This window comes from Psychrobacter sp. LV10R520-6, from assembly GCF_900182925.1.
Taxonomy (GTDB): domain Bacteria; phylum Pseudomonadota; class Gammaproteobacteria; order Pseudomonadales; family Moraxellaceae; genus Psychrobacter.
In genome coordinates, this window is sequence record NZ_LT900024.1 from 402,533 (window position 1) to 517,875 (window position 115,343).

Below are 115,343 nucleotides of genomic sequence, written 5' to 3' on the forward strand. Positions count from 1 at the left end.
AAGCTATCGGCAACGTGGGGCGGGCATGAAGGCTCGTTGCTACTTTGGATGACCATCATGGCGACATGGTGTGCGCTGGTATCGTACTTCAGCCGTGGTTTACCGCTGTCTATGCGGGCACGAGTATTGGTGATTTTGGCTGGCGTGCAGATGATGATGCTAGCGATGCTAATCTTTACCTCATCGCCATTTGATCGCACCCTACCCAGTATCCCAGTGGATGGTGCTGATTTAAATCCGGTACTGCAAGATTTTGGTCTGATTATTCACCCACCGATGTTATATATGGGTTATGTGGGTCTAGTCGTGCCTTTTGCCTTTTGTATGGCCGCACTGTGGGCCGGGCGCTTAGATGCGGTATGGACCCGCTGGTCACGTCCGTGGGCGCTTGCCGCTTGGGGGTTTTTGACCGTTGGTATCGCGCTGGGCTCTTGGTGGGCCTATTACGAGCTTGGCTGGGGCGGCTGGTGGTTCTGGGATCCGGTAGAGAATGCGTCCTTGATGCCCTGGTTTGCCGCTACCGCCTTATTACATTCCTTAGCAGTGACTGAAAAGCGCGGGGTCTTTAAAGCATGGACGATTATGCTGGCGATTTTTGCCTTTGCGCTCAGTCTGCTTGGCACCTTCTTAGTGCGCTCTGGAGTCATTACCTCTGTACATTCATTCGCCGCTGACCCAACGCGTGGTCTGGTAATCTTAATTATTCTTGGCGTTATTATCGGTGGCGGCCTACTGATGTTCGCCATTCGCGGTTGGCGCTTGACAGTCGAGAGTCAGTATCAGCTGATTTCACGTGAGTCATTTTTAGTCATTAATAATGTCATTATTTTGATTGCTACCTTAGTGGTGCTGCTTGGTACGCTGTATCCAATCATTGCTGATGCCTTTAATTTAGGTCAGGTCTCTGTTGGTCCTCCTTACTTTAATGCGCTGTTTGTACCCCTGACGTGGCTATTATTGTTCGCGATGGGTATGGGCTCTAATATTCGCTGGAAACAAGACAAGCGTCCGTTATTGGGTGTGGGTATGGTGATTGCGGCTAGCAGTCTGGTTCTAGCTGCTGTCATTACCTATTTTGTCCATCCTTCATCCATGTTCAATATCGGTGTCACTCTAGCAATAAGCTTTTGGGTACTGTTCTGGATGGCAGTCGACATTAAGGATAAGACTAAAAACGCCCCTAATCTCTTTAAGGGTCTACGTCAATTACGCCTCAGCTATTGGGGCCAGCAAACCGCCCACATTGGGGTGATAATCGCAGTCATTGGCGTGGCTTTCACCAGTAGTTTAAGTATTGAGCGTGATGTGGCACTGGGTATTGGTGATACGGTCAATGTGCAAGGTTACGATTTTGAAGTGAAAGACTTTCAGGAAGTCAAAGGCAGTAACTTTGATGGTATACAGGCACAAGTTGAGGTAAGCAAAAATGGTCGCGAAGTGACGACCTTATACCCTGAAAAACGTACGTATGTGGTCAGCATGATGCCGATGACTGAGGCAGCTATTGATGCCAGCTTAATGCGCGATCTGTATGTGGCACTAGGTGAGCCTATTGCTCAAGGCAAAAATCAATGGGCGGTACGTATCTATGTGAAGCCGCTTATTCGCTGGATTTGGCTGGGTGCGATTATCATGGCGTTGGGCAGCTTATTAAGTATATTAGATAAGCGCTATCGCATTAAAAAAACCAAGGCACAAGATCAAGTTGCTATTAATGCTACTAATACGTCAACTCCAGCATCAACAATGGGGGAGAAGTAACATGAGTGCACCAGATAATAACCCTGATCAAAACAATAAGCGTAGCAGTCAAACCCTGCGTAAAAAGCAGCTGAAGATATGGTTTTTAATCCCACTTATTATCTTTTTTGGTTTGATAGTTATGCTGTATACACGGCTTGGTAAGCCGGTAGCGATTGTGACCAATACGGCCCTTGAGCGTCCAGTGCCTACTTTTGAGTTGCCATTATTATCAGATACTAGCCGTGTGATGACCAATGATAACTTGCCCGATCAGCCCTTTTTGATGAACATTTGGGGCTCGTGGTGTCCAACTTGTGTTATTGAGCACCCGTTTTTGATGCAGTTAGAACAACGCGGCGTTAATATCGTTGGGGTCAATTATAAAGATGACATTGGTAATGCGCTGAGTTATTTAAACCAGCGCGGCGATCCCTTCTCAATGTCCATTCAAGATTTATCGGGTCAGTTCGCCTTAGACTTGGGTTTAACAGGGGCGCCCGAAACCTTTGTCGTTGATGGCGATGGCATTATTCGCCAGCATATCATCGGTGAGATTAATGAGGCCAATTGGCAAAGTCGTATTACCCCTTGCTTGAGGGTACTCAATGAAGCCAATAAGAGCGGCGGAAGCCCCAACTCTAGTCAGCTTGAGGAGGCATGCCAATGAAGCTTATTCAAACAAAAGCCAATATAATTTTTAGGCTAGCAAGCTTAATACTGGCATGTATGCTCAGTATGACCACCTATGCCGCGATTGATGTATACGACTTTGACTCCGTGCAGCAAGAAGCCCAATATCGTGGTCTCATCGAGGAGCTGCGTTGCCCGAAATGTCAAAACCAAAACCTTGCTGGTTCGGATGCACCCATTGCTCAAGATTTGAAGCAAAAAATTTATGATATGATTAAAGATGGCCGCAGTGATGGAGAAATAAGGGTCTATATGAAAGAGCGCTACGGCGACTTTATTAGCTATAAGCCACCCGTACGTCCCTCAACATGGATACTATGGTTTTTCCCGCCATTACTATTAATCGTTCTCATTACTGGCTGGTTCTGGCAGAGCAAACGTCGGCAAGTTACTGCAAGTGGTCAAGATGGCTTGACGGTTGATAGTACCGCCCAAGCTTTGACACCCGCAGAAAAAGCTGAACTTGATCGTCTGTTGTCGCGCACTGATAATGCTGATCATGACATCACAAGCACAGAGGACAAAAAATGACCCTATTTTCTACTGTTGGCTTATTTATTGCCTTAAGCTTACTTATTGCTCTAGTACTCGCCGTTATAGCCATTATACCTTGGTTACGAGCATCACGGGCACCAGACAAACCGGTGGACAACCAACTGCTAGATATCAACGTTGCGGTATTTCGTGAACGGTTAGCAGAACTTAAAACCGACAAAGACAGTGGCACTATTGATGACAGCCATTACCAAAATCAAAAGCTTGAGCTTGAGCGCCAGTTATTAGACGCTCAGCGTCAAGTCGAGCCGATGGTAACCCCTGGTATCAAAAGCCGTTTAATCGTTATCGTTTGGGTGCCTGTATTAGCAGCACTGGCCTATCTATTGATTGGTAACCGCACGCCCGTATTCGAGCTGTGGGCTGCTGAAGATAAAGTCGGACAAGTCGCTGATGACTTATTAACCGGCAAAATCGATCAGCCACCAGAATGGGCGATTGAAGACAGTCGCCAGCTAATTTCTGCCATGCAGACTAATGTCCATCGTCATGCTGATGATCCCAACCGTTGGATGCGGCTATCAGAGCTGTTTTTATCACTAGAAGCGACTGAATCAGCATTAGAAGCCTTATCCCGTGCCTATCGTTTGTCACCAGATAATGTAGAGATTGCCACGACCTATGCACAGATTAGTTTTTTTGCGAATCAAGGCCAGTTGGATGCCAATAGTCGCCGTGTATTACAAGATGTGCTGGCTAAAAACCCTCAGCACGAAGGCGCACAAATGCTAATGGCCATGGGCGAGGCGCGTGGTAATAACTTTGATCAAGCACAAGGCTGGATTAAGCGTTTGCGTGACAGCATTGCGGCCAAACCAGGTGATCATAGCCAAGCATTGGCTAGCTTAGATGAGCTAAGCGCTAATGTGAACGCGCAGAAACAGCAAGCTGCCGAAGGCATCGACGTAAGGATAACGATTAATTCCAGCTTATTGCCGCTGGTAAAAGGCGATGACGTCTTATTTGTCGCTATTCGTGATGTAAAAGGAGGCCCTCCGTTCGCTGCCAAGCGCTTGCCTATTAGTATTATTCAGCAAGGTGAAGCCAGTGTTAGCTTAAGTGATCTTGATGCAATGATGCCGGAGCGCACGTTAAAATCTGCTCGCGCTGAAAACACTCAATTGGCAGTCATCGCTCGTATCAGTCATAGCGGCAATGCAGGAGCAGAGTCAGGAGATTTGTCTGCCAATCCAGTCGTGATTAGCGTGGGGCAAAACCAAGTCAATATTGAAATCAACCAACAGGTGCCTTAATAAACAAAGATTTTAATATGCTGGCCTATAACTATAAAGGTGATATCTACAAGCCTTTTGACACAGACGCCGTGGCTTATTTCTACGGCGTGCAATCGCAGCACATGCACAGATAAGTCATCGTAACTTGCCGCATCCAGACTAAAAATACTTGAGGTTTTTCAAGCCACAAGGTAAGGTGAGCTTTGCAAACCACCAATCCCTATGTTTTATTTATCCTAAAATCCTATATATTAAGGAGAATCATGTAATGATGCGAATTATTTTGCTAGGTCCACCAGGCGCCGGTAAAGGTACCCAAGCCCAGTTTATTTCTAAAGAATATGATATCCCGCAGATCTCAACTGGCGATATGCTGCGTGCGGCGATCAAAGAAGGCAGCGAGCTTGGCAAACAAGCCAAAGGTGTTATGAATGCTGGCGGTTTGGTTTCTGACGACCTTATCATTAACTTAGTAAAAGAACGCATCGCTAAGCCTGATTGCGCCAACGGCTGTATTCTTGATGGTTTTCCGCGTACTATTCCGCAAGCCCAAGCGCTTGCCGATGCTGATGTGGCGATTGATCATGTGATTGAGATCAGTGTGCCGGACGATGAAATTGTCAAGCGCCTATCGGGTCGTCGCCAGCATGCAGGCTCAGGCCGGGTCTATCATGTCGATCATAACCCACCCAAGCAAGAAGGTATCGACGACGTTACTGGCGAAGCGCTTATCCAGCGTGAAGATGATAAAGAGTCTACTATTCGTGATCGCCTAGCGACTTACCATCAGCAGACATCAACCCTAGTTGGCTTTTATCAAGATAAAGCCGCCGAGGGCGGCGATGTTGGTAGTGCGGCTCCTAACTATGATAAGTTTGATGGTACTCAGTCTATCGATGACGTAAAGCTGCAAATATTATCAGCACTAAAAGGTTAGTAACTTTTAGCTGACATTTGTGTTAAACACATTAAAAAAGCCGCCTACAATTAAGTGTAGGCGGCTTTTCTGTATTGGCTCTTTTACGTTGGCTTTTTTCAACTTAAAAGTCTTAAATTAGAACCTATGCATTACCTTCAGCATCTATTTGGGCTTGCTCTTGGCTTTGGGCGTAGGCTTGGTCAAAGTTAACCGGAGCCAGCAATAGTTGTGGGAAGCTACCACGAGTAACGATGTCGCTAATCACTTCACGCGCATACGGGAACAATACATTAGGGCAATAGGCCCCTAAGATTTGGCCGATTTGATCTTCTGGAATATCTTTTAATAAGAAGATACCTGCTTGATGAACTTCCGCGATAAATGCCGCTTCTTCAGCGTTTTTAGCCGTCACGCTTACGGTCAAAATCACTTGATAGTGATCATCGTCAAGCTTTTCAGCATTGCTTGATAGATTAATGTCAAGTTCAGGATTCCACTCTTTAGTGAATACGCCTGCGCCTGGGACTTCAAGTGACATGTCTTTCACATAAATGCGTTCTAGGGCCAGTTGTGGTTGTGCTTGTTCTTCAGCCATGATAATTCCTCTAATAGTGGGTCAAATAGTTTTGCAAAATATAATTTTACTACTAATTCTTAAGCAATATTCAGAAATCGTAACTTAATATTTCTCATCAAACTTTGCCTATCAATGCTGATGCGTTGATGCAATAACAGGCAGGTAGAATGACAGTTAGCAAAGCAATGTAGCAGATTAACCCGCTAATAGCTCATCAAGTTTACCTTGTTGGTTAAACTGATTAAGCTCATCAAAACCGCCAACAAAGGTATCGCCGACGAAGATTTGTGGCACAGTACGATAGTTATTGGTTTTTTGCATTAGCTCACGGCGCTCATCGCTGCTCATATCGTGCATACCAATCTCTTCATACTCAACGCCTTTAGATTTTAATAGTTGTTTGGCATTCGAGCAGTAAGGGCAAATAGGGGTAGTGTAGACTTTAACAGATACGGTCATGGTAAATCCTTAATTTATAAATTTATGAAACAATAGTTGTATTACGAAGCAGTAGTTATATTATGAAGAATAGTATTATGAAAAACAGTATTATGAAAGTTAATCGTGTCGGCTGCAATCAAGTTAATCGCAAGCCTGCATTCGTTTGTTCTCATTATAAAGTGGGGATAGGAGTGGTAAATTCAAGTTAGCACCGCTGAAATTTTCGAAAAGTAACATAATGCGAAAATCAACATGAACAACCAATAAAAAAAGACACTACATTATGAAGTGTCTTTTTTATTGGCTACGAACAGCTATGAACGACCATTAAATTTTATTTGGCCCGTTATTTATGCAAACTAGGTTTTGATTTGCCTTTCTCTTTAGGCTGTGCGTCTTTTACCCCGACCAATGGCATACCGCCGCCTTGCCAGCTGCCAATACCACCATCTAGGCGATAAACGTTATCTTTACCGATCATCTGCACAGCTGCGCCTGCTTGCGCGCCCATATCACAGATGATAATCACGGGCGACTCAATCGCACGTACTTCTTCTAGGCTTTCTTTAAGCTGAGTAAACGGAATATTACGACTGCCTTGGATATAGCCAGTAATGAACTTCTTCTTAGCGCGAATATCAATAAGTTGCGCATTTTGGGAGTTGACCATCATGCCAAGTGTATTAGGCGACACTTTTTTGCCGCTACGTTTGTTTTCAATGGCAAAAAACAGTACGGCAAGTACCGCTAAAATACTAAATAAAAACGGGTGGTTGCCCACAAAATCAAGCGCACGATCCAAACCATACCTCCAAAAAATAAGTGTTCTATCAAACTGCGAATACAGTCTAATGATACCGAACAAGGCGCTATTATACCGATTAGGTCATCTTTAGTAAACGTGCGATGATCACACGTTTCATTTGATAGTTGTGATGATAGTTGTGATGATTGTTGTGGTAATAAGCGCGTTGGTTAATTTGGCTTAATACGGTTTAGTATCGGCCTCGATGCGCAAAGTAATAAGGTTCTCAACGCGGCGCTGGAGTACTTCGCCGTCAGCAACCGCTTGCCATAATGCGCAGCCTTTACTGTTGTGGGTATGACGACAATCGCGAAACTGACAATCACCGGACAAAGGCGCAAGCTCAACAAAACCGGAGATAATATCATCAGGGGTTAAGTGCCAAATACCATATTCACGAATACCTGGGGTATCGACGATGCCGCCTTGGGTCAGGTCATCTGGATTAAATGGCAATAAACGGCTAGTGGTGGTGGTATGCTGACCGAGTTTTGAGTTATCAGAGATAATATTAACGCTTTGTGCTGATTCAGGCAGTAATGCATTGATTAGGCTACTCTTACCAACGCCCGATTGCCCCGCAAAAATGACCAGCTTATTATCGATATAACGTTTAAGCTCACTAAGTCCTTGTTGATCGTTGCTAGCAGCGACGTTTTCTGGACAATCAACTGAGGTCAGCACGCTTTCATAACCTAGTGCCGCATACTGCGTCAGTAATTCATTGGTATTGGCATCATCATCTTCTGCTAATAAATCTGCTTTATTTAATACCAGTAGTGGCTTCACACCGGCATGATGGCAAACCACTAAATAACGGTCAATTAAGGTGGGAGCCGCCGCTGGCAGTGGTGCAAAGACAATGGCCAGAATATCGACATTAGCGGCTACTGGTTTGAGCTTATGATAGCGATCTGGGCGTGAGACCAATGAGGTACGTGGTTTTACTGCTTCGATGCGGCCAAATCCAGTATTGGAATCGGCATTCCAGCGTACATTATCACCAGCGGCTAGCATCGGTAGGTTGGTGCGTACATGACAACGCCAAATATCCCCTAATGCCAGCGCTTGCCAAAACGGCTCAGGATCATCGGGTGCAAACTCAGGTTGCACAGGGATGACGGCCGGTAAGCTGGTCACTTGTACTTCTAGTTGCTTACCATAATGCGCCATGACCAAGCCATCCATCAGGCTGTCGTCAATACTGTCTTGATTAGACAACTGTTGTTTATCGATGCGACGAATCTGCTGTTTGGTCAGTTTGCGTTGCCGAATTAATGCCATAAATTGTGACCTACTAAAAAATATTGCTAAGTGTAGCGTGAAAATTTGCTAACATACAGCCTTAAGCGCCTGCGGCAGACAGTGGTTTTGTAACGTTTAAGCGCTACGAACGCCAAGGCGTTATACCTTTTATATTATTTACTTTATTGAGGCTCAACTGATTCAAAGTTGCTTCAAAATTTATTGACCATAGGACAGCTTATGAGTACCGGTGACCATCCCAACAAGATTAAGATCAAAAACCAAGGTAAAAAAGGGTTGGTATGGATTGATTTAGAGATGACAGGGCTTGATACCTTAAATGATGAAATTATCGAGATTGCCACAGTTGTTACCGATGAAGATTTGAATGTCTTAGCAGAAGGTCCTGTTTTTGCCATCAAAGTATCTGACCGTAAATTAAACGGTATGGATGACTGGAATACTAAGCAACACGGACAGTCAGGGCTGGTTGATCGGGTTCGCCGTAGTACCGTAACTTTGAGCGAGGCCGAAGCTGAGACTATCAAGTTTTTGAATAAATGGGTCGATAGCGGCAAGTCGCCAATGTGTGGTAACTCTATCTGTCAAGATCGACGCTTTATGGCGCGCCAAATGCCAGAGTTAGAGAAGTTCTTTCATTACCGCAACCTTGATGTGTCTTCAATCAAAGAGCTGTGCTTCCGCTGGCGCCCTGATATTTTAAAGAACTTTGAGAAAGGCGGTAGTCACTTAGCGTTAGATGATATTCGTGATTCTATTCGTGAACTAAAACACTATCGTCAGCACTTTTTTAAATTGATTCCTTAGATCTAAATTGTTTAAGAGTAGATAGGATAGGAAGAAAAAAGAGGGTCTATTGAATAGTCAATAGACCCTCTTTTAATGTTTTTTTTATAGTTGCGTAGGGTGCGCTCTGCGCACCAATAACGAGATTATGACCAACAAGCGTTGCGCAGAGCACACCCTACACCTGAAAGTCGTCAAAACAAAACACTGCTTTGTTAGACTTGCAAGGAAAATCCTTTAAATAGGATTTTCTAATATCATCAAGCGGTGGGTTACGTTACACCAAAAATTTAAACTCAACTAATCCAAAGTTGGCGTTATTAGTATTGCTGTCAATATTTGCCTCTATATCTGTGGTAGTCGCCCCAATAACGGCGCTAACTTTAGGTTGGCGCGTTTCTTGATCAAGCAGTCGCCAATCACCAAGCACATAGCGGCTTTTGCCTTCATCGCTGCGATGAATTTCAGGACGATGAGTATGACCATGTAGCAGCGCGTCATATTTATAAAGTGCTTTGTTCACTGAAGCTTCATTCACATCCATGATATGAGCGGCTTTGGTAGTATTTTTCTTTTTACTTTTTTGTCTTATATTAGCGGCAATGGCCAAGCGTTTTTCTAACGACTTATTGAGTAAATACCACTGGGTCAAACGATGACGCATTATTCTGCGGAAAAACTGATATTTTTTATCATCGGTACATAGCGCATCGCCATGTTCTAAACGGTAGCTTTGCTGTCCAACAGATAACGCATAAGGTTCATAAATCATCTCGCCACCGAATAAGTTGCAAAATGGCTGGCCTAATAAAAAGTCTCGGTTGCCATGCATTACTAAGATTTCACAACCGTCTATACGTAGCTGTTTTAGCTTAATAATCAGCGGTGTTAGCCAATGAGTTTGGCGCTTATCTTCTGATAATGTTAAGTAGGCATCATCACCCAACCACACCTCAAACCAATCGCCTAAGATAAATAAACGCTTGAGCGCAGGCAAGGCTAGACAGTCATCAAGCAGCGCCAAAAAAGCCTGCACTAAGGCAGGCTCTTCAGGCGATAAATGCAAGTCGCTGATTAATAATTGCCGTACCTCATGGGGACGGGTTGTTATCAGATGATTGAAATTTTGCATTTATCATAACCTTAAATGATGGCTGGTTATTTATTTAGAAAGTACTTATTTAGAAACTGCTTATTTAGAAACTGCTTATTCAGAAACTGCTTATTTAGAAACAATGGTTGCTGAGTTGATGATAACCGCTTCTTTTGGCACATCAGCATGCATGCCGAAACGACCAGTAGGAACGCCTCTCATTTTTTCGATAACGTCCATACCGCTAGTCACTTTACCAAAGACCGTATAACCCCAACCTTGGGCATTTTTACCAGTATGGTTTAGGAAGTCATTGTCTTTTACGTTAACAAAGAACTGGCTGGTTGCTGAGTGTGGGTCTTGGGTACGCGCCATAGCAAGCGTGCCAGCTTCATTTTTTAGACCATTATCGGCTTCGTTTTCGATGGGAGCGTTGGTGCCTTTTTCATTCATATCTGCATCCATACCGCCGCCTTGAATCATAAAGCCGTCGATGATGCGATGAAAGATGGTTCCGTCATAATGACCAGATTTGACGTAGTTTAAGAAGTTTTCTACGGTTTTTGGGGCTTTTTCTTCGTTAAGTTCGATAACGATCGCACCCATAGTGGTGTCGAGTTCTACTACTGGCATATCTACCATGTTGTGTTCCTTTCTAATTGCAGTACCTGAATTGGCACTGTGGTGAGTTAATATTGTGGTTAGTCTAACGGCTTTTTTGTCGCCTGTCATGTATCAGGCTGTTAATGCATTCGTGAAACCTGATAGAATAACGCAACTTTATGATTTATCAATATAGTTTGTACCAAATAAAATAGATACGCTATGCTATATAATAAGCACACCGTATGCGTTTTTAAAATGAACCGACTATGTTTTCTTATTAATTTTTGAACTTTCTATGGTACGTGTTGGCGCGTACCCTAATCTGATAAATTGCGTTAGGAGCAATGTTCCATGAGTGAGCACTCAAACACTACCGAACAAAAAAACGACTTTATTCGTAATATCATTCGTGACGATGTCAATGCGCAAAAATACAAACAGATAGTGACGCGCTTTCCACCCGAACCAAATGGCTACTTGCATCTTGGGCATGTGAAATCAATTTGCTTAAACTTCGGCGTTGCTGAAGAGTTTGGTGGTATTTGCCATTTGCGTTATGACGACACCAACCCAACGGCTGAGAAACAGGACTACATTGATAATATCAAAAAAGATTTACAGTGGTTGGGCTTTGAATGGGCAGGCGAGGCGTTACATGCGTCAAGCTACTTTGATCAATTGCATGCATGGGCAGTCCAACTGATCGAACAGGGTGATGCGTACGTTGACTTGCAAACGCCTGAGCAAATAAAAGACAATCGTGGCTCGTTCAAGGAAGCGGGTACTGCGTCTCCGCAACGTGATGCCAGTGTTGCAGACAATTTAAAGTTATTCGAAGATATGAAAAACGGTAAATATGCTGATGGTAAAGCAGTATTGCGCGCCAAGATTGATATGTCTGATGCCAATATGAATATGCGCGACCCGATTATTTATCGTGTGATGCATCAAGAGCATCATCAGACGGGTAATAAATGGTGCATTTATCCGATGTATGATTTTGCTCATCCCTTATCAGATGCGCTTGAAGGTATTACTCATTCGCTATGTACCTTAGAGTTTGAAGACCATCGTCCGTTTTATGATTGGATTGTCAGTAAAATTGGCTTTGAGCAACCGCCGCATCAGTATGAATTTTCACGCCTAAACGTGGACCATACTTTGACCAGTAAGCGTAAGTTGAAGCAGTTGGTTGATGAAGGTATTGTTGACGGTTGGGATGATCCTCGTATGCCAACCGTGGCTGGCATGCGCCGTCGTGGCTATACCCCTGAAGGGCTACGTGATTTCTGTAATCGGGTTGGTATCGCCAAAGCGGATGGTGTGGTCGATATGCGCTTGCTTGAATTTAGTATTCGTCAGTCGTTAGATGACACTACCGCGCGTGGAATGGCCGTACTTAAACCGTTAAAAGTGACTATTACTAACTTTAGTGAAGCCGTGAGTAGCTGGGAGTCGCAAAAGGCTGATAGTGTTAATGGGCGTTGGGATGATGACACCCAAACGTTATGGTTAACGCAGCCTAACCATCCAAACTTCGATATGGGTGAGCGTGAAATCCCCTTTACTGAAACGCTTTATATTGATCAAGGTGACTACGAGATTGAGCCACCAATAGGCTACAAACGCTTATCCCCAGAGAAAACAGAAATTCGTCTGCGTAATACTTATATATTAGCAGTGACCGAGCATATCACTGATGATAATGGTGATGTTGTGGAGCTAAAAGCGACCATTGATCCTACTACCTTAGGTAATAATCCTGAAGGTCGTAAGGTCAAAGGTGTGATTCATTGGGTATCGGCCAGTCAAGGCATTCCAGCTACCGTGCGCTTATATGAGCCGCTGTTTAACGTCGAAGACCCCGGTAGCGTGAGCGATGTTCATGGCGCGCTAAATCCCAATTCTTTGACTGAGCTGGCAGCTGTGGTTGAGCCGTCATTGGCTAATGCCGATGCTGGCACACGCTTTCAGTTTGAGCGTGAAGGCTACTTTATTAGTGATGCTATCGAGCATAGCAACGAGAAGCCAGTATTTAACCAAATTGTTAGCTTACGTGACAGTTATAAACCGGCTTAATTTATCAATCAGTATTACTTATAGAGTTTAATGTTCTAAAATAATACTGAACAATAGTGGTTTGCAAGCATGCCCATTTCTAGTACGCTAGAGATGGGCTTTTTTATGAAAAATAATAAATTATTCAATAAGTGATCATTAATCATTAGCAATAATTATAAATAGTAAATTTGAGGACATTTAAATGGCAAATTTTTTGAATAGTAGTACCCCACTCTCAACTATCATAATTTTTGGCGTAGGCTGTGGCTTTAGCCCAGCGTTTTTGGCAAATGGTTACGATTGACTGGGCTAAAAGCGCCAGCCTACGATAGCCCCTATTAAGTTGAGAGTCGCGTATAGTAGTGGCACAACCTATCATCTGATGACAAAACAGTCAGTCCAGCCTCTGTTACGATTGACAAAGCAGCAGAAGACATCGCAAAGCCTAACTATTCTAAATTGACCACAGCGAAGCTTGCTAAGGAGCTGGGAATGAACTACCCAAGAGTTAAATGACAAGCTGCTTGAAATGAGTTATCTGGAAGAAAAAGAGGGCGAGCTGGTATAGTCGATTCAATTTAAAAACGATACAGTGCTACTGGGATGAATTTTTTGCAGCCTCTGTCCCGCTTGCGAACAGCACGCAAGAAAAATTTATACCAGTAGCACGCTGCTATACACGACTCTCTTTTATTGTGAACTGACTATACTGACTGATGCTGGTAGTGCTGCTGGTGGTATAAGCAAGCGCGGAAAATTCGGTGAGTTTTGTTTGTGGGATGCAGGCATGGTAGTGTAAACCATAAGCATAAACTTAGGCATAAGATAAAGTTACTTAAGCTTATTCACTTATCTGAGAATGGAATAACAGCATTACAATCCGTCACAAGACATTCATAACCAGTTTGTTAAGATGAAATGAGCTTTTACCGGCGTGGCTTTAGTTATTTGGCTATAGCTGAGCTCGTCGATGATAACGATATGGCGCAATGATACATTTCGACATTAGCGTCGACATTAGCGCTCAAAACTACTATAAATAAGGAATTAAGCATGGCACATTTACGTTTAGGCGATAGCGCACCAAATTTTGACGCCAGCACCACAGATGGCGACATCAATTTTTACGATTGGGCAGGGGACAGCTGGGTGGTTTTCTTCTCACATCCTGCTGATTATACGCCAGTATGTACTACTGAACTGGGCCGTACCGCCGCATTGGGTGGTGAGTTTCAAAAGCGCAATGTTAAGCCTATCGCGCTATCAGTAGACGGTCTAGAAGACCACAAAGGCTGGGTTAGTGATATCGAAGAGACCCAAGGCACAGCCGTGAATTTCCCTATCATTGCTGACTCTGATCGTAAAGTAGCCGATTTATATGACATGATTCACCCCAATGCCGATAACACCGCCACGGTCAGAAGCGTATTCATTATTGATCCTAAAAAGAAAGTGCGCTTGACGCTTACCTATCCTGCCAGCTGTGGTCGTAACTTCGATGAAATCGTACGAGTAATTGATGCCATGCAACTGTCTGATGAGTATAATGTTGCAACCCCGGTCGACTGGAAAGAAGGCGATGACGTTATCATTCCACCTAGTGTCAAAAACGAAGATATCGCAGCCAATTATCCTAAAGGTCATACGGAAATTAAGCCTTATTTGCGTACGACACCTGCGCCCAATAAATAACCAAGTCTCAAGACGTATGGTATAGAAGTCCATATTATCGTTGTTACCTAAAGTCCCATAATATAGAGTCCTATAACCCAAAGTTATGGGACTTTTTACTATTCTCTTCACAAGGGTTGGTAAGGTTTTGCTATGATAATAATCTATCAGTGCTAAGTCGCTGCTTGATCACCCTTACAAGGAGTTTGTTGTGAAAAAATTATACGTAACTCGTACCGCCCCCAATGCGCGCAAAGCCATTATTTTACTGGCTTCAAAAGGTATTGATATCGATAATATGGATGACCTTGATGTAGTTGATATCGACTTTGCTGCTGGCGAGCAGTTCTCAGATGCGTTCACTGCTATCAACCCCATGCAGACGGTGCCGGTACTGACGCTTGATGACGGCACGGTACTCAATGACTCACAGGCCGTTTGTGAATATCTTGATCGCGTCTATGGTGAGCGTTCGGTCATGGGTAATGATGTGGTGCAGCGTGCTCAAGTCTGTGCCATGCGCCGTGTCGCTGAGTTTGAAGTGTTGTATAACCTGATGCTGGCATTTCAGCACAGTCACCCCTCTAAAGCCCAGCGTGTCGAGCAAGTACCAGAGTTCGTAGCGCCTTCTATTGCCCGTTCTATTAAAGCTTTGGCTTATTTTGAAGCGCGCTTACAAGATCGTGAATACTTAGTCGGCGATCAGTCGAGTTTTGCAGATATTGTATTGTATTTAGGGTTAGATTTTGGCAAATTATTAAAAGTAAACCCTACTGAACACGGAGAAAACCTCGCGCGTTTCTATGCGATGATGCATGAGCGCTTTAGTGTGAAAAAAATGGGTAAAGCCAAACCTACTACTGAAAGCGAGCAAGACAAGTAAGTCGTTTATTGTATTTAAAACCTGTTTAAAAACCAAACACTTCGTTACAAAATCTGACGTTATCAGGGTTACGAACAGTTACCTAAAATATAACCAATTCTAATCATTTATATCTATAATAAGTAAATTAAAAAACAATAAAGAGATAGGGTTATGGGAAAACTGGTTAGTATTGGGGAGGCGGCCAAGCATTTTGGGGTTGCTCAATCGACATTAAGACGTTGGGATGAAGATGGTACGTTAGTCGCCAAAAGAACCGAAAATGGTCACAGACGTTATGATTTAAATGAAGTAAGACCACACCCTTTAAATACACCACCAAAATTAGACCGAAAAACCATTGCTTATGCTCGTGTTTCAAGTCGTGACCAAAAAGATGACTTGCAGCGCCAAGCGCAGGTTTTGGAACTTTATTGTGCCAAACAAGGTTGGCGTTTCGAGACAATCACCGATTTTGGTAGTGGTATGAACTATAAGAAGAAAGGCTTAAAAACCCTGCTTGACGACATTCTTGACAACAAAGTCGAGCGACTGGTAATCACCCACAAAGACAGACTTTTACGCTTTGGTGCTGAATTGGTGTTTATGCTATGTGAGGCGCGTGATGTTAAGGTGGTCATTATCAATCAAGGCGAGGAACTTAGTTTTGAGCAAGAATTAGCCCAAGATGTATTAGAGATTATCACTGTATTTTCAGCGAGGCTCTACGGTTCTCGCAGCAAGAAAAATCAAAAACTAATAGAGGCGGTTAAACAAGTATTATGATCCGTGGTCATATCATTGAACTCAAACCAAACAACGTACAGGCGAACCATTTTGCCCGTGCTTGCGGTGTGGCGCGGAAAGCTTACAACTGGGCCTTGCATGAGTGGCAACGTCAATATAGAGAGGACAAGGCCTACCGTGACGCCTGTTTATTGGCTGGTATTGAGATTGATTCCAAAAATCTAAACAGACCCTCACAAGCCAAGCTCAGACGCGAATTGAACGCCATTAAACGTGAGCTATTCCCGTGGATGACGGAAGTGACAAAATGTGCCCCGCAAGCCGCAATCATGCAACTGGGCGATGCTTATAACAACTTTTTTAAAGGGCTGGCTGAATACCCCGTCACGCGCAAGCGTGGTAAAGACGATAGATTCAGTCTCTCTAACGACCAATTTGCCATTAAAGGTAAATCCATTCGCATCCCTAATTTAGGCTGGGTGCGCATGAAAGAGGCTTTACGGTTTGACGGTAAAATAATGGCGGCCACCATCTCTAAGCGCGGCGGGAAATGGTTTGTCAGCGTTGCAGTTGATTTAGACCACAGGGTTAAAAAGATTATCAAGACAGGTAAAAGCGTTGGTATCGACCTTGGTATTACCGATTTATTAGTTTTATCAGACGGCACCAAAACTAAAGCACCTAAGCCCTTAGCTAAATATTTAAGCAAATTAAGAACACTCAATAAAAACCTGAGTCGCACTAAAAAAGGCAGTAAAAACAGAGAAAAGGCGAAAACCAAGCTCTCTCGTTTGCATTATAAGATCAGAGGTATCAGGCAGGATTCGTTGCACAAAATAACCTCTAGCTTGGTCAGAGAGTTTGATGTGATTGCGATTGAAAGTCTTAATGTCAAAGGCATGGTTAAAAATAGAAAGCTGTCACGCGCCATTAGTGATTTGGGTTTCTTTGAATTTAAGCGTCAGCTTATCTATAAAGCCAATGAGCAAGGCAAGGTTGTGAAGTCAGTCGGTCGTTTTTACCCAAGCTCAAAGACTTGCTCAAACTGCAGTCACATCCTTGGCAAAGATGAATTAACACTAAAGATGCGCGAATGGACGTGTCCTGAGTGTCAGTCCAAACATGACCGCGATCTCAACGCCAGTATCAATATTTTAAATAACGCGACTGTTATTTTAACAGTCGCATAACCCCGCTCATTGGTCGGTGAGTTCCATCGCCAATTAAAAAAGTCTGTGGAGTCGTAGTCAGTCTAAGTCTCAAACGAGAGGTAGCGCATGGCATTGAAGCAGAAAGAAAATTTTAAATCTAGCTAGTTAGATATATTTAGTGAGATTTGAGTAATATTTTTGGAACGGTTATAGTTATCGAATGGTTGTTTTTTACTAATTTGTTGATAGAACAGATTTGAATGTAGTACAGGATGCTAAAAAAGGTCTTGTGCTGTTTTTTATTGTGGGCGTTCTTCAATACTTGTCTAAGTTATTGCTCTCAATAGCCAATCGCACGTTACTATGAGTGCCTCTCTTTTATGTTAAATCGACTATACAAGCCATTTCGGAATTTATTGATTTAAAGCTCTTATTTGTAACTCTATAGGTAAGGTATAACTACTATGAAACCAATTTTAACATTAGCATTGTTGCCAAGTTTGCTGATGGTCAGTGTCGCGTTAAGTGCTTGCCAAAACTCTTCTTCATCTACTGAGAATGAGGTAGAAGCTGCTGATACGGCCAGCGAGACCACTGATACCACTTTAACCCCTAACGTAATAGCAGATGAGGCTATGAAAGCTGAGCAGACCGCTGAGCAGCAGATGATTAATAGCCTTGCTCGCCACCGTTGGACATTAGATACTGCAACTGATAGCACCTCCCAACCACTATCTTTATTAACGACTATCAAAGATCAAATCACATTGAATTTTAACAAGTATCAAGGCCAAAACACTATCAGCTATAGTGTCGGCTGTAATACCATGAGCGCCACTTATAACCTACAGGGTCACACTTTAACTGCCGAAGAGAGTATGGGCACCAGAATGTCATGTGGCGATCTTAATACGGCCGAAAACCGCTTAAATAAGCTGATATATGGCGATAGTCAGCTAAGTTTAGTAAAGGGTGAGAAGCCAATGTTGACACAAGTCACAGGTGATTCGACTACTTTGGTTTGGAAGGGTAGGCTAACTGCGAAAGCGAAGTATAATACCAAAGGTGAGACTATGTTTTGGGCCGTAAGTTCTGAAACTAAACCTTGTGCCGATAACGGTGCAAAAATGTGCCTGCAAGTGAAGCCCGTCACTTATGATGATCAAGGTATAAAAACCAGCGAAGGTGAATGGGCGCTGTTTACAGGCACTATAGATGGCTATCAGCATGACAGCACACAGGAAGAGGTGCTGCGTTTGCAGCGTTATAATTTAGACACCGATGATATATCAGAAGAAGGCTCTGATGCAGAATATGCCTACGTGTTAGATACCGTGATCGAAAATAACACTTAAGTTACTATCCTGTTTTTAACATACAGAGTCCAAAAGACAGCAAGCTGAGTATGTACAACCTTAACGTCGATTATTTAAGTCTTCTTCTGTTAAACGCCAACGGCCTTTTTTCTTAGTGGCACCACGTCCGCTCATACCACTGTTAAGCAGCAGCTTATTCATAGAGTGGCTTGAATGTGCGTGACAGATTGCGCAGGCAAGACCGTCGGCGGCATCTTCTTGGGGTACCACATCCAGCGCTAGTATTCGGCAGACCATTTCTTGAACTTGTTCTTTGGCCGCCGCGCCATAGCCACAAACCGCTTGTTTGATTTGGCGCGCGGTATATTCTGAGACCTCTAAATCCAATGCCACTAAAGCGGCAATGGCTGCGCCTCGTGCTTGCCCCAGCTTAAGGGCAGAGTCCGGGTTTGCTGCCATAAATACTTGTTCAACAGCGGTATAAATAGGTTCATCAGAATATTTCATATGATGTTGAGCAATGCGAGTTAAGCCATTAAAAATGCGCTTAAGACGCTCAGGCATCTCTTTGGTTTCTGTGCGAATAGTGCCAGCATCAATGTACGTCAGCTTATCCCCCGTTTGTTGGATAATGCCATAACCAGTCATACGCGAGCCGGGGTCAATTCCGATAATAATTGCCATAGTATTCCGTTTCAGTATTCCATGTTGCTGCTATATGCTTTTTTAGCTTAAAAAACAGCCGTAAGTTTGATAGTATAACAAGCCATCCCCATATAGATCATAAGTTAAGCATTTTAATTTGCTTAACATTTAATTCTTAGCTTTAATATTACTAGTTTTAATTTTATAGGACGACACTTTATGGGTCAGATAGTTGGTATTGCCATCGTTTGGTTTATTATCGAGATGCTGCTGTGGTATTTGATTGCCCAGTTTGTTAGTGGCTGGTGGGTATTCATTTGGTTTATTATCGCCGCTGTTATTGGTATTTCCTTTATTCGCAAAGGTATGGCCGCTCTTAATCCTATGGCGCAGCAAATGAAAGCGGGCGGAATGACCAACCCTTCGGCGCGGCCGCAAGAGTCGACCATGATCAAAAGTGTTGCGGTGGCGGCGGCAGGTATTCTACTGCTTATCCCAGGGGTAATTAGTGATTTGCTCGCGTTACTGGTGGTATTACCGCCTGTGCAAAAGAAGCTGAAAGACATTGCCAATAACTATGTTATGAATAATCAGCAAAAAATGATGGAAATGATGGCCAAGCAGATGGGTGGGCAAATGGGCGGACAAAATCCATTTGGCGGCGCTGGTGGCATGGGCGGACAAAACCCATTCGGTGGAGCAGGTGATATGGGCAACCAAAATCCTTTTGGTAAACAGCAAAAAAGCCCATTTGGTGATGTTTTTAAACAGCATACGACTGTTGACGGTACCGCTAAAAACATCCCTAAAGATGTGAAAAATATTACTAAATCTGCCAATGATGAGTAGCTTGTAGTTTTAGTAAAGTGGCGACTAACGTGAACAAAGCTTTCGTTATTTATTAGTCGCCTGGTTTTTTTAACCACTATGGTTTGGTTAAAATTGACATAAAAAAAGGCCCCTTTTGTCATTGACGAAAGGGGCCTTTTAGTGATGATAACTAAAATTGGTTAGCATCGAAATTAACAACCGGAGTGCCGCCGTAAGATGGTGACCCATGAACCGTGAAGTTCAGGGCGGATACGTCATCACCTCGGTAGGTTTCCTGAAACACCGCAAGCGGTGCAGGCATACACAATGAAGCAATAGGTAGCGTATCCAGGTATAACGTTATCGGCTCAGGGAATAACATCCACTAGCCAACACTCCAGAATAAATCTATATTAACTAATGAAATCACTGATTGCAAGTTTGCTTTACAGATTTACACGTCATATTAATAATCATTTTATTTTTAATTTATAAGGGGTAAAAGTAACAGGTGAAAGTAACAGGTGAAAGTACTAAGAATATGCTTAAAAATGTCGAGTTTTCGGCTATTTTGAGATTTGTGGTAGTATAGAGGGCTTTCATCATCCTACTATAGCACTATAGGCGTTCATTCACTTGAGGAGCGGTAATCTATGACCAGTATGCAGCAACAATCAGAGTCACTTAACGACAGTCAGGCCCAGCCTAATAATAAGCAGAATAAAAAAGTGCCGCATGTCTTAATGATATTGGACGGCTTTGGGCATCGTGAAGACGAAAAAGACAATGCCATCGTTGCCGCCAATATGCCAAATTTAGATAAGATTTATCAGCAATATCCGCACGGGCTGATTTCAGCATCAGGAGAAGATGTGGGTCTACCAGAGGGACAGTTCGGTAACTCAGAAGTCGGGCATATGAACCTAGGCGCCGGTCGTGTTCTCTATCAAGATTCAACTCGTATCTCAAGTGAACTTGTTGACCGTGAGTTCTATAAAAACGAAGCGTTAGTGGGCGCAGTGAACGCGGCTAATGAGTTGGGCGGCAATGTGCATATTATGGGTTTATTGTCTGATGGCGGCGTCCATTCGCATCAAGACCATATCGAAGCCATGTGTCACTCAGCACTAGTTCATGGTGCAAAAAAAGTCTTTGTCCATTGTTTTTTAGATGGTCGCGATACCCCGCCTAAGTCTTCGGATAAATATATTAATCGGTTGCGTGAATATGTGAACAAGCTCAATGCCCACTATGAAGGTCGGGTGCAGATTGCTAGTATCATTGGGCGCTACTATGCGATGGATCGTGACAATCGTTGGGACCGAGTGCAAAAAGCTTATGAATTAATTACCGAAGGTAAAGCGGATCGTCTATCAACCCGTGCCGATGGAGCGGTCCAAGCGGCCTATAAAGCGCGTGAGACCGATGAATTTATTAGTCCTACTGTTGTGATTGGACGAGACGAGACGCCCTATACCGTTAACGATAATGATGCGCTGATTTTTATGAACTTTCGTGCTGACCGTGCTCGTGAGCTTGCGCAAGCGTTCGTCTTACCAGATCATGAGTTTTCAGGTTTTGCCCGTCATAAACGTCCTAAACTTGCGGCCTTTGTGATGTTGACTAAGTACTCAGATGTTTTAGCCGATAATGCGAAGACCAGTATTGCCTATTATCCAGCGTCATTGAGCAATACGCTGGGCGAGTACTTGCAGGATAAAGGTAAAACGCAGCTGCGTATCGCTGAGACTGAAAAGTATGCTCACGTGACGTTCTTCTTTAGCGGCGGTCGCGAGGCAGAATATGAAGGAGAGGAGCGTATCTTAGTACCGTCTCCTGATGTGGCGACTTATGACTTACAACCTGAAATGAGCGCCTCTGAAGTGACCGATAAACTGGTAGCAGCTATTGAGTCAGGCAAACACGACGTATTGATCGTGAACTATGCGAATGGTGATATGGTCGGACACACGGGTATCTTTGATGCGGCGGTGCAAGCAGTAGAAGCGCTAGATGTGTGTGTGGGTCGAATTGAGACCGCAGTACGCGCAGCTGGTGGCGATATGTTGATTACTGCCGATCATGGCAACTGTGAGCAAATGCAAGATTACGACAGTGGTCAGGTACATACCCAACATACCACTGAGCATGTGCCCTTGATTTATATCGGTAAGCAAAAGGTACAAGTACGTAGCGGCGGTAAGCTTAGCGACGTGGCACCTACCATTTTGGCACTGATGAATATTGAGCCACCAGCTGAGATGACTGGAGAAAATTTACTCATTCCAGTTTCTTAATGACATAGCCTTAAATTTATTTCAAAGTTTTGGCTAATAGCTTATAAAGGAAGGGAAAGGCAGTAATTGTTTTTCCCTTTCTTATACAATAGGTTTTGTCCAATTCACTTTTAATACTGTTAATAGTAATACTGCCACTTGCAATACTATCCTAGTGATTAACATCCTCTTAATGCTATCTTATACTCTATCACTTGCATATAATCTTATGACAATAAGCTTATATGCTTTCCTATTTTAGATGAGTCCTTTTATGCGTCTATCAGCTTTTAAACGACCAAACAAACTGGTTATACCAGTAGCTATAAAGCCTGCTGTTTTTAAGCCTGCGTTTATGATTGCTCTGCTTGGGATAGGTAGCGTCAGCTTGTACGCTCAAGCGGCTACTATAACGCCTGTCGATACTAGTGCCAGCAGCCCCACAGCAGGTATACAGCTTATCAGTCTAAAAAGTGATGAAGTCCCGTCATCGAATGAGGCTGATAATTTAACGGATATAGCCGAAGGATTAGATGCTGCTGACCAGACTGATGATTGGATAGATAACGTACCTGATGCGAGCGCTGTAACTGATGATCTAGACTACAATAATTCAAATGATATAAATACTGATATTCCAGCTGAGGTCGCCCACGTCTCTTTGAAAGCGATTTCACCTGAGACCCTAAAGACCTTTGTCGCGGTGGTGGACCTAGTTCGGCGTGAGTACGTTGATGCAGTCAATGATGAAGAGTTGTTCAATAATGCTATGAGTGGCTTGCTGACCAAGCTTGATAGTCATGCCGAGTTTTTAGATGCTGAAGCTTATGATAATCTACGCGCTTTTACTCAAGGTGATGTCGGTGATGTCGGGCTGACAGCCACTTATCAACCAGAGGTAGGATATTGGGTCATTACCGATGTGATTACTGATTCGCCTGCTGATAAAAAAGGTATCGCTGTTGGTGATTATTTGCATCAAATTGATGAGTTCAAGCTTGATGACAATAAGCAATCCAATGATGTTAAGCAGTTGCTCACCGGTATTGCAGGTACGCAAGTCGATATTATTACCTCAAAAGCAGGTCGCCGTAAACATACCACTACTTTGCAACGTAATAATAACCATCCTCAAATTATTGAGACGCGTCTTGTTGATGGTATTGCTATTGTTAAATTACCGGCCTTTCAAAATAACAGCCGTGAACAAATCTTACAGAGCCTGATCAGTCTAAATGCTCCGGTTTCAGGTATATTATTAGATATGCGGAATAATCCAGGCGGCGTTCTGGCTTCAGCGGTACAAATAGCCAGCTTGTTTATGACGGATACCGATGTGGTAAAAGTAAAAGGTCGCCAAAGTCCCCTGCAAACCTTGTCTACCCAAGGCACTGCAGTACTTAAACCTCTGCCGGTTGTCATCCTACAGAATCGCTATTCAGCATCAGCAGCAGAAGTGTTGGCAAGCAGTTTACAGGCACAAAAGCGTGCGACTATTGTAGGCGAGGTCAGTTACGGCAAAGGGTCAGTACAATCAGTAATACCGCTTAATGAGGAACAAGCGGTCAAGTTAACGGTCGCCCATTACCTAACAGCTGCGGGTAAAAAGATAGATAGAATCGGTGTACAGCCTGATATAACTTTATCGGGTAGTGAGAATACGTGGGAGCAGCAGGCGCTCGATCTATTACGCCAGCAAGAGCGCCCTTCGGGCATACGCTTTGTGAAAAAGGATACTTCAAAAGCAAGTGCTGTTGAAAAATCGATATTGAGTAACTAGGGCGTAATAGTTTTTTAATAAAAAATGATGTTTAATAAAAATTGATATTCAATAAAGAAGCTTAGTCATAAACTTCAATACTCTAATGTCCATAAATTAATACCCGTAACCCAATAACAGAGTCTGTTTAAAGCATTATTAACAGAGTTATAATCTTTTGGCCAAACACTACTCACCATGTTGATCTTCAGCAATATCTAGTTTTTTCATCCGATAGCGTAATGAACGAAAAGTGGTGCCTAGTAGCTCAGCAGCTTGGGTTTTATTCCAGTCAGTCTGTTTAAGCGCAGTAATAATCAAGCGCTTTTCTTGATCTTGCAGATAAGCTTCTAGCCCTTTTTTAGGCAAATCGGCCTCAGATGCGCTTACTAATGACGACTGACTGTTTATTTTCTCGATAAATAACCCTTGTTCACGCCGTTTGTCTGTTTCATCAGTATTTTCTGGGGCGTTAGTAGTTGAGCGTTGAATGTGTGAAGGGTAGTGCTGAGTGCGGGTACGGTAAGGATGCAAATTAGTTGTCGTCGGCCCAGTTGCTGTTTTTGTCGTCGTTGGGGCGTTTTTATCCTGACTTGTTATTGGCTCAGTTGGTGGTTCGTCAGCCATGTTAAGATTGGCTTCAGCAGGTTCATCAGTAGTAGCTTTCTCATGATGCGTTAGAGACTTATGATTGACGTCAATTTCAGCTAGCCCTAGATGACTGACGTCAATTGTTGCTGTTTCAGCTAAGGTTAACGCGCGCTCAAGTAAGTTACGCAGCTCGCGGACGTTACCGGCGAAATCATGGTGCTGCAAGCGCTGGCAGGCATCCGCTGTCAATGTTGGCGGTGTATCAAGTTGCCACTCCTTGGCAATCAATGCCAAAAAATGCTGGGCTAACACTGGGATATCATCACGACGGGCATTCAGGGTGGGCAGCTTAAGCTCAATAACGTTGATACGGTAGTATAAGTCTTGTCGAAATGCGCCACTTTGTACCAGCTGGTCTAAGTCTTTATGAGTCGCTGATAAGATACGAATGTCTACTGGCACTTCTTTGGTATCACCGATAGCGCGTACAGTTTTTTCTTGAATGGCGCGCAGCAGTTTCACCTGCATTGCCAATGGCAAGTCTGCCAACTCATCTAAAAACAACGTACCCCCATTAGCCTGCTGAAACAATCCTTTTTTGTCAGCGACTGCACCGGTAAAGCTGCCTTTTTTATGGCCGAAAAACTCTGATTCCATCAATTCTGAAGGTATTGCGCCACAGTTTACGGGCACAAAGCTACCATCTCGGCGCGGACTTAAATCATGAATCAGCCTTGCCACCACCTCTTTACCCGTTCCTGAAGCACCTGACAAAAATACAGGGGCTTGCGAGCGCGCCAGTTTTAAAATGGTGTTTTTGAGAGTGTGCATCACTGCTGAGTCACCAATCAGACGGCTGTCTAAGATCTGCTGCTCAGGTGAGCGCTCAGTCGTGGTTTTTTTATCATCGTCCTGATGAACAACCTTTAAGGCATTTTCAACCAGCTGGCGTAAACGTGGTAACTCAAGAGGCTTATTCACAAAATCAAAAGCCCCAAGCTTGAGTGCCTTAATAGCCAAATCCATACTACCGTGTGCGGTAATGATAGCTACTGGGGTGCTAGAGCTGTTACTAATTTGCTTGACCAATTCTAGACCTGAACCATCAGGTAGGTTTAAATCAGTTAAGCAAAAATCATAGGCATTGTCTTGCCAGTATGTTTTTGCTTGCGATAAAGTATAAGCGACATCGCTTTTGATGCCCATCTTAGTTAGAGTGATTTGCATCAGCCGGCATAAATCTACTTCATCATCGACGACTAGCGCAGTTTTTGTCATACATACTCTCATTTTGTTCATGGTGTGCAATTGCTACAAGGTTTTAAAAGGTGACGTATTAAAAATTATTGGTAAAAGGTATGGCTATAAATTGGCGCTATGCTCACATCAGCAGTAGGTTTTTTGAGCGCATTATGGGGTAGTGTTTTGCCTGTTCGTTGAGCCTGCTTATTAAAACTGCTCATAAAGAGAAGGGGCTGTTGGCAGCTTTATTATCGGCAACAGGCGCAATGACGCGAAAGCAGGTTTTTTCATGCTCAGGAATATAAAGTAAACGGGCTTGATTGGCTTCGCAAAATGATTGAGATAAATATAAACCCAAACCTGTGCCTGACTCAGCAGTAGTAAAAAACGGATTGAATAAACGGTTCAAATTAGCAGAACTAACGCCGCAACCACCATCTAAGACATCAATTATAACATCGTTCTCGGCACGATAAATTTCGATTTCCACATAAGCATGAGGGTGGGCGTAGCTACTATGACGTAAACCATTATCAATCAGGTTGATCAAAATCTGTTCTAATTGGTGGGTGTCAAATTGTATGATAGGTTGCGTGCGCATATGTAAGAAAACATCGTGATCTTGAAAGTGATTATCCAGAAATAGCGGCATCCATTCAGCCAGAGCTAGCGTTTGTTGGTTGGGTATTTGCTGCCGCGATAGTTTTAAAACATTCTCAATAATGCGATTAACGCGTTTGGTTTGTGCAAAAATCATTTTATAGAGCTCATGGTTGTCACTGTCACTGCCGCTATCGATATTACTGTCATCGTCCGTAACACTTTCTACCACATCTTCCATCAATAGTTGGCTGGCTTGTGAGATGGCCGCCAGAGGATTCCTTATTTCGTGAGCAATGCTAGCGGTTAATTGTCCAAGAGACGCTAACTTTAACTGTTGAGCACTGGCCTGTTCACGGCGTAGGTCCTCTAACATCACCAGCTGACTGTGGTCCTTTAAAGGGATAGTCTGTACGCGCAGCTTACCAACGACCGAAGCGCTTGCCGCTGCCGGCAACTCATAAATAAAGGCCCGTGACTGATCCGTTGCTACTGACAAGCAGCCGTTAAGTAGTTGCGGATGTTGCTCGCCGAGCTGCTGTTGAAAGTCAGATAAAAGACTGATGTCAGTGTGGTTCTGCTCACCCTTATTCTTATTTTGTGCCTGTTTGGACTGAGCATTAGAGAGGCTATCAGAATCTGCTGCAGTTTCGGCAGGTGTTTTGCTAGTGCTATTATCAATAATAGTTTTGTCAGTAAGGGATGCCAGCGAGCGTTTAGGGATACTGAGTAACTGATAAGCGGCGAGGTTGGCTAAGACAATATGTTGTCTATCAATTACTATGACGCCGCTGATCATTTGACTGATGACTTCTTGGTTGATGTCGTTGAGTCGTTCGACCTCTTTGGCATGGTGTGCTGCCACCTTTTCAACGTGTACCAAGCGCTGTGAGATGGACCAGCTCAGAAATCCTACTGCCAAAAAGCTTGCTGATATTAGCAACGCATCACCTAAGTTGGTCAAACTCATGCTATTGGCGATGGCGTAAAAAAACTGCTGATAAATAACAAAAATGATGGCGAGCAAGGTAATAATGAGTGCTTGTGAACCATTCAGTAGCATAAAGCTTGCCGCCACTACCACCATGTATAACATAGTGAGCTGTAGATCAGGAGCCCCGTTAGTATAAAGCAGTAGGCTTAAGATAATCACATCTAGCGCCAGTCCAAAAGCCAGTTGCCGCTGTAACTGTTGTTTGGTGGCCACATAGAATAACCCCAGAAGAATTAAGCTGAGTAGCACATAAAAACTAAGGACAGTCTGCTGTAATAAGCTTGGCAGTAGTAAGCTACTATCGGTTTTGGTGGTCACATAGACCATTAGCATAAAAAATATACTGACAATAAGCCGATAACTGCTATAAATTAGCCCGATTCGGCGTAACTGCGGTGGGGGTAATGTATCACCTTGTTGAAAATACTCAGTGATAGCGGTGATGGTTTTAGTAGCAGATTTCATAAATTGACCGAAAAGGTGAAAGTAGATACTAAGTGCTCAATACGGCCTAATATCTAAGCTGAATATAGAAAGTAAATTCAGCCCCACTTTGATAGCAAAATGTCAGAGCTACGCATTGAAAATGCAGAATTAAAAATCCGGTACTAAAAAATCTAGTCTACGGTTGAATTAAACCATGCCGAATAGCCAAATGGGTCAATTTAACATCACTATCGACACTGACTTTTTCATAAATACGGTAGCGATAAGTATTGATGGTTTTGACACTAACAAACAACTGATCCGCAATTTGCTGGGGGCTTTGACAATTGACCACCATCATTGCCACTTGTTTTTCGCGATCACTTAATAAGTCGAAAGGCGAGGCGGCATTATCTGATAGTAGGATTTCGGCCAGCTGCTCGGCGACATCTTGGCTAAAATAACGTCCGCCTTTATAGATTTTTTTGACCGCTAGCAACATCTCATCAAGCGGGGTGCCTTTAGTAATGTAACCATTTACCCCAGCTTTTAGCAGCATCGATGGATAAGGCTGAGCAGACATACTACTTACTGCCAAAATCTTGATACCCATGTCCAGCTGAACCAAGCGCTTGGTTGCTTCAAGCCCGCCGATATTAGGCATATTAACATCCAGTAAAACCACATCAGGCCGCAGCTGTTTGGCCAGTTTAATCGCCATATCGCCGCTGTCCGCTTCGCCCACTACTTCAATATCAGCACTGTCAGCTAACATACGGCTAATGCCCATCCGTACCAGATCATGATCATCTACTACCAATACTCGAATCATAGTTATACTCTTTACTATCTGACAAAATGAAAGGTGTATTATTAACGTCAAGTCACTACAGATAATTGCATGCTTGGTGTAAGTACAGTTTTACATACTGAATGTAACTACTGCAATGGCGTTGCTCATTTTACACTATGAGAATCTAGTCATAAGCGTATAAAGTCAGAAATCACTTTATATTGCTATATTGTTAACCAATATTGCTAAAAACCAAAGCAAATGTAGCAAAAATTGAAAAAATTAAACAAACGGGATGAAATTGATTTAGGAGATAAAACTTGAATGCAAATCATGATACACTAAAAATACAAAAACTCTATGTGAGTCTCTAAAAACACATCTATAAACGCTACGTATGTTATCGACGTCAAATGATTTGTAACTGACGTGATATCGACAGCAGGGGGAAGAATGAAGCAACTACCATTAACCAAACAGCAATTAATCGCTGCACTGATTTCGTTGAGTTTGGGCAGTGTTGCACAAGCAGCCCTTACTATTAATGGTAGCTCTGAAGCCAATACTAATACTAATGCTCGCGTGAGCTGGGGCGGTGCCGATAGCTTGTCGGAAGCCCGTAATATTATGTATAAGGCTCCTAGTTCTCCTATCAAGAAAGTCGATAATGGTTATGGCACGACCAACGTTACCAATGCTAACAGTTTTGGCAGCAGTAGCAATAGCTATAACACGACCTACCGCGGTAGTTTTGGCAGTAGCAGTATGTTGCCTATCAGTACCGACTCACGCAGCGTAGCGGTGATTGATTTAGAAACGGGCGAATCTATCTACGAAAAAAACGCAGATACCTCACGCCCAATGGCAAGTATCACTAAACTGATGACAGCTATGGTTGTTTTAGATGCTGGGCTCGATATGCGTGAGGAAATCACACTAGATCCAGAAGACTTCGTTGGTCCCAAACGCGCCAGCTCGAACCTTAAGTCAGGTGATCGCATGAATCGTGCTGAGTTGCTATTGATGGCATTGATGAAGTCAGAAAACCCAGCTGCAAAAAGCTTAGCGCGTAATTATCCGGGTGGCTATAGTGCCTTTATGCGTGCGATGAATCGTAAAGCTCAAGAATTGGGCATGAGTAGTGCCTTTTTCGGTGATCCAACCGGTCTTGATAAGCGTAACGTTGCCTCATCGAATGATTTGGTAAAAATGGTACGCGCTGCAGGTAACTACGATGTGATTCGCCGTTTTACGACTACTAAAAGCTATGACTTCTTTGTTGCTAACAATTCTAGTGGTAACCGTACCTATAAAGCGAACAATACCAGCAGCCTAGTTCGCTCAGGTGACTATCCAATTGGTATCTCAAAAACTGGCTTTATCAATGAAGCAGGACGTTGTGTGGTCATGGAGACTCGCGTCAATAATCGTCCGGCCATTATCGTTATTCTAGGTGCGAACAGTTCAGCAACGCGCTGGGGTGATGCCAAAAATATCTTAAGTAGCTTAGCGACTCGCCGTACGGTCTAATTAAACAAAGCGGTGATCAATATTGACGATGCAGCCTATGTTATAAAGCATGTGCTATAAAATAAATAGAAAGGCTGTTATATGATATAACGGCCTTTTTTGTGTTTTGAGCTTAAGGATATTTATATGGCTACATTACCAACGCTTATTCCTGTGCCTAAGTTGTACTTACTCACCAACGACGATGAGTTTAATCTGCTTTATCGCAAGCTTGAGACTGCTTTAGCCACAGGGTTAATAGGACTGCTACAAATCCGTCGTAAACAAGTATTAGCAATGCCAAACGGGCAAGCAACCTTATATAACGAAGCGGTACAAATCGTTATGCTAGCTAGAGAGTATGGTGTTCCGGTAGTAATAAATGATGACATTACATTGGCAGCCAAGCTTGGGGTTGGCGTACATTTAGGGCAGCAAGATGGCAGTGTCAATCAAGCAAAACAGCAGTTGGCTCCCGAGCAAATTATTGGTCGTACTTGTCAGGGTGATATCGCTCTAGTAAAAGAGGCGCAAAGTGACGGTGCAAGCTATGCGGCAATGGGGGCAGTATTTGCTTCCACTACTAAACCTAATGCCAATACCATTTCCCGTCAGCAGCTTATCGATGGCTGCCAAGAAGCTGTTAACAAAAGCATGGACATGTGTGTGATTGGTGGTTTAACTGCGGAGAATATTGGACAGTTAGGAGGCTTACCGATTGCTTATATCGCGGTAGTGGGCGATATCATAAATTTACCTGTTGATATGATTGCTAAGCGTTGTCAGCAATGGCAGCAAGCTTTAACTGATTGGCATGTTGTTTAACAAGGGTTTTTTAACGATTAATACCTAAATCCTAGTAATCGAAAAGCGCATAAATCGATGTGCGCTTGACTGGTAAAGGGTAAGAAAATCCTTGTCTTACAGACTACTTATTCATTCAGCATGTTCCATACATAAGGTAGCGTAAGGCACGGCTTGCAAACGTTGTTCTTGGATTTGTTTGCCGCACACTTCACATTCTCCGTAAGTACCGTTTTCGATACGGCTTAGCGCATTTTCAATATAAATAAGGTTTTGGTGTGCTTCTGCCGCGAGCAGTTGGCGTGTATCGTTTTGACGAATAGAGATCGCTTGGTCTTCCCAGTCTTTATTGAGCTCATCCTGCGGATTTTGGATATCATGCTTTATTTTAGCAATGCGAGTCTCATACTCTTCTTTAAGTTTTAGTAGTTTTTGTTTGGCAGCATCTAAGTCAACGCTCATAGTGATCTCCTGATAGCTCTTTAATAAATTATTGTTTAATGGATTGTTGTTATTCTCTACTGTTCTATCATAAGGGCGGTAGGGGCTGAGTACCACCACGAAATGTTACTGATTTTTCAATTTATCTTAAACGAGATATTTTTGACGACGAACTTTTATTTTTTTAAGTTTAATGATGGCTTGGTAAATTGGTCGTTATGCTATGGCCACGCCTAAAATTTATAGCACGTTGCCTATAGAATTTTGCTAGAAAGCTGATAGAATGCAGCGGCTATTGTTTGCGCCCCAATATTTTTGATAAACGATATCTATAAAAAAGCCAACAATGAAAACTAATTTACGTAGACTACTATTTATAACGATCACTTAACCAAGATAAAATACCACAAATTAATGAATAGATTGAGACCTAGCATAGGAGCAGGTAATGAATTTTTTGCGTATGAGTGAGCTGGTTCTAACTGACAAAGTAGTATTGATTCGTGAAGATCTAAATGTGCCTATCAAAGACGGTAAGATTACCAGTGATGCGCGCCTACAAGCCAGTTTACCGAGCATTAGATTGGCACTGGATAAAGGAGCGGCAGTAATTGTATGCTCGCATTTAGGCCGTCCAACCGAAGGTAACCCTGAGGTGCAATATTCACTCGCGCCAGTTGCTGACTACTTAACCGATAAGCTTGGGGTGCAATTAGCGCCGCCAGTAACTCTTAATAGTGAGTATCTTACTCATGGCGTCTCAGTAAAAGCGGGTGAGTTGGTCTTGTTGGAAAATGTTCGCTTTAATAAAGGCGAAAAAATAAACGATTTTGCGTTGGCTCAAATATATGCTGACTTATGCGATGTGTTTGTGATGGATGCTTTTGGCACTGCTCATCGCGCGCAAGCTTCAACCGAGGGCGTTACCCAAGCAATGCGCCAAGCAAATAAAACCGTTTGCGCAGGGCCTTTATTGGCCGCTGAGCTTGATGCCTTAAGTAAAGCCTTAGAGACCCCAGCGCAGCCGATGTTGGCTATTGTTGGTGGCTCAAAAGTATCGACTAAGCTTGAAGTCTTGCATAATTTGGCTGAAGTTTGTACGCAGATTATTGTGGGTGGCGGTATTGCCAATACTTTCTTAGCGGCTGAGGGTCATAGTGTCGGTGCGTCTCTGTATGAGCCGGACTTAGTTGATACTGCCCGTCAGATTATGAAAAAAACGGATATTTTATTGCCTGAATATGTCGTAGTTGCTGATAAAAATGACATCGACTTTGCAGACTTTATCGGCTCACTGCAACAAGCGACCGCCACTGTCAAATCCGTTGACGCTATCGGCGAGCATGACATGATATTAGATATTGCGCCGCAAAGTGCCGAACTATTAGCGGATGCCATTGCCAACGCGAAAACCATCTTATGGAATGGCCCGGTTGGCGTTTTTGAAGTGGATGCCTTTGGCGCCGGCACCCAGATTGTGGCGACGGCGGTCAAGGATAGCGACGGCTTCTCGATTGCAGGTGGCGGCGATACATTAGCAGCGATTGATAAGTATCAAGTGGCCGACGGCGTAAGTTACCTGTCAACGGGCGGTGGGGCGTTCTTAGAGTTTGTAGAAGGTAAAACGTTACCAGCAGTAGCAGCCTTACAAATTGACGGCTGATAGATTCTAAAGCCACTAGCTATACTGCAATATAATGATTCAGTAACATTAGGTGTACAACTTTCGCTAGGTATCTAAGTTAGGCTATAAAACTCGTATAGTGGCTGTCATAATTAGTTTATTAAACTAAAATTCAATAATTAACAGCCATTATTAAGTCGTTCATTGTTAAGTCGTTATTATTTGTTAATATAATAAAGAGTGTTATTGCATGTCTTATTTGCACTCTATAAAATAGCGCCACCATGTATTTTGACATGCATTATTTACAAGAGGTTTACTATGTTAAAACGTCATTTGTTACTTGCTAGCGTGCTTGCTGGTACTTTCGCAGTCACTGCATGTAGCCAACAAACTGAAGAACAAGCGGAAGATACCGCTCAACAAGCTGAAGATACTGCTGAGTCTGCTGGTGATGATATCGCCGCCAACACTGAAGCAGCTACTACTGAAGCCGAAATTGCAGCACAAAACGCTGGCACTGAACTTGCCGATGGCGCACAAACTGCTGGCGCTGTTGCTGCTGGTGCAGTCGTAAATACTGGTGAAGCCATTGCCGATGGTGCTAACACCGCAGTTGTAAATACAGCTGAAGTAGTCGCTGATGGCGCTAACTCTGTTGCTGATGGCGCATCTGATGTAGCAAACAATGCAGAAGAAGAGGTTCCAGCAGATCAACAGTACTAATCAGTAGTACTAACAGTATTACTAAGTTGTAATTTTACTAAAAAGTTAACGTATTAAAACCTAAAAAGCCTTGGCAATTCCAAGGCTTTTTTGTGTTTGTCAGCCTGTGGTTTTTATAATTTGTTCGAGTGCTTAATTTAAGTAACTGATTTAAGCACCTATAGTCAATATCGGTGTAATGAAATAGATACGCTAATAATCACCCGCGGCTGTTTTGAAGTAAATCGACTATAACAAAAAAACGTGCCAGACAAATAAATAGGCTGACAACAGCTGCGAAGGGGTGGCAAATTTTGCTATAATCACCGCGTATTGCTTTTAATAAATAATGACTATCAAAGACCATTAAGTCTTTTATTAATTTATAACGATACAACTATGTCAAAGCAGGAATTTTTGGGTAATTTCTGTAAAAACTCATATTCAAAAACCCTGTACTTAAAACAATTTTCAAAATCCAATCAGAGAGCGTGTTATGGCCCTAATCTCCTTACGTCAACTTTTAGATCACGCCGCTGAGCACAACTACGGTGTTCCTGCCTTTAATGTGAACAACTTAGAGCAAATGCGGGCGATTATGATGGCGGCTGACGCTTGTAATTCCCCGGTAATTGTTCAAGCCAGTGCCGGCGCACGCGGCTATGCAGGATCAGCGTTTCTACGTCATTTAATTAGTGCTGCCATTGAAGAGTGGCCACATATTCCAGTGGTAATGCACCAAGATCATGGCATGTCACCTGCCGTCTGTCAGCGTTCAATTCAGCTTGGATTTTCATCAGTGATGATGGATGGCTCGCTTGGTGAAGACGGCAAAACACCCATGAATTATGATTATAATGCCAGCGTCACGCGCGAAGTGGTTAAATTGGCCCACGCTTGCGGCGTTTCTGTAGAAGGTGAGATTGGCTGTTTGGGTAGTCTTGAAACCGGTATGGCTGGCGAAGAAGACGGTTCTGGCGCCGAAGGCGTGCTCGGTCATGAGCAACTATTAACCAGTGCGGATGAAGCGGAACAGTTCGTCAAAGATACCAACGTTGATGCCCTAGCGATAGCTATTGGTACCAGCCATGGCGCGTATAAGTTTACCCGTCCACCAACCGGCGATATTTTATCTATTGAGCGGGTAAAAGAGATTCATGCTCGTATTCCAAATACTCATCTGGTGATGCATGGTTCCTCATCAGTACCGCAAGAGTGGCTAAAAGTCATCAACGAATACGGCGGGGATATTGGCGAAACTTATGGCGTACCGGTTGAACAAATCGTTGAAGCGATCAAGCATGGCGTACGTAAGGTCAATATTGATACCGATTTACGTTTGGCCTCAACGGGTGCTATTCGTCAGTATTTAGCGCACAATCCTAGTGACTTTGATCCTCGTAAATATTTCAAAGCGTCGATGGTTGCAATGTCTGACATCTGTAGCAATCGCTTCGAGGCCTTTGGCTCTGCGGGTCAAGCGGATAAAATCCGTCCGATCAGTCTTGAAGGTATGGTTGATTTTTATTAGTAAATCAATAAAGACAAACCGCTTAACGTAACAGCAGCTCATTTTATTATTTATGATAGGTGATGATTATGATAGGACTGATTACTGGGCAGGTGCAGTATTTAATGGCACCAACCGCTTGTGTCATGACCACCTCTGGAGTAGGTTATGATATTGAGCTGCCATTGCCCTCATTTTGCCAGTTACGCGTGGATGAGCCCGCAAGGATTTGGACGCATTTGCATGTCCGTGAAGACGCGCAGCTACTGTTTGGTTTTATCGATCGTAAAGAGCGTGATGTCTTTCGGCAATTGATCAAGATCAACGGGGTCGGCGCTAAAATGGCGCTGGCCATGTTATCGGCTATGTCGGCTGCAGAGTTAAAGATGCATGTCGATCAAGAGTCAGAAACGGCGTTGATGCGTATTCCCGGTATCGGTAAAAAAACCGCTCAGCGCCTACTCATTGAGTTAAAAGACAAGCTCAAAAATATCGAAGTTGATAATAGTAATTTGGAATTTGCCACTCAGCCGACAGTCCTCGATCATGAAGGCAGTATCATTGCTGAGGTAGAAGGGGCGCTAATCAGCTTGGGGTACAAAGAAAAAGAAGCCCAGCAAGCGATTAAAGCAGCTAAGAGTAACGATGCTACTTTTGAAGACACGCAAGGGTTATTAAAGGCGACACTCCAGCAGCTCTCTGGCTTTTAAGGGGTGGTTTTTTAACCTTTACTGCTGTTATCAAATGAGCCGTGCTTATATTTAAGCGACACCATTTGTCGCTTATTTTTATGCCGTCTTTTACTTTATGATGTTTTTGCATGACTTATTCACTGGCTTTGGTTATGCTATTACTCTCTTTTTATTATCTCTGCCCTTAATATAACGATAAAATATATGACGCAAGATCGCTTGATAAATCCCTTAGAAGGGGCAGGTGACGCGCCTGACGCCAATATTCGTCCCGCATCACTGGCTGAGTATATCGGTCAGCCGGTCGTGTGCGAGCAGATGGAAGTCTTCATTGAGGCGGCTCGCGCGCGCGATGAAGCGCTGGATCATACCCTTATCTTTGGTCCACCTGGCTTAGGTAAGACCACCCTTGCCAATATTATTGCCCGTGAGATGGGCGGTAATCTACGCTCAACTTCTGGACCTGTACTAGAGCGTGCAGGTGACTTGGCGGCGATGCTAACTAACTTGGAAGCGGGCGATATACTTTTTATCGATGAAATTCACCGGCTAAGTCCGGTTATCGAAGAGATACTCTATCCGGCGATGGAAGATTTTCAACTGGATATTATGATTGGTGAAGGGCCAGCGGCACGCTCTATTAAGCTTGATTTGCCGCCATTTACCTTAGTGGCCGCAACCACACGAGCAGGATTATTAACCTCGCCGTTGCGTGATCGCTTCGGTATTGTCCAGCGTCTGGAGTTTTATAACATTGCGGATTTGACTACCATTGTCAGCCGCGCAGCACGTCTGATGCGCGTTCCTATGAGTGAGGATGGCGCGGTCGAAATTGCCCGCCGAGCTCGTGGTACACCAAGGATTGCCAACCGCTTATTGCGCCGTGTACGTGATTATGCTCAAGTAAGAGGCGATGGCCGGATTAATAGTGACATAGCTGGTAGTGCCCTTGATATGCTGGCGGTCGATCGGCGCGGTTTGGATCATTTAGATCGGCGTTATATTGAGATTTTACAGGAACGCTTTGATGGCGGTCCTGCGGGAGTTGAAGCGATAGCAGCAGCTATGGCTGAAGATCGCGGAACGCTTGAAGATGTGATTGAGCCGTATTTGATTCAGCAAGGGTATGTGCTACGGACAGCGCGCGGACGTATGCTGACGCAAATGGCTATTGATCAGATGTAATTATTTTTGACTCGAGCCCAACAAAAAACCTACTATTGAAGCTTCAATAGTAGGTTTTTTGTTTTTCTAGTAGTGCTTTTCTCAGTAGAGGTAGAGAATGGCTAATAACTGGGCGTTAGCAGCTTTAAGCGAAAATCCGCCAAATCACTGTCAGCATGGCTAAAATATAAAAGACAGGCGATAGCCAACCGACAACTTGAGTGGCAATGGCAATAAACAGCCCAAACCCGGCTAGCGCTATCCAGTCACGGCGGCGGTCATTAAGCATGTCAGCGCGTATCTGTTGGATTTCACACAGTTGACTGTCTTGCCGCGAGCCTTGAGAGGCTAGACTTTGTAAGCTTTGATCAAGCAATTTTGGAATATCAGTCGCGGACAATAAAATTTCTGGCAGCTGCGCACGTAGCTGTTGTAAATTACGCATCGGATCCAACTGTTCTTTAATCCAACTGCTTAAAATGGGCTTAGCTAATGACCAAATATCCAGATCGGGATACAAGTCGCGCCCTAGTCCCTCAACGTGAACCAAGGTCTTAAGTAGCAACATCAATTGCGGCGGAATACTCATATGATGGCGGCGGGCAATATCCAAAATTTGCATTAACACACCGGCAAAATCTATCTCATTAATAGATTTTTGTAGCATAGGGCCAACGGTACGGCTCATATCGCGCATTAAGGCATGCTTATCGCTATTGGGTGGTATCCAGCCAGCACGGCTGACAATATCGACCATGGCGGTAAAGTTGTTATTCATCACTGCCAGTAGCATCCGTGCCACAATCAGCTGGTCGTCTTTTGATAACGTCCCCATAATGGCACAATCAAGACCGATATAACGTGGCTCATGTCCGAGATCAACTGCTTCCATATCAGCCGTGAGCGTTGTGACCGGAGGGGTTTCTACAAATACATTGCCCGGATGCATATCGGCATGAAAAAAGTTATCACGAAAGACCTGGGTAAAAAATATAGTTAAGCCTTTTTCTGCGAGGGCAGCGCGATCGTAGCCGAGTTGGTCAAAGAGTTGTACTTGTGAAATCGGGACACCCTGAATACGCTCCATCACCATGACGTTTTTGGACGCGTCATAGACTTCAGGCACATACATCAATGCTGAACCTAAAAAGTTATTGCGCATTTGCGTGGTGTTTTCTGCCTCAAGGTTCAAATCTAATTCATTGAGCATCACTTGCCGATAGTCTTCGACAATATCGATAATATGTACTGCGCGTGCCGCTTCTACTCGTGCGGATACCCAATCGGCTAACTCGCGCAGCAACTCAAAGTCGGCAATGATAGTAGTGCGAATATCAGGGCGAACCACTTTTACCACTACTTCACGGTCATCATGGAGGGCGGCAGTATGCACTTGAGCAATGGAGGCAGCGGCTAAAGGCTTAACATCGAAACGCGCAAATAAAGTCTCTATAGATTGACCGAGACCATGCTTGGGATCTTGAATTTGGGTGATGGCAATATTAACATCGAAAGGCTTAACTTTATCTTGTAGCTGAATTAACTGTTCGATGATTTCAAGGGGTACTAAGTCACGACGGGTGGAGAGCAGTTGGCCGAGCTTTAAAAACAGCGTACCCATGTCTTCTAATGCGTATTTAATAGCATTTGGCTGATGATTTTTACCCCAAGCCGCCGGATGTAGACGAATTAAGCGCACAAGAGGCTGTAGCTGCGGCGCGTCCTCAACGGAAAAGTGAGTGTCAATTCGATAGCTTGCGGCAATACGCCAAAGCTCAAGTAGACGGGCGCGATGAGATAATAGCATAGGCAATAAATACTCTAAATAGTGTTTCTAAGCTGAATAGTGACGCTAAAATATTTATGCTAAACAGCCACTATAGATAAATACGCGAATAAAACGGTTTGTTATGGCTATTGTTGTTGCGTTAAGCGCGCCTGTTCTGCCTTAATGGCTGCCAGTCTGGCCTCTTCGCGCTCAACGTCAGCCCGCAGTTGTAATATTTGCTGTTTTAGATCATCGGCTTGCGCTTTTTCAGCAGGGTCGGGAACGCTATTACCTGATACGTCATTTGCCCAATCACTCATATCGTTAAAGGCACGCTTGGCGCTATGGCGAAAGCTCCCTTTGAGCTGGGAGATAAGCAGTTGTAGCTGGCTGGCCATCGGTCTACCAATCAAGGGCTCAAGCTGTCCGGCAACATCAGGATCAAAGCCTGCTACCAACTGTTTGAGCTGCATCAGTACTTTATAATCACCCGCAATTGGTAAATTGCCTTCCGCGCCGCGCATTAGGTTCAGTAATTGCGCAGGATTATCAACTGAAATAGTGCAGTCTGGACTGCTATGACCAATACGTGAAATATCGAGATTGGCTTGTTGATTTTCATCATCACGTTGACCTCGTTTCTCAAATACACTGTCGGTGGTCACTGGCTCAAAACGCAGACGCTCTTGATTGAATAAAATATCCAAATGAATCTCAGGCATGATCATATTGAGACGCAACACTTTACCAGCAAGAGGCGCAAGACCCGCTTGAGTGATCTCATCACTTGCAATGGCAATATTAATCAGCTTTTCGGCACCGGCCAAAAGTAATACAGTCAGCATAAGACTCTCGCATATTATTTAAGCATGTGAAAATGGGGCAAACATTCAATCAGGGTCTGTTTTTATAACCGATATTCTTTATGAGCGTTATTAGCTTTCATTCTAGCGTTACGCTTTAAAGCCCCGATGTACCGCAACGATTCCGGCAGTTAGGTTGTGATAATCACAGTTCTCAAAGCCAGCTTGCTCCATCATCTGCTTTAAAGTCTGCTGATCAGGATGCATGCGAATAGACTCGGCCAAATATTTATAGCTTTCTGAATCGTTGGCCACCAGTTTACCCATCATCGGTAGTGCAGTAAAAGAGTATAAGTCGTAGGCTTTTGATAACGGCTCAAAGACAGGCTTGGAGAACTCCAATATCAATAGGCGACCACCTGGTTTAAGCACGCGATACATAGCGCGTAATGCCGCTTCTTTATCAGTAACATTACGCAGACCAAAGCTGATAGTCAACAAGTCAAAGCTATTATCATCGAATGGCGCCAGCGTTTCTGCATTGGCCAATACGAAATCTACGTTGTTACAACCTGCATTAATCAAGCGCTCACGGCCCACTTCTAGCATTGCAGCATTGATATCAGATAGCACCACTTTACCACTGCGACCTACTTCACGGCTAAACACTTTCGCTAAATCACCCGTACCGCCAGCAATATCAAGCACCTGCTGACCGGCACGAACGCCCGATAAGCTGATGGCATAGCGCTTCCATAAGCGATGGATACCGAAAGACATTAAGTCATTCATAATGTCGTATTTTTTCGCCACTGAGGTAAAGACGTCAGCTACGCGGGCTTGTTTTTCTGATTTATTAACAGTCTTATAACCAAAGTGGGTCTCTTCTGCGCCATCAGTATCAGACGTATGCGGATTATTGATATCATCACGTTGATTAAAGGCAGCTTGTTTTGCGGCTTGTGTCTGAGTGTCGCTTGAGTTGGTGTTGGTGCTTTTATTAGCACTACTATTTGGCATGGTTGTTTGTTGACCTTGTGGTGTTCCTGTTGGTAGGTCTTGGACCTGAGTAAAATCAGCATTACTGTCGTTTTCTGTCGCAGCTTTAGGCACAGGGCTTTGGCGTGCTTGCGCTTTGGCACTGATATCTTGACTATGGGCTATGCTGTCTTTGACTAACTTATCTTGGATATGATCGTGTGAAGTAGGCTTAGGGTCAGGATGAGCGCTGCTTTTGTCTAAATGGCTATCTAAGTTGTCACCTGAATTGTTACTTAGATTATTATTTGAAGTATCGGTCATGAAATTGTCCTGTTACTTGTTTTTATGGGTATGTCCAGTCGTCAAAGTCAGCTTTTTTGCTAGTGTTATTGAGTAATAGTGATTGGGCTATGATACACCAAACGCGGTTATCTTGCCGTCATTACCCGATGCGTGTACTTGATCAATAATCATCAATTCGCGCTCGCAAAAGGGATCAATAAAGCTGCTGACACTTTTAAGCGGTTTCATGGCAATGAAGCCCGCATCAATGAAGTCGTATAGCGGCTGATAGTTATGTCGATAGGCGGTGCCTTTAGCAAGGGCGAAGGCTTTTTTTAGCACAAAGGAATTAAGATACTTATCAGTACGATAACAGACGTCCTTGAGGTTATTGATTTGGGTGCGGCGCGCGTCATCTTCATCGACGGCGCGGTAGGCAGCAAGCATGTTGTCTTCATTAACTGGCAGGTCTTGAGCAACCAACCATTCAGCCAAATGCAAATCCAACTCAATCGCTAAAATAGAAGCCTGAATAGCCATACTGCCCGTTTCTAATGCCGACTCCTTGGCGAGACGCTCGAGCTTTTTTGCTTTAGGTAGGATACGTGCTAGCTGTTCGGCCAATTGCTTGAATTCATCACCACCATATAATTGAGTGAGAAAATATTTTGCCATGGGTTGATTTTTTGGCTGCTCAAATAGCGCACTATGGCTACGTTGAATACGCGCCCGTTGCCATGCTTGCACGGCATCAAGCTTGGTATTAAGCTCTGCATCTTGGTGGCAAAGCAGCGCCCAATAACGCGTCAAATGGTGCTGTAGATCTGATAAAGCAGACATGGCTTGGAATCCTATATAATTAAATATCAACCGCTATTCAAAGACACGGTAGTAACTATCTTAGTTAAGCGCTTTAAGTAGGGCTAGCTCAGTAGTGAAGGGATGAAAGTTAATAAGTAGCTGTATATCAGCGCATATATCAGCAGATAATACGCTACCTTAAAAGAAAGTAAAGCAGAATACAAATACCAAACTGTTACATAGTAGCGTTATCTACGAGTTAAATGGGCGCTATTATTATTAAGCCAACATTAAGTCAATATAATAATTAATGAATATATTACATAAAAATAAGATGAGTCTAAATATGTCTAAGAATAATCAAGATAAACCTTCGTCTAAAAGGCAGCAGCTGCCGCAAGCGGTGAGCGACCAGTTTAACCGAGAAGTGGTTGATCAGCGCTTAACGCCTAACCCTTTAAGTCAGTTCGCAATGGACCAAGATGCGCTTAGGTTAGCGTTGGTGACCGCACAATTCGCCTTGAAAGCAACGCGACAACAGTCTCCGCCCACCAGCAACAAGCCTACTGGGCTGCTGGTGTTGGTTAATGGTATGGAGCAGGCAGGTAAAGGTACGGCAGTCAAGCAGTTGCGGCAGTGGGTCGACCCGCGATTATTAAAAGTTGAAGCGACTATCGGTTATCCACCGTTAGCTTATCAACCAATCTGGCAGGCGCATACCAAAGCAATGCCGCGTCATGGCGATGTGATGGTGTATTTTGGTAATTGGTATGCTGATTTGTTATATAACGTCATGCGTATGGCAACGGATAGTGAAGATGAAAATGGCAATAAAGAGTCCAATAAAAAGTCTAAAAATAAATCGTCAGATGAATCGCAAGCGCTACCTGTTGCTAAGTGGCAAGTTTATTTAAAACAGCAATTAATTGAGCTACAAGCGTTTGAGCGTGACCTAGAGGCCAACCAAACCAAACTACTAAAATGCTGGTTTCATGTTGATGCCGAGACCTTACAAGAGCGGTTAAATGATGAGAAAGCAGATCCGCAATTTTTGTATCAGATTGACTGGCATAAAGCTGAGGTTATAGCGCAATTCAATCACGTCGCTACCACACTACTACAGCAACAAGAGGACTGGGTCATTATCGATGGTTGTGATAAATCACAAGCAGCAACCAGCTTTTGTCATGAAGTGCTACAGGCGATGCAAGAAGCGCTAGCAAGTAGCAAAGCACCCCTATCTGACGCTTCTGAGGATGTTGGCAATAAACCTTTAGACGATAAGCAGAAAAATTTGCGAAGCGTGCAAAAGCCAGCAGTGTTTGAATCCGTGAAGATACCCAAGATATTGAAAGATATCGATGATCCTGATATGGATAAGTCAGACTACCATGAACAACTTGATGCCAAACAAGCCAAACTTGCCGAGTTGTTGCGTGATCGTGGTGGTCGCCATGTGGTCTTTGCATTTGAAGGTATGGACGCGGCAGGCAAAGGCGGGGCCATTAAAAGGCTGGTTGCGCCTCTCGATCCACGTGAATATCAGGTTTATAATATTGGCGCGCCAATGCTTTATGAGCGACAGCATCCGTATTTGTGGCGCTTTTGGACAGGTCTCCCCAACGAGCAAACCGATCGTATTAGCCGTATCGCTATCTTTGATCGTACTTGGTATGGCAGGGTTTTGGTTGAGCGAATCGAGCAGTTTGCTGATGATGTCGAATGGCAGCGCGCTTATGATGAGATCAATCGCTTTGAAGCGGATTTGGTAGCGGCAGGAACCCTAGTGATTAAGTACTGGCTGGCCATTGATAAAAAACAACAGTTAGAGCGCTTTGAAGATCGCAGTGAGACCCCGCATAAACAATTTAAATTAACGGATGATGATTGGCGCAACCGTGATAAGTGGTCAGACTATGTGCAATCTGCCGCTGACATGCTGGCGCGTACCGATACGAAAGCTGCACCCTGGTGTGTGATTGCGACCAATGATAAGCGCAGTGCGCGTTTAGAGGTTCTGGATCACGCCATTGATCAATTATCGGCATTTTCTGAGAGTTAAAATTCTAACCGTTAAAAATAGAATCTCTAAGTAGTTATAGTTTATACGATAATTTATACGATTGCCTTTGACAATTCACTACAAATAACCATAATAGGGCGGATGCTAAACAGGCGCGCTATTCTTTTATAAAGCCTAACTGACGGTATGCTGTTAGGGCAATATTAGAACCATACCTCTACGGTTACAAATTTCGCAGTATCATCATGCATTATGTTCATTTATTTCATATAATAGGCGCGTGATGACAGCGGGCAATCGTTAATGGTATTAAGTCCCAGTTTTTAGCGATCATAATTGACTCTGTTATGATTGAAAGCATCATTACTATATATTTAAGCCGCAAGAATATTTAAGCCGCAAGATGGTTAAATCATAAGATTTAGTCATCTTGCGGCTTAATGACATGTTGTTTGCCGTACTGGTTGTATTACATAGGTATCGTATGATGGGGACCGTGTATGCTGTCAACGCTTTTAAAGCGAATGTTTAATCCGCTTTAAGGCCTTACTTAGTATTGCATTCAAATAGAATTAGATTCAAATTTTTAATTTAAAAGCTCAGTTCAATATCGTATTTCAACATATTATTGCCAAAAAAATCATATGGCTTAGATGGTTCTGTCGTCAGATAATCGACATAGTATCGATAATAGCCACATTATCAATCGCATAATTTTTAATAAGCTTACGCAGGGCGTATTAACCTATGGGTATTAGCAGTAGTTCTACAGAGCCGACCGAACAAGCTGGCACTATGAAAATGAATCTATTTTTTGCCATTTTACTGATTGCAATGACCAGCTATTTTTTGTGGTGGGGACTCGATTACACCATGCATCAACAGACGATGCTATTTGTATTGGCCACCGCGTTTGGTATTTTCATGGCATTCAATATTGGTGGTAATGATGTCGCCAATTCGTTTGGTACCTCAGTAGGTGCCGGCACCTTGACCATCCCGCAAGCTTTGGGGGTAGCGGCGATATTTGAAGTCTCAGGGGCTGTACTTGCTGGTGGCGAAGTTACCGATACCATTCGCAAAGGCATCGTTGATTTAGACGGCTTAGCAGTGTCGCCCAATCAATTTATTTATGTGATGCTTTCCGCCTTGATTGCCGCTGCTTTTTGGCTACTATTTGCCTCTCGTAGAGGCTTACCCGTGTCTACTACTCATGCCATTATCGGTGGTGTGGTAGGTAGCTCTATTGTTTTAGGTTTTGATTTAGGCGGCACTGAGACGGCGCTGTCGACGGTTAACTGGACGACGGTAGGACAAATTGCCATGTCGTGGGTACTATCTCCACTGTTAGGTGGTCTGCTGGCTTATCTGCTGTATGGACAAATTAAGAAAAATATCATTGACTATAACGATAAGACCGAAGCCCATATTGCTGAGCTTAAAACAGATAAGAGAACATTGAAGAAAGATCATAAAGAATTCTTCGATGGACTGTCAGAGTCGCTACAATTGGCATATACCTCAGCGATGCTGCGTGATCAGGACATCTATAAGGATGATGATTGTACGCTGGAGGATTTAGAAACCGATTATTATAAAAACCTTTATGAGATTGAGCATGAGCGTAATGGTCTAGATACTCTAAAAGCACTAAAGAAATGGGTACCTATTATTGCCGCTATGGGCGGGGTAGTCATGACTGCGTTAGTGGTCTTTAAAGGCCTCAAGAACGTCAATAGTAACATCACTACCCTGCACGGCTTTTTATTTATGGGCATGGTGGGGGCGTTAGTCTGGCTTGCCACCTTTATCTACACCAAAAGTATCCGCGGTAAGCATAAAGAAGATCTTACTAAAGCAACTTTTATTATGTTCAGCTGGATGCAAGTATTTACCGCTTCGGCATTTGCGTTCAGTCATGGCTCGAACGACATCGCCAACGCGGTCGGTCCTTTTGCCGCGATCATGGATGTCATCCGTACCAATACCATTGCTACCCAAGCCGCTGTACCACCAGCGGTAATGTTGACCTTTGGTGTGGCGCTTATCGTTGGTCTTTGGTTCATTGGTAAAGAGGTCATTCAGACGGTCGGTACTAACTTAGCTAAGATGCACCCTGCTTCTGGTTTCTCAGCTGAATTGGCAGCGGCAGCTGTGGTAATGGGCGCATCAACCATGGGTCTACCGGTATCAAGCACCCATACGTTAGTCGGTGCCGTTTTAGGCATTGGTATCGTTAATAGAGATACCAATTGGGCGTTAATGAAACCTATTGGACTGGCATGGATAATCACTTTGCCTGTCGCAGCCTCGTTATCAGCGCTGAGCTATGTGATATTAAAACAAATTTTCTAACTGATTTATTGGATCGTTAAACGTGCATTGAATCAATTTTAACCATAAATTGATTCAACAATAGAGCGATAAATATTAGAAAATAGCATAAAAAAACGCTTATCAGCATCATGCCGATAAGCGTTTTTTTATTTAAGTTTGAGGTTTAATTGGTACCAAAATGTTGGCGTTTTTTCGCAAAGAAGCGATCCAAGCGATCCATCGCATCTTCTAATTCATGAAGATTGGGTAAGAACACCACACGAAAGTGATCGGGCGCATCCCAGTTGAAGCCTGTACCCTGCACCATGAGTACTTTTTCTTCGAGTAATAATTCCATCATAAACTGCATGTCATCTTTAATAGGATAAACGGCAGGATCCATCTTCGGAAAGCAATAAAACGCGCCTTGCGGCATAGTACAAGAAATACCTGGAATCGCATTCAGACGAGAGATAGCCAATTCACGCTGCTTATAGAGACGGCCTTTCTCCGAGGTCAGATCTCGCATACTTTGATAGCCACCCATCGCCGTTTGGATTGCATATTGTCCGAGCACGTTGGAGCATAGGCGCATGGAGGCAAGCATATCTAAGCCTTCAATAAAGTCTGTAGCGTGCTGTTTTTTGCCCGACACCATCATCCAGCCCGCGCGGAATCCAGCGATACGATGTGATTTTGATAGTCCATTATATGATAGGACAAGTACCTCGTCAGTCAAGGTGCTCATTGGCGTATGAACCGCATTATCATAAAGTACGCGATCATAAATCTCATCAGCCATGATGATTAAATCATGTTCTATAGCAATTTCGATAATTTGTTTAAGAAGGTCGTCTGAGTACAGAGCGCCCGTGGGGTTATTGGGATTAATGACCACGATACCTTTGGTTTTACTGGTAATTTTTGATTTGATATCCTCAATATCAGGATGCCAATTGTCCTCTTCATTACAGCGATAATGTACCGCTGTACCGCCAGCTAGGTTGGCTGCTGCTGTCCATAGCGGATAATCTGGCATGGGAATCAATATCTCATCGCCGTCATTCATAAGTGCTTGCATGGTCATGACAATCAGCTCAGAAACCCCGTTACCCAAATACACGTCACGTACGTCGACCGCAGACAGCAACCCTTTTGCTTGATAATATTGCAATACTGCTTTACGCGCTGCAAAGATCCCTTGCGAGTCTGAGTAACCAGTGGCCTCAGGCAAGTTCATAGCCACATCACGGAGAATCTCATGCGGTGCCTCAAGGCCAAAAGGAGCGGGGTTGCCCACATTAAGCTTTAAAATTTTCTGACCTTCCGCTTCCATTTTATTAGCAGTTTGTAGTAACGGACCACGAATGTCATAGCAGACATTTTGTAATTTATCGGATTTTTTCAATGCACTCATAGAGGTACCATCCATAGTATTATTTTGTGAGTTTGTACGGGTACTAGTTGTGGTTGTTGACTTATTGGCTGGTGGTTTAGTTTGACTATTATTAGCATTAGCAGGTTTTGCATCTGTTGATTCAGCACCAATGACGTTGTTGCTTTCGGCGTTGCTATTAGTATTCAGTTCAGTATCAGCGACAATGTCAGTATGATGATCGCCGCGTAACAGATAGCCTTCGCTACAACCTAAGATTCTCGCCAGAGTAGGGAGCTTTGAGGAGACGATACCATTAGTGCCACGTTCCCAATTAGAGATAGCACCGCGGCTGACCTTTGCACCAGCTTCTGTCATTGCTTGGGCCAATTGCTCAGCAGTCAGTCCCTTATCGCGGCGTAGTTTTACTAAGCGTTCAGCTTGTTTCTGTTTGCTTTGATCCTTATCCATAATTATCCAAGCCCTTTATTTTAATAAGTTAGTATCTAATAAATATAGTGTTAAATAATTGAATCAATTAGTTACTTAATGCAAGATATTATTGCATTTATAGTTTGAATGCAAGTATTTTTTAGCAATTATATGCAAGAATAACTTGCATTTTATTAGTGTTGATTGACTTTAACATTAATCTAAATAACCTCTCAATGCTTCTTAATGTCTAGATATTTAAAGTCGAAGTTCTAGATTGAGGCTATTATTAGAACCAGCCTTACTAAGTTAACCAACCCCATGAGTTAAGCAATCGCACAAATAGTATGAATCGTTATTCCGATATTTAGCTTTACCTGGATATCAACTTACAGGTGGTCTTCAAAATCTGTTAAGCCCTTAAACATGGCTTGAACAACCACGTGTAGGTTTGGTAAAAATCAGCGTATATTCATTGCATAGTTAGAGGCAATTGCTATATCTTACTTCTCTATCATACTGTATGACGATATCAATAAATGCGGGTACTGGGCCTTGAATATTGACTTATAACCAACAGATAAAGCGCATCGCTGTCATAAATTACTAATGACAAATTCATAACCAGGTAGCGGTATGACTGTCATAGCAGACCAGATAATAAACAACTAAATAAGGATTACTCATGCAAGACAATCAACTTAACAAAGAAGAGATAGCCCAACTTACCGAAGCTGACTGGAAGCAGCGCCTTAGCGCCGATGAATATCATGTGATGCGTGAGAAAGGTACAGAGCGTCCATACACTGGCGTTTATAACGATACCGAAGATAAAGGTGTCTACCGTTGTAAAGGCTGTGGTGCTAATTTATTTGATGCCGATAGCAAGTTTGATGCGAGTTGCGGCTGGCCTAGTTTTGACCAAGGCGTAGACAAGAGCGCTATTGATGAACATGTCGATGATTCTTTGGGTATGCGTCGCACTGAGGTGACCTGTAGCAACTGCGGCGCGCATTTAGGTCACGTCTTTCCTGACGGCCCACGTGAGACCACTGGCATGCGCTATTGCATCAACTCAGTATCTATTGATTTAGACAAAGCTGAGAAATAGTTAATATAAATAGCAAGAAGCCAATCAACAGTGAGTAGCGCACTTCTACTGCTGTGAAGGTTCAGAAGGTAGTAGGGGCGCTCATGAAGTTCCCCTGCTAATTTTCCATACTGATTGAACATTCGCATTAATACCATTTAGACCAGTAGCGCCATTCAAATAGGTTTTTAAGACAGTTAATCAAACTATTAATATAATAAACTAGGGATAAGTCATGAGTAGCATTTACGATTTTACGGCTGAGCGTATGGACGGCACATCGCAAGATTTTGCTGATTACCAAGGCAAAGTACTGCTAATAGTCAATACGGCTAGCAAATGTGGCTTTACCCCGCAGTTTGAAGGGTTAGAAGCGTTACATGAGAAGTATAAAGACCAAGGCTTAGTAGTCGTTGGTTTTCCTTGTAATCAATTCGGTGGCCAAGATCCTGGTAGTAACGATGAGATTGGCGCTTTTTGCCAAAAGAACTATGGCGTAAGTTTCCCAATGATGGCCAAGGTCGATGTCAATGGTAGTGACGCCCACCCTATTTTTAATTGGTTAAAGGAACAAAAAGGCGGTGTCTTAACAGACGGTATTAAATGGAATTTCAGCAAGTTTTTAGTCGGTAACGAGGGTCAGGTACTAGATCGTTATGCATCAACCACTAAGCCTGAAGCAATGACAGATGATATTGAGCAAGCACTGGCATCAGCCAACAATCAGTAAATATTGAATACTGATGATAAAAACATAAAGCCAGTTAAAACAACTGCTTGCCAGTATAGTAAGTGATAATGTAAAGAATATGGCACAAAAGGTCAAAAAATATTTGACAGGCCAATGTAAATGTATATAATACACACCCACAGCAAGGGGCTTTAATTAGTTCTAGGTTGTTGGAAGTTTTATGATTCTAGAGCGTGACACCTTTAGATAATCAAACTTCTAAGAAATCCTATTTAAAGGATTTCTCTTGCGAAACTAAAAAAGCCATGCTTTTTTATGTAGGTGCTGAGTTCTTAGAATTTACGAAAATGTAAATTCTCTTGCGAAGCTAAAATTGCACTGCAATTTTTTAACGCTTCTCAGGGTGATTAGCTCAGTTGGTAGAGCGTCTGCCTTACACGCAGAATGTCGGCGGTTCGAATCCGTCATCACCCACCACTCATTTAGCGAAGTGGGTCCTATTTATAAGGGCAAGACGCTAAAACGACCTAAGCAGCGGTAGTTCAGTTGGTTAGAATACCGGCCTGTCACGCCGGGGGTCGCGGGTTCGAGTCCCGTCCGCTGCGCCATATTTAGTAAAAAGCTAAAACGAATTTAGACTTTCGAGTTTAAGCAAGTTTCGCCTCAAACATAACTTTGTTTGGGGTTTTTTTGTGTCTGAATTTCTATTCAAGCTCCTTATTTATGCATGTTTTACATCTTGTCCCTGTTATCACATTAAAAATAGCTTATTTTCTATTATCGCATCTGATATGAATTTATGCGAAGACAGTCTACCTTTTAAAAATCGGTGATCAAGCGCTCGGTGACCAAACGGTGACCATTCTAATGCTAAAAAATATTTAACTGAAAATGAGCTCGATAATTATTAGCTTAAATTATGAGTGGATATATTATGGCTTGATAATGTACGATAGCAGAAGATACATGGCAATTGTTTAACGTTAAATTTTTAGTATTGATAGTCCCAATACTAAAATAAAAAATCGCTTTTAAAATATGGCAGACAAGGAAGTCTTATCATGACTTTATATACCAATAAACCCTCTAGCAATCCTGATTCGTCATTAGGGCGTGTTGAACATTCACAAATAAGCACTGCTGATAGCTAAAAGTGTTCCAGACAAGACGCAAATTGACGATAATGCAGATGCCTTAGCTAGATTTGCCACACACTGCTCATGAATAGCTGGGGGGGGGGGGGCAATTTTAGCATCAGCCCTGAGGACGGAGTAAGCAAAGCACTGCTTTGCCCGTCCGCAAGACAAGAGCTATGCTCGCAGTGGGACAGGACTCTTTTTTGCCGCTACTTCATTAAAACTATCCGCTTAGAATGACTAAACTAGATATTTTTAATCTTGAATCGACTAAAAAATAGTCTCTGTCAGTGCCATGGTCGAATGTTCAACACGCCCTAGACAGTTTAAACTAGTCAAACCTATATAATTCCGTGCTGCTTTTTAATTTCGTCTGTAAGAAGACAAGCTTTAATACATTAGACCTCTTGCGTAAGTCATCGCCAGCTCTTATAACGCCGTTAGCGAAAGTCAATGAAATGGTACTTTTGCAAGAGGTCTATTGTAGGAAGCAGTCAAGTTTTAGCACGTGCTAGGATTTTTGAGCTTAGGCAGGTACAATACTAGGCTTAATTAAACGCTCTTAAGGATAAGACAGGCATGCAAAGTATTTGCGCGCGCTGTCTTTATTTTTTTATCGCATCCTCTATTGGAGTCATCATGTCAACTGCTAAAGAGTCGTCAACTGCCCAAGGGTCCGCTACCGTTTTAGACGGCAAAGCACTTGCTACACAAATAGAAAAGCAACTAAGCACACGCGTAGACGCTATCAAGGATAAAACGGGACGTACACCGATCTTAGCGACGATACTGGTCGGTGAGGATCCAGCCTCTGCGACTTATGTCCGGATGAAAGGTAATGCCTGTAAGCGGGTTGGCATGAATTCTATTAAGGTAGAGATGTCGCATAGTACGACCACAGAGCAGCTTATTGCTAAGATAAACGAGCTTAATGATAATCCTGATGTTCACGGTATTTTGCTTCAGCATCCGGTACCTGATCACGTTGATGAGCGTGCTTGTTTTGAGCAGATTGATCTGGCAAAAGACGTTGATGGTGTGACTTGCCTAGGTTTTGGGCGTATGAGCATGCAAGAGTCCGCCTTTGGGTCATGTACCCCGCAGGGCATTATGCATCTATTGCGTCATTATAATATCGAGCTTGCGGGTAAAGAGGCGGTAGTGGTAGGCCGTAGCCCCATCTTAGGTAAGCCGATGGCGATGATGCTATTGAACTCAAACTGTACCGTGACCATTTGCCATTCAAAAACTCAAGATTTGGCCGCTCATGTTAAACGTGCTGATATTATCGTTGGCGCAGTAGGCGTGCCTGAGCTGATTAAAGCCGACTGGATTAAAGCGGGGGCTATCGTTATTGATGCTGGCTTCCATCCGACTGATAACGGTGGTGTGGGTGATATTGAAATGCGAGGTGTAAAAGATATTGCTCATGCCTATACACCAGTACCAGGCGGGGTGGGGCCAATGACCATTAATACCCTTATCCGTCAAACGGTCACTACCGCTGAAAAATCAGCCGGTCTCGATGTCAGTATGATCGACTAATGAGTCACTCATCCGACCCGCAATTGCCATTAGATAAAAATCAGGAGCCTGAAGCTACACAGCCTCAGGCTGAATCGACCACGCCCAAGTTGATAGGTTCTAAAATGGCTAAAAAAAACGTAGGTATTCACGAGCGACTACAACATATCGGCAGAGAGTTTGTCGATATCTGTCACTACATCATTTTATTTTTAATCAGTGTGGTGGTGGTCTGGACCGCGGGTAAAGAGTTTGTTGGGATTGTCCAAAAAGGCTCAGCAGACTTAAAAGATATTTTAATGTTATTTATTTATCTTGAACTGCTAGCGATGATTGGCATTTATTTCAAGACCCATCGTCTGCCGGTACAGTTTTTGATATTTATCGCCATTACGGCCTTGTCACGACATTTGGTAGTCGATGTGCAGGCGGTATCAGACTACTTTCATCTGTGGTTACTGGCGACGATTTCTGTGGCTATTATGGCACTGAGCGCCTCTATTGTGGTGCTCACTTGGACAGCAAGAACGTTTGGTCGTCCAGAAGACAATCTAGACAGTCAGCATGCAGAATACCGTATCAAATCGCTTCTTCCTGATAACGCTGAGGCACCTGATAATAGTACGAAACATCGTCGTGAGTGACGATTGAAGCTTGTAATGTGGCAAAATAAAAAAGTGGCACGACCAAAAATGCACAAAAAAATAGCTAACGATGGTAGCTCTTTTTTTGTGCTAAATTATACGCTGTTTGGTTGTTAGTTGAACCCTATATTAATTAATAGACACTTATAACCAGCCCAGTCTTTTAAAGTTATAGTATAGATAACTACATAATGAGCCGATAAATAACATAATAATAAGATACGAAAACTTCCAGTGCAGCTCAGGCATAAAGTCAAAGTTCATACCATAAATACCCGCTATCGCTGTCGGCACAGCTAATATACCGGCCCAGGCAGCAAGCTTACGTACCACCTCGTTTTGTCCCATAGTAACCATAGCTAAGTAAGTGTTCATCACCACACTGAGCATCTCATTGAGGCCATTAATCGCATCTAAAGAGTGCAATAGATGGTCGTTAACGTCACGGAAATAGGGTTTGGCTGCTTGGGAAAATGGAGAAACCAAATCACTTTTTTTATGATTGATAAAAAAGCTACAGATATCTTGAACAGGCAAAATAACCGCTCGCATATGTACCAGTTGTGATTTTAACTCGTACAGATTTTTGAGGGTGCTTTTATTAAATTCATAGGTAAAAATATGGCGCTCTTGCTCCCGTAAATAGCTGCCTAAGCGATCGGTGATCGGCATATAGTTATCGACTATAAAGTCGAGAGTAGCGTGCAAGACAAAAATAGGCCCCATCCGTAGCTTTTCAGGGCGACGGTGACAATGCTCGCGTACTGGTGCGTAAGAATTTGAAGGGCCGTTACGAATGGTAATCAGATAGTTTTTACCCATAAATATCGCTGTCGTACCATAGCGGATAACATTATTTTCCAGTTTTGCGGTACGTAGCACCACGAATATCGTATCGTTATCATAGTTTTCGACTTTAGCACGCTGATGATCAGCGAACGTATCTTCAATCGCCAGCTCATGTAAGTCGAATGCATTTTGTACCTTGGCGATAGTTTGCAGACTGGGATCATATAGCCCAAGCCAGATAAACTGACCACTATTAGTCAGCGCCTTACTGACGTCGCTCAGCGCCACTTGATCGAGCTGCTCGCCCGTTTTACGTGAATAGGCATAGCAGTTGACGACTTCATCAGCGCTGGAAGAATCAATATCTTCATAGCGCTCAGAGTCTGGGTCATAGACCGTCATGGTCTCAATCGTACCTTCTGGCGTCGCATCTGCATCACCATAAATATAACTGTCATAATCGGCCATATCTGAGTAAATACGGTTGATATTAGAGTCAGGTGTAATACGAGTTGTGGTTTTGACCAACTGGTCGTCATCGTGATTCATACCCCCTCCTTTATTACGATTATGAAAGCCTAGTATGATTATAGGAACTCAGTACAATTAGCAAAAACCAGTCACAACAATTAGTAATAAAAAATAGGTAATAAGAACTTGGTTGCTAAACTTTGTTACTAAATTACCTACTATTAATTACTAATAAGCGTCTAAGACTATTCTAGCTCAGGTTTATCCCTAGAGGTTTAACTAGGATTTATATGGCATAGCGTTTTAGAGTCTCAATATCGACTAGAGCTAATAAGCTTTCGTGACAGCCTTCCAGTTTTAATTGTGGCGCAATATCGAAGTCTAGTGCTTCAACCCAACGCAGGGCGCAGATGCACCAATAGTCGCCAGGCTTCAAGCCGGCAAAGTTATATTCAGGTAGTGGGGTAGTAAGGTCATTACCGCGACTTGATGAAAAGTTTAAAAACTCACTGGTCATCTTGGCACAGACGGTATGCTGACCGACATCATGATTGCCTGTATGACAGAAGCCGTTACGATAATAGCCGGTGATAGGATCAAAGCAGCAGCTGGCGAGGGCAGTGCCCAGCACGTTAGTTTGGTTGATAGCTGGATTGGGATGGTAGTCAGATGACATAAGGTCTCCGAGGTAAATGATTTTTGAAAGTGATAAAAGCAAGAGTGATAAAAATATGGGCTAGTGTAGCATGAGTCTAGCAGGTTGTTGTCACTCAAATAGTGCTAGCATCAGCATCTATAAGCCTATACAGAATTAATATAAAATATAAACTATGAATAATAGATCGATGTTGCTAACTACTGATGTTTCTGATTATTAATCTCCCTAATGACTAAGCATATATTACCTAAAGATTAGGGCTAATTGTGACTAGGCGAAACTTGGTGGCTATGCTAAACTTAAGCGTAAAGTGCCTTTATCATTTATCGCATTAATGTAGTCGTTTTATCATTCCAGTTTATACTCATACCTTTCGGCATTACCTAGCTTGTTTGTGATAATTAGGCCTAGGATGTTGTGTGCTAAAAATACAAAGTGCCTCTTTACAAAGTGCCTCTTATTGATTTGATGATAAACATAACTTTATAAGGTGGTGTTTCAAAAAGTATGCTGGCATTAGACATAACCATAATTGATATAAAAGAACACCATATTGAACGTCTTAAAATGATTATCAAGTTTCTTAGAAAAAGCACAAGTCTTTCTAACTGCTCGCCTCAATCGGTGTCTTAAACGGCAATTATTACCTTCTATGCCAACAGTATATCTTTTACCAATCTGCTTAGGGTCTGCCTTGAAGGCGGTTTTAAAGCTATCCCAGTTGTCCATGCTGATTGAACCATAGCTCACCTTAAGTTTCTTAAGACGAGCTCGAAGCGCTCTGGCCGTGGCTAAATCACGTTTACCCCAAACATGGGCAACAATCTCACCAGTATCACGGTCATAGGCGTAGATTAACCATACCTTCTGCTTCTTGCAACGTACGTATGTCCAGAACTCATCAACTTCTAAACGCGAGTAGTAATGCTGCTTTGGTGAGATCTTATAGATCGATGAGCCTATGGTGCTTAGTATCTTGCCAATGCTGACAGAGGTGATAGTGGCAATGTCTCTAACACTACAGCCTCGTACTATCATCAGTCGTATCTTATGCTCTATTTTAGAGTGGCAACCCTGATAGGTAATGGCGTGGTCGCCAATGAATTGACGTTTACAGTCTTTGCATTGGTAGTTTTGCTTACCATAGCTTTTTATACCGTTTTTCTTTAGACTAGGACTGTGGCAGTCGGGGCAATTAATCTCTATTTGTGTCTTCATAACCTCAAATATAGCATCTTTGCTTTGACTGGCACCCCTCCTTTATTTACTCAGCATACTTTTTGATACACCACCCTTTATAATACCGCGTTTTTTGGTAAGCGATACGCCAAACAAGGATTTATTGTGTCTGTCAGTTCTGATTCAGCTAACCCCGTCCTGTTAAGCTCTACAAATAAAGCCGCTGCTACTATGGCTAGTGGGCATCCTGATAATAGCCCTGTACCCAATCGTCTGTCCTATCTGAGCAGTTTTGCCGCCGAAGTTGCCAATAGTTGGTTGCTGCCTGATGGCGTAGCTGATGTGTTGTTTGACGATGCTCAAAAGCAAGAAGTGCTACGCCATGAGCTCACTCAGCAGCTTATCACCTATGGTTATCAGCTGGTTTGTCCACCAATGATTGAATTCACTGAGTCACTATTAAGCGATGCTTCAGAAGATCTAAAGCGGCAAACCTTTAAGATTATCGATCAGCTCACAGGTCGTCTGATGGGTGTACGCGCTGATATCACGCCGCAGATTTTACGCATTGATGCGCATCACGGGGGCACGGGAATTGCCCGTTATTGCTATGCTGGCGATGTCATTCATACCTTACCCTCCGGTTTATTTGGGTCACGGACGCCACTGCAATTGGGCGCTGAGATATTTGGTTGCGCCGAGCTTAGTGCCGATATAGAGCTGACAGATGTGTTATTTGCGATGATAGATAGCCTGAATATGAGCGCCGCGATACACGTAGATTTAGGTCACGTTGCGATATTTAAACGCTTAGCCGTATTAGCCCAGCTGTCTGATATTGACACTGAGCAACTAATGCACCTATATGCCAATAAGAATTTGCCAGAGCTAAAGCGCGTCAGTCAAGCCTTGCCCATGGGTGAAGACTTTTATGTCTTAGCGCACTTTGGCCATGATATGGCGCAGCTATTGTCGAAGCTGTCAGCCACCGCGCAGAAAGACTCGCATATTGCTGAGGCGGTCGATGAATTACAACGTTTAAAAATGCATTTGCAAAACCAATGGCAGTGCCAGGTGAGTATCGATGTCACGGAACTGTCGGGCTATCACTACCACACCGGCATTGTGTTCAATGGCTATATTAACAATGAGACCCAGCCACTAGTACGTGGTGGACGCTTTGATGGATTGCAGAGCGATAGCAAACAGTCACGTGCGGCGACAGGTTTTAGTATGGACGTCAGTCGCTTGCTGGCCCATATCCAACTTGATCAACCGACGGTTGTAGTCGTTGATTATACGGCTATCAAGAGTGCTGCGGATAATGCAGACAGTACACAGATGCAGGCATTACAGCAGCAGGTGGATAGTTTACGCCAGCAAGGGTATCGCGTGACCATGCCACTAGATGCTCATGATTGCCCGGTAGGTGTCACGCATCGTTTAAGCATGCTTGATAACCTATGGCAGTTACAAACCGTCTAGCCTGAATTCACCATAAATAAATAGCTCAAATACATATTAGTTAAAAAGCAGTATTACTACTTATTAGCTTAATTTTTTAAATTGTTATTATATAGCCAAGCTAAAATAATACGCGTATAAGGAAACCAAGGGCAGGCTATATCTAGACTATTAAAATAGGTATGGCAAACAAGGTTGACGATGTAGTCGTTTTATAGTGGTCAGATGGTACACACCTCAATACATTATTGTAAGGATTAATCATGGGTAAGAATGTCGTAGTTTTAGGTAGCCAGTGGGGCGATGAAGGTAAAGGTAAAATCGTCGATTTGCTCACTGAAAAAGCCTCAGCGGTCGCGCGTTTTCAGGGCGGTCACAATGCTGGGCATACACTGGTTGTCGACGGCAAAACCACCGTTCTACATTTGATACCATCAGGTATTCTACGTGAAGGCGTCACTTGCTTTATCGGTAACGGAGTAGTACTTGCCCCTGATGCGCTGCTCAAAGAGATGAAAGAGCTAGAAGACAATAACGTGCCGGTTCGTGAGCGTTTGCGTATTTCACCAAACTGTCCACTCATCATGCCGTATCACGTGGCGCTTGATCAAGCGCGTGAAGCCAAGCGCGGCACGGGTAAAATTGGTACTACCGGTCGCGGTATTGGTCCTGCGTATGAAGATAAAGTGGCACGCCGTGCTATTAAACTTGCGGATTTGTTCCGTGATGACTTAGAAGAAAAATTACGCAACCTAATTGAATATCATAACTTTCAATTGACTCAATATTACAAAGTCGATGCCATCGATTTTGACCATACTTATCAGCTGTGTAAAAAATGGAAAGAAGAAATCAAAGGCATGGTTACTGATGTAACTGAAGAGCTCAATCAATTACGCCTTGCTGGCAAAAACCTAATGTTTGAAGGGGCACAAGGAACGTTACTTGATATCGATCACGGTACTTATCCGTTTGTAACTAGCTCAAGCGTGACTGCTGGTGGTGTATCAACCGGTACTGGTATTGGTCCACTATATCTAGATTATGTCTTGGGCATTACTAAAGCCTATACTACTCGTGTGGGTAGCGGTCCATTCCCAACAGAATTGTTCGATGATGTGGGAGCGCATTTGGCTAAAGCTGGCCATGAATTTGGTGCCACTACTGGACGTGCGCGTCGCTGTGGCTGGTTCGATGCTGAAGCCTTACGTCGTGCAGTCGTACTAAACTCATTATCAGGGATTTGCTTAACCAAGCTTGATGTCCTAGACGGTTTAGAAGAGCTGTTAATTGGTGTCGGCTACGATCTACCAGAGACTGAATTTGCAGGCGCGCATGATGCGGAATTCTATGAGTCAGTAACGCCTAAGTACGAGACATTGCAAGGCTGGAGCGAATCAACAGTTGGTGTTACTAACTATGACGATTTGCCTGAAAATGCTAAAAAATATATCAAACGTATTGAAGCATTGATTGACTGTCCTGTCGATATCATCTCTACCGGCCCTGACCGCGAAGAAACTATCGTTTTACGCGATCCGTACGACGTGTAATTAAAATAAGCAGTCACTATTAGACTGAAATTGTTTGATGATAAAGCCCCAGTTCATGCATTGTGCTGGGGTTTTTGTTTGCGCCACACTTTATAGGTGGGTTTTTAGTAGGCTTTATGAGAATACAGTTAATCCAATTTAAAAACGACACAATGCGAATGGGTTGCTGGAATGAATTTTTTGCAGCATCGAAACACGCTTGTTAACAGCACGCCAGAAAAATTTATACCAGTAGCACGTTGCTACAAGGGTATTCCTTTTATTTTGAATCGACTATTTTTGAATCGACTATATAGGAAGGCAAGGTTATAGAAAAACAATGTTAATAATTAAGGTTAATAATTAATGAACGCTAAGTTTACGTTTAAGTAAGCTATGATTATAAATTGCCCCTATCATTTATAGTATCAATCATTATAATAGGCAGCAATCACACGCTGACCGTTATGTGTCCACATTGGGATGCATAAGTCCGTCAAATTAGCGTGCTGATCAAAGAACATATAAATTATTTATCATTTCATTCTTTATCTAACTTATTATTTATTAGGAGCTTTTCATGGCTAACGAACGTACGCTATCTATCATCAAACCTGACGCTGTCGCTGGCAATCACATCGGCGCTATCTACGACCGTTTTGAACAAGCCGGTCTAAAAATTGTTGCCGCTAAAATGCAACAACTAGATGACGAAAAAGCGGGTGGCTTCTACGCTGAGCATAAAGAACGTCCATTTTATAACGACCTAAAATCTTTTATGACCTCAGGTCCAGTATTGGTCTCAGTACTAGAAGGCGAAAACGCTATCGCTAAGCATCGCGAAATCATGGGCGCTACTAACCCAAAAGACGCTGATAAAGGCACCATCCGTGCTGACTTTGCTAGCAGCATCGATGAAAACGCAGTTCATGGTTCAGATTCAGCCGAATCAGCTCAGCGTGAAATTAGCTACTTCTTCAATGATGATGAAGTTTGTGCTCGTACGCGTTAATAGCTATTAGTAGCGATAGTTATAATTAGCCATCATTGTTAATCTATAAGCATTAACAGAGATTGCTATGAATGATTGTAGATCAATAGTGTCGCAAAACGGCTTATACTCAATAGGGTATAGGCCGTTTCACCTATCATAAATCTCACAAATAAGTCTGTTTTTTATTGAAATTTACCTTAATGCCCTTCATGATAAGTAAATAGTATATTTTTTATCAATTAATCAGCGTTATCAATCCCTTATCAGCATATTTTCTTATTAAGTATTTTTTCTAAAATGTTTGATAGGACTATTTATAAGACTGTTTATAAACGTAGAAGTGACAAAATTTGCGTTGATAACGGATTGCTCATGCACCACTACATTGCCTATTTTATTTTATGCTAACAAGTTTTACGCCACAGGCCACCTATTATGTCAACAACTGATCAAACACCCACTCAGCCAGTACAAGCGCATACCCCAGCCAAACGCAACAATAGCATCAAGCTATTGGATGAGGCGCACGCAAAAACCAATCTATTGGGTATGACGCAAGCGCAACTTGCTGATTACTTTAAAAGTATTGGCGAAAAACCGTTTCGTGCTACCCAAGTGATTAAGTGGATTTATCAACAAGGCGTCACTGACTTTGAACAGATGACTAATTTAAGCAAAGGCCTGCGGGATAAACTGTCAGCCAATGCTTGTGTGGCCCCGCCAAAAGTGATTCATCGTCAATATAGTGATGATGGCACGCGTAAATGGGTGTTTGAAGTCACCGGCGGCTCGTTGGTTGAGACGGTTTTAATTCCGGCAGATGACAGCAAAATAAATGGCCGTAAAACCTTATGTGTTTCATCGCAAGTCGGCTGTGCACTGGACTGTAGCTTTTGTAGTACTGGCAAACAGGGCTTTGAGCGCGATTTGAGCGCGGCTGAAATTCTTGGGCAATTATGGGTCGCGAACGCTTCGTATATGACCGATGATCAGGACAGTTTGGATGGCGTTGATCACAGCTTATGGGAAAATAACGTGACCAATGTGGTGATGATGGGTATGGGCGAACCATTATTAAATTATCGTCCGGTAGTCAGCTCGATGGAGCTGATGCTAAGTGACCATGCGTATGGTTTATCCAAGCGCCGCGTAACTTTGTCAACGTCTGGTGTGGTGCCTAAAATGTATCAGCTGGCACAAGATATCGATGTGGCTCTGGCCATATCCTTGCATGCGCCCAATGATGAGCTGCGTAATGAGCTAGTGCCGATTAATAAAAAATATCCTCTAGCAGAATTGATTGCCGCCGCAAAAAACTACGTTCATGATGTCAATCCACGCCATAAAAAGCACGTGACCATTGAATATGTCATGCTCGACGGCATCAATGATCATGATAAACATGCTCATCAGTTGGTAACGCTATTAGACGGTTTACCCAGTAAGATTAACCTCATTCCGTTTAACCCTTTCCCGCATTCGGGGTATGATAAGTCAAGCAATAACCGTCTTCATGCCTTTAGTAATATTCTTAGTGAAGCGGGATTTGTCTGTACCATTCGCCAAACTCGCGGTGATGACATTGATGCTGCCTGCGGTCAATTGGTTGGACAGGTCGCTGACCGTACCAGACGTTCAGCTGCATGGCAAAAAAGTATTAAAGACCGTGAAGAGGCTTAATCTGATCTTTGAAACAAAAACATTTGAAATAAAAATATTTAAAACGGAAATATTTAAAACGGAAACTTGATATAAGGGTATTTAAAATAATCTTGGCATAGTCTTTAGCTGTCTTTTATCCCTCTTGATGGTAATAAAAATGTAGCCATAAAGATTTATAACGACTAAATAGCAACTTAATTGTACTTAGTGGTTCTAAATCTATTAAACTGATGCCTCTTTGATCCAAAGCACTGAACCACAGTTTTATTATGGCGGCTATGATGACTTCTAGATATTCTTGTCAAATTAAATCTCAAGAACACTTTTGTTTATCGGCGAATGAGCCTAGGATAACCGCTTATAATCAAACAGGGTGCTCAAAGCGGATTGTGCTAGGAAGTGCGCTAATAGCGTTGCTACTAGCGGGGTGCCAAAGTACCCAGACTAACGATTTGACTGGCGGTACGCGCTATCAAACCACAACCCAGCCAAGCAGCAACCAAAGTAAAGACAAACAAGAAATTGCTCGCGTCCGCACGTCACTTGCCGCGCAATATATCCGCAAGAACGAGCTTGACACCGCTCACCGTCAGTTAGAAAAAGCTTTTGCTGCTAATAGCCGTTACGCGCCCGCCTATGATATGATGGGCGTTTTATTGCAGCAAGAAGGCAGCCGTCTGAATCTTGAAAAAGCCGATCAATATTTTAAGAAAGCCATTGCGCTTGATAAAGATTTTGATCAGGTGCGCAATAATTACGGCGTGTACTTATCCCAGATGAAACGCTATTCTGAGGCGGCGGCACAGTTTGAGATTGCAGGGTCAGCACTTGGCTATGAAGGTCGTATTGGCGCCCTTGAAAACTTAGGTCGCACCTATTTGCAGCTTAATAATAATCCTGCAGCAGCCAAAGCATTTTTGCGCGCATTAGATGGCAATCGTAATAGCTTAATTGCCCATATTGAGTTGGTTGACTTGTTACTTGAGCAGCAGCGTGTTCAGCAAGCACAGCGGCTTTATGATGAGACTTTAGTATTGGTGCAAGGTCAAGGGGTTAGCCCACGCTTACTCTTACAAGGCATCAAACTTACTGCCGCCCAAAATAACAAAACGACCCGCCAGCAGTTAGCACAGCAGCTCTTGTCTGCTTATCCGCTGAGCGATGAAGCAAAACAACTTAAGAATTGGCTTAATAATCCAGAGGCATCATGGAAATGACCACCCCATCATCAAACCAACAATCTAACGCTCAGGGATCATTTGGTGCCATGCTGCAGCAAGCCCGCAAAACTAAGCAAGTTAGCTTAGATGACGCGGCAGGTGAGCTGTTCATTTTAAAGCGTCACTTGCAAGCGCTAGAAAGTGAAAACTTCTCTGAGCTACCACAAGCGGCTTTTGCTCGTGGCTTTGCGATTAATTACGCTAAGTTTTTGGATATAGATCCTATAAAAATAGCGGCCAGCTTCGATGCAGCTTATCCAAACGAGCTAAAAATTCACTCAGTAGATAACATCGCTTCACCACTGCGCCCAATGGGTACTTTACAGCGTGATACTCACAATCGCATTCGCTTTAACCCGCTGCTAATTGGGGCGGTGATTGCTCTGATTGTGTTAGCAATATTTTTATTTCGTATGGTGAGTAATGCTACCAACGATAATAACCAAGAGCCTACGCCAGTAGCCGAAGGTTTGTCGGCAGCAGAACAAGCGCAAGGGGCTGCGATTAATACTCAGTCTAGTGGGGTCGGTGCGTCCGGCTCCGCGCTGAATTTAGGTAGTAGTGACAGTATGAGCAGTACCTCTTTAGAGGTTAAGCTTACTGACACTACTACCGTTAGTATCATGGATGCCTCTGGCAGCAGCTTGATGAGTGGTCTGCAAACTTCTGGTAATTATAAGCTACTAGGCAATCCACCCTTTAATATTCAGATTGATAATATTGATAATGCTAGCTTATTGCTTAACCAAGAACCGGTTGCATTGGATCAATATGCGACTGACAAAAAAGCCAGTTTTGAGTTGACGCTTTAATTTATTCAAGTTGTAATTTATTATAGCGATCATAAATTAAGCGTTCTTGAATTTTTATTCATGACTGCTATAGCAATATAAATTGCCTTATTATAGATTACCATCGTTTTTTATGTCTTAGCTCTGATTGAAGGATTCATATATGTCAACGTCATCGCCTATTAACCGTCGCCTTACTAAAAAAATATACGTCGGTGATGTCGCGATTGGTGGTGATGCACCGATTAGCGTACAAAGTATGACCAATACTGATACCTGCGATATAGCGGCGACCGTCGCGCAAATCGAGCGCTGCGTCGAGGCGGGTGCTGACTTGATGCGCGTATCGACCCCAACGATGGATACGGTCGAGGCACTTGGTAAAATTCGCAAATTGGTCAGCGTGCCCCTGATAGCAGATATTCATTTCGATCATAAAATTGCGCTTGCCGCTGCTGAGGCCGGTGCTGATTGTTTGCGTATTAACCCGGGTAATATTGGTAGCGATGCCAAAGTGCGCGAAGTGGTCGCCTGCGCTAAATATCATAATATTCCTATCCGTATTGGCGTCAATGCCGGTTCATTAGAAAAAGACATTCAGCGTAAATATACCGAGCCAACTGGTGAGGCCATGCTAGAGTCAGCAATGCGTCATATTGACATTCTTGAGCGCCTAAACTTTGATCAATATAAAGTCTCGGTCAAAGCCAGTAATGTGTTTTTGACCTTAGATGCCTATCGCTTAATATCAGCACAGATTGATAATCCGCTTCATCTGGGTGTGACCGAAGCGGGCGTTTACCGTACAGGTGCGGTTAAGTCTGCCATTGCACTTGGTGGCTTATTACTCGACGGTATTGGCGATACCATACGTATCTCGCTGGCAGCAGAACCGGAAGAAGAGATTAAGATTGGTTTTGATATTCTAAAGTCACTTAATATCCGCTCCAATGGTGTGAATTTTATCGCTTGCCCCAGTTGTTCACGGCAAGAGTTTGACGTAATTAGAGTCATGACGGCTTTAGAGGCTCGCTTAGAAGATATTCGTGAACCAATGAATCTATCGGTGATTGGCTGTAAGGTTAATGGTCCAGGTGAGGCCAAAGTGTCTGACATTGGTATCGTAGGCGCGGCACCCAAATCCTTGGTTTACCGGATGGGCAAAAAAAGCCATTTAATCGATACGGACAATCTGGTCGATGAAATAGAAGGTATGGTACGTGCCCATGCTGATGAGCTAGCAAAATCACGTGAAAACGAAATTATCCGAGTAAAATAGCGCTCAGTTAATCACAGAGACAACAATAATAAAGACAACAGCACTAACGTTTGAGGATATAACGGCACCATGATCAAAGCTATCAAAGGGTTCAACGATATTTTGCCAGAGCAGGCAGCAAAGTGGTTGCAATTAGAAGCGATATTAACCGATGTGCTGGGCAGATATGGTTTTGAGCATATTCGCTTACCGATCGTTGAGCAAACCGATCTATTTACTCGTGCTATTGGTGGCGCTACTGACATTGTCGAAAAAGAGATGTATAGCTTTACCGATAAGTCTGAGCCACCAACGCCATTAGCCTTACGTCCTGAAGGCACGGCGGGGGCGGTACGAGCGGTCATTGAGCATAATTTATTGCGCGGTGACACCCCAAAGCTGTGGTATATCGGTCCTATGTTTCGCTATGAGCGTCCGCAAAAAGGTCGCTATCGTCAGTTTCACCAGCTGGGTGTTGAGAGCTTTGGTAGTGCGCTACCGGATGCTGATGCAGAACTAATCGCTATGACCCATTTAATGTGGCAAGCGCTTGGTCTAAAAGATGAGATGCATCTTCAGCTGAACAGTCTAGGCGAGCCTGATGAGCGTTATGCCTATCGCGAAGCGTTGGTTGCTTATTTGACTGATAAACAAGATCAGTTAGATGATGACAGTAAGCGCCGTTTAACGACCAATCCGCTGCGCATTTTGGATAGTAAAGATGCGAGCACACAAGCTGTACTGGCTGATGCGCCCAAGCTTGCTGAATTTTTGGGTGCGGAGAGTGTGGCGCATTTTGAACAAGTTCAAGCTTATCTGACGGCGCTTGGTATTGATTATGAGCTGAACCCGCATCTGGTACGAGGTCTTGATTACTATAACAAAACCGTCTTTGAGTGGGTCACCGATAAGCTTGGCAGTCAAGCAACGGTCTGTGCTGGCGGTCGCTATGATGGTCTAGTTGGTGAAGTGAAGTCTATAGGTGCGCGTGACGGCGCGCAGGATAAGAAGCCCGTAAAGTCTGAGCCTGCCGTTGGTTTTGCTATGGGCCTTGAGCGGTTATTATTGCTCATTGAAGCTGTGGCGCCACTGGCTGATTTATCAGCTTGTGACGTTTTTGTGGTCGCGCATCCTGATGTTTATAGTGCTGGTATAGGCTATGCACAAAATTTACGCTATAGTCGCCCAGACCTGCGGGTCAAAATGGCGAGTGCCACCAGCCTAAAAGCACAGATGAAAAAAGCGGATAAATCAGGGGCCACGCTGACTGTTATTATTGCGCAGCAAGAGCTTGATGATAATACCATTAGCATTAAAAATATGCAGACTGGTGAGCAAAAAACCGCTGCGCAAGATTGGCTGTCTAGCACAGATAACTTCTCATGTGAGCGCTCTAGCCAGCCATAATTTGAGTGAGCCCTAAATAGTTAGTTAATGGTTAGCAGCTGCTTGGTAAGACTTCTATTATTAGCAGAAATAAATATGCTGTATGTAGGTTTAGAAACCACTATATGTGGTTATAAAAACAACGTTTAAAAATAATATTTAGTAGCAATAAGCGCGTATAACATTATTGTAGTCTCTAGTTTTTATCAGGTAAATAAACATGGCCCAGACACCTCGTTCGCCGAATGCAGATAACTCAATGCAAGCGCTTAAGCAATATGGCAGCTATATTCTCACTGCTATTTTATTGGCGCTAGCTGGCTACTTTGGCTGGACATATTGGCAAGATAACCATGCGCGGGTAGATACGGTCGCTGCTGACCAATATGCAGATATTCAACGGCTCAATGAAGAGGTCAGTCTAGCAGCGCAAAACCCAGATTTAGAAGCAGAGGCGCAGACGGCACTCGTAGAAAGTCGTACGCAGCTCAACAAGGATATCGATGCGCTTGTTAGTACTCATGGTGACTCTGTATACGCATGGCAGGCATTAATGATTAAAGCACGTCAGCAAGTCGATAGTGATGACTTTGCCGGCGCGGGTGAAACCTTAAAAAAAGCGTTGGCGATCGATTTGGGTGACGAGGGTCTAAATGCCATTACGCGCTTGCGTTATGCGTCGACCTTACTGGCATCAGGTGATGCTGATGCTGCATTGGCTGAAGCTAATAACGATATGCCCAGCTCATTTGAAGCCAGTCAGCAAGAATTGCTAGGCGATATCTATATAGCAAAAGACGATAAAAAGTCCGCTATTCAAGCTTATAATAATGCTTGGGAGCTACTGCGAAAACGTCAAGAAACGCGTGCAGTATTAGCGTTGAAAATGGAAGGCCTAGGTATCATCCCTGATCCTATTAGCGAGCCAACCAGCCTTATTCGAGCTTCTGTTGCTCCTGAACAGCCGCTAGTAATTGAGAATACTACAGAGAGTGCTGAAAATGGCGTTGCTGGTAATGCGCCAAGCAATTCTTCAGGTAATATAGAGAACTAAGCAGCAAAGCAAATAGCACAATAAGTCAGTAGGATCATATTAATATATAGTGTTGGTTTAGGGTGCAATCCGCTTTTTATTCACCGCTGGTTTATGTACTGATGGCCCATTTAATAATCGTTAATTTATTCGTAGTGAGAACATATAATGACCCGATCTATTCGCTCCAGTAAAATTATAAAAGGCAACACTATTAAAGCGACTGTCATGCATGTGGCAGTATTGGCGTTGATGACTACGGCTGTCGTTGGCTGTAACCGTGGTATCAAGCCGGTTGTGAATGATCCTGTGAAACTGGTACAAATTGCACAGCCTATTAGTGTGCTACAGCCAGTCTTTAGTGTCGATGTTGGCAATAAAAAAGCCAGTAGAAAAGACCCCCTTAGCTTACAGATTGGTTATGACAAAACACAGATGGTAACCGCCTCACGCGGGGGTGATTTAGCAGGCTTTGATAAGGCGGGTCAGCGTTTATGGTCACTTAATGTCGGTGGGCAAATCACTGGCGGCGTCGCGTTAGATCCCCTGAGTCAAACGGCTATCGTTAGTACTCGCGGCGGTAAAGTGCTAGCATTTGATAGTGCTACCGGCGCAAAACGCTGGCAACAGCAGCTATCAGGTTCGGTACTAACGCCAGCGCTGATTACCAATAACCGGGTGATTTTGTCTGCCAATAATGGCTTCTTACATGGTTTGTCTCTGCAAACTGGTCAGTCAGTATGGCAGTTTGCTACTCAAGTACCGGCGATCAGCGTTCGCGGCGCTGCTGCACCAACCTTGTTGGATGATAAAACTGCCTTGCTTGCGACCGCCGATGGACGCTTACATGCCATTACTACCGATAGTGGGTTACCGCAGTGGTCAAGACGCATTGGAGTAGGCACAGGCAGCAGCGAAGTTGAGCGCATGAGTGATGTCGATGGCATGCCTATTGTTGATAGTAATCAGCTGTTTGCCATCAGCTATAGCGGTCAACTGATCGGGATTGACTTAGCATCGCGGCAGGTGATGTTTGTCAATGAACTTGCCAGTCTGAAAGCGCTTGCAGTAAATAACCAGCAAGTGATTGCGACCAGTTTAGACGGCAAAGTCGTTGCCTATGATCGCAGCAATGGTCAAACATTGTGGGAAAGTGAAGCGCTGGCTTATCGCGATCTGACCAATCCAGTCATGATTGGCAATTATATTGCAGTCGGTGATTTGGACGGTGTCGTACATCTATTTAATCCTGCGACCGGTAACATTGTGAGCCGTGTGGAAACCAAAGGGGCGCTTAGTAATTTACAAGTACAAGGTAGCCGTTTGATGACCCAAAGTACGTCAGGGCAAGTGGCTATTTGGCAGCTGGCACGTTAAGCGCTTTACTAGCAGTATCTCAGTTAGTAGAGTATTGGTTAATACCTTTGATTAACGATACTGTACTAATTAGCGATAGTATTTTAATTGACGCTAATAGTTGATATTAATTTTCTTGGATATAAACGCTGCTTGGTCAGCGTTTAATGCCTTTTGTAAATCGCTTGTTTAAATACTCTGTTTCGCGTAATCTATGCGCCCTTAGTCAATTTGGTGTTTACTTCCGCGCTTATTAGACACTGGTTAATTATTTATTGTTCAACTACTATTAGATTGAATTGATATACTAATCAATAGTTTAGTAACTGCCAGCTATTTATCTTATTAAAACTCTATTACCATTATCATTCATTTAAGTTTGCGGTAATATACAGCGTATTCGCTGTTATCATTGTCCGTCACTGCACATCATCGAGAGTAGCGCATGAGTATCAAGCCAGTGGTCGCCTTAATTGGTCGCCCAAATGTCGGTAAATCCACCTTATTTAATCAGTTTACCAAAAGTCGGCAGGCCTTGGTTGCCGATCTATCAGGCCTGACCCGTGATCGTCAATATGGTGACGCTGAATATGAAGGCAAATCATTTATTGTCGTAGATACTGGGGGTATTGGTGAAGCGGACGATGGTAGAGGCTATATTGATGATTATATGTCTGAGCAGTCGCACACTGCGATTCATGAAGCGGATATCATCGTCTTTGTCGTCGATGCTCGTGTGGGCTTGATCGGTGCTGATGCCGAAATTGGTAAGTTCTTGCACACCTTGGGCAAACCGGTATATGTGGTTGCCAATAAGGTTGATGGCGTTCATGATTCTGCACCTGCTGAATTTTATGCATTAGGCTTAGGTGAGCCGTATCCGATGGCAGCCAGTCATGGTCGCGGTGTTGGTAATCTGCTTGAAGTTCTAACTGCTGATATGCCAGAGCAAGATAATATACAAGAGCCAAATGGCCTAAAGCTTGCCATCATTGGCCGTCCAAATGTTGGCAAGTCAACGCTAGTGAACCGCCTGTTAGGTGAAGACCGAGTCGTGGTGTTCGATATGCCAGGTACGACGCGCGACAGTATTTACATTCCTTATCAGCGCAATGGTAAAGACTATGTATTGATTGATACTGCTGGGGTACGTCGCCGTGGCAAAATCGATGAGAAAGTAGAAAAGTTCTCCGTTATCAAGACCTTGCAAGCTATCGATGACTCAAATGTCACCATTATTGTCATTGATGCCCAAGAAGGTATCGTAGATCAAGATTTGCATATGATTGGTTATGCGCTTGATGCTGGTCGCGCCTTAGTGGTCGCGATTAACAAGTGGGATGGTCTAAGTTCTGATCAAAAAGATTTTATTAAGTTAGAAATGGATCGCCGTTTTAACTTTATCTCGTATGTTAAAGTCCATATGATATCTGCATTGCACGGTACGAATGTGGGCAACTTATATCCATCAATCCTACGTGCTTATCAGTCTTCAATGTTTGAAGTATCAACCAACCGTTTGACCCAAATTCTGCAAGATGCGGTTACCGCAAATCCACCACCGACCGTGGCTGGTCGCCGTATCAAGCTGCGTTATGCGCATATTGGCGGTCATAATCCGCCAGTGATTGTTATTCATGGTAACCAAACCGGCTCGCTACCTAAGAGCTATCAGCGCTACCTTGAGAACCAATTCCGTGAGGTCTTTAAGCTAGAAGGCACCCCGCTCAATGTGGTCTTTAAGCTCAACGAAAACCCATACGCTAATAAAAGTGATACCCCAACCAAAGCTAAAGCCCAACAGCTGCGTCAGCGCGAGCGTAATCGGGCACAGAAGTTCACTACTAAAGAGAAAAAGTTTACTACCAAAGATAAGAAGCCTCGTTAAGCTATCTTCTTTATGATTCTCTTTATAACCTATCAGACATTCGAGTAGAGTTGACAACGTTTTATAATGGTGCCGATGGTAGTCATTACTATAAAACGTTATCAAAAATACACAGATATTTCACTTCTCATGCCTTATCCTACTCACAATGTAATATAAATAAAAAGTGTAATACCAATAAAAGTCGCCCTAACTTAATTAAGTGACATGAACAACCATCCGTTTCGAACCTTTCCCGCGCTTATTCGGCACTCTGTCCTACAAGCCATAGTGTTGGCAGCGTTGGCCGTTTTTCTATTGTCTTTCACCTATGGGCTGGTACAGCATTATCAGCAAAAGCGTCAGCATATCCAGCAATTGGCCGCACTACTTACTAATAGCGCCTCAACGGAAAATGGGGCTAATTTAGTCGCCAAGCAAGTCAGCATCTTATTAGATGATGAACCCAACATCCAAAGTATTTTGTTTTATTCAACCAGCTATCCTGTCGTTAATCTCGATCAAGCGACTATTGATAAGACCTCTGATGACTGGCAGAACGCTTTGTTTGCGGATACTGTTAGCTTCAATTATGCAGTAACCAACCCTGATATTAGTGTTCGAGTGAGTAACAAAGATAATAACAATAAAAATACCGAACAGCGCGCAAGCTCCAGCCAGCCTTTGGCAACGACCTCAACAAGTAGCAAGCCTGAATCAACGGCGATGAATACTAGGTCAACTGATACTAATGCTTTAAATAAGACTTTAGATAGCACCCTAAATAGCAACGCCTTCGATGACCCTAATACTTTATTGGGTTATATCAATATCACTCTAGACGTTAATCAACTGCGTTGGAATTGGTTTCGAAGTCATTTACCCTTATGGCTCATCATCATTGCATTGGGTAGTGTTTGGGGCTGGTTTATACTTCGCAAGCTCAGCGGCCCTGTCAAAGATGTTGCCGCGCTGGCTGAAGCATGTGACATCGTCAATGGTAATCCAGAGCTTGAGCAGCTACCAATCATTCAGCAGCGTTTCGAGCTGCAAGAGCTGATACAGATTAAGCAGACCTTTATTAACCTGTTTGCTCGTCTACAGCAGGCGAAGAAAGATTATGAGACGCTTGCCGACTTTGAACAGCAGCTACACAATAAGGATTTGTCGCTTAATTTGCAGCGCCATAATTTCCAAAGTATGATTACCCATGAGCTCAAAACTTCCTTAAATGCAATTGTTGGTGGTTTACAACTGCTGGACAATCAGTACTTAAATACTGAGCAAAAAGACGTAGTGGCTATCATTCGTAAGGGCAGTCGACAATTAGTGATAACGCTTGAGCAGATTATTCAGCTGAATAAGATAGAAAAAGGTCAAGTTAGTATTAACCTAAGCGAATTTAATCCTCTACAATTGATTGCGGATCTTCTCGCAGAATATGAGCCTATTGCCAAGCAAAAGGGTCTGGAGTTGACCAGTAATATTCATCATATTGATTATATACTTGAAGGCGACGCAACAAAAATTCAGCAAATTTTATCTCTACTGCTCGATAATGCCATTAAATTTACTCCATTAGGAAAAGTCACTATTGAGTCGCAACTGACTCATTTTAATGAAAGTAACCGCTGGCAGATTAATGTGAAAGATACCGGTATCGGTATCGATCCCGACCATATAGACGATATTTTCAATCCATTTTTTCAGGTGGATTCATCGCAAACACGTGAATACGAAGGGACAGGAATAGGCTTGCTAGTCGTTAAGCAAATGGCACAGCTGATTGGTGCCGCTATTGAGGTCGACAGCACACTAGGTATAGGCAGCCAATTTAAGATCATCATTCCTCTGCGCAATCAGTACCAAGCTCGTCAGCAGCATTTATTTTCTGGATTGGTTATTGTTTATTATTACTATCATGAGATGGGTTTTTTGGTCGATGAATTACAGCGTCTTGGCGCTACGGTCACTTGTCATCAGTATGAACAGTTAGTCCTTGATCAGATGAATACCATAAAAGCGGATGTGGTGATGTTTGCAGAGGATGTGTTACCGGACAAAGCAGAAACGATAGCAAAGCGTATCCGTAAGTACGAAACGGCTCATCGTAGCTTATTAATTTATTGGTATTCACCGCACCAAGCTTCTTATTTAGACAGCTTTGAGCATGGGTTAAAAGCGGCGGGTATAGACTACTGCCATAGCGTAATACGTGATAACAAGGTATTAAGTGACCGACTAAAAGAGTGGTTGGCATAGACATAAATATCAAAGCATTAATTCGCATACTTCAATTTATAAAACTGGCAGCACTCTCGAGTAAAAAGTGAACAAAATGCAAATAAAAAAAAGACGCCCAATATAAGGCGTCTTTTTTATTCAGTAATCAATCAATCAGTATCACTAACAGCACTTTATCTTATTAGAATAAGTTTTGCGCCCAGCGTACGACATGTTGCCACATCCGGCTCATAAATCCTGATTGCTCGACATTATTGGTAGCAACGATAGGGACTGAGGCTATAGCTTTGCCATCGATTACTGCCATCATCTTGCCGATCTGTTGACCCTTTTTGATAGGGGCCTCTATGCTGTCAGGAATATCGATAACCGTAGTGATTTTGTTTTTCTGAGTTTTGCTGGTGAGTATCTGTAAATTGTCACCTGTTGCCAGCTCCACCTCGTCCGCTTCCCCAAACCATACGGGTAGCTTGCTAACGAACTGTCCTGACGGCGCTTTAGTAACGGTAGTAAAATGGCCAAAACCCCAATTGAGTAGCTCACGCGATTGATCCGCACGCGCTTGCTGACTCTCTGTGCCCATGATGACAGAAATCAAACGCATATCTTCACGATTACTAGAGGCAACCAAACAATAGCCAGCCGCATTGGTATGGCCTGTTTTTAGACCATCAACGGTAGAGTCGGTGGCGAGTAAGGCGTTGCGGTTACCTTGAGTGATACCGTTATAAGTAAACTCTTTTTCCGCATAAATACTATAGTAGTCACCGCTATTTTTGATGATAGCACGTGCCAGTATAGCCAAATCTAAAGCAGATGACTCATGACCTTCATCGGGCATACCAGTTGAGTTTACGAAGTGGGTATTCTCCATACCCAGCTTTTGCGCTTGCTCATTCATCAAGATTGCAAATGAGGATTCGCTACCCGCGATATGCTCAGCCATCGCTATTGAGGCATCATTGCCGGACTGAATGATAATACCTCGTAGCATATCGATGACGCTTGCATTTGTATTGACCGGTACATACATACAAGACTGACTGCTACTGCCGTGACACCAAGCGTTCTCGCTCATCAGTACTTGTTCGTCTTCTTTAAGATCACCTGAGGATAAACGCTGCTCAATGATATAACTGGTCATCATTTTAGTCAGTGACGCTGGTGGTAGAGGTTGGTTGGCGTTTTTCTGTGCTAAGATCTCTCCAGTGTTATAGTCCATTAATACATAGGCGGTATTGTCCATCTCAGGTTGCTGTATGGCAGCGCTCGCCATCACCGCACTCATGGAAATACTCACACCGATTACCAGCTGCACGAGCTGTTGTTTTACACGCTTTACTGTCATAAATTGTTACACCACATCATGAAACCAAATGCATCTATCGCCTCGTACATAGTACTGAACCTCATACAGTTTTTTGAACCCCGTATCTGAAAAACGGCGTTCTGAAAGAGAGTACTAACGAGGGCAGCTACGGCTGAGCGATGGACATAAAATTAACGCCCTATCTTAGCAAAATGGCAACCGATGGGGAAACAATAAATGCGATAAAGTAAGGCGTTGGTAAAAATTGAATAGAAAATTTCTTAATACTTAAAAGTAGCGAATGTAATAGAGTGTTTTTTTAATACCACAAAAAAGCTTGCTGCGCCGCTCACGATATTGTAAGAAGGGCTACAGCAAGCTATGTTATTCATGCTACAAACTTATCTAGACAAATATCTAAAAAATCTTAGCTAGAAGACTAGCCATATAGAAAACTTTAAGCCGTTACTCTTTATTTTTAAGCCTATGTTAATTATATCTAAGTGCCTAATAGTTCGATGGTAAGCTTATTCAATAAGCTTACTGCTAATATTCTGCATTAGCTAAGTCTTCGCATAGCAGTTTATTGTCTTGTCTAGAGAAGCCAAGCGTCCAACTACGGATACCTTGTAGTATCTGGCGGTAATCCTGCTGTGTTGATAAGTACTGAATAGCGGCTTTTGGATCTTCTAAAGACGGCATCAGTTGATGAAGTTGGACATTATAAGACTTATAGAAGCGCTGTTTTTGTTTGCCATTAAGCATCGGAGGGCAAATCTCTGACAGCACTTGCATAACCGCGATTTCATGTTTGGTTATATTCATGCCAGACATATCGAGCGGTATAGTCGTGGCTACATTACTAGCAGCGTTAGTTGCTTGAGACAGCATGGCAACGGCTGTTATGAGTCCAGCAAAGCCAACTTTTGCAGCGGTCTTGGTTAGTATAGAAGTCATAGATAATATCGATTGATTTGTCATTCAGTATCACACTCGCTTATCTTTATTTAATGGTCATATGGTAATGGGTAAAAAAACAAAAGTCACATAAAATATTGCGTTATGTGTAGATGTATTGTGACCTGTAGGCGGTTTGCAGCAACATATCAGTAGCATTCAGTCATAAGTTACGTCAGGATAAAAATATAGGTTTATCTTGTTAGGCGTTGTTGCTCATTGTAACAGGATATTACAAGAAATAAGATATAACATTATAATAGAGTTCTAATTAAATTAAGAAGTAAGACTTAATTTATGGCTGTACACTAAGGTATAATCGCCTGCGATGTTATTTATGATAATTTATCATGTCCTAACTTATCAGATCCTAACCATGCTATTTCAAACGAGCGTTGTTGTCTTACTCACAATTAAGAACTGCCTATAATAGTAGAAGTAAGCATCATAATAGTGATAAAAAAGCGACTCAGTAGTAATTTCTATCCGCTGTAGTCAGATATAGTAATAATAGCGTTAAGTAGTAAAATGCATAAGCAGACAGACGGTAAAATATGAGTATATTGAGCGGAAATGAATTTTTTAATTAGTAATGATGATGGGGTGCATGCTCCAGGGTTGCTGGTGTTGTATCATGCGTTATCGACAATCGGGGAGGTGACGGCGGTCGCAGTAGGTTATATTAGTCTGTCACCGGTAAGACTACATCATACACCAACGACTACCCTTGATAAGCTTTCGGCATTGATACTGTAAGGCTGTGGTGCTGTAACAAGTTGATGCGGTAATAAAATAAATAGGTATTATAGATCCGTATTATAAATTGATACCAACTATAAACCAATACTAGAAGTGGCTGTGCAACTACGACGGTGTATACCGTATAACGGTATATAAATGGCTGCAGATATAATAGACACTCTATGACGGTGTATATGAGCTTGTAAACTATATATTCAGTCATAGAATGCTTGTAAGTAACATAAAGAATAGGAAATTTTGTATGAAAAAGCTTATTAATGGATCGCAGCTAGCGACTGCTGCTTTGGTGGGTACTATGACAGTGGCGACGATGGCAATGATAGGTTGTGCGACTAAACCTACCTATCAATCACCCAACCAAACGGGTCCTAAAATTACTACTAACGCCCAAGGCGTCCCTAATTATCATCTTGTAAAGCGTGGTGATACGGTCGGTCAAATCGCCGAACGCTATAATCTAAATTATCGCCAAGTCGGTGCGCTCAATGGCTTAGACAGTAAATATACAATCTATAGTGGTCAATGGCTCAAGCTATGGCAAGGTGAAGCATCTGCACGCAACAATAGCTACAACGGCGCTGCCAGCACTCCTGCACCGTCGCGTCCAACGTATACGCCGCCTGCGACTAGCGCACCTTCACCATCAAGCCCAGTATATGAAGTGACTGCCAATTCGACCTCAGGCTACGAGTATCCCAGTCGTAACCAAGTGATTCGCAACTTCGATGCCTCAGCGGACAATATAGGAATGTGGTTCGCTGGTAAAGAAGGGGATCCAGTCATTGCCAGCCAAGCTGGAACGGTGCTTTATTCGGGTAATGGGCTACCAGAGTATGGCAATCTAATCATGATTCGTCACAGTGAAAACTATATCACTGCCTACGCTCATAACAGTCAGTTGCTCGTCAAAGAAGGCGATCAGGTACAGCGTGCTCAGCGTATCGCTAGCATGGGCAGTTCAGGTCAGACCAACCAAGTCGGCTTAGAGTTTCAAGTGCGCTTGAATGGTAATCCTATTGACCCTCGTGCAGTGTTAGGTCGCTAATTTCAATACGATAAGTTCAATAATATCTCTCTAATGGTTCTTATTATTATATTTTTATTATATGGTTACTCTTTATATAGCTACTTTACTTATTGATGTTCGGGACCTTTTATGATGTTAAAAAAGCAATATATTGCCTTTCTGCCTGCCTCAATCTCTGCTTTATTGATAGTGGGATGTACGAGCCAACAAGTGATCAAGCAGCCTAGCAAGCCGGTTCGTCAAGGCAATGTCCAAATTACTCAGACCCAAACCATTCAAGTAAAGCCTGCGCCGGTACCGAGTGTCATCATACCCAAGCCCGTAGCGCAGCCGAGCTATAGCAGTTTCTCAGATTGGAAGTCAGACTTCTCTATGCGTGCCATGTCATCAGGCTATGATGCTTCGTCTGTCCAGCGTCTGCTCGCGTCGGCTTATTTAAATCAACAAGTCATCTCATCAGACTCAGGTCAGCCAGAATTTTCTAAGATGCCTTGGGAATATGCAGATTCTGCTGTATCAGATGGGCGGGTCAGTACGGGTAAGCGTAAATTTTCAGAGCAGCATTCATACTTATCGGGTTTAGAGTCGCAATATGGCGTCAACGCAGAAGTGATTGCTGCGATTTGGGGTATGGAGTCATCATACGGAGCTGTAACGGGTAATAGCTACTTACCTAGTGCGCTCGCTAGCCTTGCTTATGATGGTCGCCGCCAAGAGTTTGCCGAGAGCCAGCTATTATCATTAATGACGCTGTTACAACGTGGCGATGTGTCTTGGTCACAGCTTGACGGCTCTTGGGCGGGCGGCATGGGAGAGACTCAATTCATCCCAGAGACTTGGCTAAAACAAGGAGTGGACGGTGACGGTAATGGCCATCGCAATCCTTGGTCAACTTCCGATGCCTTGGCATCTACTGCTAACTATCTGAGTAATTCAGGTTGGGTGCGCGGTCTTGCGCCGTTTTATGAAATCACTTTGCCCGCCTCATTTGATTACTCGGTCGTCGGTAGCAAACAATCAGCGGCTAGATGGGCATCTTTAGGTATTGATACCATAGAGGATGTATTTCTAGATGCTAATACGCCAATGGAGCTGTGGCTTCCGGCTGGTAAAGATGGTCCTGCGTTATTATTAAGTGAGAACTTTGACGTCATCAAAGTATATAACAACTCGTCAAGCTATGCGTTAGGAGTCAGCTTACTGGGTAAAGCCATCGCTGGACAAAGTGGTCTGCGAAAATCATGGCCACGTCATGAGCGTCCATTATCGACTTCACAGGTCACTCGTCTACAACAGCGTTTGACCAATGCAGGCTACGATACCAAAGGGGCTGATGGCATTGTCGGTACCAATACTCGCAATGCATTCCAACGCTGGCAAGCGAACAATGGGCAAACACCAGATGGTTTTATCACTCAGAGTAGCGCGTCGTCATTAGCGTCATGGTGAAGCGGTTCGATACTTGGTAGGTTTTTGATACGAGGTTTGCAGTGGATAAAAGAGTTCTAAGTATTAGAAATTTAATCTAGGTATTAAAGAAAAATACTAGAGACAAGTATTAAGATTAGCTATTGAGATCTAACATTCAAAATCATAAATAGCGATAAGGGAGTGGCGGGTGATAAATCCTACCATTGCTTTTCTATGATGTTACTAAAAGAAGTCAAGTAGCTAAATTGGCTAGAGACGTTGGTAATGAGTACTATAAATTATGGCGTTCTAGCATGACCGACGGTCACTTTTGTAGACAGCATCCGACCCTTAGTTTCAGACTTACGTGATGCTTCATCCCAGTCAGGTGCCGCACACATAAAGAGCGTTTTACCGTCTTCTCCACCAAGGGTAACCGCAAAGACACCTTCAGGGGCGGTGTCGACGGTCTCTAAAATTTCACCACCTTCTGCGATACGTACGGCACGTTGGTTCAAGGTATCTGTAATCCAAACGGCACTTTCAGCATCCAGTGCTAGACCATCCGGTAGAATTTTAGGGGTGTAAATGGCCTTTTTACTGCCATCTTTCGCAGTAATTACTGATACAAAGGTTGCCTCTGCACCAGTGCCGGCAGTAGTTGGTATCGCGAACAGAGGTAACTTCTTAAAGCCGCTCAAATCAAGATCTAAGATATCATTGACTGATTCGAAATCATTGGGATATAGAGCGACGATTTTTGCCGTATCAATAGAGCTGCCACCGCCCAAACCAATAACCAAGTCGCAGTGATTGCTTCTGGCCAGTGTAATGGCGTCGTTAACGACCTCAACAGGTGGATCAGCAACGACGGTATCAAAAACCACGACTTCAACGCCAGCTTCTTGTAAAGACTGCTGCGCGATATCAACGTAACCCAGTTGCGAGATACCCGCATCAGTGACGATAATGGCTGATGTTGCAGAGTACTGCTTTGCTAGCGCGCCTAGCTTTTGGCGCATACTGTCAGCGTCACTGATAATATGTCCGTTGGTGTAAAACTCAATCCCTGTCATTTTTTCTTCCTTGTTTAAGTTCTACGTTATAAACCTTTGAGAAATCCAATTTCGTAAGATTTATAACCATAGCAATTATGACACAGTTTATGACATAGACCACCACCCCTCATCAGGATGTCTTTGCCTTTTTACACTTGTCGATTTTTAGCGCTACTTGTTTTATCGGCGCTCATCTATACGTTTGACGTCATCGCCAACTATATACCAATCATCGACTTATTGTGTGCGACTGTATTGAGTAGTTGAGAACAATCGTAAACTACTGCGCTACTGGATAAGATTTCAATAGGTACTTTCATCATTACGAGATTACAAAAGGAATTCTGTAATAGTGTGGTAAGGTAAAAAACCTTATGAAATTAGGGTGGTACGCAGAGGGTATTGTTTTTAATCACTTTTTACTATCAATTATTCTATCTGTCTACGTAGATGAACTTTGGCTGAGACTGTCTGTCCGATTATGATTTGGCCATTGCCTATTGAATTTATCTCACAAACTCACTGAGTAAAGAGACTTATATGACTATCTTTCGTACCCTTGCAACCAGCGTTGCCATTCTTGCTATGCCAGCTTTGAGTTTCGCACACGACACCTCAGTACCGAATACCAATATTCCAACGGTCGTTCTAGAAAAAACCACACAGCAGTTCATCGACAGTCTAAAAGGAACGACACCGATAAATCAGCTACCTTACGCGAAAGCGCGTCAAGTCTTGATCGATACTCAGACTAAGGGCGTTACCGCTATGCCACCTGCGGACGTGCAAGAGATGACTTTTAAAGTCGGTATGGATGGTGAGTTCAAAGTCTATACTGTCCGTCCAGTGGGCACAAAAGGCAAAGCGTTGCCGGGTGTTGTGTACTTCCATGGCGGCGGTTGGGTACTTGGTAATTTTACCACTCATGAAAGGTTGATGCGTGATCTAGCGACCCAAGCAAATGCTGCGATGGTCTTTGTAGAATATAGCCCTGCACCTGAGAAAAAGCACCCTGTCCAGTTGAATCAAGCCTACGCTGTATTGAAATACGTGTCAGAGAATGCCGCCACGTTCGGTATTGATGCCAATCAGCTGTCTATCGCAGGCGATTCAGTCGGTGGTCAGATGGTAGCAGTAAGTGCTGTACGTGCCAAAGCCGAAGGTCTGCCATTGGACTCGATGGTTATGTTCTATCCGGTCACTACCGCAGACTTGACCAGTAATTCTTACAAGCTGTTCGCAGACGGCCCATGGCTTAGTAAGGCAAGTATGCAATGGTTCTGGAATGCCTACTTACCTAAAGGTGTCGATAGCACGAATCCAAGAGTGTCTCCATTGAACTATAGTCAAAAAGATCTTGCAAACTTACCGCCGGCGCTTGTTATCACTGATGCCAATGATGTACTGCGCGATGAGGGTGAAGCCTTTGCCTCTAAATTGACGTTGGCTGGCGTGAAGACCCAGAGCACGCGTTACGACTTTACGACCCATGATTTTGTGATGCTCAATCCTTACGCGCAGACACCTGCGACAACGACAGCAATCACTGAAGCTGCTAACTTTTTGAAGAATAACTTCACCAAGTAAGTATTTCATAGAGTAGCCAGTAGATTATTGCTTCTAGATTATTAAAAAATAGTGGGACTAAGTCCTACTCTTTTTATGCGATGTCTTCAACCTTATCTTTTGTTAATTCTATAGGCGAGTCATGTTGTAAGCTTATAAGGGTATCTATTAGAACATTACGATAAAAAATTAATTCCATAAATTAGGGCCCTTGTTTGTTGGATACAACAATAGTGCCATTCCTTTTGCTTAAAAAAGATTGATCTTAAAGTGTTGTAATATAAGTGCGAACAAGGTGAAGAATAGGGCAGTTAATAAGCTGCTAGATAACAGGGCTATGTCAAAACTAAACTTATTGAGTAGATAAGGAAACAATAGGAAGAAGGGCAGAGTACCAAGGACATACCAAAAGGTATAGTAGGCATGATTGCTTATCTTTTTTATCCAGCTATCAACAGCTCGACACTGACTTGAAAATAATACTCGTCTTTTATAGTGATGCTGACCCTACCGTTATGAGCACGCGCAATAGCTTGAACAATTGATAATCCTAAGCCTGTTCCCGAATGCATATTATTCGTTTTAGGATGACGATAAAAGCGTTCAAACAGTTTATCTGCCTCTACTTGAGTCAATGGTTCATCTAAACGATTAGTGAATACTATCTTTAAATGCTGTGGTTTTAAAGATGATGGTTTTAAAGATGAAGATTTTAAAGCGGATTGTTTTGTCTTTTGTGGATCACCCATGACGCTATGAGTTAGCAGGGACGCTTTAATATTGTTAGTTGATGCTTCAATAGTAATGATGCTATCACTTGCCGCGTAATAGATGGCGTTTGACATTAGATTGGCAAACAGCCTTTGCAATAAACTTTCATCTCCCAATACTGCATGAAAGTCGCCCACCTTCTCAAAAGATATATCACGATCCTCTGCTACCAGCTCATAATAAGAGATGAGATTAGTAATCATTGACTCGGTATCAACACGATTGAGCTGTGAGTCAGTCAACCCTTTTTGGGTCTTTGCCAGTAGTAGCATATTATTGATCAGACTTGATAGCTGCTCAAGGGTATCATGCTGATGATGCAGCTGTTCGATATATTCTTCGCTGTCTCTCGTCTTGCTTAACATCACCTGAGTTTGAGTACTCAAAGTAGCGAGCGGAGTGCGTAGTTCATGTGCGATATTATCTGAGAAGCGCGATAACGATTCAAAATTGCTTTCCAACTTCTCCATCATTAAGTTATAGGATTCAGCTAGAGGCCGCAATTCCCGAGGCATATCACTGACGACTACCCTTTCATCCAACTGTTCAGGATTGATGCCCTTCATCTTTTGGACGATAGTAGATAAAGGTGCGAATCCCCAATAAACACTTAATGCCGCTATTGAAACCAGCAGTAGCGTGATCGCAATTAAGATCATACTTAGCTGACGGTTAAATTGTAATAAATACTGATGGTGAACATCAATAGGTAGCGCGATAAGCGCTAATATTTGATCATTTCGAATAATGAGGGCACGGTAATTCCTATTGTCTATAGCCAATACAAACTGCTGTTCATGATGATTTTGCCATAAGGTCAATAAATTAAAATTTTTGGGAAACTCATTAGTAAAGTTACTAGGATTACTTGAAATTAATTGACCATTTTTATCAGCAATAAGGGTTTTTAAATCATAGTCAAGCCAAGAAGAATGCAAGTGATCATTACTTACTGGTATGGCAGAATCAGTCGAATTTGATAAAGCGGTTTGCTCAGCAGTATCTGTCACTCGCTTACGTAAATTAAAAGCGGCATGAGTAATTATTTCTGAGTCCATTTGTTCAAAGTGATCACTAACAGAGCGCTGAACCCATATGTAAATAATGACTTGAGAGATGACGACGAATATTGTCAGTAAAAAAACAGTTCGCCATAGCAATGGCCAGCGCCGATTTTTGAATTTATAGTTCATTTTATTTAAGGTCGTCTCCGCTAATGCTAATGCTAGTGTCAGTGCTAGTATCTAGCGCATCTAATTTATAGCCCATCCCGCGCACGGTATGTATCAGCTTTATGTCAAATCCATCGTCGATTTTTATCCGTAAGCGCCTTATAGCAACGTCAATAACGTTAGTATCACTATCAAAGTTTATATCCCATACTTGCGAGGCAATGACAGAACGCGGTAGAACCTCACCTTGACGTTCTAAGAAAAACTGTAGTAGAGCAAATTCTTTTGCGGTCAATTTGATGGCAGTATCGCCTCTATGTACCGTGCGTTTGGCGATGTCCATTTTTAGGTCAGCCATATGCATGACAGAGCTTTTATAATCAGCTTGATTGGCACGGCGTAACAGACTTTTTATTCTTACGATCAGCTCAGCAAAGGCAAAAGGCTTGGTCAGATAATCGTCACCACCAATTTCAATACCTTTAATCCGATCGCTCAAATCATCTTTGGCGGTTAGAAATAAAACAGGTGTATTATTGCCAGCAGCTCGGTAATTGCGCACCAACTCAAAGCCACTGACGTCAGGCAGCATCACATCCATCAACACCACACTGAACTCATCTGTCATTAACGCATGATAGCCGTCTAGGCCGGTCAGGTGATGATCAACGATAAAGCCGGCCTCAGTTAATCCTTTTTTTATATACTCTCCAAGTTTTACCTCATCTTCTACCAATAGCACTTTCACAGTCTCTCTCCTTAATATTATTATAGTTGTCAACAGCCTATCACCAGCGTTGTTAGCTTATCGTCAATAAAGCTTATCAAAAGCTCTTGCCATAACGGGGCCCTCTGGCTGAAAGCATATGCTGATGTTTGATCTTAATGGCAGAAAAATGACAACGTTGTGTTATTTCTAACAAACATGTCATGTCCCCGTCATTCAGCTGTCAGTCTTCATTTGGTATTCTAAACCAACGATACATAGTCGCTTTGCTTTGATACGGATTGCTTCTATGTGGTGGTGGTGTCAGTAGTTGATAAGCATTTATAAATGGTTATTTCACTTGAACGTCCAATTATTTATCTTTTAAAAGGTTTTATATGAAAAGTTATGGTTCATTAAAAAATGTCGCGTTATTATCTTTTTCTGTGCTGATCGGCATGTCAGCTGCAAATGCTCATACTACAAACTTGGATGCCTCTGTCCTCAATAATTGTGATGCGGTCACTAGTTTTGCAAAAAACGCGGATCACAATGATGCACAAATATCTAGTAACCAGATGAGAAGCTATGTGGACGCTAGAGTAGCCTGTCAAATTCAGCATCAAGATCAACATTTACAATCTGAAAAGTATTTTGTAGATAAATATGGGCGCGATCGTGACACGAACGCTGAAGCCATATTAAATGAATACGTCGCGCATTAAAATCCAAAGATGTGAAGATGACAACATTGTAATCTTATTGTCATCTACCAGACAGAATGAATAAGGTATGATTTAATAGTCTTAAGTTTAAATAGCCTTGAGCTTTAATAGCTTTCAACCCAATCAATAGGAATTAATTATGTGGTTATCTAAATCAATCGTAGCAACCGCTGCCGCATTAGTCGTCTCAACCTCTGCTATGGCACATTCTCCAGAAATGCATGCACAGAAAGATAACATGGACTGTGAAAAGATGGAAAAAAACATGCAAATGATGCAAAAAATGGATAGTAGTAAGATGGATATGAATGACCCTGCCATGAAATCGATGATGGCTAACATGGGCAAAATGAAACAAATGCATCAAAAATATTGTGCTACTAGTGACAATAGTAAAGAATCCTAAAAACTTCAGCGCTGTTGAGTGAGATTCACTCTTCATAGTGAAAGATTAACGGAAATAAATTTTAGGGAAATATATGAAGTTTTTATTGGGTGCGCTTTTTGCCGTACTTGTGGCAATCGTTGGGGTTTTTGCAGTTGTTACTAGCGGCATTGTCAATATAGGAGCAGATCAAGCGCATAACCCAATAGTGTATAACTTCTTAGAAACCGTGCGCAATCGTTCCATAGCAAATGCCAGTAAGGACATTGTTGTCCCAGACTTAGAACAAGTGGATATGATTAGCTCGGGTGGTGCGGACTATAACGATATGTGTGCTGGTTGTCATTTGTCTCCTGGGGTTGAAAAAACGGATATGAGCGAGTATCTCTATCCTAGTCCGCCTAATTTTACCAAATCTGATGTTGTCGATGATCTTCAAACTGAAGAAGGAGCACAAGAAAGTTTTTGGGCGATCAAACACGGCATCATGGCATCGGGAATGCCTGCATGGGGCGCAACCCATGATGATGATAGAATGTGGGCGATGGTGGCTTTTATAAGATCGTTACCTGAATTGGATGAAAGCCAATACACAATGCTGACTACTAGGTTTGATAGCGAATGATGGATATGTCCCTTGGCAGTGACATGGATATGTCGGGTGAAGGCGCTGAGATGCAGCATTAATAAGAATAGGCTCTAGGTTGCAAGGTGTAGTGCTGAACGGTACTGCCCTTTTAAGGCTAATACCTATAGAGCTTTTAGACCAATGTATTGTTTGAAAGTACTAATGTTTTAAATTACTAATGTTTCAAATTACTGATGATGACAACAGATGTTTAGGGGTATTTTATGAAACGCTATAAAGATACGTTTTTTAATGGACATAGCCGGTTATCAGGTCGTGTTCTTTTATTAGTGGCGACATCTTCACTATCGTTAACACTAGCGGCTTGTAGCCCCTCTAATACCAGTGCTTCTGATTCAGAGACAGTAGCACCACAAGAAGCTTCTACTGCTACGCAAATGGTACAAAAGGCTGAAGTTGTACCGATTACGACCCCCGCAAGCACCCAGTCAGCGTTACTCAAAAACGTCTCTGCAACCGTCTATAAAGATCCAAACTGTGGCTGCTGTAAAGAATGGGTAGGCCATGCAGAAGATAATGGTCTAAGCGCAATCACGCAGCATCCTGAAGACCTGTCTTTATTTAAAGATCGTTATGGCGTACCACAGCAAATGCGCGCTTGTCATACTACGGTCACGACCGATGGTTATGTCTTTGAAGGTCATGTTCCCGCAAAATATATGGCCCAGTTCTTAGAAAATCCACCTGTACAAGCAATTGGGCTTGCCGTTCCTGGTATGCCAGTTGGTAGTCCGGGTATGGAGTATCAGGGCAAATTTATGCCTTATCAAGTCATGCAGATTAATAACGACGGGACCACAGAAGTTTATGCCGATATTAAGTCTCCTCAACAGCAACTATAAAAAATATAAGAGTAACCATCATTTCGCAAATTAAATTAGGTCATCATTATGAATAAACAGAACATATTGAACCGCCGACGTTTTTTGACAGGGTCCTCTGTGGTCCTTGGCGCCTCAATGTTACCGACGATTGCCAGTAGTGCATTGGGTAAATCAGGCGGTCAGAGCGCCACGGTCAATACCGATCAAAAATCGAATGAAGTACCTGTATTGACAGGTCGGGAATTTGACTTAACCGTCAGTAAACAGCCCGTTATCGTCAATGGCAAAAAGAGCATGGCAACCCTCATCAACGACTCACTGCCAGCACCAACGTTAAAGATGCGTGAGGGTGATACAGTCGTGATACGTGTCCATAACCGTATGGATGAGTCAACCTCTATTCACTGGCATGGTTTGCTAGTACCGTTTGAGATGGATGGCGTGCCCGGCATTAGCTTTAATGGTATTCCTGCTAACAGCACCTTTACTTATACATTTACCCTGAAACAATCTGGCACCTATTGGTATCACTCGCATACCGACTTTCAAGAACAAACGGGTATGCGTGGCGCAATTGTCGTAGAGCCTAAAGGACGGGAACGCCACCCTATAGCGGAAGATCACGTCATTTTACTAAGTGATTGGACGCACCGTGATCCACATAACTTATTGAAATTGCTAAAACAGCGAGCAGATTTCGATAACTATCATCTGCCGGACTTTAAAAAGCTACTTTCAGACATTGCTAAGACGGATATAAAAACCGCTTTTGATGAGCGCAAAATGTGGAATCAGATGCGCATGATGCCCACTGATTTCACTGACTTATCGGGTGAAAATACCTTTACCTACCTTATGAATGGTAAAACAACCGCGGCCAACTGGGCACAGATTGTAAAAGCGGGACAGCCGGTTAAACTACGCTTTATTAATGGCTCAGCGCAAACCATATTTGATGTGCGGATACCTGGTCTCAAAATGAAAGTAGTCGCAACGGATGGTAATGATGTTGCTCCCGTTGATATTGACGATTTTCGCATTGGTGTTGCCGAGACTTATGATGTCATCGTCACTCCGACCAAAGATGCTCATACCATATTTGCTCAAAATATAGACCGTACAGGCTATGTTACTGCAAGGCTTGCCACTTCCGAAAATGCTCGTTCTGCAACGCCCGCTATGGATGAGATTGAATGGCTCACTATGGCAGACATGATGGGGGCCATGGGTGCAAATGGCTATGACGCCCGTCATGCCAAAACAGAATACGACTTCAAAAGCGATATGCGCGTAGATAGCCCGCGTATCAACCTGGATGACCCAGGGATAAACCTACGAAAAATCAATAGAGACGTATTGACCTACAGTCAATTGCATTCAGTTGATGAGGCAGTATTTGCTGAGCAACGTAAACCGACTAGAGAGATTGAGATTCATCTCACCGGTAATATGGAGCGTTACATCTGGGCGCTAGACGGGGTCATGTTTAAGGATGCCGCTCCTGTTAATATCAAGCCAGGTGAGCGAGTGCGCGTCACCTTAGTCAATGACACTATGATGAATCATCCCATGCATTTGCATGGTATGTGGAGTGACTTGCGCACGCCTTCAGGTGAGTTTCAGGTACGCAAGCATACCATTGTGGTACAACCCGCACAGAAAATTAGTTTTGACGTTACAGGAGAGGTTGGCCGATGGGCATGGCATTGCCATCTGTTGTATCACATGGAAGCCGGTATGTTTAGAGAAGTGGCCGTCGTTTAAGTAAGTCTTTGATAGGTGAGAGATGAGATGAAAATACGTAAAGTAGGTTTTAATATTACTGTGTTGCCAGTATCTATATTATCAGTATCTATGTGGCTGGTCATGCCCTTAGCAAATGCGGCGGGCGGCCATGACTCTATGAACAAGACAAACATGCCAGATAGCGACATGTCGGGTATGGACCATAGCAGCATGGACACGTCAGATATGGATATGTCGGATATGGATATGTCGGATATGGACATGGCAGGTATGGATATGTCGGATATGGATATGTCGGATATGGATATGTCGGATATGGACATGGCAGGTATGAATATGTCTGGTGACATGGCAGGTATGAATATGTCTGGTGACATGGCAGGTATGAATATGTCTGGTGACATGGCAGGTATGGATATGTCTGGTGACATGGCAGATATGGATATGTCCGGTATGCAAGGTGGCGAAGCCCCACCGGATGCTCGAAGCCCTGACTACTCAAACGGTGTTCCCTACGGACGTTATGGTAAGCCTGTCATGATGGGTAGCTTACCCTTGTGGGGTGTTACAGTAAATGATTTAGGCTATCAGTTTGATGATGATCAGATCAACTATGAGGCAGAAACTTGGTATGGTACAGATGGCAGTCGTTTGTCTTTACGTAGCGAAGGTAGTGTTAAGACCAAGGACGATAAAGATATTGATAGCCTGACCTCACTGGCTTACTGGAAGCCGCTAAGTATCTTTTGGAATGGTGAAGCCGGTATCGCCTATGATACTAAAAATGATAAGCCTGCAGCGATGGCAGGCATCGTAGGTACTATGCCTTACTTTGTTGAAACGGATGCTAGAGCGTATCTATATACTGACGGTCAAATCCGGCTTGATCTTGGGGCAGAGTACGAATGGCGTTTAAATCAGCATTGGGTAGTCATACCAGAAGTGGGTCTGACTGCGTTTAGTAAGAATGATATCGATAACGGTATTAGCAAAGGGTTTAATGATTTAGATACTGAAGTTAGACTCGCTTACGAGACCTTGAATCGCCAGCTATCTCCTTATGTAGGGGTTAGCTATGAGACGGCTCTTGGAGACGCTCGTGATCAACGGCGACAAGATAATGAATCTGTCGATAGTAGTAGTTTGACTGCAGGTGTCAGATTCTGGTTTTAGCGTTTACCTATTTAAAGAGGATGTATTATGAATGCTGTTGATCAAAGGAACATGAATCATAAAAAGCAGATGAATCCTTACCTAAAATTTACCTTGATGATTGTAACGTCTACCGTTGTGATGTTTATCATGATGTATTTCAATACCTATAAATGGGATCATGTTTATTTTAGTGAAACCCGAGCCTACATGGCGTTATATATGGGTGCAGTCATGGCTATAATCATGCTGGCCTTTATGACCAATATGTATAAAAAAACCAAGATTAATCTACTGGTTTATGGGGTAAGTGTGGTGCTGTTTGCAGTCGGACTTTGGGGCGTCAGGTCACAAGCGACCGTCGATCAGGTTGATTGGATGCAAGCGATGATACCGCATCACTCGATTGCTATTTTGACCAGTGAGCGTGCTGATATCGAAGATCCAAGAGTACGAGAATTAGCCGATGGCATTATAGAAGCGCAAAAGCGTGAAATCGGTGAGATGCAGCAACTGATTGATGAGCTAGAATAATGAGTTAGATTAAACGGTTGTAAGGTTTGTAGAGATATTCTAAATACAAAAATCAATTGTCTATTAAATGGTACGCCTACCTATATAGGTCTTTTTATTCAAAGCTATTTTTCACCGCAGATTTAAAATCTCACTAATGAAAAAAGCAATAGGAGGCTGAATAAGCATGGAACAAAACAGGGATACCCGCTATCAGAAAGATAGCCTGACATTAGCAGGGACGGTCATGCTCGGTACCGGTGTCATGATTGGCGCTGGTATTTTTGCGCTGACTGGGCAGATGGCTCAGATGACTGGCTCGCTTTTCCCATTGGCCTTTCTAGCTGCTGCAATCGTTGTTTCTTTCAGTGCTTATTCCTATATCAAAATCTCTAATGCCTATCCGTCAGCCGGCGGTATTGCGATGTACTTGCACAAGGCATACGGAGATCGTTTGCCGACGGGATTTAATGCCCTGTTGATGTATTTTTCCATGGTTATTGCGCAGAGTTTTTTGGCACGAACGTTCGGGTCATACACCATGCAGCTGTTCGGCGGTGATGACAGCGGTCGCATGGTGTCCGTCCTTGGCGCAGCGCTCATTCTTGCCGCATTTCTGATTAACCTGCTCAGTAATCGTTGGATCCAAGGGGTCGCCTCCTTTATCGGCATTATCAAGATTGTCGGTATTCTTGTCTTTGGATTGGTTGGGGTCTGGCTGGCTGATAGTCTTGCAGTTGACTCCTCTACATGGGGAGATACGGGTACCGTTGGCAACTTTCTTGGCGCAACGGCGCTAGGCATACTGGCATTTAAGGGCTTTACAACGATTGCCAACAGCGGCTCAGAAGTAAAAGACCCACATCGTAACGTTGGCCGTGCCATCATAATTTCGATTGCAGTCTGCGTAGTGATTTACACCTTGGTTGGCTTCGCTGTAGCAAGCAATCTATCTCTTGCCGAAATTATTGAAACTCAGGATTACTCTCTGGCTGCCGCTGCACGCCCAGCGCTCGGCGACTATGGTCTATGGTTCACGGTGGCGATCGCAATGATAGCTACTGCTGGCGGTCTTCTGGCTAGTATCTTCGCAGTCTCTCGTATGCTTGCCATGTTGACCAAAATGAAGCTGGTACCCCATCGCCATTTTGGAATGCCGGGAAGCATCCAGAAGCACACGCTCGTCTACACCGTGGTGCTGGGCTTGGCTTTCACGACATTGTTTGATTTGTCACGTATTGCAGCGCTTGGGATTGTTTTTTATCTAATTATGGATATTGCCATTCATTGGGGTGTTCTGCGATATCTTCGTCAAGACATAAAAGCGGTAATATGGGTACCGGCAGTAGCCATATTTCTTGATCTTTTGGTTCTCGGCGGCTTTGTCTGGATTAAACTGAATTCAGATCCATTTGTTATTGGCGTGGCAATTGTCACCATTATAGTGATTGCTGTGGCTGAGCAGATTTACCTCAAGTCGTCAGCGAGGAGAAAGGCTATCGAAAAAGATGCATTGGCACACCACCATTAATGCTAATACTATGATCTACGGAGAAATACTATGATGAATGGAACAATGATGCAGGGTATGGGTTGGGGGTGGGTGACACCTTTAAACGCTTGCACGCTTCGTTAGCTGCAGCATGCAGTTTCACTAAATAAATTTACTTCGGCAACATCATGAAAGGCCCGTATAGTGTAATGCTTTACAAGTACAATATACTGGAACTTAATATATAAGTAATAGATATAAAGATTGGCATGTCGGACGCCGTCCACTGCATCAGACAAGGAGTTATCATGATCTTTCGGCAATTGTACGAACCCCTTTCGAGCACCTACACCTATCTGCTGGGAGACGAAGACACAGGGCAAGCTATCCTTATTGATCCGGTCATCGCAACAATGGACCGCGACCTGGCCGAGGTGCGTAAGTTAGGCCTGCATTTGGTCTATACAGTTGATACGCATATCCATGCGGACCATATCACCGCGGCATTGGAGTTGAAGCGCGCCGTTGGCAGCAAGATTGCTGCGCCTGCCTACGACCGGCTGCCGTGTGCGGATGTCGGGCTCGAAGAAGGCACACCTTTGAAGGTTGCTGGCATTACCTTGCATCCCTTGCATACGCCGGGGCACACCGCCGGACATTTTGCCTATCTCTCTAATGAGCGCGTGTTCACTGGGGATGCTTTGCTCATTGACGGATGCGGCCGGACCGACTTCCAAAATGGTGATACCGACGCACTGTATAAATCCGTGCGGCAGAAGCTGTTTTCTTTGCCAGATGACACTTTGGTTTACCCCGCGCACGACTATAAAGAGCGCTTTGTATCTTCGATCAATCAGGAAAAAAAGCGCAATCCACGGCTTGGCGGGGACAAAACACTCGAAGAGTTCAAGGTCATCATGGACAACCTAAACCTGCCGTATCCAAAATTCATCGACTACGCTGTTCCCGGTAACCAGCAATGTGGCGTTTGCCCCGATGACTTGCCAGACAACCTAGCCAGTTATTGTCGCCAGATGACGCAGAGTCCACAGGGCTGATATGACTGGTTTCAGGGAAATTGACGATGGCCGGCTCATCGGCTCCCAACCTGGTCAGGAATAGCGGATTGGATTACGTCAATGTGACGGTCAATTCAATCAGGCAAAAGCCGAGTATTTTTAAGCCCATCTTGGAGCGATGTCATTAACGGGCATTCAATATTCCCATGCTGAGCGCGCACTTCATTCTTGATAATAACATTACGAGCTGTAGGGAGATGCTATGATGGAAGAAGACATGTTTGCAAACATCACATAACCAGAGCACTGGCTATGAATTCTGATTATTGCCATATTTTTTTACTCGGGAGCATAACTCATGAAACACATTGTATTGCTGGATTTAACCTCTTCGGTTCACTCAGCGGCTGAGCCAGGCGGCGACATAATCAATGGAACGCTGAACGGTATGATGAATGGAACACAACACGGTATGATGAATGGAACAATGATGCAAGGCATGGGCTGGGTGTGGATGATTCTCTGTCTGCTGTTTGCGCTACTATTTCTCGCCGTGCTCGTATTAATAGTTAAGGCGCTTCTCAAATATCTGCGCAAACCAGATTAAAGCTCATACTAAATAACTGGATTTAGCAATAGAAAAACGGTGTTCGAGTACCAATTTCGTAGAGTCTAAACCTCTACTCACCGTCTTCAAGGAATGATTTCATGAAACATGATATGCATGAAGAAAACAGGGAAAACGAGTCATGAATGAATCATTCAACCATGCTGGAGCATGGGGTCTCGCACTGATTGTTATTGTTTTGATTTCTTGGTTCTTCTACCGTTATTTCGCGCCGAAGAACTGGCGTGAATGGGCTGGAGCCGGCGTAGTTCAGGCTTTCATTATCGCGCTCTATGCAGAAATGTATGGCTTTCCGCTCACCATTTATTTGTTGATCCGTTTTTTTGGTTTGGACAGCGAATATGTCAGCGCCAGTCTATGGTCGACTCTCGTCGGTCTGGGTGAGACGGGCATGATGATCTCAATGCTACTTGGCTATGCCATTGCGTTTCTAGGAATCGGTCTTTTTGTTCAAGGTTGGCGCCAAGTCCACAAAGCACGGGGCGAAAACCGCCTGATGACTGAGGGGCTCTATGCCTACGTGCGACATCCCCAGTACACTGGACTGTTTATCGCGCTGTTCGGTGAGGGCATAGTGCATTGGCCAACCCTGTTCTCGATCGGCCTCTTCCCAGTGATTGTCCTAGTGTATACATGGCTAGCTCGACGTGAGGAACAACACATGCTCGAAACATTTGGTGAAGACTACCTTGCCTACAAACGGCAGGTGCCGATGTTCATCCCCCGTTGGGGACGCTGGCGTCAACTCGTTGCTGCTTCACAAGCCAAAAAGTGATATCAACTTAGTGTAAAGCTGTTACTGATACAGTACACTTGGTATTGAACGGACAGACAAACTGTTGGTTGGATCAAGCGTGAACTGCGTTACGCAATACCGAGGAGAACCAAGATGAACAAATTGAATTCAACAGCGAATGCTTTAAGAATTGGCCCGGTGGGCAATAGCATGTCTTTGTTTCTACTCATCAGCTATCTCTTATGCGTAGGCTTTGGCCTACTCGCACCTGAGCAGATAAGTATGCATGAGGCTTGGGCACCGCTGCTACCTGGTTTTGAATGGTTAACATGGTCAGGTTTCCTGATTGGGCTTGTCGAATCCTATCTTTATGGTTGGTATTTTGCGATTGTGTTTGTGCCGCTATATCGCTGGTTTGCCAAAGCACGATAAGTTTATTGTAGCCGTTGAATCTTTGGCTCAGGTAGGTCAGCTATGCTGAGAACGACGAACAGTGCACTAATCTTGGATGGCATCAAAAGCTGGCAACTTAGTCCTAAACTATCATTGTAATCAATAACGGGAACATAGTCATGAAACACGATACGACAAAAAAGACTTCGGACAGTGAAGACCATGATTGCTGTGACGGTACAGCGAATACAGATGTAAAGTCTGTCAAAGGCGGCAAATACGATAAGGTGCCGACCAGCTACAGTGGCACAGTTTACACCTGCCCAATGCATCCAGAAGTGAGAGACGTTGAAGATAGCGGCTGTCCAATATGCAAAATGTCTCTCAAACCTGAAGACACTGTTGCCCAAATGACAGATAACCACGCAAGCGGTAGCGGTACGGCGAATACAGATATAAAACCTACTAAAGGTGGTAAGTACGATAAGGTGCCTGTCAACTACAGCGGTACTGTTTACACCTGCCCAATGCATCCAGAGGTGAGAGATATTGAAGATAGTGGCTGTCCAATATGTAAAATGTTTCTTAAACCTGAAGACTCTGATAATGAGATATCTGATAATGAGATGAAAGATGACCACGCAAGCTGTCATGGTACAGCGAATACAGATGTAAAGTCTGTCAAAGGTGGCAAATACGATAAGGTGCCAGCTGGCTACAGTGGTACTGTGTACACCTGTCCCATGCATCCTGAGGTCAGGGATGTTGAGAATAGCGGCTGTCCTATATGTGGAATGGCGCTTGAGCCAGAAACTATCACCGCCGGAGAAGAAGATACCTCAGAGCTCGATGATATGACGCGTCGACTTTGGATTTGCACGGTGCTTACCATACCGCTATTTCTGTATGCAATGAGCGATATGGTAGGGATAAACCTAGATAATATTGGTCAATATAATCTCTCTGGGCAGATTGCACAATGGATTCAGCTAGCGCTTGCAACCCCAGTTGTGCTTTGGGGTGCAGCGCCTTTCTTCGTTCGAGGATGGCAATCAATAAAAAGTCGAAACTTGAACATGTTTACTTTGATTGCGGTAGGCGTAGGTACGGCTTTTGGTTTCAGTCTGGTGGCCACCTTTTTGCCGAATATTTTTCCAGACAGCTTCAGGAACACCGCTGGTCAAGTTGGGGTGTACTATGAAGCAGCAGCGGTTATCACGACACTGGTGCTACTGGGTCAGGTTCTAGAGCTTAAGGCTAGAAGTCAGACCTCTGGTGCGATTCGTGCTCTGCTCGAGCTAGCCCCGCCAACGGCAAGACGTGTAGATGAGAACGATGTTGAGACAGAAGTGTCACTTGACGAGGTTGTCAGTGGCGACAGACTGCGGGTGAAGCCCGGAGAAAAGCTTCCTGTAGACGGCACTGTACTTGAGGGCAGTAGTAGCATCGATGAGTCGATGGTGACTGGTGAACCAATTCCAGTCTCGAAGGCGCAAGGTGATACGGTCACCGGCGGTACAGTGAACGGTACGGGAACACTATTGGTTGAAGCGGTCGATGTTGGTGAGGACACCGTATTGTCCAAAATCGTCAAGATGGTTGCTGAAGCCCAGCGCAGCCGTGCGCCGATACAGCGACTGGCAGATCAGGTGGCAGGTTGGTTCGTACCGATCGTTATTGTCTGTTCTGTTGTGACCTTTATTGTCTGGGCACTGTTCGGACCTGCGCCTGCTATGGCCTATGCACTGGTCAATGCTATCGCTGTATTGATCATAGCTTGCCCGTGTGCATTAGGACTTGCCACGCCGATGTCGATTATGGTTGGCACCGGAAAGGGTGCTCAACATGGGGTACTCATCAAGAGTGCTGAAGCACTAGAGAGCATGGAAAAAGTCGACACCATCGTTGTAGATAAAACGGGAACACTGACAGCAGGCAAACCAGAACTCACTGCTATCGAAGCGCTTGGTGGCTTAGATGAGGATGAACTCCTTATACTTGTCGCAGCCGTAGAGAGTGCTAGCGAACATCCTTTGGCAGAAGCTATTGTCAATGCTGCAAAGGCAAAATCTCTCGATACTGCTAAAGCCAGCGATTTTAGTTCGACCACCGGTGAAGGCGCTCAGGCGCTTGTTGATGGCAAGCAGGTAGCCGTAGGCAACTCAAAATTCATGCAGCGACTCGACAGTTTTGATAGCTCTCTTTCAGAACGCGCTGACAAACGTAGGAAGGACGGTGAAACCGTAATGTTCGTCGCAGTAGATGGGCAAGCCGCTGGTTTAATTTCAGTCGCCGATCCGATCAAGCCGAGTACCAGTGAGGCAATATCGCTACTCCATAAGGCTGGACTGCGGGTGGTCATGCTGACAGGTGACAACGAAGTAACGGCCAAAGCGGTTGCCAGCAAGTTAAATATTGACGAGGTACACGCTGATGTCTCTCCGGAGGACAAAAACCGTATCATTAAGGAGCTACAAAATAGTGGTAAGGTCGTAGCTATGGCAGGTGACGGTATCAATGATGCCCCCGCGCTTGCACAGGCTGATGTCGGCATCGCAATGGGTACTGGCACAGATGTGGCTATGGAGAGTGCAAGCATCACCCTAGTGAAGGGTGATCTAATGGGTATTGTCAGAGCACACAAACTGAGCCGTTCCACGATGCGTAACATCAAGCAGAATCTATTTTTTGCGTTTATATACAACGGACTCGGTATACCGCTTGCTGCTGGCCTCCTATATCCATTTTTTGGGCTTTTACTCAGTCCAATGATAGCGGCCGCTGCCATGAGCTTTTCTTCGGTATCGGTTATCGGTAACGCGCTGAGATTACGCCGTCTGAAGCTGTAATAGTAGTACGGTGACAAGATTTATACAGCACTATTATAAATACTGGTCTTATCAAGACCTCAAAATATAAGGATACCGTTATGGGTAGTTTTTCTATTACACATTGGCTGATTTTATTGGTTGTGGTGGTGGTCGTATTTGGTACCGCTAAGCTTAAAAATGCTGGTAAAGATTTAGGTGGTGCAGTGAAAGGTTTTAAAGAAGCGGTCAAAGATGAAGAGACCGAGCATGACCGCAAGAACCGCGCACTTAATCATGAAGGCAATCTGCCAGTACCAGATACTGATTCAAGTACACAGGCTGGCACTCAGGTTGATGATAAGCACAAGGTGTAAATAGTGCCGCGTATAGATAGCGACACTCAATAACTTGCTAATCGATATTTTAGAAAAAGCTATCAGTTGTGCAAAGTAGGATATTTAGTAGAAAACGTTTTTAACAGCTCAGTCAATCGTTTCGAGCAGCTGCCAGCAGATATAACAAGCGAAAGCAACGTTATGAAAATACGGTTGCTCGCGCTTGCGCTGATCTATAGTGGAAATGATGAATGTTCAAAACTCTCTAATAGTGGCTAATATAGGCAATGCTAAATAAAAGCGATATGTAGATAAATGCGTGCAGCTGGTAAAAATTTTCTAGCGTGCTTTGCGCTTCGCCAGACAGAGGCTGCAAAAATTTCTACCAGCCACACTGTCTCTGTTTTAAAGTGTACCGACTATACTTTGAATTAGCACACAGAGTCATTAGATTTTGGCACAGACAGCCCGAACATTGGACGCAAGTATAACGCTAAGAAAGTACCCGCCAGTGCAAGTATTCCCCAAATATAACCGTGCAAGCTGAAGGATGCTATACCACCAAAATAAGCACCGATGTTGCAGCCAAATGCAAGCCGGGCACCGTATCCCATCAACAATCCGCCAATAACTGAAGCGGAAAAATTACCTACAGTCACTTGTGTGAATTTGAACAACCCACCAGCCGCCGACGCGATAAAAGCGCCCATAATGATACCGATATTCAATACAGTAGTTGAATCTGCAAAAATAGAGGCATCAAGCGCCGCTGCATTGGTACCTTGCCAATAGCCCCAGCCGGCCACGTCTACACCCAAAGCCCCAGCAATCTTAGAGCCCCATAATGCAAATGCGGAAGTAATGCCCCATGGTTGGCCACGGGTCGCCAATGTCAGCGCATTAAGAACGGCTAATACAATCGCCGCTGCAAACAGTGGCCAAGACCCGCGGAAAATCCGTTTCCATCCGCTTGTAGAAGGTATGGGTGCCATCTTAGGTGCTTGTCTTTTCTTTTCAATGGTTAACGTGAACCATGAGATCAAACCGAAAAGCGCAAGCGATACTAGCCAAGCACCGCTGTAACCAAGATCAGTGGACGTGGCAAGTGAATAGGATCCAAAAGCAGGCATCTCTTCTGTCCAGAACGGCAAATGGTAAGCACCAATGGTCGCGCCGATTATAAAGAAGATAAAAGTTACAAACATGACAGAACGTCCACCGCCTAATGCATAGAGAGTACCAGAAGCACAGCCGCCACCAAGCTGCATTCCGATTCCAAATAGGAAAGATCCGACTATTAGGCTGACACCCACCGGCGCTACGTAGCCTGCAACCGAACCTCCAAAAAATGTGCTGCCATAAGCAAGGATTGGCGCAAATAAAGTAACTGCGACAGCTAACATTAGCATATGGGAGCGCATAGCCTGCCCATTGCCCACCGACATTATACGTCTAAAGGCAGAGGTAAATCCGAAACGGGCATGAAAAAGGGTATAGCCTAGCAGCAAACCGATTCCAAGAAGAAGCGATTGGGAAATATGCTGTGTATCAAGTAAATAAATGAGTAGAAGCAATACAGCAATGGCTCCTCCTGCTATCAGGATTTTCTGTGGGGCATTCAATGCCAGATCTTCTCTTATGATCGGACCTTTTGTATCGTTCACAGGTTGAACTCTAGTAGTCAATGTAATAACGTCCTTTTCCAACGCATTTTGTTGGAACTAATTTTTATAATGTTTGAGGATGTTTAAGTCGATTTGTTGTGCTTGTCGATAACGGCAAGTGTCAATAACGGCGAGGAGAATTACTCTTAAAGGTCAAGGAGTAGGGCTTTACTAAGCTGCCCTTCTTGGTGGTATTGAACGACCGACAAGTAATCACTACATCATAATCTTATTGGCATTAAAGTAAACCTGAGGCGACTAGAAGAATAGGGATTAACATATGAGAATATGGAATAATAGATAATTTAGCTAAGGTTAGTTGATATTTGTATCAGGGAATTTTTGATATTAGCAATAAATTAATGGTAAAAAATAGCGAGCAGTATCTTTAAATTTTCATATAGAAAAGATGCCATTTGCTATGCTTTGCATAATGCTCACTGACTATAAGTGGATGAGACTAAGGCCAAGAATAGAAGGTGTCATCACTGTTTCGGTACTGTTCCGTTAGTATATATACCGAGGCACCGTTTGCTGGCGTCTCCCAACGACAGATCAGACTGCTACCTGCTGCACGTGTTTATCAAGGTCAGACGACTAACTTCCGTACGCCAGGAGGTGGATTTGCGCCAGTTTTCCAAGTGTGATTGTGTGGTGGGCTAAGTAACACCAGCCGCCTTTAATACGAACATCTATTGCTTGGATACCTGCCAACCTAGAAACATCCATTTGACAGCGTAGATCAATGCCGTCGGAATGACCATCCACTGAGCAAGCGGCAACGCACCTATGCCTAGCAACGGAATGTCAGGCATAAGATCACTATAACTCCACCTCTGGCCAGCTCCAGTTGCCCAGTACTCAAAGATTATTGTCACAATCAGGCCGAAGCCAATGTATACCGATAAAGTCGACAGACGCCACGGCTTTGTAATCCAGAACCAGTCTTTTACAAACAACGCCCCGAGAACGTAGGCGCCAAAAGCAATATTTGCATCACCGACGGTCGCACGCGTACAAAGCCAGACCACGTCCCAGTGTCTCGCTTCGGCCATGCCAGAGAAGAACGGTACCTGTGCCATCTCCCAAAAAAAATGGAGAAAAAAACTGACGCTCCACACCATCAGGGCAAGCACAGCTGACGCCGCTGCTCGGCGCGATTGGCTTACAAGAGTCATAATTCCTCCAAAAATAGCCATAGCCATAGCCATAGCAATAAATACAATTCCATGTTTGCTCGATCGTCGTTACCAGACCGAGGCACCGTTTACTGGCGTCTCCCAACGGCAGATTAGCATGTTGCCTGCTGCGCGTATTTATCAAGGTCAGGTGACTAACTTCCGTACACCAGGTGGTGGATTCGCGCCTGTGTTTTAGGTGTAATTGTATGCCTTTGCTTGTATGCTACTCTTAGAACACTTTCTAAAACACCCTCTTAAATCGGAAAAAGCGATGATTCAAACTGTTACCCATTATTTTCTACATTTTGGTATGCCGTTGATTATCGCCTACACGTTTTTTCGTAATGACTATAAGCGAGTATATTTGATCCTACTAGCAACCATGCTGGTAGATTTAGATCATCTGCTAGCAACACCTATTTTTTCGCCCAATCGCTGTAGTATTAATTTTCATCCGCTGCATACTTATTATGCGATGGCAGTATATGTAGGCATGTTTTTTTTACCGAAGCCCTACAAATTAATTGGTTTAGGATTATTACTGCATATGTTGACTGATTTAAATGACTGCGTAATGACTTATCTTGATTGTCCACAATGTTTGAGCGAGGCTGCTGCCCGTGAATTGGTAGCGTGGTTAGGTAGCAATATTCGGAGTTAGAGAGTAGGTACCGACACTAAAAATTTCGTATATGAGTGCAGCTTTAGAAAATGGGGAATGAAGCATATTAAGCATAATTGGAGACCAATAGCCACTGGTATAGCGTAGCAATTGAAACACTTAGGTCTGAATAACTACGTAAATATAGGTTCGAGAGAGTTTATAAGAAGAAAGCGCGAACAGAGCTGGTCAGCATTTTTTTAGAACTGAACAACACATATTGCACTGTACCATCAGCTGTACGACTATTGCTCCCAACCATATACTACATCTATAGTACTTAAGTGATCTATTACCTTCGGAGAAAGTTTAACAAATGGATTTCCATTAAGATTAATCCATTCTAAATTAGTTAGCTGTGTGAGACTGTCAGGTAAATCTCTAAGATTACAGTCAGTAAGGTTAATCTTAGTTAAGTTAGTAAGCTGACTAATACTCTCAGGCAAATCTCTCAGCTCACAATTAATAAGATTAAGCTCAATTAGGTTAGTCAGTTTCCCAATACTATCAGGTAGCTCTCTGAGGTCACAGTGGATAAGATCAAGCCTAGTAAGATTAGTGAGTTCTCCGATACTGTCAGGTAGCTCTTTAAACTCAGAATGGCTAATAAAAAGCTCAGTCAGGTTACTGAGTTGACCAATGCTATCCGGTAATTCTTTAAGCTCACAATGATTAATATAAAGCTTATTTAAATTAGTAAGCTGACCAATACTAGCTGGCAAATATTTGAGTTTACAGTGAATAAGATCGAGCTGAGTAAGATTAGTAAGTTGACCCATACTATCCGGCAGATGTTTGAGCTCACAATAGCTAATAAACAGCTTAACAAGTTTGTGGAGTTGACCAATGCTGTTAGGTAGCTCCCTAAGCTCACAATGCACAAGATCAAGTATCGTAAGGTTGCTAAGTTGCCCAATATTGTGGGGCAAGCATCTAAGCTGACAGCGACTAATAAAAAGCCTATTGAGGTTGGTAAGTTGACTGATACTGTCAGGCAGTTCTTTAAGTTGACTTTCATCTATAAAGAGTTCAGTAAGGTTACTGAGTTGTCCGATACTATCAGGTAATGCTGTAAGGTTAGAATGACTAATAGAAAGTTTGGTCAGGTTAGGGAGTTGGCCTATATTCTGCGGTAAATGACTCGAATAGATACCACTAATAGTTATTTCTACGAGATTGGTGAGAAAGGTGAGTTCATCAGGTATATAGTCCATTCTATAGACATCTCTAGAGTGTTGTTCATCCAGCTCAGGCTCTAAAACTTCCAGCTTCTTTATGGCTAGTAGCGCCTCTTTATTACGAGGGACTTCAGAGTCCAGTAACTCAAAATCGTCTGCCCATACCCATATTTTCTCAATCCAACTGTCATCAGTATCTAGAGCTTTATTGGTAGCATTAGATTCAGGGGTATCTTGATAACTCTTATTATTATTTTGAGCCATAACCTTACTCCTTCCTATATTGACAGAATGTATCTAGGACTTAATAAAGTTAAATAATAGCACAACCGCTATTGCTAGCGTCAGGCGAACTATCAAAAAAGGATAACCAACCTATATCGCTGTTCTTATGTTTATAGTAGGCCTTTTGAAAAAAACACTTGCGAACGCGCAAGCTATCGTCAATGACAGCAACATAGATATCAAAGTATGACTAAAAAAATGGTCGCCAAAGAGCATCTTATACAGACCCATTGTCCATCCTAAAATAGTGACTATTGTAAATATTTTGTAGCGATGCTGTCGTAGGGTTGGTAAAAACGCTAACCCATATAAAGAAAACCCTGCGCTAGCATGAGCGGCTGGAAAGCATTTTTCTGGTGTCATGGCTACTATGTTTTGCCAGAGGTTAAGATAGGGCAAATCGCCATTGAAAAGAGTCAAGTGATTCGGGCAACTAACGTGGGTTACGCCTTTTAGCAGTGCAATACTAGTAGGTACCATAATTATGGTCATTAACAGATAGCCTAGCTCTCGGCTGGATAATGCTGAAATTGGCTTAACAAAGAATAGCTTAGCAATCTTGATATTAGAATATCGACTTTGCCAATACCGCCAAGTTAATGTCGTTATTAAGTAGATGCCCAATAAAATTAATAGTAACTTAGGGAAGTCATAAAAAATAAAAGCATAAGGCTGCGCGCCTTTTTCTAACAGCCAATGTCCGTTTGAATAGAAGAGCTCACTAATACGAACATCAAGTTGGCTGTGCTCAAATGTCAGGGTCGCAATGATAGTTAAGCACAGTAATTTGAGCCAGACCCAATCAGTTGAGTTATTTTCTGAAGTCATTGATACGCCTTATAAAATATATTAACTTGTGATATACCTAAGTATTACTCAATACAAAAGGCTTGATAACGCCATTAACCATAATATCAACAAAAGTAATAATGCCAAAAATTGCGCAGCAGAACCCACATCTTTGGCTATTTTAGCGAGCGGATGTTGGTTCGTTGAGGTATGGTCAACACTGGCTTCAATACCCGTGTTAAATAACTCAACGATAAGGGATAAAAAAGAGGCGATTATCAGCATCATTTTTATACTGGTATCAAAAGGGATGAATATAATGGCAATGAACAACACAAGATTAAGCCAAAAAACCTGTCTAAAAGCCGCCTCAAACTTGTAAGCCGCTTTAAAGCCATCTAAAGAGTAACCTGTGGCTTTCATAACACGAGAAAACCCTTTTTTGCCTTTAGCATGACTGGCATAGCTATCGGGATCAAGCAACTGGTTGGCGGGCGTTTGGTTTAGAGGGTCGCAATTGACCTGGTCGTCATCAAGATTAATGGGATTAACTTTGCTCATACTAATTTCTTAATAGTCATTGACGGTAGGGTATGTTGTGAATTTCAAGCAGTATAGAAAACAGTTAAAACCAGCATACCTTCATTGTAAAACCAGTATAAAACAGTGAAGATTAAGAAAACGTTAAGACAGTATTAGTTCTCGCATATAACAATCCGTTAAGTGCGAGGGTTATTGTTTTAGGGGTCTTGTAATAGAGTTTTCGTTGAGCTTATAAGATAAAGGACATTCAGTACCATTCGCCGTCCAACCAATTTTTCAAAGACAGTCCATTTATAGCCGCTATTTATGAGAAACATTATTTATAATAAATACTAAACGTACTGCCACCGGTCTCATTCGCTTGATGCGTTAACTGCCAGTCCATATGAGTCATAATACGCTGCACGATACTAAGCCCCAGACCTGTACCTTCTACGTCACTACTAGAGCTAGAGTATTCATGCGACGCGGACTGATTTTTGGACTCGTTATCACTTTGATCGCCTGTACTTTTATGATCTAAACGTTCAAATCTTTCGTATAGCAAAGGCATCATAATCTCAGGAATACCAAGGCCAGTATCGGTCACCGTAATCTTTTCAGCATCGATAGTGACGATTACTTCGCCATCATCGGTGTATTGAAAAGCATTTTTTATTAAATTACCCAAGGCCATTTTTAGCAGTTCAGGTCGTACGTCTGCCACATAGTCCTGCTCAGCAACTATTGTGCAAGTCACGGGTTTGTATTTGAGTAAATATTTTAGGCGTGTAACCTCATTCATGGCAATAGTATTGATAGACGTCTGCGGTGTGTCCAGTTGTTCAGGATTACGAGATAGCAGCAATAAAGCACTGATAATCTCAGAGGTTTCTTTAGCGGTATTGCTGATACGGTCGGTAAATTCGCTCAAGCGACTATTATCTTCTAATTGCGCTGCAAGCACTTCTGATGCTCCTAAGATAATAGTCAATGGTGTGCGTAGCTCGTGACTGACATCCCCTGTAAACAGCTGCTCTCGCTTTAAATACTGTGCTAGCTTATGATTTTTATCATCAATGGCCCGTGCCAATACCCCAACTTCTGAAGGCAGATGGGTCAATTGGGTTAAATTTTGATGATCAGTCTCTACTGCTTGCTTTAGGGATAATAACGGCTTAGTGATTTGTTTGGAGGATAAATGAGAGAATATCGCTGCGATAAGTAAACTCAAAATGACAGCGATTTTCAGCGCATCAGCAAATATGTCTTCTAGGTGCTCAAAAATTGCTAAGACCGGATAGTTTGCCATCACCATTTCGGTGTCTTCTAAGTAAGTCAAAATATAATCTCGTTTATTTTTTTTATAATTGAAAAAATGAAGTTTAGTCTTAGTTTTATTTTCTTCAGTGTTTATAGTCACCGAAATTTCTTGCACCATTTCAGTTGCCAGAGTTTGTAGGCTCAAAGGTGCCTTGTCGTAATGGTAAATCTTAATGCCCGGATCGGCAGTATAAATAGCCCGTTCGCCATACTTCTCTTGACTAAGCTCTAGCTGCTGTAAGAGACGACCTTTTACCAATTCTTGTTCCATTCTAACCTCAGCATATAAGAAAATACTGACGAAAGTCGCACACAGCAAAACCGCAAACACGAGGTAGGATAGCCGAAATTTATTGACGATGGAGGTTAGATTGAACATAGCGTTTACTTCTTAGATAGTAAGAAACGACAAATAACTGAGTCGTAACGGTTGTAGATGTGATTGGTTGTTTATCAAAAAGTGCCGTAAAACCACGTCGTTCTAAGGCGTGGATGTAAGGCATTTCTAGTTAGGTACTTGCTGTTGGTCGATATATTGTCTAATAACTTCAATTGAAGCCCCGCCACAGCTTGAAGCAAAATAACTGGGCGACCACAGTGCGCTACCCCAAAGTTCTTGATTGATAGAAACGTAGTTTTTTTTACGAATCATTCTGCTAGACACCCCTTTTAAGCTATTTACTAAAGATGAAATGCTGACTTTTGGCGGGTAATTAACCAAAAGATGCACATGATCTTCTTCACCATTAAACTCTACGAGCTGAGCATTAAAATCCTGACAGACCTGATTTAATATTAAGCTCAGTTCATCTAACCCCTCTTTGGTAAATACTTTTCCTCTATATTTAGTAACAAAGACCAAATGAACGTGAAGATTATAAACAACGTGTCTACCACGCCTTAATGTGTTTGACATACCATTAGACCAAATGTAAAATAACATTAAATCATTATAGTTTAAACCATGAAAACACTCAAGCTACGTATCAAAGATAAGCACGCCAATCAGTTAAATAAGCTGTCTGGCGCGGTGAATTTTGTGTGGAACTATGTGAATGATTTGAGTTTTAAGCACTTACAACGCACCGGGCATTTCTTTTCAGCATACGATATAGCAGCCTATACCAAAGGCAGCGGTGAATTTCTAAATCTGCACAGCCAAACCCTTCAAGCGATCACTGAAACCCATGCCAAAAGCCGCAAGCAATTTAAGAAAGCAAAACTGAATTGGCGCACTAACAACCCTAAAGCCAAGCGTAAAAGCTTAGGCTGGATTCCTTTTAAAAAATCGGCCATCAAGTATTTAGGTGTCAAGAAGGCGGGTAAGAAAAGCCTTAAATCCACCATTCAATTCAGTCTTACCAAAGGTAAAAACCTGACTATTGATGTGTGGGATAGCTACAATTTAGCCCTCTACACCATCAATACTTGTGAATTAATACAAGACAGTCGTGGTCTTTGGTATGCGTGCGTGACGGTTAAAGAGTTTCCAAAGATTGAGCGCGGTACTGGTGAGGTTGGTATCGACTTAGGGTGCAAGGATTCAGCGACGACAAGCGACGGTGACACCTTAGTAACCAAATTGACCCATAAATACGCACCAAAACTAGGCATCGCTCAACGCGCTAATAATAAAGAGCGGGTTAAGGCCATTCATGCCAAGATAAAAAATACCCGCCAAGACTTGATCCATAAATTCACCACTAAGCTTGTCAAAGATAATAAAACAATCATTGTTGGCAAACTACAATCAAAATCATTCACTTCAAGCAAACTGGCCAAGTCCGTCTATGACGCTGGTTGGTTTGAAGTAAAACGGCATGAGCGAGGATAAAGTAAAGCACTGCTTTGCCCGAGCGCAAGGCGTAGGGCTATGCCTGAAGTTAACCTATAAATGCGAGAACGCAGGTTGCCATTATGACGAGGTGAATGAAAGCTACACCACCCAAACCTGTTCGTGCTGCGGCTCACGCCAAAACAGTCCGAAAGGTAGGACAGATTTGAGAATAAGAGAATGGCTTTGCGAGTGCGGTGTCACTCATCAACGCGACGTTAATGCGGCAAAAAACATTCTTGCGCTCGGGCTTGAGCGTCTAGCAGTAGGAATCACCGTCGTTTAGGGCGGTGAGGAAGTCAAAGAAGCGCGCATTAGAATTAGGTCATAAAACGTCAACAATTACCATTAATGATCAGAGATCTATGATCTGATAGCCGACACCTGGTACCGTAACTATAAGGGCTTTGGAAAATGGCTTGTCGACCTGTGTACGGACACTATGCATATGTGTACGCAAAGCATCACTACTTGGAATATCTTGCCCCCATATCTTTTCCTCAAGCTCGGTTTTACTGACTACCCGAGGCGAGGCACTCATTAACGTATGCAAGACCTTAAACCCTATCGGTGTCAGTTTTATCAGTCGATCTTCTCGCTTCACATTATGCTCATTAGGATTTAAAAACAATGCCCCTACGGTAAGGTTGTGCTGAAAATGTTCATCTTGATCACGTCGTATCAAGGCTTTGATACGGGCTTCTAATTCGACTAGTGAGAACGGTTTAACCAGATAATCATCGGCACCACTATCAAACCCTGCCACCTTATCCATAATAGTGTCACGTGCTGTGAGCATTAATACTGGAGTCTTATTATGCAGATCTTCTCTAAGCTTTTTGCATAATTTGGTGCCATTTATACCTGGGAGCATTACGTCCAACAATATAACGTCATAACGATTGCTTGACGCCAGTGCCAAGCCGCTAAGTCCATTATGAGCATTGTCTAGCTCAAAACCTTTTGGCTCAAAAAAAGCATAAATATTTGCCACAATATCGGGATTATCTTCAATAACGAGTATTTTGTACATAATTGCCACCATCTCAAAAAAGCTTAGCTATAATAAAAGAATGTTTAATTAGCAGATTCAAAAAAAGTGGGTGCTGCTGTAACTTCTTGAGTAGTAATACCAAAAAAGCTCAGTAAAGTTGGCGTAATAAAATCATGAGATACCGGCTGATTGGTCATATCAGATAGACTGTCAGAATTAATACTATTGTCTTTGGGAGACCAGATAATTACTGGTACCTGCTTTTGGGCATTTGGCGCAATACTGTAGGGAAGGCCATGCAAATAGATGTTGTTTTCACCCAAACTCTCCCCATGATCACTAATATATACCATCACCACATCATAATCTTGCTGATAGGGTTTTAGCGTATCGATAACGGTATTTAAAAAGTAATCGGTATAACGAATCGCATTGTCATAACCATTGATGACGGACTGGGCATCACATTTTGAAAGCTCGTTAGTCATACATACCGGCTTGTATTCCTCAAACGCTTTGGGATAGCGTTTGTAATAAGCAGGGCCATGATTACCCATCTGATGCAATAAAATTAGCGTATCTTTTGGTGCTGCGTCTGACTTTACTAACTTATCAAAACCGTCAAGCATACCAATATCTCGACATTCACTATCGCAATTAGGATTTACCTCGGGGGTTTTATAGTCCTCAAAAGTCACTCGGTCTGCCACACCTTTAGAGTTAGAGTTATTGTCTCGCCAAATAACATTAACGCCTTGCTTATTTAACGTATCAAGCACATTTTCGTTATACTCAGCAGTATCGACATCGTAGTCTTCTCTATTGGCATAACTGAACATGCAAGGCACCGAATACGCTGTAGATGTCCCGCAAGAAGTCGCATCTTTAAAACTATAAATATCTGGTTGGCTGGCGAGTAGTGGCATCGTATCGCGCTTATAGCCATTCAAGCCAATATGATCAGCGCGAACCGTTTCTCCTACTACAAATACCATTAGCTTAGGCTTCGCATTGCCGACAGTATTTGTCCGCTTAGCATCTACAGCGTGAGCAGTCATCGTATCAGGGCGATTTAGCTCATCCATGTAGTCCATACCGAGCTTAACAACTGAATAGATGGGCGTAATTGGATTGGTATAGCTACGCACTAATTTATGTTGACGAAAAAAGCTGGCGTACTGATCACCGAATGGCAATAGGCAGACTGCTATTAGGGCAATAGACAGTATCAAAGTGGCTGTCTTTTGCAATATTGCTCGACGCCAAGAAGGACGCTTTAAACGAATTTTGCTAATAATAAAGGCTGGTAGTACGCCTAATAACAGCAGTCGAATAATCAAGCTTGGTGCCATCAATCCCATCGCTTCAGCTTGATCGGTTTGCAAGCTATTGACCAGCATATTACGGTCAAATATCGTTCCGTAGGCATCGGTAAAATAGCCACAGATTGCAGCAATAATCACCATTGCAATCAATACTACCTTTGCCGTTGGTCGATAGCATAGCAGTTGGAATAGCAACCACATCAACCCAAACAATAAGCCAGTAAGAGAAACTATAAAGCCGATATTATCAGCGAACGGATAGACAGTTAATACTTGCTTAAAAAAGCCAATATTTGCTGTAGCGACCAAATACAGTGCAACCACTATGATCAGGTAATTAAGATTTATCTCACGATGGTAGAATTTGCTTATATAGCCGTTTTTACTATCAGCTTTAGTAACATTGATGCTAAGTGCTTGAGGTATTGACATACACGGACTTCTTAATAGAATGAGAAAGGGTGTCATTCTTTAAGGTAGCAGGTGTGGTGTTAAGAAAATGTTAAGCTGGTTGGGCTTGAAAAGTGGTTTAGAGCTTGAGTCAAAAACTATGAGAGCTGAGTATTCAATGAGAGATTTTTAGCATTAGATATCGGTTGTATTGAGCTGGTTATGAGTAGACCGTCGGCGTTTGATAAACCAACCTATGATAATCATCACAGTAAGTAGCAAGAAAACTTTGGAATATGGCGCGAGTGTGGCTTCGATAACTTCATAATTGCTACCGAAGTGATAGCCTGCAAGCGTTAGTAAAGTTATCCAAATGCTTGATCCTAAAGCAGTGAGTAGCAAAAAAGGAAGCATCGGCATTTTATTCATACCTGCAGGAATAGAGATAAGCGAGCGAATGCCTGGCACCATGCGTCCAAAAAATACCGTTTTTTTGCCATGTTTATCAAACCAATGACTCGAAGCCAGTACGTCATCAGACTTGACAAACACATACTTGCCATATTTTTTAGTAAATATCATTAAACGCTCTTCATTGAACAAGCTTCCCAGATAATACAAAGGTAATGCTCCAAGCACGGTGCCAAGCGTACCGGCTAGTATGACTACTATAAGATTTAGATCACCTCTTGCCACTGCAAAACCTGCTGCTGGCATGATAACTTCAGAGGGTATAGGGGGGAAAACATTTTCGGCAAACATGGCAAAGATGATACCGAAGTAGCCAAACTTTGCCATAATAGTCAGCACCCATTCGCTAATTTGGTTCATTGTGAACGCTCGCTAAATGATTGAAGAAGACTAGCGTAGCAAGTTAGATGTTAAAAAAGGGTTAAGATTAGAAGTGTTATTAGATATGTTTATCAGATCATGGATGCTTCAATTCTAAATATTTAAAATAACAGACACAAAAAAACCCCAAACAAAGTTATGTTTGAGGCAAAACTTGCTTAAACTCGAAAGTCTAAATTCGTTTTAGCTTTTTACTAAATATGGCGCAGCGGACGGGACTCGAACCCGCGACCCCCGGCGTGACAGGCCGGTATTCTAACCAACTGAACTACCGCTGCTTAGGTCGTTTTAGCGTCTTGCCCTTATAAATAGGACCCACTTCGCTAAATGAGTGGTGGGTGATGACGGATTCGAACCGCCGACATTCTGCGTGTAAGGCAGACGCTCTACCAACTGAGCTAATCACCCTGAGAAGCGTTAAAAAATTGCAGTGCAATTTTAGCTTCGCAAGAGAAATCCTTTAAATAGGATTTCTTAGAAGTTTGACTATCTAAAGGTGTCATGCTCTAGAATCATAAAATTTCCAACAACCTAGAACTGTTTAAAGCCCCTTGCTGTGGGTGTGTATTATATACATTTACATTGGCCTGTCAAATATTATTTCACATATTTTATAAAATGGTCGCTATTATGTGGCAAAGGTAAATGATTAGGGGCAAAGGCAGGCTACACAGTTGCCTATTGTGTGACTGCCAAAAGTTACTATACTAGTAACGTTTTAGTAAAGGTGCTTATATTTAGTTGGTTTTAATTAATGAGTCGTATTGGTTGATGGAGGTGAACATAAAAGCTTTAACTACTGAGTCGCAACTTGCAGCGTGGTCGTGGGGCGACTTTGCAGGGTACGGTCTCATATTGAACATTATCTTGATGGTGGTGCTGACCCTACGTATTGTTTCGGTGCAGCGCAACATTGGGGTAGCCATTGCGTGGATAGCCGTGTTGTATACGCTACCTCTAGTAGGGCTGTTTGCTTATATTTTGGTGGGTGAGCCCATGATTGGTCGCCGTTATCGTCAACGGATGGAACAGGCAGGCCTCATTATGAATGAGATGGCAGAGCGTGAACGTTTGGTTTTTGATAAAGGCCAAGAGCTACTGCCTGAACACTATCGCGGTGTTAGCCAAATGGGCACCCGCTGGACAGGGTTTGGGGTATTTTCAGACCATGATATGCAGCTATTAACTCACCCTAATGCTATTTTTGAGCTTTTGATTGATGATATCAATGCCGCTCAACGTACTATTTTGATGGAGTTTTATATTATCTATCCGAAGGGGCAGGTACTAAATGTCATACAAGCGTTGATGGCGGCCGCTCAGCGCGGTGTAGAGTGTCACCTTCTCATAGATAGTGTGGGTAGCTTTAGTTTCTTTAATAGCGCCGAGCATAGGGATTTAGAACGTGCTGGCGTTTTTGTGCACCAATCGCTGCCAGTAGGTTTATTTAAGACCTTATTTAAGCGTTCTGATCTGCGCAATCATCGCAAGATTATGGTTATTGACGAATATATTGGTTATATCGGTAGTTTTAACTTGGTCGATCCCAAGTTTTTTAAGCAAGATAAAGATGTCGGTCAGTGGATTGATGTGGCGATACGTAGTGTCAGTCAGCAGCCAATAAGTATTGCCACTGCGATGGCTAAGGTAGTGGTCACTGATATTGGCGCTGAGAATAGTGACAATTTAGATGCGTTGCATCAACGAGTTAACAACTATACTCGTAAATTATACGTGTTAGATCCGACTATTAACGATATGAACAGTCGAATAAAGGTGCTAGATGATGGCGTAGATCATTTTGAACAGCTTAACACTGGGTCAACGTCGATTGTAATTCCGCAGATGCCGGTGGTAAAAGGTGTGGTAGCGCAGCTGATTCCTTCAGCACCACAAGTGACCGCACATGTGATTTATAATACTTTAGTAACCATTATCCACCGCGCTAATAAACGTATTCAAATCACCACGCCATATTTTGTTCCTGATGAAGCTTTATCAGGAGCGTTAGTCACAGCGGCTAAGCGGGGGGTCGAGGTCACGCTGATTGTCCCTGAAAAGGTCGATTCGTTTTTGGTACAGCATGCTTCGCAAGCTTATTATCAAGAGCTGTTAGAGGCGGGGGTGACCATTGCGCTATTTAAAGGCGGCCTGTTACATGCCAAAACAGTGATTATCGATGATGACTATTGTCTATTTGGTACGGTCAATATTGATATGCGCAGCTTTTATTTAAATATGGAAGTTAGTTTGGCGATTTATACGCCAGAAATGGTCGCGCAGGTTGCTGACTGTCAGGAGTCATACTTACAAAGCTGTCGTTTTATGGGCTTAGAAGAATGGGAGCAGCGCCATGATTATAAACGCTTATTCGATAATGTCGTACGCCTGTTTAGTCCCTTGCTGTAGCAGTTTATTGTAGCCATTCAAATTTTAGGTTAAGGTAAGCTCCTACTATTTTAGTATAGTCGCCGTCGACTCATTACTGCCACTGCCCACTTATTTCATCAAAGGATACGCTTGCCTCATGCCTGCTATATCTGCTTCTTCCTTAACGCCCCTCGACTATACTGCAGAAGATTATTGGCAAGACTTCTTAGCTAGGCGTTCTATCGCTGGCGGTATTGCTTATGAAGAAGCGCTGCATAACTGCCAGTTAGATGAGTCATTGGTAAGCTTACAGCGGATAGATACGCTATTATCGCAAATACGCCGTGATAGGGTTAAAGCGGGTACATGGGACGAAACCACGATACTAGCTGATGAGCGCTATCGTAATTTGCTAGTGTTTTTAGCGTTTTACGCAGGACGAATATTGGCGCGGCAGTGGCAAAATACGCCGCATTGGTATGGTCAATTTGAGCTGCGTGCTCGCTATCCTAAATTAGCAATGACAACTGATGACTTTTATCAGCATATGGCGGTTTTGTACAATGACACCTCCGTTTTCATTGCTGCTACCCACGATACAAATAGCAATGAAAGTGAAGACAACAATAGAGATGAAAGTAATAGAGCTGATAGTAGTTATAAAAACTATAACTATAAAGCAATTGCGCCCGTATTTTTTGCCTTAGAGCCAATAGGGCTGCGTCTGTTTGGTCATATAGATCGGCAGTTTGAGGCAGTACATGGGGGACAAATAGCCAGCGGCTTATATCAAGCAGTTATCGCACGGCTACCCAACGTCACTGCTGATCCTGTGACTGCTGATCAGACTTCTACTGTGCCAATTGCAAATGCCCGTTTAAATACAAACTCAGACGTAAGCTCCAAGACAGGCTTAAACGCAACCCAAGCTGTCACGCTTGCTAAGACCACAGAAGGTGACGTTTTACCTGAAATGGATTCCAAAGACGCTTCCAACATTGCTCCTAAAATTACTCATAAAACTGCTCTTAAAGTAACCAGTGTTACGACAGATAAGAGGTCAAATAGTTCTGCTGGCGATACGCTTAAACCAGTAGACAATCCGGTTGATAAAGTTTCTGCTAATAAAGTTCCTATAACTCCCACACTAGTCGCTGTGACTGATGCTGGCTCATCTGGCGACGAGACTCATGCAAAATCAATTCTAACTGAAGATTTATCTTCACTACCAAAAAAAGTAGCTCCTCTCGTAGCACCGCCAACGCCTGAAATTTTTACCCAACTGCTCACAAAGCTAGATGAGATTGAGGTAGCACAAACTGCCGGCAACGATGACTATCAACAAGCGCGAAAAATTCTCGACCAGTTTGAACAACATATCGCTAAGCAAAATAAGCCACGTGCACAAGTCATTTTCTCCGAGTCCCATCAAGCTGCAAAGCAACAAGCTCTTATGCAGTTAAAAATTTCTGCTGACCTTAGTAATACCGCTGCCATGCTACGCCTTGCTATGTATGAACTGTTAGATGAAGGGCTGACAACAGGTAATGAAAAAGGTAAAGACACTGGCAAAGAGGCAGGGGTTGAGTGGATCAAGCAAGCTGCTAATAAAAAAGACAGCCGCGCCCAGCGCTTGCTTAGTAGAATGTACTATCAAGGGATAGGTTTGCCGCAAGATATTAATAGTGGTAAACACTGGCTTGAGCAAGCGGCAGAAAATGGTCACGTAGAAGCAGCCAGTCTCGTTGGGCAGTGGCAGCAAGCGCAAACGTTGATAACGACACGCCAGCAGGAGCAACATAGCCTTAAGCGCTATCAATTATTGATTGGCGCTGTGATAGTAGCCGCGTTATTGTTAATCATTTTTGTATAACAGGACTTTATTTACAGTACTGGATTTAAAGATCTGTTTTTAAATAGCTAGGTTTAAAAACCTTAGTTTAAAAGGTTATTGTTAAGCGCTAATTTCAGGTAGAATTAACGCATTTTTTGACGCCATCTTTTTATTATTTTATTCATTACTTCATCCATTATTAACCCGGGCTTTTGCATGCCATCTTTTCATTTACCTCCACAGCCGTCTACCAAGCGCGATTCGCTCGCGCCTGTCAATCAGCTAGACGCTATCTCAGTACCATTAACCACACGCACGCCTAGCACGCCACCTTGGTATTATCGATTTATTATTACCTTATTAAAACCACTATACCGCCTGCAAGTATGGCGGCGTTCGCATAAGCGTGATAATTATCAGCAAGAGGTTGCACAGCGTTTTGGTAAACATTACCCACCGCGTCCCGTGGCCAATGTCAGCACTGATGCTAACAAAGCAGATGTTAATAATTTTAACGTTATTAATAGCTTCGATGTTAATAATAAAACCATTTGGTGTCATGCGGTCTCTTTAGGTGAGACCAATACGATTGCGCCATTATTAGACGCTTTATTAGCGCAGGGCTATCAGATATGGCTGACCAATACCACGCAGACCGGTTTTGCTCGGGGTGCTAGCCGTTTCGCAGATGATATTGTTCAAGGTCGACTGAGTCACAGCTATGTACCAGTGGACAGTCCGGTAGTGATTGAAACCTTTTTGGCGCATGTGCAACCAGTCGCTGCGCTGTTTGTAGAAACTGAGCTATGGGCAAATATTCTAGTTAAGCTCTCCGAGCATCATATTCCAAGTATCTTAGTCAATGGTCGCTTATCAGCAGCGTCTTTTACCCGCTACCAAAAAATTAGCGCGGTGAGTCGCAGCATGATGCAAAATCTGACCTTAATCATCGCCCAAGATGATGAATCTGCTACGCGTTTTCGGCAGTTGGGCGCTTATAGTGCACAGATTCGCGTGGCCGGCTCGCTTAAATGGGTTATTAATAGCCCTAAAATTGATGTTAAAATCACTGATATAAAAGACGATAATGACGTTATACAGAAGCAAATAGAGAAGC

97 protein-coding genes, 4 tRNA genes, 1 other RNA gene and 1 pseudogene (2 of these 103 running past the window's edge) are annotated in these 115,343 nt (G+C 43.2%); 66 read left to right on the top strand and 37 right to left on the bottom strand.

Annotated elements, in window-relative coordinates:
- From U1P77_RS01775 to adk, 5 genes are all read left to right on the top strand, one after another.
- Positions 1-1,761, top strand: partial view of a heme lyase CcmF/NrfE family subunit gene (locus U1P77_RS01775; protein ID WP_321155719.1) — the 3' portion only. 252 nt of this gene lie to the left of the window's left edge; the window shows 1,761 of its 2,013 coding nt (coding positions 253-2,013); its start codon lies off the left edge, out of view; the stop codon is at positions 1,759-1,761.
- Between the two features lies 1 nt (position 1,762).
- Positions 1,763-2,410: a DsbE family thiol:disulfide interchange protein gene (locus tag U1P77_RS01780; protein WP_321155720.1), complete on the top strand. Its 648-nt coding sequence runs from the start codon at positions 1,763-1,765 to the stop codon at positions 2,408-2,410.
- A gap of 68 nt (positions 2,411-2,478) precedes the next feature.
- Entirely contained in the window at positions 2,479-2,964 is a 486-nt protein-coding gene (locus tag U1P77_RS01785) for a cytochrome c-type biogenesis protein (RefSeq protein ID WP_414479060.1), read from the top strand.
- Positions 2,961-4,241 carry a c-type cytochrome biogenesis protein CcmI gene (ccmI, locus tag U1P77_RS01790; RefSeq protein WP_321155722.1) on the top strand — a complete coding sequence of 427 codons (1,281 nt, stop codon included), beginning with the start codon at positions 2,961-2,963 and terminating at the stop codon, positions 4,239-4,241. The genes U1P77_RS01785 and ccmI overlap by 4 nt, the downstream gene beginning before the upstream one ends.
- 250 nt (positions 4,242-4,491) lie before the next feature.
- A complete protein-coding gene (adk, locus tag U1P77_RS01795; protein WP_321155723.1) occupies positions 4,492-5,160 on the top strand; it encodes an adenylate kinase in 669 nt (222 codons plus the stop codon).
- A 124-nt stretch (positions 5,161-5,284) separates the two neighbouring features.
- On the opposite strand, the gene secB is transcribed toward adk, so the two are convergent.
- The 4 genes from secB to rsgA form a co-directional block, all read right to left on the bottom strand.
- A complete protein-coding gene (gene secB, locus U1P77_RS01800; RefSeq protein WP_321155724.1) occupies positions 5,285-5,737 on the bottom strand; it encodes a protein-export chaperone SecB in 453 nt (150 codons plus the stop codon).
- A gap of 177 nt (positions 5,738-5,914) precedes the next feature.
- Positions 5,915-6,178: a glutaredoxin 3 gene (gene grxC, locus U1P77_RS01805; RefSeq protein ID WP_321155725.1), complete on the bottom strand. Its 264-nt coding sequence runs from the start codon at positions 6,176-6,178 to the stop codon at positions 5,915-5,917.
- Between the two features lie 328 nt (positions 6,179-6,506).
- Complete coding sequence (locus U1P77_RS01810) at positions 6,507-6,962, bottom strand: rhodanese-like domain-containing protein (RefSeq protein ID WP_321155726.1); 456 nt, start codon at positions 6,960-6,962, stop codon at positions 6,507-6,509.
- A gap of 183 nt (positions 6,963-7,145) precedes the next feature.
- Positions 7,146-8,249 (bottom strand): ribosome small subunit-dependent GTPase A, encoded by a 1,104-nt coding sequence (gene rsgA, locus U1P77_RS01815; RefSeq protein WP_321155727.1) that lies wholly within the window; start codon positions 8,247-8,249, stop codon positions 7,146-7,148.
- Between the two features lie 201 nt (positions 8,250-8,450).
- Here rsgA and orn point away from each other — a divergent pair, with 201 nt between their 5' ends.
- Positions 8,451-9,038, top strand: coding sequence for an oligoribonuclease (gene orn, locus U1P77_RS01820; protein ID WP_321155728.1), 588 nt, complete (start codon positions 8,451-8,453; stop codon positions 9,036-9,038).
- 256 nt (positions 9,039-9,294) lie between these two features.
- On the opposite strand, the gene U1P77_RS01825 is transcribed toward orn, so the two are convergent.
- Together U1P77_RS01825 and U1P77_RS01830 are read right to left on the bottom strand one after the other, a co-directional pair.
- Positions 9,295-10,149: a UDP-2,3-diacylglucosamine diphosphatase gene (locus U1P77_RS01825; protein WP_321155729.1), complete on the bottom strand. Its 855-nt coding sequence runs from the start codon at positions 10,147-10,149 to the stop codon at positions 9,295-9,297.
- A gap of 90 nt (positions 10,150-10,239) precedes the next feature.
- Entirely contained in the window at positions 10,240-10,752 is a 513-nt protein-coding gene (locus U1P77_RS01830; protein ID WP_321155730.1) for a peptidylprolyl isomerase, read from the bottom strand.
- 315 nt (positions 10,753-11,067) lie between these two features.
- On the opposite strand from U1P77_RS01830, the gene U1P77_RS01835 reads away from it, so the two are divergent.
- The 6 genes from U1P77_RS01835 (at position 11,068) to U1P77_RS01860 (ending at position 18,563) form a co-directional block, all read left to right on the top strand.
- Positions 11,068-12,795 carry a glutamine--tRNA ligase/YqeY domain fusion protein gene (locus U1P77_RS01835; RefSeq protein WP_321155731.1) on the top strand — a complete coding sequence of 576 codons (1,728 nt, stop codon included), beginning with the start codon at positions 11,068-11,070 and terminating at the stop codon, positions 12,793-12,795.
- Positions 12,796-13,830: 1,035 nt separating this feature from the next.
- Positions 13,831-14,469: a peroxiredoxin gene (locus U1P77_RS01840; RefSeq protein ID WP_201555005.1), complete on the top strand. Its 639-nt coding sequence runs from the start codon at positions 13,831-13,833 to the stop codon at positions 14,467-14,469.
- A 190-nt stretch (positions 14,470-14,659) separates the two neighbouring features.
- Entirely contained in the window at positions 14,660-15,331 is a 672-nt protein-coding gene (locus U1P77_RS01845; protein ID WP_321155732.1) for a glutathione S-transferase family protein, read from the top strand.
- Between the two features lie 153 nt (positions 15,332-15,484).
- Positions 15,485-16,096: an IS607 family transposase gene (locus U1P77_RS01850; RefSeq protein WP_321154409.1), complete on the top strand. Its 612-nt coding sequence runs from the start codon at positions 15,485-15,487 to the stop codon at positions 16,094-16,096.
- A complete protein-coding gene (locus U1P77_RS01855) occupies positions 16,093-17,247 on the top strand; it encodes an RNA-guided endonuclease InsQ/TnpB family protein (protein WP_321155733.1) in 1,155 nt (384 codons plus the stop codon). Before U1P77_RS01850 ends, U1P77_RS01855 begins: the two co-directional genes overlap by 4 nt.
- A 425-nt stretch (positions 17,248-17,672) precedes the next feature.
- Entirely contained in the window at positions 17,673-18,563 is an 891-nt protein-coding gene (locus U1P77_RS01860) for an META domain-containing protein (RefSeq protein ID WP_321155734.1), read from the top strand.
- 60 nt (positions 18,564-18,623) lie between these two features.
- On the opposite strand, the gene ruvC is transcribed toward U1P77_RS01860, so the two are convergent.
- Entirely contained in the window at positions 18,624-19,208 is a 585-nt protein-coding gene (gene ruvC / locus U1P77_RS01865) for a crossover junction endodeoxyribonuclease RuvC (protein ID WP_321155735.1), read from the bottom strand.
- 180 nt (positions 19,209-19,388) lie between these two features.
- On the opposite strand from ruvC, the gene U1P77_RS01870 reads away from it, so the two are divergent.
- Positions 19,389-20,018 carry an FxsA family protein gene (locus tag U1P77_RS01870; RefSeq protein WP_321155736.1) on the top strand — a complete coding sequence of 210 codons (630 nt, stop codon included), beginning with the start codon at positions 19,389-19,391 and terminating at the stop codon, positions 20,016-20,018.
- A gap of 173 nt (positions 20,019-20,191) precedes the next feature.
- Here U1P77_RS01870 and ssrS read toward each other — a convergent pair.
- Positions 20,192-20,386: non-coding RNA, 6S RNA (ssrS, locus tag U1P77_RS01875), on the bottom strand.
- 255 nt (positions 20,387-20,641) lie between these two features.
- Between ssrS and gpmI the strand changes: the two genes are divergently transcribed.
- Both gpmI and U1P77_RS01885 read left to right on the top strand, forming a co-directional pair.
- Positions 20,642-22,276 carry a 2,3-bisphosphoglycerate-independent phosphoglycerate mutase gene (gene gpmI, locus U1P77_RS01880; RefSeq protein ID WP_321156586.1) on the top strand — a complete coding sequence of 545 codons (1,635 nt, stop codon included), beginning with the start codon at positions 20,642-20,644 and terminating at the stop codon, positions 22,274-22,276.
- Between the two features lie 253 nt (positions 22,277-22,529).
- Positions 22,530-24,035: a S41 family peptidase gene (locus tag U1P77_RS01885; protein WP_321155737.1), complete on the top strand. Its 1,506-nt coding sequence runs from the start codon at positions 22,530-22,532 to the stop codon at positions 24,033-24,035.
- 168 nt (positions 24,036-24,203) lie between these two features.
- On the opposite strand, the gene U1P77_RS01890 is transcribed toward U1P77_RS01885, so the two are convergent.
- The 3 genes from U1P77_RS01890 to U1P77_RS01900 form a co-directional block, all read right to left on the bottom strand.
- A complete protein-coding gene (locus U1P77_RS01890; protein WP_321155738.1) occupies positions 24,204-25,883 on the bottom strand; it encodes a sigma-54-dependent transcriptional regulator in 1,680 nt (559 codons plus the stop codon).
- A 181-nt stretch (positions 25,884-26,064) separates the two neighbouring features.
- Positions 26,065-27,906, bottom strand: coding sequence for a sensor histidine kinase (locus tag U1P77_RS01895; protein ID WP_321155739.1), 1,842 nt, complete (start codon positions 27,904-27,906; stop codon positions 26,065-26,067).
- Between the two features lie 157 nt (positions 27,907-28,063).
- Positions 28,064-28,699 carry a response regulator gene (locus tag U1P77_RS01900; RefSeq protein WP_201554986.1) on the bottom strand — a complete coding sequence of 212 codons (636 nt, stop codon included), beginning with the start codon at positions 28,697-28,699 and terminating at the stop codon, positions 28,064-28,066.
- Between the two features lie 414 nt (positions 28,700-29,113).
- Between U1P77_RS01900 and U1P77_RS01905 the strand changes: the two genes are divergently transcribed.
- On the top strand, positions 29,114-30,190 hold the full coding sequence (locus U1P77_RS01905) for a D-alanyl-D-alanine carboxypeptidase family protein (RefSeq protein ID WP_321155740.1): 1,077 nt from the start codon (positions 29,114-29,116) through the stop codon (positions 30,188-30,190).
- Positions 30,191-30,316: 126 nt separating this feature from the next.
- Entirely contained in the window at positions 30,317-30,994 is a 678-nt protein-coding gene (locus U1P77_RS01910) for a thiamine phosphate synthase (protein WP_321155741.1), read from the top strand.
- Positions 30,995-31,105: 111 nt separating this feature from the next.
- Here U1P77_RS01910 and U1P77_RS01915 read toward each other — a convergent pair whose 3' ends face one another.
- Complete coding sequence (locus U1P77_RS01915; RefSeq protein ID WP_321155742.1) at positions 31,106-31,435, bottom strand: TraR/DksA family transcriptional regulator; 330 nt, start codon at positions 31,433-31,435, stop codon at positions 31,106-31,108.
- A gap of 427 nt (positions 31,436-31,862) precedes the next feature.
- Between U1P77_RS01915 and U1P77_RS01920 the strand changes: the two genes are divergently transcribed.
- From U1P77_RS01920 to ruvB, 5 genes are all read left to right on the top strand, one after another.
- Entirely contained in the window at positions 31,863-33,077 is a 1,215-nt protein-coding gene (locus U1P77_RS01920; RefSeq protein WP_321155743.1) for a phosphoglycerate kinase, read from the top strand.
- A 282-nt stretch (positions 33,078-33,359) separates the two neighbouring features.
- Positions 33,360-33,764 (top strand): hypothetical protein, encoded by a 405-nt coding sequence (locus tag U1P77_RS01925; protein ID WP_321155744.1) that lies wholly within the window; start codon positions 33,360-33,362, stop codon positions 33,762-33,764.
- 475 nt (positions 33,765-34,239) lie between these two features.
- On the top strand, positions 34,240-35,274 hold the full coding sequence (gene fba / locus U1P77_RS01930) for a class II fructose-bisphosphate aldolase (protein ID WP_321155745.1): 1,035 nt from the start codon (positions 34,240-34,242) through the stop codon (positions 35,272-35,274).
- 68 nt (positions 35,275-35,342) lie between these two features.
- Positions 35,343-35,963 (top strand): Holliday junction branch migration protein RuvA, encoded by a 621-nt coding sequence (gene ruvA / locus U1P77_RS01935; RefSeq protein WP_321155746.1) that lies wholly within the window; start codon positions 35,343-35,345, stop codon positions 35,961-35,963.
- 186 nt (positions 35,964-36,149) lie between these two features.
- On the top strand, positions 36,150-37,130 hold the full coding sequence (gene ruvB / locus U1P77_RS01940) for a Holliday junction branch migration DNA helicase RuvB (protein WP_321155747.1): 981 nt from the start codon (positions 36,150-36,152) through the stop codon (positions 37,128-37,130).
- 124 nt (positions 37,131-37,254) lie between these two features.
- Here ruvB and U1P77_RS01945 read toward each other — a convergent pair whose 3' ends face one another.
- The 4 genes from U1P77_RS01945 to U1P77_RS01960 form a co-directional block, all read right to left on the bottom strand.
- Positions 37,255-38,916: an ABC1 kinase family protein gene (locus U1P77_RS01945; RefSeq protein WP_321155748.1), complete on the bottom strand. Its 1,662-nt coding sequence runs from the start codon at positions 38,914-38,916 to the stop codon at positions 37,255-37,257.
- A gap of 107 nt (positions 38,917-39,023) precedes the next feature.
- Positions 39,024-39,722: a ubiquinone biosynthesis accessory factor UbiJ gene (locus U1P77_RS01950; protein ID WP_321155749.1), complete on the bottom strand. Its 699-nt coding sequence runs from the start codon at positions 39,720-39,722 to the stop codon at positions 39,024-39,026.
- A gap of 108 nt (positions 39,723-39,830) precedes the next feature.
- On the bottom strand, positions 39,831-40,982 hold the full coding sequence (gene ubiE / locus U1P77_RS01955; RefSeq protein ID WP_414479029.1) for a bifunctional demethylmenaquinone methyltransferase/2-methoxy-6-polyprenyl-1,4-benzoquinol methylase UbiE: 1,152 nt from the start codon (positions 40,980-40,982) through the stop codon (positions 39,831-39,833).
- An 87-nt stretch (positions 40,983-41,069) separates the two neighbouring features.
- Entirely contained in the window at positions 41,070-41,783 is a 714-nt protein-coding gene (locus U1P77_RS01960; RefSeq protein ID WP_321155750.1) for an FFLEELY motif protein, read from the bottom strand.
- A 307-nt stretch (positions 41,784-42,090) separates the two neighbouring features.
- Here U1P77_RS01960 and U1P77_RS01965 point away from each other — a divergent pair, with 307 nt between their 5' ends.
- Together U1P77_RS01965 and U1P77_RS01970 are read left to right on the top strand one after the other, a co-directional pair.
- A complete protein-coding gene (locus U1P77_RS01965) occupies positions 42,091-43,806 on the top strand; it encodes an ATPase (protein ID WP_321155751.1) in 1,716 nt (571 codons plus the stop codon).
- Between the two features lie 708 nt (positions 43,807-44,514).
- Positions 44,515-46,122, top strand: coding sequence for an inorganic phosphate transporter (locus tag U1P77_RS01970; protein ID WP_321155752.1), 1,608 nt, complete (start codon positions 44,515-44,517; stop codon positions 46,120-46,122).
- 145 nt (positions 46,123-46,267) lie between these two features.
- Here the strand turns inward: U1P77_RS01970 and U1P77_RS01975 are convergent, their stop codons facing one another.
- Entirely contained in the window at positions 46,268-47,929 is a 1,662-nt protein-coding gene (locus U1P77_RS01975; protein WP_321155753.1) for an aminotransferase class I/II-fold pyridoxal phosphate-dependent enzyme, read from the bottom strand.
- 646 nt (positions 47,930-48,575) lie between these two features.
- On the opposite strand from U1P77_RS01975, the gene msrB reads away from it, so the two are divergent.
- The 6 genes from msrB (at position 48,576) to U1P77_RS02005 (ending at position 52,975) form a co-directional block, all read left to right on the top strand.
- Positions 48,576-49,001 carry a peptide-methionine (R)-S-oxide reductase MsrB gene (gene msrB / locus U1P77_RS01980; RefSeq protein WP_321155754.1) on the top strand — a complete coding sequence of 142 codons (426 nt, stop codon included), beginning with the start codon at positions 48,576-48,578 and terminating at the stop codon, positions 48,999-49,001.
- Between the two features lie 214 nt (positions 49,002-49,215).
- The gene (locus U1P77_RS01985) at positions 49,216-49,710 is read left to right on the top strand and encodes a glutathione peroxidase (RefSeq protein WP_321155755.1); all 495 of its coding nucleotides are present in this window, start codon (positions 49,216-49,218) and stop codon (positions 49,708-49,710) included.
- 362 nt (positions 49,711-50,072) lie between these two features.
- Positions 50,073-50,148: transfer RNA gene (locus U1P77_RS01990), tRNA-Val, on the top strand.
- A 54-nt stretch (positions 50,149-50,202) separates the two neighbouring features.
- Positions 50,203-50,279, top strand: a tRNA-Asp gene (locus tag U1P77_RS01995).
- A 1,167-nt stretch (positions 50,280-51,446) separates the two neighbouring features.
- On the top strand, positions 51,447-52,352 hold the full coding sequence (gene folD, locus U1P77_RS02000) for a bifunctional methylenetetrahydrofolate dehydrogenase/methenyltetrahydrofolate cyclohydrolase FolD (RefSeq protein WP_321155756.1): 906 nt from the start codon (positions 51,447-51,449) through the stop codon (positions 52,350-52,352).
- Complete coding sequence (locus tag U1P77_RS02005; RefSeq protein WP_321155757.1) at positions 52,352-52,975, top strand: phosphate-starvation-inducible protein PsiE; 624 nt, start codon at positions 52,352-52,354, stop codon at positions 52,973-52,975. The genes folD and U1P77_RS02005 overlap by 1 nt, the downstream gene beginning before the upstream one ends.
- 144 nt (positions 52,976-53,119) lie before the next feature.
- Here U1P77_RS02005 and corA read toward each other — a convergent pair whose 3' ends face one another.
- The 3 genes from corA to U1P77_RS02020 form a co-directional block, all read right to left on the bottom strand.
- Complete coding sequence (gene corA / locus U1P77_RS02010) at positions 53,120-54,313, bottom strand: magnesium/cobalt transporter CorA (protein ID WP_321155758.1); 1,194 nt, start codon at positions 54,311-54,313, stop codon at positions 53,120-53,122.
- A 208-nt stretch (positions 54,314-54,521) separates the two neighbouring features.
- Entirely contained in the window at positions 54,522-54,911 is a 390-nt protein-coding gene (locus tag U1P77_RS02015; RefSeq protein ID WP_201558306.1) for a DUF2237 family protein, read from the bottom strand.
- Between the two features lie 498 nt (positions 54,912-55,409).
- Positions 55,410-56,111, bottom strand: a complete 702-nt coding sequence (locus U1P77_RS02020) for an IS1 family transposase (RefSeq protein ID WP_321154869.1) — start codon at positions 56,109-56,111, stop codon at positions 55,410-55,412.
- Positions 56,112-56,237: 126 nt separating this feature from the next.
- Between U1P77_RS02020 and U1P77_RS02025 the strand changes: the two genes are divergently transcribed.
- From U1P77_RS02025 to U1P77_RS02080, 12 genes are all read left to right on the top strand, one after another.
- Positions 56,238-57,557 (top strand): ATP phosphoribosyltransferase regulatory subunit, encoded by a 1,320-nt coding sequence (locus U1P77_RS02025; RefSeq protein ID WP_321155759.1) that lies wholly within the window; start codon positions 56,238-56,240, stop codon positions 57,555-57,557.
- Positions 57,558-57,799: 242 nt separating this feature from the next.
- The gene (locus tag U1P77_RS02030) at positions 57,800-59,089 is read left to right on the top strand and encodes an adenylosuccinate synthase (RefSeq protein WP_321155760.1); all 1,290 of its coding nucleotides are present in this window, start codon (positions 57,800-57,802) and stop codon (positions 59,087-59,089) included.
- A gap of 559 nt (positions 59,090-59,648) precedes the next feature.
- Entirely contained in the window at positions 59,649-60,080 is a 432-nt protein-coding gene (gene ndk / locus U1P77_RS02035) for a nucleoside-diphosphate kinase (RefSeq protein ID WP_321155761.1), read from the top strand.
- Positions 60,081-60,497: 417 nt separating this feature from the next.
- A complete protein-coding gene (rlmN, locus tag U1P77_RS02040) occupies positions 60,498-61,742 on the top strand; it encodes a dual-specificity RNA methyltransferase RlmN (protein ID WP_321155762.1) in 1,245 nt (414 codons plus the stop codon).
- Between the two features lie 260 nt (positions 61,743-62,002).
- On the top strand, positions 62,003-62,941 hold the full coding sequence (gene pilW / locus U1P77_RS02045; protein ID WP_321155763.1) for a type IV pilus biogenesis/stability protein PilW: 939 nt from the start codon (positions 62,003-62,005) through the stop codon (positions 62,939-62,941).
- Positions 62,932-63,756, top strand: coding sequence for a helix-turn-helix domain-containing protein (locus U1P77_RS02050; RefSeq protein ID WP_321155764.1), 825 nt, complete (start codon positions 62,932-62,934; stop codon positions 63,754-63,756). Before pilW ends, U1P77_RS02050 begins: the two co-directional genes overlap by 10 nt.
- A 142-nt stretch (positions 63,757-63,898) precedes the next feature.
- Positions 63,899-65,014, top strand: coding sequence for a flavodoxin-dependent (E)-4-hydroxy-3-methylbut-2-enyl-diphosphate synthase (gene ispG / locus U1P77_RS02055; protein WP_321155765.1), 1,116 nt, complete (start codon positions 63,899-63,901; stop codon positions 65,012-65,014).
- Between the two features lie 69 nt (positions 65,015-65,083).
- Positions 65,084-66,400 (top strand): histidine--tRNA ligase, encoded by a 1,317-nt coding sequence (gene hisS / locus U1P77_RS02060; RefSeq protein ID WP_321155766.1) that lies wholly within the window; start codon positions 65,084-65,086, stop codon positions 66,398-66,400.
- A gap of 199 nt (positions 66,401-66,599) precedes the next feature.
- The gene (locus U1P77_RS02065) at positions 66,600-67,433 is read left to right on the top strand and encodes a YfgM family protein (protein WP_321155767.1); all 834 of its coding nucleotides are present in this window, start codon (positions 66,600-66,602) and stop codon (positions 67,431-67,433) included.
- Positions 67,434-67,580: 147 nt separating this feature from the next.
- Positions 67,581-68,789 (top strand): outer membrane protein assembly factor BamB, encoded by a 1,209-nt coding sequence (gene bamB / locus U1P77_RS02070; RefSeq protein ID WP_321155768.1) that lies wholly within the window; start codon positions 67,581-67,583, stop codon positions 68,787-68,789.
- 424 nt (positions 68,790-69,213) lie between these two features.
- Complete coding sequence (gene der, locus U1P77_RS02075) at positions 69,214-70,656, top strand: ribosome biogenesis GTPase Der (protein ID WP_321155769.1); 1,443 nt, start codon at positions 69,214-69,216, stop codon at positions 70,654-70,656.
- Positions 70,657-70,863: 207 nt separating this feature from the next.
- Positions 70,864-72,897 (top strand): ATP-binding protein, encoded by a 2,034-nt coding sequence (locus U1P77_RS02080; RefSeq protein WP_321155770.1) that lies wholly within the window; start codon positions 70,864-70,866, stop codon positions 72,895-72,897.
- Between the two features lie 163 nt (positions 72,898-73,060).
- On the opposite strand, the gene U1P77_RS02085 is transcribed toward U1P77_RS02080, so the two are convergent.
- Entirely contained in the window at positions 73,061-74,227 is a 1,167-nt protein-coding gene (locus U1P77_RS02085) for a D-alanyl-D-alanine carboxypeptidase family protein (RefSeq protein WP_321155771.1), read from the bottom strand.
- A gap of 507 nt (positions 74,228-74,734) precedes the next feature.
- Entirely contained in the window at positions 74,735-75,145 is a 411-nt protein-coding gene (locus U1P77_RS02090; protein WP_414479030.1) for an MCR_0457 family protein, read from the bottom strand.
- A 573-nt stretch (positions 75,146-75,718) separates the two neighbouring features.
- On the opposite strand from U1P77_RS02090, the gene U1P77_RS13490 reads away from it, so the two are divergent.
- The 3 genes from U1P77_RS13490 to U1P77_RS02105 all read left to right on the top strand — a co-directional run bounded on the left by U1P77_RS13490 (position 75,719) and on the right by U1P77_RS02105 (position 78,383).
- On the top strand, positions 75,719-75,901 hold the full coding sequence (locus U1P77_RS13490) for a 5'/3'-nucleotidase SurE (RefSeq protein WP_414479031.1): 183 nt from the start codon (positions 75,719-75,721) through the stop codon (positions 75,899-75,901).
- Positions 75,902-76,148: 247 nt separating this feature from the next.
- The gene (locus U1P77_RS02100) at positions 76,149-76,952 is read left to right on the top strand and encodes a peptidoglycan DD-metalloendopeptidase family protein (RefSeq protein ID WP_321155773.1); all 804 of its coding nucleotides are present in this window, start codon (positions 76,149-76,151) and stop codon (positions 76,950-76,952) included.
- Between the two features lie 111 nt (positions 76,953-77,063).
- Entirely contained in the window at positions 77,064-78,383 is a 1,320-nt protein-coding gene (locus U1P77_RS02105) for a lytic murein transglycosylase (protein ID WP_321155774.1), read from the top strand.
- Positions 78,384-78,643: 260 nt separating this feature from the next.
- Here the strand turns inward: U1P77_RS02105 and U1P77_RS02110 are convergent, their stop codons facing one another.
- Positions 78,644-79,420, bottom strand: a complete 777-nt coding sequence (locus U1P77_RS02110) for an iron-containing alcohol dehydrogenase (protein WP_321155775.1) — start codon at positions 79,418-79,420, stop codon at positions 78,644-78,646.
- Between the two features lie 522 nt (positions 79,421-79,942).
- Between U1P77_RS02110 and U1P77_RS02115 the strand changes: the two genes are divergently transcribed.
- Positions 79,943-80,989: an alpha/beta hydrolase gene (locus tag U1P77_RS02115; protein ID WP_321155776.1), complete on the top strand. Its 1,047-nt coding sequence runs from the start codon at positions 79,943-79,945 to the stop codon at positions 80,987-80,989.
- A gap of 419 nt (positions 80,990-81,408) precedes the next feature.
- Here the strand turns inward: U1P77_RS02115 and U1P77_RS02120 are convergent, their stop codons facing one another.
- Both U1P77_RS02120 and U1P77_RS02125 read right to left on the bottom strand, forming a co-directional pair.
- The gene (locus U1P77_RS02120; protein ID WP_321155777.1) at positions 81,409-82,932 is read right to left on the bottom strand and encodes an ATP-binding protein; all 1,524 of its coding nucleotides are present in this window, start codon (positions 82,930-82,932) and stop codon (positions 81,409-81,411) included.
- Position 82,933: 1 nt separating this feature from the next.
- Positions 82,934-83,659, bottom strand: coding sequence for a heavy metal response regulator transcription factor (locus U1P77_RS02125; protein WP_321155778.1), 726 nt, complete (start codon positions 83,657-83,659; stop codon positions 82,934-82,936).
- Between the two features lie 356 nt (positions 83,660-84,015).
- Here U1P77_RS02125 and U1P77_RS02130 point away from each other — a divergent pair, with 356 nt between their 5' ends.
- The 14 genes from U1P77_RS02130 (at position 84,016) to tatA (ending at position 97,063) form a co-directional block, all read left to right on the top strand.
- A complete protein-coding gene (locus U1P77_RS02130; RefSeq protein ID WP_321155779.1) occupies positions 84,016-84,342 on the top strand; it encodes a hypothetical protein in 327 nt (108 codons plus the stop codon).
- 139 nt (positions 84,343-84,481) lie between these two features.
- Complete coding sequence (locus tag U1P77_RS02135) at positions 84,482-84,748, top strand: hypothetical protein (protein ID WP_321155780.1); 267 nt, start codon at positions 84,482-84,484, stop codon at positions 84,746-84,748.
- An 85-nt stretch (positions 84,749-84,833) separates the two neighbouring features.
- Complete coding sequence (locus U1P77_RS02140; protein ID WP_321155781.1) at positions 84,834-85,352, top strand: c-type cytochrome; 519 nt, start codon at positions 84,834-84,836, stop codon at positions 85,350-85,352.
- Between the two features lie 227 nt (positions 85,353-85,579).
- Positions 85,580-86,218 carry a DUF411 domain-containing protein gene (locus U1P77_RS02145; protein ID WP_321155782.1) on the top strand — a complete coding sequence of 213 codons (639 nt, stop codon included), beginning with the start codon at positions 85,580-85,582 and terminating at the stop codon, positions 86,216-86,218.
- A gap of 48 nt (positions 86,219-86,266) precedes the next feature.
- Positions 86,267-87,964: a copper resistance system multicopper oxidase gene (locus tag U1P77_RS02150; RefSeq protein WP_321155783.1), complete on the top strand. Its 1,698-nt coding sequence runs from the start codon at positions 86,267-86,269 to the stop codon at positions 87,962-87,964.
- A 27-nt stretch (positions 87,965-87,991) separates the two neighbouring features.
- On the top strand, positions 87,992-89,119 hold the full coding sequence (locus U1P77_RS02155; RefSeq protein WP_321155784.1) for a copper resistance protein B: 1,128 nt from the start codon (positions 87,992-87,994) through the stop codon (positions 89,117-89,119).
- Between the two features lie 27 nt (positions 89,120-89,146).
- The gene (locus tag U1P77_RS02160) at positions 89,147-89,632 is read left to right on the top strand and encodes a DUF305 domain-containing protein (protein WP_321155785.1); all 486 of its coding nucleotides are present in this window, start codon (positions 89,147-89,149) and stop codon (positions 89,630-89,632) included.
- Positions 89,633-89,798: 166 nt separating this feature from the next.
- On the top strand, positions 89,799-91,142 hold the full coding sequence (locus U1P77_RS02165; protein ID WP_321155786.1) for an APC family permease: 1,344 nt from the start codon (positions 89,799-89,801) through the stop codon (positions 91,140-91,142).
- Positions 91,143-91,411: 269 nt separating this feature from the next.
- On the top strand, positions 91,412-92,161 hold the full coding sequence (locus U1P77_RS02170; protein WP_321155787.1) for an MBL fold metallo-hydrolase: 750 nt from the start codon (positions 91,412-91,414) through the stop codon (positions 92,159-92,161).
- A gap of 319 nt (positions 92,162-92,480) precedes the next feature.
- Positions 92,481-92,729 carry a hypothetical protein gene (locus U1P77_RS02175; RefSeq protein ID WP_321155788.1) on the top strand — a complete coding sequence of 83 codons (249 nt, stop codon included), beginning with the start codon at positions 92,481-92,483 and terminating at the stop codon, positions 92,727-92,729.
- Between the two features lie 142 nt (positions 92,730-92,871).
- Entirely contained in the window at positions 92,872-93,525 is a 654-nt protein-coding gene (locus tag U1P77_RS02180) for a methyltransferase family protein (protein ID WP_321155789.1), read from the top strand.
- A 114-nt stretch (positions 93,526-93,639) separates the two neighbouring features.
- Positions 93,640-93,918 (top strand): DUF5676 family membrane protein, encoded by a 279-nt coding sequence (locus U1P77_RS02185; RefSeq protein WP_321155790.1) that lies wholly within the window; start codon positions 93,640-93,642, stop codon positions 93,916-93,918.
- 140 nt (positions 93,919-94,058) lie between these two features.
- On the top strand, positions 94,059-96,728 hold the full coding sequence (locus tag U1P77_RS02190; RefSeq protein ID WP_321155791.1) for a copper-transporting P-type ATPase: 2,670 nt from the start codon (positions 94,059-94,061) through the stop codon (positions 96,726-96,728).
- Between the two features lie 80 nt (positions 96,729-96,808).
- Positions 96,809-97,063 carry a Sec-independent protein translocase subunit TatA gene (tatA, locus tag U1P77_RS02195; protein ID WP_321155792.1) on the top strand — a complete coding sequence of 85 codons (255 nt, stop codon included), beginning with the start codon at positions 96,809-96,811 and terminating at the stop codon, positions 97,061-97,063.
- Between the two features lie 392 nt (positions 97,064-97,455).
- Here tatA and U1P77_RS02200 read toward each other — a convergent pair whose 3' ends face one another.
- Together U1P77_RS02200 and U1P77_RS02205 are read right to left on the bottom strand one after the other, a co-directional pair.
- Positions 97,456-98,688: a YeeE/YedE family protein gene (locus U1P77_RS02200; protein WP_321155793.1), complete on the bottom strand. Its 1,233-nt coding sequence runs from the start codon at positions 98,686-98,688 to the stop codon at positions 97,456-97,458.
- Between the two features lie 692 nt (positions 98,689-99,380).
- The gene (locus tag U1P77_RS02205; protein ID WP_321155794.1) at positions 99,381-99,887 is read right to left on the bottom strand and encodes a hypothetical protein; all 507 of its coding nucleotides are present in this window, start codon (positions 99,885-99,887) and stop codon (positions 99,381-99,383) included.
- 34 nt (positions 99,888-99,921) lie between these two features.
- On the opposite strand from U1P77_RS02205, the gene U1P77_RS02210 reads away from it, so the two are divergent.
- Both U1P77_RS02210 and U1P77_RS02215 read left to right on the top strand, forming a co-directional pair.
- A complete protein-coding gene (locus U1P77_RS02210) occupies positions 99,922-100,065 on the top strand; it encodes a hypothetical protein (RefSeq protein WP_321155795.1) in 144 nt (47 codons plus the stop codon).
- Between the two features lie 75 nt (positions 100,066-100,140).
- Positions 100,141-100,530: a DUF6122 family protein gene (locus tag U1P77_RS02215; RefSeq protein ID WP_321155796.1), complete on the top strand. Its 390-nt coding sequence runs from the start codon at positions 100,141-100,143 to the stop codon at positions 100,528-100,530.
- Between the two features lie 245 nt (positions 100,531-100,775).
- On the opposite strand, the gene U1P77_RS02220 is transcribed toward U1P77_RS02215, so the two are convergent.
- From U1P77_RS02220 to tnpA, 5 genes are all read right to left on the bottom strand, one after another.
- Positions 100,776-101,972 carry a leucine-rich repeat domain-containing protein gene (locus U1P77_RS02220; protein ID WP_321155797.1) on the bottom strand — a complete coding sequence of 399 codons (1,197 nt, stop codon included), beginning with the start codon at positions 101,970-101,972 and terminating at the stop codon, positions 100,776-100,778.
- Between the two features lie 111 nt (positions 101,973-102,083).
- Positions 102,084-102,821 (bottom strand): PAP2 family lipid A phosphatase, encoded by a 738-nt coding sequence (locus tag U1P77_RS02225; protein ID WP_321155798.1) that lies wholly within the window; start codon positions 102,819-102,821, stop codon positions 102,084-102,086.
- Between the two features lie 48 nt (positions 102,822-102,869).
- A complete protein-coding gene (locus U1P77_RS02230; RefSeq protein WP_321155799.1) occupies positions 102,870-103,343 on the bottom strand; it encodes a diacylglycerol kinase in 474 nt (157 codons plus the stop codon).
- 298 nt (positions 103,344-103,641) lie between these two features.
- Positions 103,642-105,006: a sensor histidine kinase gene (locus tag U1P77_RS02235; RefSeq protein WP_321155800.1), complete on the bottom strand. Its 1,365-nt coding sequence runs from the start codon at positions 105,004-105,006 to the stop codon at positions 103,642-103,644.
- Between the two features lie 126 nt (positions 105,007-105,132).
- Complete coding sequence (gene tnpA, locus U1P77_RS02240; protein WP_321155677.1) at positions 105,133-105,543, bottom strand: IS200/IS605 family transposase; 411 nt, start codon at positions 105,541-105,543, stop codon at positions 105,133-105,135.
- Between the two features lie 48 nt (positions 105,544-105,591).
- On the opposite strand from tnpA, the pseudogene U1P77_RS02245 reads away from it, so the two are divergent.
- A pseudogene (locus U1P77_RS02245) lies at positions 105,592-106,747 on the top strand (RNA-guided endonuclease InsQ/TnpB family protein).
- Positions 106,748-106,816: 69 nt separating this feature from the next.
- Here the strand turns inward: U1P77_RS02245 and U1P77_RS02250 are convergent.
- The 5 genes from U1P77_RS02250 to U1P77_RS02270 form a co-directional block, all read right to left on the bottom strand.
- Positions 106,817-107,494, bottom strand: a complete 678-nt coding sequence (locus U1P77_RS02250) for a response regulator transcription factor (protein WP_321155801.1) — start codon at positions 107,492-107,494, stop codon at positions 106,817-106,819.
- 44 nt (positions 107,495-107,538) lie between these two features.
- Positions 107,539-109,212, bottom strand: coding sequence for a phosphoethanolamine transferase (locus U1P77_RS02255; protein ID WP_321155802.1), 1,674 nt, complete (start codon positions 109,210-109,212; stop codon positions 107,539-107,541).
- 153 nt (positions 109,213-109,365) lie between these two features.
- Positions 109,366-110,001 (bottom strand): DedA family protein, encoded by a 636-nt coding sequence (locus U1P77_RS02260; protein WP_321155803.1) that lies wholly within the window; start codon positions 109,999-110,001, stop codon positions 109,366-109,368.
- Between the two features lie 222 nt (positions 110,002-110,223).
- Positions 110,224-110,300: transfer RNA gene (locus U1P77_RS02265), tRNA-Asp, on the bottom strand.
- Positions 110,301-110,354: 54 nt separating this feature from the next.
- Positions 110,355-110,430 (bottom strand) — tRNA-Val (locus tag U1P77_RS02270).
- Between the two features lie 369 nt (positions 110,431-110,799).
- Here U1P77_RS02270 and U1P77_RS02275 point away from each other — a divergent pair.
- The 3 genes from U1P77_RS02275 to U1P77_RS02285 form a co-directional block, all read left to right on the top strand.
- Positions 110,800-112,431: a cardiolipin synthase gene (locus U1P77_RS02275; protein WP_321155804.1), complete on the top strand. Its 1,632-nt coding sequence runs from the start codon at positions 110,800-110,802 to the stop codon at positions 112,429-112,431.
- A 118-nt stretch (positions 112,432-112,549) separates the two neighbouring features.
- Positions 112,550-114,265: a tetratricopeptide repeat protein gene (locus U1P77_RS02280; protein ID WP_321155805.1), complete on the top strand. Its 1,716-nt coding sequence runs from the start codon at positions 112,550-112,552 to the stop codon at positions 114,263-114,265.
- 177 nt (positions 114,266-114,442) lie between these two features.
- A protein-coding gene (locus U1P77_RS02285; RefSeq protein ID WP_321155806.1) for a 3-deoxy-D-manno-octulosonic acid transferase crosses the window boundary here: on the top strand, positions 114,443-115,343 show its 5' portion. It continues 794 nt past the right edge of the window; 901 of the gene's 1,695 nt are visible here — the first part of the coding sequence; its start codon is at positions 114,443-114,445; its stop codon lies off the right edge, out of view.

Coding starts and splice junctions, on each gene's coding strand:
- U1P77_RS01960 (WP_321155750.1), bottom strand. CDS start 41,783: ATGTCTGCTTTATCAGATCTACAGCACCATTTGACGCGTTATTGGGCG.
- U1P77_RS01835 (WP_321155731.1), top strand. CDS start 11,068: ATGAGTGAGCACTCAAACACTACCGAACAAAAAAACGACTTTATTCGT.
- U1P77_RS02150 (WP_321155783.1), top strand. CDS start 86,267: ATGAATAAACAGAACATATTGAACCGCCGACGTTTTTTGACAGGGTCC.
- grxC (WP_321155725.1), bottom strand. CDS start 6,178: ATGACCGTATCTGTTAAAGTCTACACTACCCCTATTTGCCCTTACTGC.
- folD (WP_321155756.1), top strand. CDS start 51,447: ATGTCAACTGCTAAAGAGTCGTCAACTGCCCAAGGGTCCGCTACCGTT.
- ccmI (WP_321155722.1), top strand. CDS start 2,961: ATGACCCTATTTTCTACTGTTGGCTTATTTATTGCCTTAAGCTTACTT.
- U1P77_RS01885 (WP_321155737.1), top strand. CDS start 22,530: ATGCGTCTATCAGCTTTTAAACGACCAAACAAACTGGTTATACCAGTA.
- U1P77_RS02110 (WP_321155775.1), bottom strand. CDS start 79,420: ATGACAGGGATTGAGTTTTACACCAACGGACATATTATCAGTGACGCT.
- U1P77_RS02205 (WP_321155794.1), bottom strand. CDS start 99,887: ATGGCTATTTTTGGAGGAATTATGACTCTTGTAAGCCAATCGCGCCGA.
- U1P77_RS02225 (WP_321155798.1), bottom strand. CDS start 102,821: ATGACTTCAGAAAATAACTCAACTGATTGGGTCTGGCTCAAATTACTG.
- U1P77_RS01895 (WP_321155739.1), bottom strand. CDS start 27,906: ATGAAATCTGCTACTAAAACCATCACCGCTATCACTGAGTATTTTCAA.
- orn (WP_321155728.1), top strand. CDS start 8,451: ATGAGTACCGGTGACCATCCCAACAAGATTAAGATCAAAAACCAAGGT.
- U1P77_RS01830 (WP_321155730.1), bottom strand. CDS start 10,752: ATGGTAGATATGCCAGTAGTAGAACTCGACACCACTATGGGTGCGATC.
- U1P77_RS02120 (WP_321155777.1), bottom strand. CDS start 82,932: ATGAACTATAAATTCAAAAATCGGCGCTGGCCATTGCTATGGCGAACT.
- pilW (WP_321155763.1), top strand. CDS start 62,003: ATGATGACTTCTAGATATTCTTGTCAAATTAAATCTCAAGAACACTTT.
- ruvA (WP_321155746.1), top strand. CDS start 35,343: ATGATAGGACTGATTACTGGGCAGGTGCAGTATTTAATGGCACCAACC.
- ubiE (WP_414479029.1), bottom strand. CDS start 40,982: ATGACCGATACTTCAAATAATAATCTAAGTAACAATTCAGGTGACAAC.
- U1P77_RS02090 (WP_414479030.1), bottom strand. CDS start 75,145: ATGACTTCTATACTAACCAAGACCGCTGCAAAAGTTGGCTTTGCTGGA.
- U1P77_RS01855 (WP_321155733.1), top strand. CDS start 16,093: ATGATCCGTGGTCATATCATTGAACTCAAACCAAACAACGTACAGGCG.
- U1P77_RS02255 (WP_321155802.1), bottom strand. CDS start 109,212: ATGTCAATACCTCAAGCACTTAGCATCAATGTTACTAAAGCTGATAGT.
- U1P77_RS02185 (WP_321155790.1), top strand. CDS start 93,640: ATGAACAAATTGAATTCAACAGCGAATGCTTTAAGAATTGGCCCGGTG.
- U1P77_RS01870 (WP_321155736.1), top strand. CDS start 19,389: ATGGGTCAGATAGTTGGTATTGCCATCGTTTGGTTTATTATCGAGATG.
- U1P77_RS01975 (WP_321155753.1), bottom strand. CDS start 47,929: ATGGATAAGGATCAAAGCAAACAGAAACAAGCTGAACGCTTAGTAAAA.
- der (WP_321155769.1), top strand. CDS start 69,214: ATGAGTATCAAGCCAGTGGTCGCCTTAATTGGTCGCCCAAATGTCGGT.
- U1P77_RS02220 (WP_321155797.1), bottom strand. CDS start 101,972: ATGGCTCAAAATAATAATAAGAGTTATCAAGATACCCCTGAATCTAAT.
- U1P77_RS01900 (WP_201554986.1), bottom strand. CDS start 28,699: ATGATTCGAGTATTGGTAGTAGATGATCATGATCTGGTACGGATGGGC.
- U1P77_RS02165 (WP_321155786.1), top strand. CDS start 89,799: ATGGAACAAAACAGGGATACCCGCTATCAGAAAGATAGCCTGACATTA.
- U1P77_RS01840 (WP_201555005.1), top strand. CDS start 13,831: ATGGCACATTTACGTTTAGGCGATAGCGCACCAAATTTTGACGCCAGC.
- bamB (WP_321155768.1), top strand. CDS start 67,581: ATGACCCGATCTATTCGCTCCAGTAAAATTATAAAAGGCAACACTATT.
- fba (WP_321155745.1), top strand. CDS start 34,240: ATGGCCCTAATCTCCTTACGTCAACTTTTAGATCACGCCGCTGAGCAC.
- U1P77_RS02135 (WP_321155780.1), top strand. CDS start 84,482: ATGTGGTTATCTAAATCAATCGTAGCAACCGCTGCCGCATTAGTCGTC.
- rlmN (WP_321155762.1), top strand. CDS start 60,498: ATGTCAACAACTGATCAAACACCCACTCAGCCAGTACAAGCGCATACC.
- U1P77_RS02100 (WP_321155773.1), top strand. CDS start 76,149: ATGAAAAAGCTTATTAATGGATCGCAGCTAGCGACTGCTGCTTTGGTG.
- U1P77_RS02130 (WP_321155779.1), top strand. CDS start 84,016: ATGAAAAGTTATGGTTCATTAAAAAATGTCGCGTTATTATCTTTTTCT.
- U1P77_RS01915 (WP_321155742.1), bottom strand. CDS start 31,435: ATGAGCGTTGACTTAGATGCTGCCAAACAAAAACTACTAAAACTTAAA.
- U1P77_RS02030 (WP_321155760.1), top strand. CDS start 57,800: ATGGGTAAGAATGTCGTAGTTTTAGGTAGCCAGTGGGGCGATGAAGGT.
- tnpA (WP_321155677.1), bottom strand. CDS start 105,543: ATGTCAAACACATTAAGGCGTGGTAGACACGTTGTTTATAATCTTCAC.
- secB (WP_321155724.1), bottom strand. CDS start 5,737: ATGGCTGAAGAACAAGCACAACCACAACTGGCCCTAGAACGCATTTAT.
- U1P77_RS01985 (WP_321155755.1), top strand. CDS start 49,216: ATGAGTAGCATTTACGATTTTACGGCTGAGCGTATGGACGGCACATCG.
- U1P77_RS13490 (WP_414479031.1), top strand. CDS start 75,719: ATGAATTTTTTAATTAGTAATGATGATGGGGTGCATGCTCCAGGGTTG.
- U1P77_RS01890 (WP_321155738.1), bottom strand. CDS start 25,883: ATGACAAAAACTGCGCTAGTCGTCGATGATGAAGTAGATTTATGCCGG.
- U1P77_RS02145 (WP_321155782.1), top strand. CDS start 85,580: ATGAAACGCTATAAAGATACGTTTTTTAATGGACATAGCCGGTTATCA.
- U1P77_RS01785 (WP_414479060.1), top strand. CDS start 2,479: ATGACCACCTATGCCGCGATTGATGTATACGACTTTGACTCCGTGCAG.
- tatA (WP_321155792.1), top strand. CDS start 96,809: ATGGGTAGTTTTTCTATTACACATTGGCTGATTTTATTGGTTGTGGTG.
- U1P77_RS01780 (WP_321155720.1), top strand. CDS start 1,763: ATGAGTGCACCAGATAATAACCCTGATCAAAACAATAAGCGTAGCAGT.
- U1P77_RS02175 (WP_321155788.1), top strand. CDS start 92,481: ATGAAACACATTGTATTGCTGGATTTAACCTCTTCGGTTCACTCAGCG.
- U1P77_RS01850 (WP_321154409.1), top strand. CDS start 15,485: ATGGGAAAACTGGTTAGTATTGGGGAGGCGGCCAAGCATTTTGGGGTT.
- U1P77_RS02250 (WP_321155801.1), bottom strand. CDS start 107,494: ATGTACAAAATACTCGTTATTGAAGATAATCCCGATATTGTGGCAAAT.
- U1P77_RS02230 (WP_321155799.1), bottom strand. CDS start 103,343: ATGAGCAAAGTTAATCCCATTAATCTTGATGACGACCAGGTCAATTGC.
- U1P77_RS01910 (WP_321155741.1), top strand. CDS start 30,317: ATGGCTACATTACCAACGCTTATTCCTGTGCCTAAGTTGTACTTACTC.
- U1P77_RS01920 (WP_321155743.1), top strand. CDS start 31,863: ATGAATTTTTTGCGTATGAGTGAGCTGGTTCTAACTGACAAAGTAGTA.
- U1P77_RS02115 (WP_321155776.1), top strand. CDS start 79,943: ATGACTATCTTTCGTACCCTTGCAACCAGCGTTGCCATTCTTGCTATG.
- ispG (WP_321155765.1), top strand. CDS start 63,899: ATGTCAACGTCATCGCCTATTAACCGTCGCCTTACTAAAAAAATATAC.
- adk (WP_321155723.1), top strand. CDS start 4,492: ATGATGCGAATTATTTTGCTAGGTCCACCAGGCGCCGGTAAAGGTACC.
- U1P77_RS02280 (WP_321155805.1), top strand. CDS start 112,550: ATGCCTGCTATATCTGCTTCTTCCTTAACGCCCCTCGACTATACTGCA.
- U1P77_RS02080 (WP_321155770.1), top strand. CDS start 70,864: ATGAACAACCATCCGTTTCGAACCTTTCCCGCGCTTATTCGGCACTCT.
- corA (WP_321155758.1), bottom strand. CDS start 54,313: ATGAATCACGATGACGACCAGTTGGTCAAAACCACAACTCGTATTACA.
- U1P77_RS02235 (WP_321155800.1), bottom strand. CDS start 105,006: ATGTTCAATCTAACCTCCATCGTCAATAAATTTCGGCTATCCTACCTC.
- U1P77_RS01825 (WP_321155729.1), bottom strand. CDS start 10,149: ATGCAAAATTTCAATCATCTGATAACAACCCGTCCCCATGAGGTACGG.
- U1P77_RS02160 (WP_321155785.1), top strand. CDS start 89,147: ATGAATGCTGTTGATCAAAGGAACATGAATCATAAAAAGCAGATGAAT.
- U1P77_RS02005 (WP_321155757.1), top strand. CDS start 52,352: ATGAGTCACTCATCCGACCCGCAATTGCCATTAGATAAAAATCAGGAG.
- U1P77_RS02020 (WP_321154869.1), bottom strand. CDS start 56,111: ATGAAGACACAAATAGAGATTAATTGCCCCGACTGCCACAGTCCTAGT.
- gpmI (WP_321156586.1), top strand. CDS start 20,642: ATGCAGCAACAATCAGAGTCACTTAACGACAGTCAGGCCCAGCCTAAT.
- U1P77_RS01905 (WP_321155740.1), top strand. CDS start 29,114: ATGAAGCAACTACCATTAACCAAACAGCAATTAATCGCTGCACTGATT.
- U1P77_RS01925 (WP_321155744.1), top strand. CDS start 33,360: ATGTTAAAACGTCATTTGTTACTTGCTAGCGTGCTTGCTGGTACTTTC.
- U1P77_RS02170 (WP_321155787.1), top strand. CDS start 91,412: ATGATCTTTCGGCAATTGTACGAACCCCTTTCGAGCACCTACACCTAT.
- msrB (WP_321155754.1), top strand. CDS start 48,576: ATGCAAGACAATCAACTTAACAAAGAAGAGATAGCCCAACTTACCGAA.
- rsgA (WP_321155727.1), bottom strand. CDS start 8,249: ATGGCATTAATTCGGCAACGCAAACTGACCAAACAGCAGATTCGTCGC.
- hisS (WP_321155766.1), top strand. CDS start 65,084: ATGATCAAAGCTATCAAAGGGTTCAACGATATTTTGCCAGAGCAGGCA.
- U1P77_RS01950 (WP_321155749.1), bottom strand. CDS start 39,722: ATGCTGACTGTATTACTTTTGGCCGGTGCCGAAAAGCTGATTAATATT.
- U1P77_RS02190 (WP_321155791.1), top strand. CDS start 94,059: ATGAAACACGATACGACAAAAAAGACTTCGGACAGTGAAGACCATGAT.
- U1P77_RS01965 (WP_321155751.1), top strand. CDS start 42,091: ATGTCTAAGAATAATCAAGATAAACCTTCGTCTAAAAGGCAGCAGCTG.
- ruvC (WP_321155735.1), bottom strand. CDS start 19,208: ATGGCAATTATTATCGGAATTGACCCCGGCTCGCGTATGACTGGTTAT.
- U1P77_RS01970 (WP_321155752.1), top strand. CDS start 44,515: ATGGGTATTAGCAGTAGTTCTACAGAGCCGACCGAACAAGCTGGCACT.
- U1P77_RS02260 (WP_321155803.1), bottom strand. CDS start 110,001: ATGAACCAAATTAGCGAATGGGTGCTGACTATTATGGCAAAGTTTGGC.
- U1P77_RS01860 (WP_321155734.1), top strand. CDS start 17,673: ATGAAACCAATTTTAACATTAGCATTGTTGCCAAGTTTGCTGATGGTC.
- U1P77_RS02050 (WP_321155764.1), top strand. CDS start 62,932: ATGGAAATGACCACCCCATCATCAAACCAACAATCTAACGCTCAGGGA.
- U1P77_RS02215 (WP_321155796.1), top strand. CDS start 100,141: ATGATTCAAACTGTTACCCATTATTTTCTACATTTTGGTATGCCGTTG.
- U1P77_RS02065 (WP_321155767.1), top strand. CDS start 66,600: ATGGCCCAGACACCTCGTTCGCCGAATGCAGATAACTCAATGCAAGCG.
- U1P77_RS02085 (WP_321155771.1), bottom strand. CDS start 74,227: ATGACAGTAAAGCGTGTAAAACAACAGCTCGTGCAGCTGGTAATCGGT.
- ndk (WP_321155761.1), top strand. CDS start 59,649: ATGGCTAACGAACGTACGCTATCTATCATCAAACCTGACGCTGTCGCT.
- U1P77_RS02105 (WP_321155774.1), top strand. CDS start 77,064: ATGATGTTAAAAAAGCAATATATTGCCTTTCTGCCTGCCTCAATCTCT.
- U1P77_RS02015 (WP_201558306.1), bottom strand. CDS start 54,911: ATGTCATCTGACTACCATCCCAATCCAGCTATCAACCAAACTAACGTG.
- U1P77_RS02155 (WP_321155784.1), top strand. CDS start 87,992: ATGAAAATACGTAAAGTAGGTTTTAATATTACTGTGTTGCCAGTATCT.
- U1P77_RS01945 (WP_321155748.1), bottom strand. CDS start 38,916: ATGCTATTATCTCATCGCGCCCGTCTACTTGAGCTTTGGCGTATTGCC.
- U1P77_RS02180 (WP_321155789.1), top strand. CDS start 92,872: ATGAATGAATCATTCAACCATGCTGGAGCATGGGGTCTCGCACTGATT.
- ruvB (WP_321155747.1), top strand. CDS start 36,150: ATGACGCAAGATCGCTTGATAAATCCCTTAGAAGGGGCAGGTGACGCG.